100 protein-coding genes (2 of these 100 running past the window's edge) are annotated in these 114,766 nt (G+C 64.8%); 50 read left to right on the top strand and 50 right to left on the bottom strand.

Translation table 11 applies throughout. From position 1 onward, the window contains the following. The 6 genes from sdhA to lolD all read left to right on the top strand — a co-directional run. Positions 1–243: the end of a succinate dehydrogenase flavoprotein subunit gene (gene sdhA, locus HB634_RS04355; RefSeq protein ID WP_063572473.1), read on the top strand. 1,542 nt of this gene lie to the left of the window's left edge; only the last 243 of its 1,785 coding nucleotides appear in the window; the start codon falls outside the window, past its left edge; the stop codon is at positions 241–243. A gap of 21 nt (positions 244–264) precedes the next feature. After that, entirely contained in the window at positions 265–1,050 is a 786-nt protein-coding gene (locus tag HB634_RS04350) for a succinate dehydrogenase iron-sulfur subunit (protein ID WP_063572472.1), read from the top strand. Positions 1,051–1,212: 162 nt separating this feature from the next. Continuing rightward, positions 1,213–1,461, top strand: coding sequence for a succinate dehydrogenase assembly factor 2 (locus tag HB634_RS04345; RefSeq protein ID WP_213947739.1), 249 nt, complete (start codon positions 1,213–1,215; stop codon positions 1,459–1,461). After that, the gene (locus HB634_RS04340; protein WP_213947685.1) at positions 1,433–1,843 is read left to right on the top strand and encodes a hypothetical protein; all 411 of its coding nucleotides are present in this window, start codon (positions 1,433–1,435) and stop codon (positions 1,841–1,843) included. Before HB634_RS04345 ends, HB634_RS04340 begins: the two co-directional genes overlap by 29 nt. 98 nt (positions 1,844–1,941) lie before the next feature. Beyond that, a complete protein-coding gene (locus HB634_RS04335; protein ID WP_213947684.1) occupies positions 1,942–3,183 on the top strand; it encodes a lipoprotein-releasing ABC transporter permease subunit in 1,242 nt (413 codons plus the stop codon). Beyond that, positions 3,176–3,868, top strand: a complete 693-nt coding sequence (gene lolD, locus HB634_RS04330; RefSeq protein ID WP_213947683.1) for a lipoprotein-releasing ABC transporter ATP-binding protein LolD — start codon at positions 3,176–3,178, stop codon at positions 3,866–3,868. Before HB634_RS04335 ends, lolD begins: the two co-directional genes overlap by 8 nt. Positions 3,869–3,986: 118 nt before the next feature. On the opposite strand, the gene HB634_RS04325 is transcribed toward lolD, so the two are convergent. Beyond that, positions 3,987–4,748, bottom strand: a complete 762-nt coding sequence (locus HB634_RS04325; RefSeq protein ID WP_213947682.1) for an anti-sigma factor — start codon at positions 4,746–4,748, stop codon at positions 3,987–3,989. Then, positions 4,745–5,257, bottom strand: a complete 513-nt coding sequence (locus HB634_RS04320; RefSeq protein ID WP_213947681.1) for a sigma-70 family RNA polymerase sigma factor — start codon at positions 5,255–5,257, stop codon at positions 4,745–4,747. The genes HB634_RS04325 and HB634_RS04320 overlap by 4 nt, the downstream gene beginning before the upstream one ends. 133 nt (positions 5,258–5,390) lie before the next feature. Here HB634_RS04320 and HB634_RS04315 point away from each other — a divergent pair, with 133 nt between their 5' ends. From HB634_RS04315 to HB634_RS04305, 3 genes are read left to right on the top strand one after another with little or no spacing between them, the layout of a single operon-like run. After that, complete coding sequence (locus HB634_RS04315) at positions 5,391–6,470, top strand: catalase family peroxidase (RefSeq protein WP_213947680.1); 1,080 nt, start codon at positions 5,391–5,393, stop codon at positions 6,468–6,470. Continuing rightward, positions 6,467–7,006 carry a cytochrome b gene (locus HB634_RS04310; RefSeq protein WP_213947679.1) on the top strand — a complete coding sequence of 180 codons (540 nt, stop codon included), beginning with the start codon at positions 6,467–6,469 and terminating at the stop codon, positions 7,004–7,006. Before HB634_RS04315 ends, HB634_RS04310 begins: the two co-directional genes overlap by 4 nt. Positions 7,007–7,045: 39 nt before the next feature. Beyond that, positions 7,046–8,074, top strand: a complete 1,029-nt coding sequence (locus HB634_RS04305) for an aminopeptidase (protein WP_213947678.1) — start codon at positions 7,046–7,048, stop codon at positions 8,072–8,074. A gap of 140 nt (positions 8,075–8,214) precedes the next feature. Here the strand turns inward: HB634_RS04305 and HB634_RS04300 are convergent, their stop codons facing one another. Next, positions 8,215–9,021 (bottom strand): c-type cytochrome, encoded by an 807-nt coding sequence (locus HB634_RS04300; RefSeq protein WP_213947677.1) that lies wholly within the window; start codon positions 9,019–9,021, stop codon positions 8,215–8,217. 60 nt (positions 9,022–9,081) lie between these two features. After that, positions 9,082–9,576: a hypothetical protein gene (locus tag HB634_RS04295; RefSeq protein WP_213947676.1), complete on the bottom strand. Its 495-nt coding sequence runs from the start codon at positions 9,574–9,576 to the stop codon at positions 9,082–9,084. Positions 9,577–9,783: 207 nt separating this feature from the next. Here HB634_RS04295 and HB634_RS04290 point away from each other — a divergent pair, with 207 nt between their 5' ends. Both HB634_RS04290 and pncB read left to right on the top strand, forming a co-directional pair. Further along, positions 9,784–10,167 (top strand): thioredoxin family protein, encoded by a 384-nt coding sequence (locus HB634_RS04290; RefSeq protein ID WP_213947675.1) that lies wholly within the window; start codon positions 9,784–9,786, stop codon positions 10,165–10,167. After that, positions 10,164–11,366, top strand: a complete 1,203-nt coding sequence (gene pncB / locus HB634_RS04285) for a nicotinate phosphoribosyltransferase (protein ID WP_213947674.1) — start codon at positions 10,164–10,166, stop codon at positions 11,364–11,366. The genes HB634_RS04290 and pncB overlap by 4 nt, the downstream gene beginning before the upstream one ends. Here pncB and HB634_RS04280 read toward each other — a convergent pair. The 3 genes from HB634_RS04280 to HB634_RS04270 form a co-directional block, all read right to left on the bottom strand. Then, entirely contained in the window at positions 11,336–12,148 is an 813-nt protein-coding gene (locus HB634_RS04280; protein ID WP_213947673.1) for a MetQ/NlpA family ABC transporter substrate-binding protein, read from the bottom strand. The genes pncB and HB634_RS04280 overlap by 31 nt on opposite strands. Positions 12,149–12,227: 79 nt before the next feature. Then, the gene (locus HB634_RS04275; protein WP_063573929.1) at positions 12,228–12,902 is read right to left on the bottom strand and encodes a methionine ABC transporter permease; all 675 of its coding nucleotides are present in this window, start codon (positions 12,900–12,902) and stop codon (positions 12,228–12,230) included. Beyond that, complete coding sequence (locus tag HB634_RS04270) at positions 12,899–13,903, bottom strand: ATP-binding cassette domain-containing protein (protein ID WP_213947672.1); 1,005 nt, start codon at positions 13,901–13,903, stop codon at positions 12,899–12,901. The genes HB634_RS04275 and HB634_RS04270 overlap by 4 nt, the downstream gene beginning before the upstream one ends. Positions 13,904–14,008: 105 nt before the next feature. On the opposite strand from HB634_RS04270, the gene HB634_RS04265 reads away from it, so the two are divergent. Beyond that, the gene (locus tag HB634_RS04265; RefSeq protein ID WP_213947671.1) at positions 14,009–14,491 is read left to right on the top strand and encodes a glutathione peroxidase; all 483 of its coding nucleotides are present in this window, start codon (positions 14,009–14,011) and stop codon (positions 14,489–14,491) included. A gap of 4 nt (positions 14,492–14,495) precedes the next feature. On the opposite strand, the gene HB634_RS04260 is transcribed toward HB634_RS04265, so the two are convergent. Beyond that, on the bottom strand, positions 14,496–15,281 hold the full coding sequence (locus tag HB634_RS04260; protein ID WP_213947670.1) for an enoyl-CoA hydratase-related protein: 786 nt from the start codon (positions 15,279–15,281) through the stop codon (positions 14,496–14,498). A gap of 132 nt (positions 15,282–15,413) precedes the next feature. Here HB634_RS04260 and HB634_RS04255 point away from each other — a divergent pair, with 132 nt between their 5' ends. From HB634_RS04255 to HB634_RS04245, 3 genes are read left to right on the top strand one after another with little or no spacing between them, the layout of a single operon-like run. After that, on the top strand, positions 15,414–15,659 hold the full coding sequence (locus HB634_RS04255; RefSeq protein ID WP_063573239.1) for a FeoA family protein: 246 nt from the start codon (positions 15,414–15,416) through the stop codon (positions 15,657–15,659). Beyond that, positions 15,656–17,503: a ferrous iron transporter B gene (locus tag HB634_RS04250; protein ID WP_063573240.1), complete on the top strand. Its 1,848-nt coding sequence runs from the start codon at positions 15,656–15,658 to the stop codon at positions 17,501–17,503. Before HB634_RS04255 ends, HB634_RS04250 begins: the two co-directional genes overlap by 4 nt. Further along, positions 17,500–17,793, top strand: coding sequence for a DUF6587 family protein (locus tag HB634_RS04245; protein WP_213947669.1), 294 nt, complete (start codon positions 17,500–17,502; stop codon positions 17,791–17,793). Before HB634_RS04250 ends, HB634_RS04245 begins: the two co-directional genes overlap by 4 nt. Before the next feature lie 90 nt (positions 17,794–17,883). Here HB634_RS04245 and HB634_RS04240 read toward each other — a convergent pair whose 3' ends face one another. Then, on the bottom strand, positions 17,884–19,368 hold the full coding sequence (locus HB634_RS04240) for a phospholipase D-like domain-containing protein (protein ID WP_213947668.1): 1,485 nt from the start codon (positions 19,366–19,368) through the stop codon (positions 17,884–17,886). Positions 19,369–19,563: 195 nt separating this feature from the next. On the opposite strand from HB634_RS04240, the gene ispG reads away from it, so the two are divergent. Both ispG and HB634_RS04230 read left to right on the top strand, forming a co-directional pair. Then, complete coding sequence (gene ispG, locus HB634_RS04235) at positions 19,564–20,823, top strand: flavodoxin-dependent (E)-4-hydroxy-3-methylbut-2-enyl-diphosphate synthase (protein WP_213947667.1); 1,260 nt, start codon at positions 19,564–19,566, stop codon at positions 20,821–20,823. A 67-nt stretch (positions 20,824–20,890) separates the two neighbouring features. Then, positions 20,891–21,721 (top strand): aldo/keto reductase, encoded by an 831-nt coding sequence (locus HB634_RS04230; RefSeq protein ID WP_213947666.1) that lies wholly within the window; start codon positions 20,891–20,893, stop codon positions 21,719–21,721. A 1-nt stretch (position 21,722) separates the two neighbouring features. On the opposite strand, the gene HB634_RS04225 is transcribed toward HB634_RS04230, so the two are convergent. Beyond that, entirely contained in the window at positions 21,723–22,088 is a 366-nt protein-coding gene (locus HB634_RS04225) for a hypothetical protein (RefSeq protein ID WP_063573547.1), read from the bottom strand. A gap of 114 nt (positions 22,089–22,202) precedes the next feature. On the opposite strand from HB634_RS04225, the gene HB634_RS04220 reads away from it, so the two are divergent. The 3 genes from HB634_RS04220 to HB634_RS04210 all read left to right on the top strand — a co-directional run bounded on the left by HB634_RS04220 (position 22,203) and on the right by HB634_RS04210 (position 23,340). Further along, entirely contained in the window at positions 22,203–22,565 is a 363-nt protein-coding gene (locus HB634_RS04220) for a hypothetical protein (protein ID WP_213947665.1), read from the top strand. 88 nt (positions 22,566–22,653) lie between these two features. Beyond that, positions 22,654–22,968, top strand: a complete 315-nt coding sequence (locus HB634_RS04215; protein ID WP_213947664.1) for a hypothetical protein — start codon at positions 22,654–22,656, stop codon at positions 22,966–22,968. Between the two features lie 78 nt (positions 22,969–23,046). Beyond that, complete coding sequence (locus tag HB634_RS04210) at positions 23,047–23,340, top strand: antitoxin Xre/MbcA/ParS toxin-binding domain-containing protein (protein WP_213947663.1); 294 nt, start codon at positions 23,047–23,049, stop codon at positions 23,338–23,340. Positions 23,341–23,404: 64 nt separating this feature from the next. Here the strand turns inward: HB634_RS04210 and HB634_RS04205 are convergent, their stop codons facing one another. After that, positions 23,405–24,115: a YdcF family protein gene (locus tag HB634_RS04205; protein ID WP_213947662.1), complete on the bottom strand. Its 711-nt coding sequence runs from the start codon at positions 24,113–24,115 to the stop codon at positions 23,405–23,407. 155 nt (positions 24,116–24,270) lie between these two features. On the opposite strand from HB634_RS04205, the gene HB634_RS04200 reads away from it, so the two are divergent. The 11 genes from HB634_RS04200 to HB634_RS04150 all read left to right on the top strand — a co-directional run bounded on the left by HB634_RS04200 (position 24,271) and on the right by HB634_RS04150 (position 36,471). Next, complete coding sequence (locus tag HB634_RS04200; protein ID WP_063574205.1) at positions 24,271–24,894, top strand: XrtA/PEP-CTERM system exopolysaccharide export protein; 624 nt, start codon at positions 24,271–24,273, stop codon at positions 24,892–24,894. 12 nt (positions 24,895–24,906) lie between these two features. Beyond that, positions 24,907–26,439: an XrtA system polysaccharide chain length determinant gene (locus tag HB634_RS04195; RefSeq protein WP_213947661.1), complete on the top strand. Its 1,533-nt coding sequence runs from the start codon at positions 24,907–24,909 to the stop codon at positions 26,437–26,439. Between the two features lie 2 nt (positions 26,440–26,441). Continuing rightward, positions 26,442–27,224, top strand: a complete 783-nt coding sequence (locus HB634_RS04190) for a polysaccharide biosynthesis protein (protein WP_231873825.1) — start codon at positions 26,442–26,444, stop codon at positions 27,222–27,224. Between the two features lie 63 nt (positions 27,225–27,287). Then, positions 27,288–28,652, top strand: coding sequence for an outer membrane beta-barrel protein (locus HB634_RS04185; protein WP_213947660.1), 1,365 nt, complete (start codon positions 27,288–27,290; stop codon positions 28,650–28,652). Between the two features lie 2 nt (positions 28,653–28,654). Then, the gene (locus tag HB634_RS04180; protein ID WP_063570471.1) at positions 28,655–29,431 is read left to right on the top strand and encodes an alpha/beta hydrolase; all 777 of its coding nucleotides are present in this window, start codon (positions 28,655–28,657) and stop codon (positions 29,429–29,431) included. After that, on the top strand, positions 29,431–30,267 hold the full coding sequence (locus tag HB634_RS04175; RefSeq protein ID WP_213947659.1) for a dienelactone hydrolase family protein: 837 nt from the start codon (positions 29,431–29,433) through the stop codon (positions 30,265–30,267). The genes HB634_RS04180 and HB634_RS04175 overlap by 1 nt, the downstream gene beginning before the upstream one ends. Continuing rightward, complete coding sequence (gene galE / locus HB634_RS04170; RefSeq protein ID WP_063570469.1) at positions 30,264–31,268, top strand: UDP-glucose 4-epimerase GalE; 1,005 nt, start codon at positions 30,264–30,266, stop codon at positions 31,266–31,268. The genes HB634_RS04175 and galE overlap by 4 nt, the downstream gene beginning before the upstream one ends. Further along, positions 31,265–32,893, top strand: coding sequence for a hypothetical protein (locus tag HB634_RS04165; RefSeq protein ID WP_213947658.1), 1,629 nt, complete (start codon positions 31,265–31,267; stop codon positions 32,891–32,893). The genes galE and HB634_RS04165 overlap by 4 nt, the downstream gene beginning before the upstream one ends. Beyond that, on the top strand, positions 32,890–34,437 hold the full coding sequence (locus HB634_RS04160) for an oligosaccharide flippase family protein (protein ID WP_213947657.1): 1,548 nt from the start codon (positions 32,890–32,892) through the stop codon (positions 34,435–34,437). The genes HB634_RS04165 and HB634_RS04160 overlap by 4 nt, the downstream gene beginning before the upstream one ends. Next, positions 34,434–35,576, top strand: coding sequence for a GNAT family N-acetyltransferase (locus HB634_RS04155; RefSeq protein ID WP_213947656.1), 1,143 nt, complete (start codon positions 34,434–34,436; stop codon positions 35,574–35,576). The genes HB634_RS04160 and HB634_RS04155 overlap by 4 nt, the downstream gene beginning before the upstream one ends. Positions 35,577–35,613: 37 nt before the next feature. Next, on the top strand, positions 35,614–36,471 hold the full coding sequence (locus HB634_RS04150) for a TIGR04325 family methyltransferase (protein WP_213947655.1): 858 nt from the start codon (positions 35,614–35,616) through the stop codon (positions 36,469–36,471). Between the two features lie 30 nt (positions 36,472–36,501). Here HB634_RS04150 and HB634_RS04145 read toward each other — a convergent pair whose 3' ends face one another. The 6 genes from HB634_RS04145 to HB634_RS04120 form a co-directional block, all read right to left on the bottom strand. Beyond that, the gene (locus HB634_RS04145; protein WP_063570465.1) at positions 36,502–37,032 is read right to left on the bottom strand and encodes a hypothetical protein; all 531 of its coding nucleotides are present in this window, start codon (positions 37,030–37,032) and stop codon (positions 36,502–36,504) included. A 255-nt stretch (positions 37,033–37,287) separates the two neighbouring features. Then, the gene (locus HB634_RS04140) at positions 37,288–37,752 is read right to left on the bottom strand and encodes a DUF6328 family protein (protein WP_213947654.1); all 465 of its coding nucleotides are present in this window, start codon (positions 37,750–37,752) and stop codon (positions 37,288–37,290) included. A gap of 13 nt (positions 37,753–37,765) precedes the next feature. After that, positions 37,766–40,876 (bottom strand): CusA/CzcA family heavy metal efflux RND transporter, encoded by a 3,111-nt coding sequence (locus HB634_RS04135; protein WP_213947653.1) that lies wholly within the window; start codon positions 40,874–40,876, stop codon positions 37,766–37,768. Continuing rightward, entirely contained in the window at positions 40,876–42,009 is a 1,134-nt protein-coding gene (locus HB634_RS04130; RefSeq protein WP_213947652.1) for an efflux RND transporter periplasmic adaptor subunit, read from the bottom strand. Before HB634_RS04130 ends, HB634_RS04135 begins: the two co-directional genes overlap by 1 nt. Further along, positions 42,006–43,280: a TolC family protein gene (locus HB634_RS04125; RefSeq protein WP_213947651.1), complete on the bottom strand. Its 1,275-nt coding sequence runs from the start codon at positions 43,278–43,280 to the stop codon at positions 42,006–42,008. Before HB634_RS04125 ends, HB634_RS04130 begins: the two co-directional genes overlap by 4 nt. Positions 43,281–43,351: 71 nt before the next feature. Next, entirely contained in the window at positions 43,352–43,738 is a 387-nt protein-coding gene (locus tag HB634_RS04120; RefSeq protein ID WP_063570461.1) for a hypothetical protein, read from the bottom strand. A gap of 114 nt (positions 43,739–43,852) precedes the next feature. Between HB634_RS04120 and HB634_RS04115 the strand changes: the two genes are divergently transcribed. After that, entirely contained in the window at positions 43,853–44,311 is a 459-nt protein-coding gene (locus tag HB634_RS04115; RefSeq protein WP_213947650.1) for a hypothetical protein, read from the top strand. A gap of 115 nt (positions 44,312–44,426) precedes the next feature. Beyond that, entirely contained in the window at positions 44,427–44,876 is a 450-nt protein-coding gene (locus HB634_RS04110) for a hypothetical protein (protein ID WP_213947649.1), read from the top strand. Positions 44,877–44,921: 45 nt separating this feature from the next. Here the strand turns inward: HB634_RS04110 and HB634_RS04105 are convergent, their stop codons facing one another. The 17 genes from HB634_RS04105 to HB634_RS04025 all read right to left on the bottom strand — a co-directional run bounded on the left by HB634_RS04105 (position 44,922) and on the right by HB634_RS04025 (position 76,057). Continuing rightward, a complete protein-coding gene (locus HB634_RS04105) occupies positions 44,922–46,127 on the bottom strand; it encodes a hypothetical protein (RefSeq protein WP_213947648.1) in 1,206 nt (401 codons plus the stop codon). Further along, entirely contained in the window at positions 46,124–47,290 is a 1,167-nt protein-coding gene (locus HB634_RS04100; protein ID WP_213947647.1) for a glycosyltransferase family 4 protein, read from the bottom strand. The genes HB634_RS04105 and HB634_RS04100 overlap by 4 nt, the downstream gene beginning before the upstream one ends. Next, on the bottom strand, positions 47,287–47,925 hold the full coding sequence (locus HB634_RS04095; RefSeq protein WP_063573659.1) for a polysaccharide deacetylase family protein: 639 nt from the start codon (positions 47,923–47,925) through the stop codon (positions 47,287–47,289). Before HB634_RS04095 ends, HB634_RS04100 begins: the two co-directional genes overlap by 4 nt. Continuing rightward, on the bottom strand, positions 47,922–49,094 hold the full coding sequence (locus tag HB634_RS04090; RefSeq protein ID WP_213947646.1) for a glycosyltransferase family 4 protein: 1,173 nt from the start codon (positions 49,092–49,094) through the stop codon (positions 47,922–47,924). Before HB634_RS04090 ends, HB634_RS04095 begins: the two co-directional genes overlap by 4 nt. Beyond that, positions 49,091–50,209 carry a glycosyltransferase gene (locus HB634_RS04085; RefSeq protein WP_063572344.1) on the bottom strand — a complete coding sequence of 373 codons (1,119 nt, stop codon included), beginning with the start codon at positions 50,207–50,209 and terminating at the stop codon, positions 49,091–49,093. Before HB634_RS04085 ends, HB634_RS04090 begins: the two co-directional genes overlap by 4 nt. Then, positions 50,206–51,564 (bottom strand): phenylacetate--CoA ligase family protein, encoded by a 1,359-nt coding sequence (locus HB634_RS04080; RefSeq protein ID WP_213947645.1) that lies wholly within the window; start codon positions 51,562–51,564, stop codon positions 50,206–50,208. Before HB634_RS04080 ends, HB634_RS04085 begins: the two co-directional genes overlap by 4 nt. Beyond that, on the bottom strand, positions 51,561–52,823 hold the full coding sequence (locus HB634_RS04075) for an O-antigen ligase family protein (RefSeq protein WP_063572346.1): 1,263 nt from the start codon (positions 52,821–52,823) through the stop codon (positions 51,561–51,563). The genes HB634_RS04080 and HB634_RS04075 overlap by 4 nt, the downstream gene beginning before the upstream one ends. Continuing rightward, positions 52,811–53,917 (bottom strand): polysaccharide deacetylase family protein, encoded by a 1,107-nt coding sequence (locus HB634_RS04070; protein WP_213947644.1) that lies wholly within the window; start codon positions 53,915–53,917, stop codon positions 52,811–52,813. The genes HB634_RS04075 and HB634_RS04070 overlap by 13 nt, the downstream gene beginning before the upstream one ends. Further along, a complete protein-coding gene (locus HB634_RS04065) occupies positions 53,911–55,044 on the bottom strand; it encodes a glycosyltransferase family 2 protein (RefSeq protein WP_213947643.1) in 1,134 nt (377 codons plus the stop codon). Before HB634_RS04065 ends, HB634_RS04070 begins: the two co-directional genes overlap by 7 nt. A 25-nt stretch (positions 55,045–55,069) precedes the next feature. Next, positions 55,070–61,444 (bottom strand): non-ribosomal peptide synthetase, encoded by a 6,375-nt coding sequence (locus tag HB634_RS04060; RefSeq protein WP_213947642.1) that lies wholly within the window; start codon positions 61,442–61,444, stop codon positions 55,070–55,072. After that, entirely contained in the window at positions 61,441–68,112 is a 6,672-nt protein-coding gene (locus HB634_RS04055; RefSeq protein WP_213947641.1) for a polyketide synthase, read from the bottom strand. The genes HB634_RS04060 and HB634_RS04055 overlap by 4 nt, the downstream gene beginning before the upstream one ends. Before the next feature lie 280 nt (positions 68,113–68,392). Continuing rightward, positions 68,393–69,067 carry a hypothetical protein gene (locus HB634_RS04050; protein ID WP_213947640.1) on the bottom strand — a complete coding sequence of 225 codons (675 nt, stop codon included), beginning with the start codon at positions 69,065–69,067 and terminating at the stop codon, positions 68,393–68,395. Positions 69,068–69,290: 223 nt separating this feature from the next. Beyond that, on the bottom strand, positions 69,291–69,629 hold the full coding sequence (locus HB634_RS04045; protein ID WP_157503926.1) for a hypothetical protein: 339 nt from the start codon (positions 69,627–69,629) through the stop codon (positions 69,291–69,293). A gap of 186 nt (positions 69,630–69,815) precedes the next feature. Then, positions 69,816–70,664, bottom strand: a complete 849-nt coding sequence (locus HB634_RS04040) for a hypothetical protein (protein WP_213947639.1) — start codon at positions 70,662–70,664, stop codon at positions 69,816–69,818. Beyond that, entirely contained in the window at positions 70,661–71,200 is a 540-nt protein-coding gene (locus HB634_RS04035) for a hypothetical protein (RefSeq protein WP_063571284.1), read from the bottom strand. Before HB634_RS04035 ends, HB634_RS04040 begins: the two co-directional genes overlap by 4 nt. Before the next feature lie 79 nt (positions 71,201–71,279). Continuing rightward, positions 71,280–73,892, bottom strand: coding sequence for an Ig-like domain-containing protein (locus tag HB634_RS04030; protein WP_213947638.1), 2,613 nt, complete (start codon positions 73,890–73,892; stop codon positions 71,280–71,282). Positions 73,893–73,954: 62 nt separating this feature from the next. Beyond that, positions 73,955–76,057: a hypothetical protein gene (locus HB634_RS04025; protein WP_213947637.1), complete on the bottom strand. Its 2,103-nt coding sequence runs from the start codon at positions 76,055–76,057 to the stop codon at positions 73,955–73,957. 407 nt (positions 76,058–76,464) lie between these two features. Between HB634_RS04025 and HB634_RS04020 the strand changes: the two genes are divergently transcribed. Further along, the gene (locus HB634_RS04020) at positions 76,465–79,044 is read left to right on the top strand and encodes an autotransporter outer membrane beta-barrel domain-containing protein (protein WP_213947636.1); all 2,580 of its coding nucleotides are present in this window, start codon (positions 76,465–76,467) and stop codon (positions 79,042–79,044) included. A 376-nt stretch (positions 79,045–79,420) separates the two neighbouring features. Here the strand turns inward: HB634_RS04020 and HB634_RS04015 are convergent, their stop codons facing one another. After that, positions 79,421–80,089, bottom strand: coding sequence for a hypothetical protein (locus HB634_RS04015; RefSeq protein ID WP_213947635.1), 669 nt, complete (start codon positions 80,087–80,089; stop codon positions 79,421–79,423). Positions 80,090–80,254: 165 nt separating this feature from the next. Here HB634_RS04015 and HB634_RS04010 point away from each other — a divergent pair, with 165 nt between their 5' ends. Beyond that, on the top strand, positions 80,255–80,761 hold the full coding sequence (locus HB634_RS04010) for a J domain-containing protein (RefSeq protein ID WP_213947634.1): 507 nt from the start codon (positions 80,255–80,257) through the stop codon (positions 80,759–80,761). Here the strand turns inward: HB634_RS04010 and HB634_RS04005 are convergent. The 4 genes from HB634_RS04005 to tviB all read right to left on the bottom strand — a co-directional run bounded on the left by HB634_RS04005 (position 80,758) and on the right by tviB (position 86,335). Then, the gene (locus tag HB634_RS04005; RefSeq protein WP_213947633.1) at positions 80,758–82,158 is read right to left on the bottom strand and encodes a TIGR03013 family XrtA/PEP-CTERM system glycosyltransferase; all 1,401 of its coding nucleotides are present in this window, start codon (positions 82,156–82,158) and stop codon (positions 80,758–80,760) included. The genes HB634_RS04010 and HB634_RS04005 overlap by 4 nt on opposite strands. A 149-nt stretch (positions 82,159–82,307) precedes the next feature. Beyond that, positions 82,308–83,978 (bottom strand): GMC family oxidoreductase, encoded by a 1,671-nt coding sequence (locus HB634_RS04000; protein WP_213947632.1) that lies wholly within the window; start codon positions 83,976–83,978, stop codon positions 82,308–82,310. Between the two features lie 61 nt (positions 83,979–84,039). Then, positions 84,040–85,050, bottom strand: a complete 1,011-nt coding sequence (locus HB634_RS03995; RefSeq protein WP_063572852.1) for an NAD-dependent epimerase — start codon at positions 85,048–85,050, stop codon at positions 84,040–84,042. Positions 85,051–85,066: 16 nt separating this feature from the next. Next, the gene (tviB, locus tag HB634_RS03990) at positions 85,067–86,335 is read right to left on the bottom strand and encodes a Vi polysaccharide biosynthesis UDP-N-acetylglucosamine C-6 dehydrogenase TviB (protein WP_255548384.1); all 1,269 of its coding nucleotides are present in this window, start codon (positions 86,333–86,335) and stop codon (positions 85,067–85,069) included. A gap of 328 nt (positions 86,336–86,663) precedes the next feature. On the opposite strand from tviB, the gene HB634_RS03985 reads away from it, so the two are divergent. From HB634_RS03985 to HB634_RS03975, 3 genes are all read left to right on the top strand, one after another. After that, on the top strand, positions 86,664–87,320 hold the full coding sequence (locus HB634_RS03985; RefSeq protein WP_063571298.1) for a response regulator transcription factor: 657 nt from the start codon (positions 86,664–86,666) through the stop codon (positions 87,318–87,320). 32 nt (positions 87,321–87,352) lie between these two features. After that, positions 87,353–89,599, top strand: coding sequence for an ATP-binding protein (locus HB634_RS03980; protein ID WP_213947630.1), 2,247 nt, complete (start codon positions 87,353–87,355; stop codon positions 89,597–89,599). A 187-nt stretch (positions 89,600–89,786) separates the two neighbouring features. Continuing rightward, positions 89,787–90,647: an aldo/keto reductase gene (locus HB634_RS03975; RefSeq protein ID WP_063571300.1), complete on the top strand. Its 861-nt coding sequence runs from the start codon at positions 89,787–89,789 to the stop codon at positions 90,645–90,647. Here HB634_RS03975 and HB634_RS03970 read toward each other — a convergent pair. Together HB634_RS03970 and HB634_RS03965 are read right to left on the bottom strand one after the other, a co-directional pair. After that, positions 90,640–92,049 (bottom strand): diguanylate cyclase, encoded by a 1,410-nt coding sequence (locus HB634_RS03970; RefSeq protein WP_213947629.1) that lies wholly within the window; start codon positions 92,047–92,049, stop codon positions 90,640–90,642. The genes HB634_RS03975 and HB634_RS03970 overlap by 8 nt on opposite strands. Before the next feature lie 827 nt (positions 92,050–92,876). Further along, a complete protein-coding gene (locus HB634_RS03965; protein ID WP_213947628.1) occupies positions 92,877–94,181 on the bottom strand; it encodes an NAD(P)/FAD-dependent oxidoreductase in 1,305 nt (434 codons plus the stop codon). Positions 94,182–94,367: 186 nt separating this feature from the next. Between HB634_RS03965 and argS the strand changes: the two genes are divergently transcribed. Then, on the top strand, positions 94,368–96,131 hold the full coding sequence (gene argS, locus HB634_RS03960) for an arginine--tRNA ligase (protein WP_213947627.1): 1,764 nt from the start codon (positions 94,368–94,370) through the stop codon (positions 96,129–96,131). Positions 96,132–96,288: 157 nt separating this feature from the next. On the opposite strand, the gene HB634_RS03955 is transcribed toward argS, so the two are convergent. Continuing rightward, entirely contained in the window at positions 96,289–96,630 is a 342-nt protein-coding gene (locus HB634_RS03955) for a carboxymuconolactone decarboxylase family protein (protein WP_063571304.1), read from the bottom strand. Positions 96,631–96,770: 140 nt separating this feature from the next. Between HB634_RS03955 and tehA the strand changes: the two genes are divergently transcribed. Next, positions 96,771–97,748, top strand: a complete 978-nt coding sequence (tehA, locus tag HB634_RS03950) for a dicarboxylate transporter/tellurite-resistance protein TehA (protein ID WP_213947626.1) — start codon at positions 96,771–96,773, stop codon at positions 97,746–97,748. 122 nt (positions 97,749–97,870) lie between these two features. Further along, positions 97,871–98,488 carry an OmpW family outer membrane protein gene (locus tag HB634_RS03945; RefSeq protein WP_345777456.1) on the top strand — a complete coding sequence of 206 codons (618 nt, stop codon included), beginning with the start codon at positions 97,871–97,873 and terminating at the stop codon, positions 98,486–98,488. Here the strand turns inward: HB634_RS03945 and rclC are convergent. Beyond that, positions 98,476–99,054, bottom strand: a complete 579-nt coding sequence (gene rclC, locus HB634_RS03940; RefSeq protein WP_213947624.1) for a reactive chlorine resistance membrane protein RclC — start codon at positions 99,052–99,054, stop codon at positions 98,476–98,478. The two genes, HB634_RS03945 and rclC, sit on opposite strands and share 13 nt — an antisense overlap. 95 nt (positions 99,055–99,149) lie before the next feature. Here rclC and HB634_RS03935 point away from each other — a divergent pair, with 95 nt between their 5' ends. Both HB634_RS03935 and HB634_RS03930 read left to right on the top strand, forming a co-directional pair. Next, complete coding sequence (locus HB634_RS03935; protein WP_063571565.1) at positions 99,150–100,070, top strand: AraC family transcriptional regulator; 921 nt, start codon at positions 99,150–99,152, stop codon at positions 100,068–100,070. Positions 100,071–100,140: 70 nt separating this feature from the next. After that, complete coding sequence (locus tag HB634_RS03930; protein WP_213947623.1) at positions 100,141–100,608, top strand: DUF1203 domain-containing protein; 468 nt, start codon at positions 100,141–100,143, stop codon at positions 100,606–100,608. Here HB634_RS03930 and HB634_RS03925 read toward each other — a convergent pair. After that, on the bottom strand, positions 100,581–101,768 hold the full coding sequence (locus HB634_RS03925; RefSeq protein ID WP_213947622.1) for an MFS transporter: 1,188 nt from the start codon (positions 101,766–101,768) through the stop codon (positions 100,581–100,583). The two genes, HB634_RS03930 and HB634_RS03925, sit on opposite strands and share 28 nt — an antisense overlap. A gap of 89 nt (positions 101,769–101,857) precedes the next feature. On the opposite strand from HB634_RS03925, the gene HB634_RS03920 reads away from it, so the two are divergent. Further along, the gene (locus HB634_RS03920; RefSeq protein ID WP_213947621.1) at positions 101,858–102,775 is read left to right on the top strand and encodes a LysR family transcriptional regulator; all 918 of its coding nucleotides are present in this window, start codon (positions 101,858–101,860) and stop codon (positions 102,773–102,775) included. Here the strand turns inward: HB634_RS03920 and HB634_RS03915 are convergent. Further along, the gene (locus HB634_RS03915) at positions 102,772–103,506 is read right to left on the bottom strand and encodes a TIGR02117 family protein (protein WP_213947620.1); all 735 of its coding nucleotides are present in this window, start codon (positions 103,504–103,506) and stop codon (positions 102,772–102,774) included. The genes HB634_RS03920 and HB634_RS03915 overlap by 4 nt on opposite strands. Before the next feature lie 270 nt (positions 103,507–103,776). Then, positions 103,777–106,695, bottom strand: coding sequence for a TonB-dependent receptor (locus tag HB634_RS03910; protein WP_213947619.1), 2,919 nt, complete (start codon positions 106,693–106,695; stop codon positions 103,777–103,779). Between the two features lie 177 nt (positions 106,696–106,872). Between HB634_RS03910 and HB634_RS03905 the strand changes: the two genes are divergently transcribed. After that, positions 106,873–107,562 (top strand): MarC family protein, encoded by a 690-nt coding sequence (locus tag HB634_RS03905; protein ID WP_213947618.1) that lies wholly within the window; start codon positions 106,873–106,875, stop codon positions 107,560–107,562. Positions 107,563–107,567: 5 nt separating this feature from the next. Here the strand turns inward: HB634_RS03905 and HB634_RS03900 are convergent, their stop codons facing one another. Further along, on the bottom strand, positions 107,568–108,482 hold the full coding sequence (locus HB634_RS03900) for an AraC family transcriptional regulator (protein ID WP_063572256.1): 915 nt from the start codon (positions 108,480–108,482) through the stop codon (positions 107,568–107,570). Between the two features lie 249 nt (positions 108,483–108,731). Between HB634_RS03900 and HB634_RS03895 the strand changes: the two genes are divergently transcribed. Genes HB634_RS03895 through HB634_RS03875 form a run of 5 tightly spaced genes read left to right on the top strand, consistent with a single transcriptional unit; the run spans position 108,732 to position 112,567 of the window. Then, a complete protein-coding gene (locus HB634_RS03895; protein ID WP_063572255.1) occupies positions 108,732–109,016 on the top strand; it encodes a hypothetical protein in 285 nt (94 codons plus the stop codon). A gap of 4 nt (positions 109,017–109,020) precedes the next feature. Beyond that, positions 109,021–110,565 (top strand): multicopper oxidase domain-containing protein, encoded by a 1,545-nt coding sequence (locus HB634_RS03890; protein WP_255548332.1) that lies wholly within the window; start codon positions 109,021–109,023, stop codon positions 110,563–110,565. Continuing rightward, the gene (locus HB634_RS03885; protein ID WP_213947616.1) at positions 110,562–111,692 is read left to right on the top strand and encodes a hypothetical protein; all 1,131 of its coding nucleotides are present in this window, start codon (positions 110,562–110,564) and stop codon (positions 111,690–111,692) included. The genes HB634_RS03890 and HB634_RS03885 overlap by 4 nt, the downstream gene beginning before the upstream one ends. Beyond that, positions 111,692–112,249 carry an SCO family protein gene (locus tag HB634_RS03880; RefSeq protein ID WP_213947615.1) on the top strand — a complete coding sequence of 186 codons (558 nt, stop codon included), beginning with the start codon at positions 111,692–111,694 and terminating at the stop codon, positions 112,247–112,249. The genes HB634_RS03885 and HB634_RS03880 overlap by 1 nt, the downstream gene beginning before the upstream one ends. A 39-nt stretch (positions 112,250–112,288) precedes the next feature. Continuing rightward, positions 112,289–112,567, top strand: a complete 279-nt coding sequence (locus HB634_RS03875; protein ID WP_063572251.1) for a hypothetical protein — start codon at positions 112,289–112,291, stop codon at positions 112,565–112,567. A 90-nt stretch (positions 112,568–112,657) separates the two neighbouring features. On the opposite strand, the gene HB634_RS03870 is transcribed toward HB634_RS03875, so the two are convergent. The 3 genes in view from HB634_RS03870 to grrA are tightly spaced (at most 6 nt apart) and all read right to left on the bottom strand, a layout consistent with a single transcriptional unit that may run on beyond the window. Beyond that, on the bottom strand, positions 112,658–113,368 hold the full coding sequence (locus HB634_RS03870; protein WP_213947614.1) for a hypothetical protein: 711 nt from the start codon (positions 113,366–113,368) through the stop codon (positions 112,658–112,660). Then, a complete protein-coding gene (gene grrM / locus HB634_RS03865; RefSeq protein WP_213947613.1) occupies positions 113,365–114,525 on the bottom strand; it encodes a cyclophane-forming radical SAM/SPASM peptide maturase GrrM/OscB in 1,161 nt (386 codons plus the stop codon). Before grrM ends, HB634_RS03870 begins: the two co-directional genes overlap by 4 nt. Before the next feature lie 6 nt (positions 114,526–114,531). Then, positions 114,532–114,766 carry the 3' portion of a GrrA/OscA1 family cyclophane-containing rSAM-modified RiPP gene (grrA, locus tag HB634_RS03860; protein WP_063571934.1) on the bottom strand. It continues 152 nt past the right edge of the window, so only the last 235 of its 387 coding nucleotides appear in the window; the start codon falls outside the window, past its right edge; it ends in the stop codon at positions 114,532–114,534.

Below are 114,766 nucleotides of genomic sequence, written 5' to 3'. Positions count from 1 at the left end.
CTGGAGCTGTCGAACCTGCTCGCGCAGGCCGTGGCCACGATGCATTCGGCGGAACAGCGCCCGGAGAGCCGCGGTGCGCATGCACGCGAGGATTTCCCGGACCGCGACGACCACGACTGGCAGAAGCACACGCTGGTGTGGATCGACGAGGCCGGTAACTCCAGCTTCGACTTCCGCCCGGTGCATATGTACACCCTGACGGACGACGTTGACGTCGTACCGCCGAAAAAGCGCGTTTACTGATACCGGACCGGAGAGGCAATCGTGGCAGAGTTCACGCTACCCAAGAATTCCAAGATCCAGGCCGGCAAGCATTTCCCGGCGAAGGGCGCGAAGAACGTGCGCACCTTCAAGGTCTATCGCTGGACGCCGGACGACGGCCAGAACCCGCGCACCGACACGTACGAGGTGGATCTCGATACGTGCGGTCCGATGGTTCTCGACGCCCTGCTGAAGATCAAGAACGAGATCGACTCGACGCTCTCGCTGCGCCGCTCGTGCCGTGAAGGCATTTGCGGTTCGTGCGCGATGAACATCGACGGCACCAATACGCTGGCCTGCACCCGGGCCATCGACGAGTGCAGTGGCGGTACGGTCAACATCTACCCGCTGCCGCACATGCCGGTGGTGAAGGATCTGGTGCCCGATCTCACGCACTTCTACGCCCAGTTCGCGTCCATCAAACCGTGGATTCGCACGCAGAGCCCGGCTCCTGCGGATAAGGAGCGCCTGCAGTCGCCGGAAGACCGCAAGAAGCTCGACGGTCTCTACGAGTGCATCCTCTGCGCCTGCTGCTCCACGTCGTGCCCGAGCTACTGGTGGAACGGCGACCGTTACCTCGGTCCGGCGATCCTCCTGCAGGCTTACCGTTGGATCGTCGACAGCCGTGACGAAGACACCGGTGCGCGCCTGGACGATCTCGAAGATCCGTTCAAGCTCTACCGTTGCCACACGATCATGAACTGCGCGCGCACCTGCCCGAAGGGTCTCAATCCCGCCAAGGCCATCGCGGAGATCAAGAAGCTGATCGTGCAGCGCCGCTCGGCCTGAATGTAGGCGGCGATGGCTCTATGTAGGAGCCGATTCATCGGCGAATGGGTGCTCGCCGCAAGCACCCATCGCCGCTGAAGCGGCTCCCACAGGCCGCGGGGATGTCGCAAGCACCCGATCGCCGATGAATCGGCTCCTACAGAGAGCGCCAGACCTCCTATGATGGAAGAAGCCCGCCTCAAGCGCCTGCGCTGGCGCACCCGTCGGGGTACGCGCGAGCTCGATCGCCTGTTCGGCGGCTGGCTGGACGAGCGCTACGCTGACGCGGATGAAGCGAAACGGATGGCATTCGACGAACTTCTGGACGTGCAGGATCCCGATCTCTGGGATTGGGTGATGGGCCATGCCCGTGCCCCCCGCGACGACTGGCAGGCAATCATCGATGAGATCCGCTCACGGCATCAGCTTTGACCTGAGGCCTTCGCCTTTTCTGAGCCGTTTCGTGCTCCTGGCGGTCGTCCTCGCCACGATCGCCCCCTTGTTCACCTCGCTACCCTGGATCCTCCGCTGGGCGCTCGCCGCCGTTGTCGCGACGGTGGGGCTCGTGCGTGCGGCGCATGGTCGCAGGCCGCCCATCGGGGCGCTGGACTGGGCCTTCGACGGCCTCTGGACGGTACGGGACCGCATGGGGCGCGCCTTTCCGGCCGAACTCGTGGCCTCGCGCGTGGTCGGAACCTCGGTCTTCCTGCATTTTCGGTGGAAGGGCGGAGCAGCCCATGTGGCCATGCTGCCCGACAATACCGATGCGGACCATCTGCGGGTCCTCAGGGCCCGTCTTTCCGCGGCGCGATGAGGCGGCCAGCTTGCCGGAACCGGCGGCATCGGGCACTCTGCCGCGCGGTGCATGCCTTTCGTGGCGGGCTCCCTTACTACAGGCTGCGATCGACAGGTATGTTCAGACCCCTCGAACTCTTTATCGGACTGCGCTACACGCGCGCCAAGCGTCGCAACCAGTTCATTTCCTTCATTTCCACCGTGTCGATCGTCTGCATCGCGATCAGCGTCACTGCGCTCATCACGGTGATGTCGGTGATGAACGGTTTCGACAGCGAACTGCGCACACGCATCCTCGGTGCCGTGTCGCACGTGACCGTCTCCGGCATCGACGACACCGTGCAGAACTGGCAGACCGCGGTGAAAACGGCCGAGGGCACCAAGCATGTGCTCGGTGCGGCGCCGTATGTCGAAACCCAGGCCTTCCTGCAGGCCAAGCGGCCCAGTGGCGCACTGATTCGCGGCGTGGTGCCGTCGATGGAGCCGAACGTCTCCGACCTCGACAAGCACATGGTCGAAGGCAAGATGTCCGACCTGACCGATCGGAGCTGGAAGATCATCCTCGGTCGTGAGCTCGCCCTCACGCTCGGCGTGAACGTGGGCGACAAGCTCACCGTCGTGGTGCCGCAGTTCACGGCCACGCCCATGGGGGCGGTACCCAAGCTGCGCAGCTTCACCGTCAGCGGCATCTTCGAACTGGGTATGCAGGAATACGATGCGAATCTCGCGCTCGTGTCCATGCCGGACGCCGAACGGCTCAATGGCCTCGCCGGTCCCACGGGTATCCGCCTCAAGCTGGACGACATGCGCCAGGCATGGCCCGTCGCCCAGGAGCTGGTGAACAAGCTCGGCCAGGCCTATCGCGTCGAAACCTGGATGGACACGCACGCGAATTTCTTCCGCGCGATCGACATGGAGAAGACGGTGATGTTCGTCATCCTGTCGCTGATCATCCTCGTCGCGGTGATCAACCTGATTTCGATGCTGATGATGCTGGTGACCGACAAGCAAGCCGACATCGCTATCCTGCGCACGCTGGGTTCCACGCCCCGCAGCATCATGGGCATGTTCATGGTCCAGGGCATCCTGGTCGGTATCGTCGGCATCGGTTTCGGTGTGTTTCTCGGTGCGTTGCTCTCGTTCAACCTGCCGGGCCTGGTGAAGTGGATCGAGCACGTCACCGGGCAGACCTTCCTGTCGCCAGATGTCTATTACATCAGCGAACTGCCGAGCCAGTTGCTGTGGTCCGACGTGGGCTGGGTGGTGCTGGTGACCTTTATCTTCTCCCTGCTGGCCACCCTGTACCCGGCGTGGCGCGCCTCGCGCACGCAGCCCGCCCAGGCGCTCCGTTATGAATAAGCCGAACGACGACATCGTCCTGCGCGCCACCGGCGTGGCCAAGGTCTACGAGGAAGGCGACCTGCGTACGGGCGTCCTTTCCAACGTGAATTTCTCCCTGCGCCGCGGTGAGACCATGTCCATCGTCGGTGCGTCCGGCTCGGGCAAGTCGACCCTGCTGCACATCATCGGCGGCCTGGACACGCTGACGGCGGGCAAGGTCGAGGTGAACGGCCGCGTGCTGTCCGAGTTGTCGGACGCCGAGCGCGGTCGCGAGCGCAATCGCTCACTGGGTTTCATCTACCAGTTCCATCATCTGCTGCCCGAGTTCACGGCGCTGGAAAACGTGTGCATGCCGCTGTTGATTCGCGGTGTGGCCATTGCGCAGGCGCAGAAGGAAGCCACGGCTTTGCTCGATCGTGTGGGCCTTAGCGCGCGCCTGCGTCATCGTCCGGCGGAGATGTCCGGTGGTGAGCGGCAGCGCTGCGCCGTTGCGCGGGCGCTGGTGACGCGGCCGGCCTGCGTGCTTGGCGACGAGCCGACCGGCAACCTGGATGAAGCCAACGCGGCGGCGGTCTACGAGTTGATGGTCGAACTCAACCGCGAAATCGGCACGAGCTTCGTGCTGGTGACCCATGACTCGCGTCTGGCCGGGAAGATGGACCGGACGCTGGAATTGCATTCGGGCGAATTGCACGAGCGCTGAGCTTAAGAGCCAGTACCCCTTGTAGGAGCCGATTCATCGGCGATCCCGCGGCAGCAGGCAACGTTACCGCCAGCACCCATTCGCCGATGAATCGGCCCCTACGAGAGCAGGACGTGCGTCAGATTGACTTGATGACGACGCGCTGTGCGGCCGCGCGGCCTGCCGCGTCGGCCAGCGCCACCACGGCGTAGTTATGCCAGCCATCCGACCAGTAATTGGCCAGCAGGCCGTTGTCTTCGCGCTCGCCGCGGGGCAGCAGGTGCCGGGCGGCACCGGGTGGGCGTACGTAGAAGCTCACCGTATGTCCGTTGCCGTCATCGTACAGAACCATTGCGGCCGGGCCCTGGTCGGTGGCAAAGAGCCTTCCGCCCATCGGCCGGAAACCGGCGTCGGCAAGGTCGGGCAGGTGCACGGTGGCACCGACGCGCCCGGCCAGCCAGGCCCGCAGGTCGCCTTCATTGCCGGTGGTGATATCCATGCCCACGCCGTGATCGACGGCGAGTAGCTGGTAGGCCTGCATGGCGTCGGCCATCGGCGCCGAGCTGCCGTTACCCATGCCACGGGCCACCCAGCCGCCGATGCCGCCCAGGGCCAGGCACAGGACCAGCCCCGCGGCCATGGCGGCCCGTGCCATGCGACGGCCGTGACGCTGCGTACGGATGACCACCGGGTCCATGGCTGCATCCTGGGCGGGTGTCGTACCGAGGTCGCCGGCCAGCAGTGTACGCAGCTGCTGGGCGTCCTGTCGCCATGCGTGAACCTCGTCGGCTCGCTCGGGGTGACGGCTGAGGTAGCGCTCCACTTCGCCGCGCCGTGCGCCGTCGAGGTGGCCGTCCACGTACGCATGGATGTCGTGTTCGCTGGGGGGCGTGGTGTTCATTTCAGCAGTCGCAGGGGAGGGGTTTCCGCGCCGCCTTCGCCGAGCAGGCGTAGGGCGCGGCGGGCGCGGGAGAGGCGTGACATGACCGTGCCGATGGGTATCTCGAGGATATCGGCGACTTCCTGGTAGCTCATGCCCTCGACCGTGATCCAGAGCAGCAGGCTGCGCTGTTCCACCGGCAGCGCCGCGAAGGCGGCGAGCGTGGAGTTCGCGATGGCGACGCGTTCGGCCGAGGGCCAGGTCGGCTCCGCCTCGCGCAGGCTGCCCAGCAACAGGGCGTAACGGCTGGCCCGGCGGTTTCCGTCGAGGAACAGGCGATACAAGATCGCGAACAGCCACGCGCGCAGACTCTCGTCTTCACGGCGCGACGCCCATTTGGACAGGGCGCGCTCGACTGTCGACTGAACCAGATCGTCCGCCGCATGGGGATCGCGGGCGAGCCATAGCGCGAAGCGCCGCAGGCGCGGCAGCATCGGGCGAAGGGCTTCGTCGATTCGCGGGTCGGACATGCCGGGCCTCGTACCTGGGCGTTCCATGACTGTCAGACGCCGTTCGGGGGAGATTATTCCCCCGGAAGGGAATAAAAGTCGTGGGCGTACGTCCCACACTTGAAACGCGATCCCGCGAGTAAGGAGCAGGACCATGCAAGAACCCAAGAAGCGACCCCCACCGGCCAACCTGGCCGGGCGTTGGGCACTGATAGGCCTTGTTGTTGTAGTTGTCGCTGGTGCGTTCGCCTATGTCGGCGGCTGGCTTACCCCGGCGCGCCTCACCCCTAAACGGATCATCAACGCGCTGCAGGCCAGTGGGGGCGACCATCCCGGCTTTCGTCGCAACCATGCCAAGGGCATCTGCGTCGGTGGCTACTTCGAGGCCAGCGGCGCGCTGGCCAAGTACTCATCGTCCCCGTTGTTCGCCGGTGGCCGCACCCCTGTGGTCGGGCGCCTGGCGCTTCCGGGAGGCAACCCCTATGCCGCCGACAGCAGCGTCCCGATCCGCAGCTTCGCGCTGCGTTTCGACCTCGCCGACGGCGAACAGTGGCGGACCGGCATGAACGCCATGCCGGTATTCCCGGTCTCCACGCCTCAAGCGTTCTATGACCTCACCGTGGCGACCAGCCCTGATCCGGCCACCGGCAAGCCGAACCCGGACAAGGCCAAAGCCTTCTTCATGAGCCACCCGGAAACGGGTCCGTTCCTTGGTTGGATCAAGACGGCCAAGCCCGCGCCCAGTTATGTCGATGAGACTTACCAGAGTATCAACGCGTTCTACCTGCGTGACGCCAGCGGCCAACGCCATGCCGTCCGCTGGAAGGTCGTGCCGGAGACCCCGGCGACGGGTGATGGCGGACCCGCGGCCAGCGACACCGACTACCTCGATGCCGACCTGACCCGGCGCCTGGCCCAGGGGCCGGTGCGCTGGCACCTGCAGATGATCCTCGCCGCACCCGGCGACCCGGTCGACGATGCTACGAAGGCCTGGCCGGACGACCGGCAGACGATCGACGCGGGCGTCGTCGTGATCGACAGCACCCAGCCGCAGGCGAACGGCCCTTGCCGCGACGTCAATTACGATCCGACCATCCTTCCGCGCGGTATCGAGATTTCGGGCGATCCCATCATCGTCGCGCGTTCGGCGGCGTACGCGGTTTCTTATCTGCGTCGTACCGGTGAGGAAGGTCATCTTCCCGGCACCGCCCATCCGAAGGAGGATCAGCGATGAGCCGCGTCGACACGTTCCACCCCTTCGCCCGTGCGCTGCACTGGCTGATGTCGATCCTGATACTCACGATGCTTTTCGTCGGCGCCGGCATGGTGACCAGCGTCGAGGCGAAGCACGAATGGCTGCTGTCTATCCATCGGCCGCTGGGCATCACGATCTTTATCCTGGCCTTGATCCGTCTCGGCTTCCGCCTCACGCACAAGGCGCCGCCACTCCCGGCGGACATGCCAGAGTGGCAGAGGCTCGCCGCGCACGGTTCGCACTGGATGCTTTATGGCTTGATGATCGCCATGCCGTTGATCGGCTGGGGCATGCTGTCGGCGGGTAACTTCCCGGTGACGCTATGGTCCGGTTTCCAGCTGCCGCCGATCCTGCCCGCCGGTCCGGCGCTGTATGCCTGGCTCCGCGAAGCGCATCGGTATCTGGCATGGCTGTTCTTCCTGACCTTCCTCGCTCATATGGGCGCCGCCCTGATGCACGGGCTGATCCGGCGTGATGGTGTGCTGGAGTCGATGACGGGCGGTTCGAACGATTGAGGTCGGGAAGGCCAGGCGCGATGCAGGCACAATGCACGCATGCGTTATGCCTTCCTCGCCCTGATCACCGTTCTCGCCGGTTGCCGTTCGCTCGGCTACTACGCGCACGTGACCCATGGACAGGCGGCGTTGCTCGCGCAACGCCGCTCCATCGACAAGGTCGTGGCCGATCCGAAGACGCCCGACAAAACCCGCCAGCGGCTCGAGCTTGCGCTGGAGGCCCGGCGTTTCGCCTCGAAGCAGCTCGACCTGCCGGATAACCGCAGCTATACCTACTACGTCCAGCTCGATCGGCCGTGGGTGGCGTGGAACGTGTTCGCCACGCCGGAGCTCTCGGTATCGGCGGTGACGCATTGCTTTCCGATCGCGGGATGTGTGGCGTATCGGGGTTTCTTTCGCAAGGATCTTGCCGATCGCGAAGCGGCGCGCGAAAAGGCCCTCGGTCACGACGTCGCCTTGGGTGAGGTGCCCGCGTACTCCACGCTGGGCTGGTTCGCCGATCCCATCCTGAGCAGCATGATGCGCTGGGACGACGATGACCTTGTCGGGACGATCTTCCACGAGCTGGCGCACCAGAAGATCTACGTGAAAGACGACTCGTCGTTCAACGAGTCGTATGCGAATTTCGTCGAGCAGGAAGGCGTGCGCGAGTGGCGTCGGGCTCGCCAGTTACCGCCGCCCGACGAGAAGGGTGACGCGCTGGATCACGCATTTACCGGCCAGGTGCTCGCGCTGCGCGACCGGCTCAAGGCGATCTATGCGCAGCCATGGGCGGACGATGCCAAGCGCGTCGCCAAGGCCGAAGAGTTCGAGGATTTTCGCGGCCTGTATCTTGTGTGGCGTGCCGGCGAGGCGGGGGGCGATCATCGTTACGACCGCTGGATGGCGCGGCCGTTGAACAATGCTTCATTGCTGCCGTTCGGCCTGTACGACACGTGGACCTCGTCGTTCGCGACGCTGTTCGAGCAGTCGGGCAGGGCGTGGCCGGTGTTCTTCGCGAAGGTGTCGGCACTGGCGAAGCTTGGTCCGGAGGAGCGGACGCGGCAGCTGCAAAGCCTGAAGCGTTAGTTCACCCGTGGGGGGGCTCTAAGTGGGAGCCGATTCATCGGCGATCCCGCGGCAGCGGGCCAGGCTGGGGCGAGCACCCATCGCCGCTGAAGCGGCTCCCACAGTGAAGGCATCGCCGCTGAAGCGGCTTCCGCGGGTAATTACGGCTGTGCTTTTCTGCCGGCCATGTGCTTGAGGTAAGCGACGAGGTCGTCCAGGTCGGCGTCGGAGAGTGTCTGCCGGTTGAAGCCGGGCATCTTCGCCTGCGGCCAGTGGCGCATATCCTGCGGGTTGCGCACGAGGGTGCGCAGCATGTCGTCGCGCAGGTATTCCGTGGGGCTGTGGGGGATGTTGAGGTCGGGGCCGAGCTTCGCATCGCCCTGTCCATTGAGCGTGTGGCAGGTGATGCAGTTGCGCTGGAAGACGGCGAAGCCCTTGGTGACCGGGTCGTTCGCGGCGAGCCCCGGCGCGGGTCGCATGGCCGGGAAGCGGCTGGCCGGGTCACCAAGTACGCGAATCGAAGCGACCTGATACGGCCATTGCTCGGTGCCGATGTGGCCGGCTTCCGGATGCAACCAGACCAGATAAAACGGGCCGGCGCTGGGCTTGCCGTCGCCGAGCGAAGGCCAGGACTTGCCAGGTGGCTCCACGGCCAACCAGGCTTCCGCGCCGTGGGCATCGAGGATCAGGCTGGCGGGAATCTCCGCGGTGAAGCCATCGAGGGCCGTGAACTGCAGGTGCGCGCCTGACGCAACACCGTCCAGCAGCGCTTTCATCGGAATGGCGCGATACGACATCGTGCGGTGATAGGACACGTCGTCCGGTACGCTGAGATCTCGTGCGTCCGCCCGGCCGAGAAGCTGCTCCGTGGTGAGCGAGCGCTTTCCCTGGCCCGTGTCGATGGTAAGCGTGGCGGCCTGGCACAGCGTGGTGCAGAGGGCGAACAGCAATCCGGTCAGCAGGCGCACGGCGGGGTCCTTCTGGCTTTACGAGGCGACAAGGTGTCGCGGCGCCCACAGGATGTCAATTCATCCTTCAGTCGTCGGTAGTGCAGTGGCCGACACCTGTTTTGACACCGAGACCCATGATCCCAGGAAGAATGTGACAAACGCTGCGATCCAGACGTAGAAACCAATGAGTGCCTTTGGCCGATTCATCACGTCGTTCAAGCCGCTGAACAAGACGGGCATGGGTTCGGACACGGATAGATGAAAGAAAAAGACCGCGATGAGGATCGACATGCCGCTCAGGATCATCGACCGGACATGCCGGCCCTCGGCGTAGCAGAAAATCGTGGCGAAGAAGGTGAGGTTCGCTAACCAGCCCATGGCGGCGGATTGAAGAAAGATGACGCCGATCCAGCCAAAGCCTGCGAAGAACCAACCGGGCGCCGTCTCCATGTGGCCAACGGGATGGTCGGGTGGCACGTGGGTGATGTAGGTCACCGCAGGCAAAAAAAGACTCGCTCCGTAGCATGCCAGAGCGGCGGCTATGACCACGGTGCGATGGTGTCTTGGCGTCATGTTTTGGTCTTCCTTGATCCTGGCCAGGTCAGCATACCGCCGCAAGGGGCCGTGAGCAGGTGCGGCCGCGGCAGCCTTGCCCGCTGCCGCGGGATCGCCGATGAATCGGCTCCTACAGGAGCAGTGGTGGCGTCATTGTCGCGGTACCCTCGGATTATCGCCCTTGCGACCCCATGTCGGGGCTTCGACCCGATCACGGATTTACCCATGGCCGACACCACCGTTCCCGAGTTCTTCGAGCGTTTCCCGATGACGCGCGTCGTCAACACGGATCTCGACGCCGACCTGGCCGTGGACGACAACCGCATCGCCATCCTCTTTCTCTGGGGCCGCGACTGCCCGAACTGCGATATCGCCAAGCGACAGATCCTGCTGACCAGCGAGCGCTTCGTCTGGCCGGAGGTGCGCTGGCTGCACGACAACGTATACGACGATCCGACGATGGGCACGCGCTTCGGCCTGCACGGTATTCCCGCCTTCTTCCTGTTCCACCGCGGCAAGAAGCTCGGGCGCATTACCGCCTGGCCAGGAACACAGCCGTTCATCGAGGCGGTAAACAAGCAGATCGCACTCACAGGCGCTACCGCATGATCATCCAGTCGCTGCTCGACACCGACCTCTACAAGTTCACCATGATGCAGGTGGTGCTGCATCAGTATCCCGCAGCGCAGGTGGAATATCGCTTCCGTTGCCGTACGCCGGGGGTAGACCTCGTGCCGCTGGTGACACGCATCCACGAAGAGCTCGACTACCTGTGCTCCCTGCGATTCGCTGACGAAGAGCTCGCTTACCTGCGTACGCTGCGTTTCATCGACAGCGACTTCGTCGACTTCCTCGGCCTGTTCCATCTCAATGCCCGTTACGTGACCATCTCGCCGTCGACGGAGCACGAAGGCGAGATCGATATCGTCATCGTCGGGCCGTGGCTGCACACGATCATGTTCGAGGTGCCCTTGCTCGCGATCGTCAACGAGCTGTATTTCGCGGCGAACCATCCCGAGGCCGATCTCGACGAGGGCAGGGCGCGCTTGCGCGCGAAGATTGCCCTGTTGCGCGATACGAAGGGCTTCGAGCGCGTCCGCATCGCGGACTACGGCACGCGCCGACGCTTCTCGCGCGCATGGCACGAAGAGGCTTTGCAGATCATGAAAGCCGAGTGGGGTACCCACCTGGCCGGTACCAGCAATGTCTGGTTCGCGATGCGCCAGGGGCTGGTGCCGATCGGCAGCATGGCCCACGAGTACCTGCAGGCGTTCCAGTCGTTGGGGCCGCGCTTGCGCGATTCGCAGACAGCCGCGCTGGAGGCATGGGCTCGCGAGTACCGGGGCGACCTTGGCATCGCGCTATCCGATGTTTACGGGCTGGATGCGTTCCTGCGCGATTTCGACATGTACTTCTGCAAGCTGTTCGACGGTGCGCGCCACGATTCGGGCGATCCCTTCGTGTGGGGCGACCGCGTGCTCGCGCACTACGTACACAACCGTGTGGATCCCCGTTCGAAGACCCTGGTCTTCAGCGACGGCCTGGACGTTCCGCGGGTGATGGACCTCTACTCGCATTTCGAGGGGCGCTGCCAGCTTTCCTTCGGCGTGGGCACCAACCTGACCAACGACGTCGGCCCCGCGCCCCTCAACATCGTGATCAAGATGACCCGCTGCAACGGCCAGCCCGTGGCAAAGCTGTCGGATTCGCCGGGGAAGAACATGAGCGACGATGCGGAGTACGTGTCCTACCTGCGCAAGGTGTTCGGCCTACCGGCTCAGAACGCCGGCAGCACCGCACCGTTGTAGTTCTTCTCGATGAACGCCTTCACCTCGGGCGAGGTGAGGGCGGCGGCGAGCTTCTGAACACGCGGGTCGTCCTTGTTGTCCGGGCGCGAGACGAGGAAGTTCACGTACGGCGAATCCTTGTCTTCGATCAGAAGCGCGTCCTTCACCGGGTTCATGCCAGCGGCGAGGGCGTAGTTGGTGTTGATCAGGGCCAGATCCACTTCGTCGAGCACGCGCGGCAGCATGGCTGCCTCGAGCTCACGGAACTTGAGGTTCTTGGGATTTGTCGCGACATCCTTCAGCGTGGCCAGGCGATCGTTCGGGTTCTTCAGCGTGATCAGGCCGTGCTTGGCAAGCAACAGAAGGGCGCGGCTGTTGTTGCTCGGATCGTTCGGGATCACCACGTTGGCGCCGTCGGGCAGCTGGTCGATCGACTTGAATTTCTTCGAGTACGCACCGAACGGCTCGATATGCACGCCGACGACCTTGACCAGGTTGGTACCGCGTTCCTTGTTGAACGCGTCGAGGTAAGGCTCGGTCTGGAAGAAGTTGACGTCGATCTGCTTCTGCGCCACCTGCATGTTCGGCTGCACGTAGTCGGTGAACACCTTGATCTCGAGGTTCACGCCCTGCTTCGCGAGCAGCGGCTTGATCTCCTTGAGGATCTCGGCATGCGGCACGGGCGTGGCCGCGACCGTGAGCGTGGCCTCGGCCGAGCCGTCCTTGCCACCGCCGTCACCGTTCGAACAGCCCGCGACAAACACGGCGAGGGCGGCGGCGAGGGGGAGCAGATACTTCTTCATGGAGGCGTCCGTGGCTTATGTTGCGGTGCGCCAGCATAGACGTCCATACCGCCGGATGCAAAGCCGGCCCAGCCGCCGTTCAGCGACGGCTGTAGCGGGTGACCAGGCGGTCGCCGAGGGATTGCAGGATCTGCACCAGAACCACCAGCAAGGCCACGGTCACCAGCATGTAGTCGGGTTTGTATCCGTTGTAACCATACTGGTAGGCCAGTGCACCCAGGCCGCCGGCGCCGACGATGCCGCCCATGGCGGTGTAGCCGACCAGGGCCACGGCCGTCACCGTCGCGCCAGCGATCAGACCGGGTCGGGCTTCGGGCAGGAGCACCCGCGTGACGATCTGGCTCGTGGTCGCGCCCATGGCCTGGCTGGCCTCGATGACCCCGCGATCCACCTCGCGCAGCGCGGTTTCGACCAGGCGCGCAAGGAACGGCGCCGCGCCGATCACCAGCGGCACGATGGCACCGCGGATGCCGATGCTCACGCCGGTGATGGCCTTGGTGACGGGAATGAGCAGGATCATCAGGATGATGAAGGGCACCGAGCGCAGCACGTTGACGACCAGCGAAAGCACGCCATAGAGCTTCGGCTTCGCATGGAGCTGCCCACGGGCCGTAAGGAACAGCCAGATGCCCAGTGGCAGGCCGAGTACGACGGTGAACAGCAGCGAGCCGCCGAGCATCAACAGGGTATCGATGCACGCCTGGCCGATCTCGGCCCAGTCGATATTGGGAAACAGGGTCTGCATGGGGCTCATCGGGCCACCTCTTCGATATCGACGCCGGCGTTGCGGATCTGCGCGAGTGCGTCGTCGAGACGTTCGCCGTTCATGGCCAGGGTGAGCTGGCCGTAAGGGGTGTCCTTGATGCGATCGACACGCCCGGAGAGCAGGTTGTATTCCACGCCGGTGTCGCGCACCACGTTGGAAAGAACGGGCGAGTAGGTGGCTTCACCCCGGAAGGAGAGGCGGAACAGGCGGCCGGCCACGCCGGAGAATTCGGGGCCGTGCCCTTCGCGATGGTCGGCCTCGGCAACGAAGCGGCGCGTCGTGGGGTGTTGCGGATGCAGGAAGACATCGGCCACGGCCCCCATTTCGACGACCCGGCCGGCATCGAGCACGGCCACGCGATCGCACACGCGGCGGATCACGTCCATCTCGTGCGTGATGAGCACGATCGTGAGGCCGAGGCGGCGGTTGATATCCCCCAGCAGTTCGAGGACGGACGCGGTGGTCTGCGGGTCGAGTGCGCTGGTGGCTTCATCGCAGAGCAGGATGGACGGCCGGCTGGCCAGTGCCCGCGCGATGCCGACGCGCTGCTTCTGGCCGCCGGAGAGCTGGGCGGGATACTTCCGTGCGTGGGCGGTCAGGCCGACCAGCTCGAGCAGTTCGTCGACCCGGGCGGTGATCTCGCCGTCGGAGACATTGCCCTGAATCCGCAGCGGAAAGGCGACGTTGTCGGCCACCGTGCGCGAGGAGAGCAGGTTGAAGTGCTGGAAGATCATGCCGATGCCGCCGCGGAGCCTGCGCAGCTCGCCGCCCGTGGCATCGGTGACATCGTTGCCCTCGACGAAGATTCGCCCGGCGGTAGGCCGTTCGAGGAGGTTGATCAGGCGCAGCATGGTCGACTTGCCGGCGCCGGAGTGTCCGATGATGCCGAACACTTCGCCGCGTTCGATCACCAGATCGACGGGCTCGAGGGCGGGAACGAGTGCTCCGTCCACCCGGTAGGACTTGGAAGCGGCGGCGAAACGGATCACGGGGGTTCCGGCAGGCGATGAAAGCGCTCATGGTAGCCCAAGCCGCGCCACGGCCGGCGCGGCGGGCGTAGACTCCGGGCATTCCACCCACGTACGGAGACGCGCATGACCGCCATCTACGATTTTTCCGCCCGCGACATCGAGGGCAACGAACGTTCGCTCGCCGAGTACCGGGGCAAAGCCCTGCTGGTGGTGAATGTCGCGTCCAAGTGCGGCTTCACGCCGCAGTACAAGGGGCTGGAGGAATTGCAGAAACAGTATGCGGGCCAGGGCTTCGAAGTGCTGGGCTTTCCCTGCGATCAGTTCGGTCACCAGGAGCCGGGCGACGAGAACGAGATCCGCGATTTCTGTTCGCTGACCTACGACGTGAGCTTCCCGATGTTCTCGAAAATCGAGGTCAACGGCGAAAACGCGCACCCGCTGTACCGCTGGATGAAGGCGCAGAAGAAGGGGCTTCTCGGCACCGAAGGGATCAAGTGGAACTTCACCAAGTTCCTGATCGACCGCGACGGGCAGGTGGTCGAGCGCTACGCGCCGACCGATACGCCGGAGAAAATCGGCAAGGACCTGCCCAAGGTGCTCGGCTGAGGCCTCAACGCAGCCACGACGGCTGGGTCTTGCTGAGGAAGGCGCTGAGGCCTTCCTGACCCTCGGCGGACACACGCAGCTGCGCGATCAATGCGGCGTTCGCCGCGTCCACCGCCTGCATGTCCTCCACGTCCATGCCGCCCATGCCCAGGGCGAGGTGCTTGGCCTCGTTCTGGGCAATCGGGCCACCCTTGCCGAGCAGGCCGACGACGCGGTCGATCGCGGCGTCGAGTTCCTCGGCGGGGACCGTCTCGTGAACCAGGCCCATGGCCAGCGCCGCGTCGCTGCCGAAAATCTCGCCGGTGATGAACAGACGGCGTGCCTGCCGAAGGCCGATGGCGGCGATGACGTAAGGCGAGATCACGGCCGGCACGAGGCCCAGCTTGACCTCGGAAAGGGCGAACTTCGCCCCCTCGGCGGCAATGGCGATGTCGCAGCAGGCGATCAGGCCCACGCCTCCGCCAAAAGCTGCGCCGTTGACCCGGGCCACGGTCGGCTTGTTCAGAAACTGAAGGCGGCGCATCAGGGTGGCCAGTCGCAGGGAGTCGGCCCGGTTGTCCGCCTCGCTGGCCGAGGCCATGCCGCGCATCCAGTTCAGGTCGGCGCCCGCCGAGAAGCTGGCGCCTGCGCCCGTAAGCACCACGGCCCGAATACCGTCGTCGCCTTCGATCCCGTCCAGCGCGGCCGTCAGGTCGGCAATGAGGACGTCGTCGAAGGCGTTATGGACCTCGGGACGATTCATGACCAGACGGGCGAGGGTTCCCTCGCGGATCAATTGGACGGCGGACATGGGTTCTCTCCGGTTTGCGTAGGCGGCGATCATACGGGTTGCCTAGGCGGGACTGGCAGCGATTTCTTACTTCTGTGCAGGGCAATAGCGACAGGCGTACAATGCGAACAGTTCTTATTTGAGTATGCCCCGTTGCGCCTCTCAGAAGCACCGAAAGGTGCAAATGCCGTGGTCCAGACCGTTACAGATGCTCACCCTGCCGATCCGATCGCCCAGCGCCTGCGCGATCTCGGCTTTGTGTCGGGCGAACCGGTCCGGCTGGTCGCCCGAGGCCCGCTCGGTGGCGATCCCCTCCTGATCCAGATCGGCTCGACGCGGTTCGCGCTGCGCAAGACCGAAGCGGCTCGGGTGGATGTGTCCGTGGACGGCATCGCATGAGCGCGGCGTCCATGCGCATCGCCCTGGTCGGCAACCCGAACTGCGGCAAGACCGCTCTGTTCAACCAGCTCACCGGCGGCCGCCAGAAGGTTGCCAACTACGCCGGCGTCACCGTCGAGCGCAAGGAAGGCCGTTTCATCGCGCCCTCCGGACGCACGCTGCACGTGCTCGACCTGCCGGGTGCCTACAGTTTCGATGCGACCAGCCCCGACGAAGCGATCACCCGCGACGTCTGCCACGGTCGTTATCCGGGCGAAGCCGCGCCGGATCTGATCGTTTGCGTGGCAGACGCGACCAACCTCCGCCTGCACCTGCGCTTCGTGCTCGAAGTGCGTCGTCTCGGTCGCCCGGTCGTGCTCGCGCTCAACATGATGGACGCCGCGCGTCGTCGCGGCATGGTCATCGATGTCGAAGGGCTTTCGCGCCGTCTCGGCGTGCCCGTGGTCGAGACCATTGCGATCAAGCGTGGCGGCGCTCAGGCGCTGATCGAGCGTATCGACGCCTCCATCCCCACGATCGTTCCTACTGCCTTCGACAACGCCAGCATCGAACAGCTGCATGCTGAGGTGCGTTCGATCCTGGCCGAGACGGTGACGTTGCCGCGTGATACCGCGGCCATCGACGACGCCATCGATCGCTGGGCGTTGCATCCGGTGTTCGGCCTGTTGATCCTCGCCACGCTGATGTTCTTCATCTTCCAGGCGGTGTTCTCGTGGGCGCAACCGGTGATGGACGGTATCCAGGCCGGTATCACCGGCCTCGGCGCCTGGGTGACAGGGTTCCTTCCCGGTGACAGCGCGCTGCACAGCCTGCTCAACGACGGCGTGTTCGCCGGCCTCGGCGCCGTGCTCGTCTTCCTGCCGCAGATCCTGATCCTCTTCCTGTTCATCCTCGTGCTCGAAGAATCCGGCTACCTGCCGCGCGCCGCATTCCTGCTCGACAAGATGATGTTTCGCGTGGGCCTGACGGGCAGGGCGTTCATCCCCTTGCTCTCGAGCTTCGCCTGCGCGATCCCCGGCATCATGGCCACGCGCAGCATCCAGGATCCACGCGACCGCCTCACCACGATCCTCGTCGCACCGCTGATGACGTGCTCGGCGCGCCTTCCCGTGTACACGCTGTTGATTGCCGCCTTCATTCCCGATCGTGCGGTGTGGGGCGTATTCAACCTGCAGGGCGTCGTGCTGTTCGCCCTGTATTTCGCGGGCATCTTCAGTGCGCTTGGCGTGGCCTTCGTGATGAAGCGCCTGCGCAAGGACAAGAGCGAGCACGCGCTGATCATGGAGCTGCCCTCGTACCGCCTGCCCAACGTGCGCGATATCGCGCTGGGTCTGTGGGAGCGCGCGCTGATCTTCCTCAAGCGCGTCGGCGGCATCATCCTCGCGCTGACCGTGTTGCTATGGTTCCTGTCCACGTTCCCGGGTGCCCCGGAAGGCGCGACGCAGCCTGCGATCGATTACAGCATTGCCGGCCGGCTCGGCCGCCTGCTCGAGTATGTCTTTGCGCCAATCGGCTTCAACTGGCAGATCTGCGTCGCGCTGGTGCCCGGTCTCGCCGCGCGCGAAGTGGCGGTCGCCGCGCTCGGTACGGTCTATGCGATGTCAGGCAGCGACGATGCGGTGGCCTCGCAGCTCGGGCCGCTGATTTCACACCAGTGGTCACTGGCCACCGCGCTGTCGCTGCTCGCGTGGTACGTGTTCGCGCCGCAGTGCATGTCCACACTGGCGGTCATCCGCCGCGAAACCAATTCCTGGCGTAACGTCGCGGTGGCTGCCGGCTATCTGTTTGGCCTGGCCTATCTCGCCTCGCTCGCCACCTACCAGATTGCGAGGGCGCTTTCATGAGCACGTTCGACATCGTCCAGGGCGTGATCATCGCGCTGGTCGTTGCAGTGGCGACGTATGTGGCTTTCCGCAAGCTTTTGCCAAAGACCTCCACGCGCGCGATGGCGCGAATCTCGGCCAGCCTCAATCACGAAGGCCGCTCGGCGGCGTTGCGTTCGCTCGGTCGCCGCTTGCAGCCCACCGCGGCGACCGGCAGTTGCGGCGATGGTTGCGGCTCATGCGGCAGCTGCGGCCCGACGCCGACGGTGAAAACGGAAGCGCAACCGCTGCATTTCAAACCGCGTAGCTGACGAGCATTCCTTTGTAGGAGCCGATTCATCGGCGATCCCGCGGCAGCGGGCCAGTTTGACGCAAGCACCCGTTCGCCGATGAATCGGCTCCTACAAGGAGCCCAAGCCCGAGCCTGTGCCGGGGTCGGGCGGTGAGCGCTTGCGCTTCTGGCGCAGCTTCCACCAGCTTACCGACAGGTTCACCGCGAACCACGCGCCGATCAACGCGAGCGGCCAGGCGATCACTGCTGGCCAAAAGATCGCGATGACCGTGAGCACGGTGGCCGAGATAGCGCCGGCGATGAGCGGCCCGGTTTCTGTATCTCCCAGCACGCGATGCTCGGTCAGGGCCGCGCCTACCGTGTTAGCCAGGCGCAACGCACCGGCGGCGGCACGGCTGGAGCTGCCCCCCGTATGGCGTGGCCGCGGCGGACGGGGCGAGCGGCTACGCATGCGCTCGTTGCCGGAGCGGCGCCGGCGGCCACGCAGGAGGATTTCCGTGGCGTTCTCGAGGTCCGCTTCGTACTGCGCCTCGAGCTTTCCGGCAAATCCGTTGTCCTCGATCGCTACGTCGATTTCACGGTTGCTCAGCCAGCTGGCGATATTGAGATTGGACGAGCCCACGCGCGCCCAGCGCCCGTCGGCGACGGCCGTCTTCGCGTGCAGCATCGAACCGTTCCATTCGAACACGCGGATACCGGCCTTCAACAACGGGCGGTAGCCGGAGCGCGACATCCCGGCGACCATGGGGATGTCGCTGGTGCCCGGTACAAGGAGACGCACGTCCACGCCATCGCGTGCGGCGGCGGCGAGGGCCTGCACGTACGGTGCAACCCCCACGAAATAGGCATCGGTGAGCCAGAGGGTCTTGCGCGCCATGGCGGCGACCATCTGGTCGAGGCGATACATGCCGGCGGTGCTCGGTTGGGTCGCGATGAGCCGTAGCGAGACCTCACCGGCGTCCTTGCTGTCCGCTGTGGGCCGCAGGCGTTCATCGTCGGGTAGCGGCTCGCCGGCCTGCTGCCAGCTGTCGGCGAAGGCGTGTTCGATTTCCGCGACCGCCGGGCCGTGGATCATCACGCCGGTATCGCGCCAGGGCGACACATTGCGCGCCGGATCGCCCAGCCACTTCTCGCTCAGGCAGACGCCGGACAGGAAGCCGACCTCGCCATCCACGGTGAGCACCTTGCGGTGGTCGCGGCTGACCCAGCCGAACGAGCTGCCGAGCCTGGGTGGGTTGTAAATGCGCACGTGGCCGCCCGCGGCGCGGAGTTCGTTCCAGAACGACGCGCGCGACTGGCCGAGGCAGCCGACCCAGTCGCCGATCACGGCCACGAAAACCCCGGCGCGAGCACGCTCAACGAGCGCGGCGCGGAAGGCTTGCCCGATGCTGTCGTCGCGGATGATGTAGTTCTCGACGAATACGTGGCGCCTCGCCGCCGTGATGGCGGCGAGCCAGGCATCGAAATGGGCCCTCGCGTCGATCAACAGCTCAACGGCGTTGCCGCCGATCAGCGGCGCGCCGGCGCTGCGGCTCAGGGCCTGCTCGGCGAAAAGGCGGTTGGAAAATCCGGTGCTGCGGTGGCGTACGTTCATGCAGGCAGTGTATCGGGCCAGCGTGTGCAGGAGCCGCTTAGGCGGCGAAGCTTCGTGTGGGAGCCGATTTATCGGCGATCCCGCGGCAGCGGGCCCGGTTGCCGCGAGCACCCATTCGCCGATGAATCGGCTCCTACAGCGGCCTGGGAGCTCCGGTCTGCGGGCGGTCATACCAATGCGCTAAAATGCAGGGCTATGACCGAAGACCTCCCTAGCCGCCCCCGTCCCGCGGAAGCCGCTGCCCGCCGCCAGAGCACGGGCGTGATCGTCGACCGCGTGCAAGTAGGCGGCCGCGCACCGATCGTCGTCCAGTCCATGACGAACACGGACACCGAAGATCCCGTCTCCACGGCGAAGCAGGTGGCCGAACTGGCCCGCGCGGGCTCGGAGATGGTCCGCATTACGGTGAATACGCCTGCCGCTGCTGCCGCCGTGCCGCGCATCCGTGAACGCCTGGACATGATGGGCGTCTCCGTCCCGCTGATCGGCGACTTCCACTACAACGGCCACCAGTTGCTGGAAGGCGAGCCGGCCTGTGCCGAGGCACTCGCCAAGTACCGTATCAATCCGGGCAACGTCGGCTTCGGCAAGAAGAAAGATGCGCAGTTCGCCTCGATCATCGAGATGGCGATTCGCTACGACAAGCCCGTGCGTATCGGCGCCAACTGGGGCTCGCTGGACCAGTCCATGGTCGCTGCCCTGATGGACGAGAACGCCCGCCGTGCCGACCCGTGGGACGCAGGCCATGTAGCTCGCGAAGCGTTGATCCGTTCCGCGCTGGATTCCGCCGCGCGTGCGGAAGACCTCGGCCTTGCGCGCAACCGCATCATCCTTTCGTGCAAGGTCTCGGGCGTGCAGGAGCTGATCGCGGTGTATCGCGATCTCGCCCGTCGTGCCGACTACGCCCTGCACCTGGGCCTGACCGAAGCGGGTATGGGCTCGAAGGGCATCACCGCCTCCAGCGCGGCACTCGGCGTGCTGCTGCAGGAAGGTATCGGCGACACCATCCGCATTTCGCTCACGCCCGAACCGGGGCAGTCGCGCACGGCCGAAGTCATTGTCGCCCAGGAGTTGCTGCAGACGATGGGCCTGCGCGCCTTCACGCCGCTGGTCACCGCGTGCCCGGGGTGCGGTCGCACCACGAGCGAATTCTTCCAGGAGCTGGCCAAGACTGTGCAGGAACATGTGCGCGAGCAGATGCCGGTGTGGCGCGTGAAGTACGACGGTGTGGAGAACCTCACTCTCGCGGTGATGGGCTGCATCGTCAACGGACCCGGCGAGTCCAAGCATGCGAACATCGGCATTTCGTTGCCGGGTAACGGCGAAGCACCTTCCGCGCCCGTGTTCATCGACGGTGAAAAAGCCATGACACTGCGTGGTGACAACATCGCCGACGAGTTCGTCGGCATCCTCGACAACTACGTCGAGACGCACTACGCGGCGCGCGGCGACTGAGCCATCACGCGTTGAATGCGGGGTCGTCCGGCATCATTGTTGGCGGTTCCCCGCAGGAGACAAAGGCATGACTTCTTCAGTTCCGGTCCTCGACCTCAACGATGGCAACAAGGCCCCGCAACTGGGCTTCGGTGTATTCCAGATTCCCGATGGCGAAACAGCCGATGCCGTCGCCAGCGCCCTGGCGGCTGGCTACCGCTCTCTGGATACCGCGGCGATCTACAAGAATGAAGCCGGCGTGCGCCAGGGCATCGAGCGATCCGGGGTCGCGCGTGGCGACATCTTCCTTACGACCAAGCTGTGGAACGCCGAGCAGGGTTTCGACCGTACGCTAAAGGCCTTCGATAGCAGCCTGAACAAGCTGGGTACCGACTACGTCGACATGTACCTGATCCACTGGCCGACGCCGAAACGCGACCTTTATGTCGACACCTGGAAGGCCTTCATTCGCCTGCGTGACGAAGGTCGCATCCGCTCGATCGGCGTGTCCAATTTCCAGCCAGTGCATCTCGAACGCCTGGTGACGGAAACCGGCGTGGTACCGGTGGTCAACCAGATCGAACTGCATCCGGACTTCGCGCAGCGCGATGTCGTCGCTGCCAATACGAAGCTGAAAATCATCACCGAATCCTGGAGCCCCTTGGGGCAGGGCGGCGACCTGCTGAAGAACGATGCCCTTGTCGCCATCGGCAAGAAGCACGGCAAGACGCCGGCACAGGTGGTGATTCGCTGGCATGTACAGCTCGGGCACATGGTGATCCCGAAATCCGTCACGCCCGAACGCATCAAGGCCAACATCGACGTGTTCGATTTCGAACTGTCAGCCGATGAGATGAAGGCGATCGACGGACTGGATGCGGGCAACCGCATGGGCCCGCATCCGGACGAACTGAACTGACTTACTGTCCCATCGAGACGTCGATCTCGAACGGATAGGGCGCCGGCTTCTTCGGCGGTGGCGGCAGGGTCCAGACGGCAAACTGGCCGGTGAAGCACTTCGCCACCGGCGTTTCCGGCTGGACCGCCACGTCGCTGGAGCGGCCCTTGGCGTCGATCGTCGCGACAATGGTGAATGGCGTCTTGTCCGCGGGGCTGTTGCTGGCGATGCAGTCCTTCAGCGCGTCCGTGGCCGGGTTGCCTATCTTGTCCCACAAAGCGCCTTGCCAGGCCTTGCCCTCCGGATTCTTCTCCAATGCCTTGGCGGCCTGGACACGCGCGTCGAAACCGCTATCAGTGGCAAGGGCAAAAGCGAGGGCAAGCAGCATCGGGTGTCTCCGGGATGGGATCGGAAGAGCCTAGCAGGGACGCGAAGGCTTCACATGCGCCGGACTAGCGTGGCTGACGCAAGCGTCGTTCCCGCGATGCATCCGGAGCCTGCGATGCCCTTACACCCCTCCCGCCTGCTGGCGTTGTTGCTCCTGTCGTCGACGGCGATCGGCCAGACGACGCCGAATCCGGCGTCCGTGCCCACCGCGACGCCAGGAGCGAATCCTGCCGCCGCGCCGAGTCCGGGGCAGGCCAACCCGGCCTCGATGCCTGTTCAACCCGCTTCCGACGCAGGCGCCACCGAACGCGGGCTGAGTCCCGTGCAGCCGGGTAATCCGGGCGTCACCCGCCGCGTGCAGAATGCCAATACGCACGCCGTGGACGCGCAAGGTCACGTGCTGGATCCCCATGGCAAGCCCGTCGGCCAGGCGGCGTCGCCGTCGGTGATGCCGGCGCCTCCCTCGACGGTGCGCTGAAAAGCAGGTCATGCCAGGCGGATGAGTCGCACGCTTTTGCGTCAGTGCGCTACCATCCGGCGGGTGCCGCACCTTGACGGGAGTGAGGATGAAACGAGCGATCGCCGTGGCTCTGCTGACGGCCGGCCTGGCCGGTTGCGCGGGGATGTCCTCGAAGATTGCCCGACTGGAAGTCGGCACGCCACGAAACGAGGTTGTCGACCATCTCGGCCCGCCCGATTCGGACCGGAACATGATCGGTTTCGAAGTGATGAGCTGGATCGACCGTCGACCGGGCCGCTTTTCGTTCTCCCATCAGGACTACACCGTTGTGCTGAAGGACGCGAAAGTCGTTCAGTTCGGTCCTGGGCTTGTCCGTCGCGACGGCAAGACCTCCCTGCAGATCGAAACCGGCGATCCCTAGAAGTCGCCTCATAGGCGTACAAGCGTGCCGCGGGCCAGCGACGCTAGCGTTCCCCCAAAGCCTCCGGGGAACCGCGCCATGTCGATGAAAGCACCTACCTATGCCGAGCTGGCCTCGGAGCTGACGCGTCTGCACGACGCCCGCGAGGCTGTGATCGAGCAGGCCCTGGACGCCCTGGAAACCCGCCACCCACCGCTGGCCCAGCTGGTCGTTTCTTGCGTGGGCGATCGCCACCGCGCGGCCCGCTGGCTGGTCATGCCGCAGCGGGCGTTCTCCGGCCGCAATGCCTACGACATGCTGGCGGACGGCGACCTGGACGGGGTGTGGGAGCAGGTGGTGCTGAAACAGCTCGGTATCGTCGCCGCTCTCTGACGCCGCCCACGTCGTTGCAGGAGCCGATTCATCGGCGATCCCGCGTCAGCGGGCCAGTTTCCGGTCACATCCAGCCGCGGCGGTGATAGAACCAGAGGGCCAGATACTCGCGGAGGCAGCGGGCAGTCAGGGTCAGCGCGTCGCGGCGCGGCAACCAGCCGGGCGCGACGACCAGCTTCCCGTGGCCGTCCTCCGCGGGTACGGGAGTCACGACGATGCCCTCGTGCCGGAAACATCCGGCCGCCCGGCGCATGTGGATGGCCGACGTCACCAACAGCACATCTGACAGGCCATCTGCCTTGAGCATGGCGGCCGAATTTAGCGCGTTTTCGTGCGTGTTGACGCTGCGGCTTTCCACACGCAGGTCGCCTCCGGGAACCCCGGACAGGGTAAATCCCCGCGCGAGGTCGTCGGCCTGATCGCTGCCGGAGACCAGCAGCAGGGGCGCAAAGCCGTCACGCCATAAGGTCAGCCCGCGACCGGCGCGCGTCGTCGTGCGCGACCAGTCGGCCACCGGCAATTTGCCGCCGCCCAACACGACGATCGCGTCGGCGTGCGGTGTGGAGGATCCCGGGACGGTGGCCAGTCCGTCACGCAGGTGCAGCGCCAGTACGGGCGTGGACGCGATCCAGATCCAGGCCAGGGCGAGCGCCGCCGCCAACGCCGCCGTGCGAGGCCGCCGCCACAGGACCAGTGCCGTCGAGAGCAGGGCCAGAAGCAGCCCCTGGACTGCGGGATGGGTCAGTCGCCCGACGATGTCCACGGCTTCCGACAAACCTGGTCCTCCTCGTTTCGCGGGGCGACAAGCATGGCGCACTTCGCAAGGTTCGGCGCGTCGGTCGAATGGCATAGGCGGGCTGTTGGAATGGACGTGGACCCCTATCGACACGACGATACCGACCGAGCGAAGTCACAGGGGCAGGTGTCATCATGAAGCGTTGGAATCGCGTCGCCACAGTGTTTGCCACCGTCATGTTGACGGCATGCGCGACAGGCGGAATCACCTCGGCACCACCGAAGATGGACGCCGCCAATCCGGCGGTCGAGTCGTATCTGATCGGTGTCGACGACCAGTTACAGGTCACGGTCTGGCATAACCCGGACCTCAGTGTCAGCGTTCCGGTGAGACCGGACGGGAAGGTCACCGTACCGCTGGTGGGCGATGTCGCCGCCGGTGGGCGCACGACCGACCAGGTAGGGGCGGAGATCCAGCAGAAGCTGGCTCAGTACATCCGCGACCCGCAGGTGGCCGTGATCCTTACGGCATTGCGCAGTCACGAATACCTCTCGCGCGTTCGCGTCACCGGTGCGGTGCGCAGTCCCATTTCCATTCCCTACCGGCAGGGCATGACCGTGCTCGATGCCGTGCTCGCCGCTGGCGGGACGACCGAGTTTGCCGCGCCCGATCGCACCGAACTCTATCGGCGCAGCTCGGGCGGCGCGACCCAGGCTTATGCGGTCCAGCTGCAGAAAATTCTTCAGCAAGGGGATCTGAGCAACAACTACCCGGTACAGCCCGGCGACGTGATTACGGTACCGCAGCGCGCTTTCTGACAGGGGTATGTGATGAGCGGGGAACTTGTTCCTTTCACGGGCATCCTGCCCGCATTGATCGGTGAAGCACGCAGGCGCCGTGTGACGATGGGCGTGATCTTCGCGGTCATCGCGCTGCTCGCCCTTGGCGTCGGCATGGTCTGGCCGAAAAAGTACGAAGCGTCGACGACCATCCTCGCCGAGGAAAGCAGCATCATCACGCCGTTGATGGAAGGCGCGGCCTCGGCCACCGGCAACAAGAATCGTGCCGGCATCGCCCGCGACGTGATCTTCAGCCGCCGCGTGCTCGACGAGGTGCTGCGCAGCGGAGGCTGGCTGGCAAACAGCCCGTCCGCGCTGGATCGCGACAAGATCATCGAGGGTATCAAGGGTCGCACCAAGATCATCAACAACCGCGAAAACCTGATCACCATCACCTATTTCGACTCGGACCCGAAGCGCGCGTTCGAGGTGACCCGTGCGTTCGGCCAGTTGTTCATCAGCGAGAGCCTGGCCTCCAAGCAGCGCGAAAGCCGCGAAGCGTACGAGTTCATCAACAGCCAGGTCGAGGCGTATCGCGCCAAGCTGACCGACGCCGAAGGCAAGCTCAAGGCCTATCGCGACGCCAATGCCGATGCACGGCCGGGCAACGACGTGGACACCAATTCGCGCATCAGCCAGCTGCGCATGCAGATCGAAAACAATCGCATGGATTACATGCAGAAGCAGTCGCAGGCCGCGTCGCTCGCCGCACAGATCAATGGCGAATCCGAAGTCAATGCGGTGCAGACGGTCGGCGGCATCTACACCACGCAGCTCGGCGATCTGCAGGGCCAGCTGGACAAGTTGCTGCTCAACTACACCGAGGATTACCCGGATGTGATTCGCCTGCGCCATCAGATCGAGGACGTGCGCAAGCAGGCCCAGACGGCCGACGCGCAGCGCGCGGCCGGCGGACCGATGCCGATTGACCATTCGACCACGATGAACCCGGTCTACCAGCAGATGCGCCTGCAGCTGTCTGCCGTGCGCGGTGACGCTGCCGCCAGTGCGGCACGCGCAGGCGCGAGCGAGGCCATGTTGCAGACCGAGCTCGAACGCAGCAAGCGCATCGCCAGTTCGGAGAATGTCATCGCCGAACTCACCCGCGACTACAACGTCAATCGCGATGTCTACCAGGATCTGCTGAAGCGTCGCGAGAACGCACGCGTGTCGATGAATCTCGACGCCGAGCAGCGTGGCCTGACCTTCCTGGTACAGAACCCTGCGGTGATGCCGCTGGTGCCCTCCGGCCTCCGCTTCATGCACTTCGGCCTGGCCGGCCTCGCGCTGTCCCTTGTGATTCCCTTCGGCCTGCTCTTCGCGGTCGCCCGCTTCGATCCCCGGGTGCGCTCGGTCGGTCAGCTCGAGCGTGCCACGGGCTTCCCTGTGCTCGCTTCGATCCCGTTCTATCCGACGCCGCGCGACCGCCGGCGTGACCACCTGCACAACATGGCATTGGCTCTGATCGTCGCCGGTGTCGGCGCGGTGTACCTGCTGCTGTTCTGGATGAGGATGAAGGGCTGACCATGAACAAACTGGCCGCGGACAACACGGAATTCAGCGATATGCTCGCCGATCATCATGACGACGCCCATCACGGCGACGGGCATGCCATGCCCAGCCACTCCATCGCGCGGATGCGCGAAGAAGCCGGCGCGCTGGCGCCCATCGATTGCGAGCGCAAGCGGCTGATTCATCGAGAGGAATCGGTACGCCAGCAATCGGATGCCTTTCGCGGCATCCGCACGCGCCTGCTCGAGATGGCGGGCGAGAGCAACTTCATCACGCTGGTGGTCGCCGTCAGTCCGCGTTCGGGAGGCAGCTTCGTCACCCGTAACCTGGCGGCGGCATTCGCCTTCGACGAGGCCAAGACCAGCCTGCTGGTGGACTGCAACCTGCGCTATCCGAATCAGCACAAGGCGCTGGGCGTCGAACCACGGACCGGGGGGCTCATCGATTTCCTCGAGCATCCCTCGCGCGGCATCGCGTCGATCATGTACCACACGGGCGTGCCTCGCCTGCGCCTGATCCCAGCGGGGAAATCACGCGAGAACAGTGGCGAGTATTTCTCTTCCTTCCGCATGCGCGCAGTGCTCGATTCGCTGCGTTGCCGCTATCCGGATCGCTACCTCTTCCTTGACGGACCACCGGTCAAGGGCTCGCCGGATGCACGCATTCTGGCGGACCTCGCCGACTTTGTCGTCATCGTTGCCGGATACGGACGCGACACGCCGGCCTCGATCAACCAGGCCGTCGCCAATTTCGATCCCGCCAAGCTCGCGGGCGTGGTTTTCAATCAGTCGCCGTAAGGACGACGCTCGCGTGGAACGACCGGCAGGCGTTCCACGCACACAGGGGCTAAGGGAGGGAACATGCCGGCATCGACAAGGCTCGCCCGTGCGATTGTGATCGGGCTCGCGTCGGCACCCACCATGGCGCTCGCGGGTACCTTCGATTACACGCTCTATGCAGGACTCGAGCACAGCAACAACATCGCGTTGTCGTCCGACCAGCCGATAAGTGAGAACGTCTTCACGCCGGGCGCGACGTTCCAGTACACCCAATTGGGTTCCACCTTCCAGGCGAACGTGGCCGGCACGCTGGAATACCGCAAGTACCTGGAGAACGACTTCGACTCGCAGACACAGACCCAGCTGGCCGCCCAGGCCAACTGGACCGCGATTCCCGAGCGCCTCGACTTCTCGTTGGAAGACTATGCCGGCGTGCAGCCGGTGGACCAGCTGGCTGCCGATTCCCCCGGTAACCAACAGCAGACCAACGTGGTCGTCGTCGGACCCACGCTGCGCATGCGCTTCGGCGATGCGGCGCGCGGGCAGGTCGAGTTGCGCTACATCGACAGCTACGCGTCCAAGGTGAACGAGTTCGATTCGTCGCGCGCTCTGGCCGCATTTCGTGTGTACCGTGACCTCAATCCTACCGACACACTGTCCGGCAATCTCGAATTCCAGAGGGTCGACTTCGACAAGCAGCCCAGTAGCGCGAACTACGACCGGAAAGAGGCCTACCTACGCTATACGAGCACGCTGGCGCATTTCGATGCGGATGTCCTGATTGGCGGAACACGCCTGAACTTCGACCAGGGACGCGATGCGACGTCCCCGCTGGTGCGCTTGCAGATCGGCTGGCAGCCGACGGTGCAGAACTCGCTGAGCGTGGCCGGGACCTATCAGTACGCGGACGCGGCGCAAGACATCATCACGACACCCGGGCTGCTGGCAGCCAACGGGTCCACCGCGGACCGCACCGAAGCGATCGACCCCTTTGCCAATACTGGCGGCCTCGGCCGCGGTGCCGCCACGGGTATCGGTACGGGCAGTGCCGTCATCGGTTCGGAGGTCTACAAGGAAAAGCGCCTCGAGGCGAGCTGGGTCTGGCAGCAGCCGCGCCTGAGCGTGACGGTCTCGCCGTCGTACAGCCAGCTTCGCTACCTCTCCGACAACACCTTCGACCAGACGGAAAAGGGTGTCAGCGCCGGCGTGGGTTATCGCCTGAGGCCGACGCTGACCCTCACCGGCTTCGGTACGTACGAAAAAACCAAATACGACTCGTTCGATCGCAAGGACAACACGGTACGCCTGGGCCTGGACCTCGGCCAGCAGTGGAACCGTCACTGGAGCTGGCACGCCTCGGTGGCGCGCGAGCGTCGTAACAGCGATGCGGTCGGCCAGAGCTACCGCGAGACCGAATTCTTCGTCGGCGTGGTTTACCGGAGATAACGATGCGCCAGGATGCTGACATGCCGTTCTTCTTTGGCCCGGACGCCGGTCTGTTCGGCATGTATCACGCGCCGTCCGTTCCGGCACGTCGCGCCATGCTGATGTGCCCGCCGCTCGGCCAGGACCTGATCCGCTGCCACCGGCTCTACCGCCAACTAGCGCAGTCGCTGGCCGAGGAAGGCATGGCCGTCCTGCGCTTCGACTATCACGGCACCGGCGATTCCGCTGGCGGCAGTGCGGAGGTGGACTGGGAGCGTTGCGTGCGCGACGCGGCGACGGCGGCGGTCGAGCTTCGCCGTCGCGCCGGGGTGGACCGCATCGTCGCCTTTGGCGCCCGCCTGGGCGGCAGTGTCGCCCTTGCCGCCGCGGAGCAGGCACGCTTCAGCGAAGTGATCGCCTGGGATCCGGTACTCGACGGTGGCCACTACGTGGCCGAACTCGACGCCATGCAGGCGGCGCTTCGCGAGGATGCAGGTCGGTTCAACGCGCCGCGTAGTCACAGCGACGTGGCAGAGCAGTGGCTCGGCTTCGATATCGCCGAGAGCCTGCGCCACCAGCTGTCTGCGCTGAGCGTAGCGTCTGCCAATGTGCCGACGCTGGTCCTGGACTCCATGCCCGCGTCGTCCGGCCGGAGCTGGGAGCGCATTGTCTCGCACCGCGGTCGTGTCGCTACCATCACGCCGCCGACGCCGTGGAACGATCTGGAGCGGCTGGAGACGGCGATCCTTTCGCATCCGCTCATCCAGGCCGTGACCGGTCGGCTGAAGGAGGTCGCGTGATGCGCGAGGAAGCCCATCGCTTTGGCCGCGCCCGGCACCTGGTCGGTATCGCTGGCGTGCCCGAAGGCGCTCGCGGAGCGACGGGCGTTATCGTGCTCAACGCGGGTCTCGTCCACCGCATCGGTCCGTTCCGTTTGCATGTGGAGCTGACCCGGCAGCTTAACGCCGCTGGATATCCGACCCTTCGTTTCGATCTGTCGACGCTCGGCGACAGCTGTGCCAGCGGTGGACAGCAAACACGCACGCAGCAGGTCTGCGCGGATGTCGACGATGCCATGAAACTGTTGGCCGAACGCGCCGGCTGTGAGCGCTTCGTGCTCGTAGGTTTGTGTTCCGGTGCGCAGAACGCCCACGTGGTCGCCGCCACCGATCCGCGCGTATCCGGTGCCGTGTTCCTCGACGGCTATGCGTTCCGCACCCTTGGCTACAAGCTCAGGCACTACCTGCCACGCCTGGTCGACCCGGCGCGTTGGGCGCGCCGGCTCACGCGCCGCGGGGGCGGGGACGCTTCGGTCACTCCGAAGGCCGCCCAGCCTGTATTTGCCGTGGCACCGGCGCCGCGGGACGAAGTCATCGCGGATTTCACCGGCATGGTCGAGCGCGGGATGAAGCTCTACCTCGTCTACTCCGGTGGCATCAGCAACTACTTCAACCACGCGCGGCAGTTCCGAGAGTGCTTCGGCAAGGTGATGAGCCACCCGGCGGTCACCACGCGTTATGCCGCCGAGACCGACCACACCTACATCCTCACCGGTGACCGTGCCCGACTGCTCGACGGGATCGGTGGCTGGCTCTCACACAACTTCCCGCCGGCGAACGCCGGGAGGCACCCATGAATACGGTCCTGGTCACCGGTGGCGCCGGATATATCGGTAGTCACACGGTGCAGCAACTGGTCGCCCGTGGCGATCGCGTGGTGGTGATCGACAACCTTTCCACCGGTTTTCGCGAAGCGGTCCGCGGTGCGGCTTTCGTCGAGGGGAACGTCGGCGACTGTGAACTGGTGTCGCGGACGCTCGAGACCTACCAGGTGGATGCGGTGCTGCACTTTGCCGCCCACACTGTGGTGCCGGAGTCGATGAGCGACCCGCTCAAGTACTACGGCAATAACACCTGCAATACGCGGAACCTCCTGGCCTGCTGCGCGCAGGCTGGCGTGGACAAGTTCATCTTTTCCTCCACGGCGGCGGTATACGGTACGACTGACGCCGGTGTGGCTGACGAGAACACCCAGACACGGCCCATCAATCCGTACGGCACGTCGAAACTAATGTCGGAAACGATGCTCCGCGACTGGTCGGCGACGGGGGCGGTGCGGCATGTCATCCTGCGTTACTTCAACGTGGCCGGTTGCGATCCGCTGGGGCGGATCGGCCATTCGACGCCGGAGGCCACGTTGCTGATCAAGGTGGCCTGCGAGCATGCGGTCGGCAAGCGCCGCAGCGTGTCCATCTATGGCACGGATTACGACACCCCCGACGGCACCGGTGTGCGCGACTATATCCACGTCGAAGACCTTGCAGCCGCGCACCTGCGGGCGCTGGATCACCTGCGCGATGGTGGTGCGTCGTTGACGCTCAACTGCGGCTACGGCCACGGCTATAGCGTGCGCGAAGTCGTCGATGCCGTTGCGCGCGTCGGCGGTCATGCCCTCAACATCATCGAGTTGCCACGGCGGCCCGGCGATATCCCCAAGCTCATCGCCTGCAGCGACCGGCTGCGCCAGGAGCTGGGCTGGACGCCACGTTATGACGACCTCGACTTCATCGTGCGCACCGCACTGACCTGGGAGTACCACCTGGCCGGCGCGAACCTGCCCACCGCGTCGGTGGCATGAAAACTCATTCGCTGTTCGTGATCGGCTGCCTGCTCGCGCTCGCGGCGTCCCTGGCATCGCAGGGCGCTCGCTCCGCTGAGGCTGGCGTGGTCGCAGCGCAACGCATCAACGTGCAGCGTATCGCCGGGCAGGGCGACAACCTGCCTGTGTCCGTCGGTATTCCGTTACCGCCTGGCGCGCTGCGCGACACCGGGCAGCTTCGCATCCTCGACTCACATGGCAAGGAAGTGCCCGCCGCGATAACACGCATGCTCACCTGGCATTTCCGTGATGGCAGCCTTCGCGCCGTGCGCGCCGAATTCATGGCGGCGCCAGGGGCGTACTATTTCGCGCTGGGCCAGCCCCGTACCGCCGACCTGCCGGCATGGCCGTATTCACGCGGGATGGTGAAGGATCGTCCCGCGGCGCTGGGCACCTTGACGCCCGAGTGGCTGACCGCGTCGCTGATCGCCGGGCCCCAGTCTGTCGCCACGCGCGACGAACCTTATGCACGCTATGTCGATGCGCAGTTCAAATGGGCGGCGGCGATGCCGGTCAAGGACACCACCGCCTGGCTGTTCGACCGGCCGTCGACCCTGTTCAAGGCCTATGTACGCACCGGGCGAGCGGACTACCTCGAGGCGGCCGAAGAGAGCTATCGCTGGTATATGGCGGGTATCAAGCGTGACGGGCCGGCCGTGAGTCCGATCTGCGGTGGCGGCTGGCTGCCGGACGGGAAACCCTGCGACGTCAAGTACGTCTACATCGAGCCGATCCTGCTCGCTGTCGCGCTGACCGGTGACGACTCGATGCACGACGCTTCCACGGTCGCGAAGATGGCCGACTTGTGGAACAGCGGTGGCTGGAACGGCGCACCGGGACCTTACAGGCATCCCGATGACTATTTCACCGAGCGCCTCGCCGGACTGGGCCTGATCGAGACGGTGGCGGCTTTTGAACTCACTGGCGATAAAAGCTACCGCGAGCGGATCGAAGCACGCGTCGGCTGGTTGAGCGACCAGCAGCGTGCCAATCCGGACGGGCTGGGCGACGACGGCTCCTGGCGGAACAGCTGGAACATGCATGAGAACGATCCGGGCGGCGCGGACGATGTGCGGGGTGCCTCGCCGTGGATGAGCGAGAACATCGTGGACGGCCTGTGGCACGCGTGGCTGGTGACGGACGATGCCCGCATCCCGCCGATGATCACCGCCTTCGGCGCGTATCTCGAGCGCTACGGCTGGATCGATCCCTCGTTACTCGTCCATCCGCACGACTGGCGCAACGAATGCTCCGGCGCCGGAGGGCAGATTGCCTGGTATTGGTCCTCATCGCACGCGAAGACGGACGCCCTGATGAAGATCCAGGAGTCGGAGGGATGGTATAGCGATGGTCATACGGTCGAGTTGGGCTTGCCGGTGGCCGCCGCGTACTACTTCGAGAAAGATCCCGCGAAGGCGGCGGCGTTGAAGAAGCGCTTCGCAGCGCTTTCGTCGTCGTATAGCGAGTCCTGCGCGTCCATCTCGGACACGTTGCGCCGATTCAACTGGAACAATCGCGGTGCCGGCGTCGCGCAGTGGATGATGAAGCAGCCTCCGGGCTCCGGTCTCACGCATCCGTCGAACCTTCTCGGTAGCGCGCCATGAACCGTCGCGTTGCCGTGTTGCGCAGTATCGGTATCGTCACGGTGTCGACGTATATCGAGTATGCGCTCGGGCTGCTGATGAGCGTCTGGATCGCTCGTTCATTGGGGCCGGCGGATTTCGGTCGTTATGCGTTTACGGTCTGGCTCTGCGGCTGGCTGATCGTGTGTTCCAACCATGCGCTTACCACCTCGTCGACGAAGTTCATCGCCGAGGCGGACGGCATGGGCGACCCGGGGCTCGCGTCCAGTCTCGCCGCGCGTTTCTCGCGCATCCAGACCGTCAGTTCGCTGGTCGTTATCGGACTCTTCGCCGCCATCGCGGCTCTTGCCAGTCCGGCCGAGTGGGGCACCTCGCTGCTACCGATCATGGTCCTGGTGGTGATCGCGGTCGTCGCCAAGTCCAACTATGCGGTACTCGTGGCCATCGGCAAGGGTCAGGAGCGCTTCGAGCCGGAGGCCATCGCCACGGTGGCCGGCGGCGTCGTCGGCATGCTCTTCGTGCTGGGTGCCATGGTGTTACACGCGGACCTGGTGACCTTCGTCGCCTTGTTCGCCGTCGCCTGTCTGCTGCTGAATCTCGTCAACCGTCTTTCGTACCGCCACTATTGTCGCCCGTTCGCACCCGGACCGATTCCCCCGGCCACGAACGCCCGGGTGAATCGACATCTGAAGCTGACCGCGGTGCTCGTGCTGATGGGCTCCTTCCGCGTGGGTACCATCGAGGTCTTCTTGCTGAACACGTTTTCGGGTTCGGTGGCCGTCGGTTACTTCGCCATCGCCGGGACGCTGACACGTGGCGCCGTTCAGTTGTTTTCGGTGGGTCTTACCTCGACGCTGCTGCCCTACATGGCGAAGACGTTCGGCGAGAGCGGGACGGCGCGTGCGGCACGCTTCCTCTCCGAGGCCACCCGTTTCTATTGGGCCGTGGGCATCGCTATTGCGGGCCTCGGCCTGGTCACCACGCCTGAGATCGTCAGGCTGATGTATGGCAATCGCTATGTAGACGCGATCCCGGCGATCGAAGCGACCCTCGTCCTCGGCGGGCTGCTGCTGATCGGCAACGGCATCGCCGCCTTCCAGACCGTGGTGGATCGCCAGGACGATCGCATACGCATCGCAACGGTCGCCGTCGCCGCCAATGCCGTGTTCGGTGTGGCGCTGATTCCGACGTTCGGTCTCGCGGGGGCGGTCGTCACGTACGCGGCCACGCGTATCGTCGAGATGGCGCTGGCCATTCATTACCTGCGCAAGGCGACCAGCGGTGCGCTGCCGGTCGCCGCCATGGCTCGATTGTTCGCGGTCGGCCTCGTGGCGACCGCCGCGGCGTGGGGCACCACCATGGTGACGCCCTCGCGCCTGGGTTTCCTGGCCGGCGCGGCCGTCTTTCTCGCCGTCTACGCTCCCATGAGCGTCATCGTTCGCTACTGGACGAATGACGACCTGCAGTTGATGGCGGGCATCAGCCGCCGTCTGGGGCCGCCCGGCCGTGTCTTCCTGCGTGCCCTTCAGTTCGTCCAGCCATCCGCGGTGAAGGCCAGTCCATGACCTACCTGAGCATTATCCTGCATACAGTCGATGAGCTTCGCGCCATACGCGATGAACTCGCTGCTGTGGCCGAACGCCCCGGAGCGGCCAGTGGCATCGTGCAACATCCGGACTGGATCGCTTTCGAGGTCGAGAGTCGGGACGACGGCACCGTGCCTCATGTGATCGTGGTGCGCGACAGCCAGGGTCGTGTCGCCGGCTACGCACCGCTATTGGCGATCGATCACACCGCGCGACTCGATCTGGCCGGGCGCAAGGTCAGGCTTTACCGGGGTGCGGCGCTGCGCCTGTTGGGCTCAGGTGTCGTCGCCAGCGACGAAGAACGTGCGACGGTGGAGCTTCTGGTGTCACGGCAGCTTGCCGGCGACAGCAGCGTCTGCGTGCTGCGCATCCAGGAAGCCGACCTGCCCAATCGATTGGCAGCTGCCTTGTCTCACGGGGGCGGTTTCCGTACGGTGGCGGCGAACCTTCTGGATCAGGTTCATTGGTCGATCGATCCGCAGCCGTCCTCCGAGGCGTGGCTTGCGGGGATGGACAAGAAGAAACGCGCCGATCAGGTCCAGCGAGTCGGCCGCGCCTATCGCAAGCTCGGTGGCGACGCCACGCTGCGCGTCTTCGATCGCGGCGATGAGATGGCCGAGTACTGCCGGCTCATGAACGAACTCTACGCGCGAACCTGGCATCACGCCGATCTGCCGATCGACTGGGAGGCACCCCAACGCCTTGCCTTGTTCCAACGATTGGCTGACGCGGGGCACCTCATCGGTCACGTCGTGATTCGGGACGGCAGGCCACTCGCTTATGTGCACGGTTATCGTCTTGGCGGCACGTATCTCGTCGACGACCTCGGCTACGACGACGAGGTAGCAAAGATCGGCATAGGATCGGTCGCCGTGTTCCAGGCGGTGCGGGCCCTGATCGATCGCTTTCCGGGGGAACGGGTCAGCTTTGGCTACGGTGACAACCAGTACAAGCGCCTTCTCGCGACCCGCGTCGAATCCTGCGGTTCACTGTACGTCGTGCGTTCCACTCGCGCGACCGCGGGTTTTCACATGGTCGGCCCGGTTCGCTGGGTTTACCGGGGGCTGCACCGCGTGCGCTCGGATATTCGAAAGAAATCCCTAGGTCGGACGACCTAAATCGCGGGAGGTATATTCGGCAAGGATGGGTCGGCGCATGCTGCCGTTGCCGAAGCTGCACGAGTTGTCCATGAACACCCATGTCGACTCCACCCGTACGGAGGCGACGGCACGGCTGCCGTTGTTACGCCATTTTCAGGAAGCCCGTTACACCCGGCGATTCTTCGCCCACCACGCCCTGACGCACAATCTCTACCGGGGTGTCTTCGCCTCCTTCGACGAGGCCCAGGCGAGCATTCCGCCGTCGAGCGTCAGTGGCTACGACAATACCGAGTCCGCCGAGTTGTATCGCGAGCGGACCCGCCGGGTGTTCATCAACGACTACCCGATGATCTACTGGCTGGGCCGTTGGTTCGCCGAGGGTGCACATCGTGTCTTCGATATCGGTGGACATATCGGCATCGCCTACTACGCCTATCAGAAGTACCTGGCCTATCCGTCGAGCCTGAACTGGACGGTGATGGACGTGCCCGCAGTGAACGCATCCGGAGCGCAATGGGCGACCCAGCACGATCCCTCCCGAAGGCTGCATTTTGCCGACGAGGTGGGGGCAGCCTCGGGTGCCGACGTACTGTTTGCCGCCGGATCGCTGCAGTACCTGAGCTATTCGCTCGAGGATGCACTCGCGGCGATGGCCCGTAAGCCGAAGTTCCTGCTGCTCAATTCCGTGCCCATCCATATGCGTGAGTCGTATTTCACGGTGCAGAACATCGGTACGGCGTGTTGTCCGTACCGGATCACGGCGGAACGGGAATTCCTCGGTGGCCTCGCAAAGCTCGGTTACGAGCTGCAGGACCGCTGGGAGAACCCGCTGCGGTCCTGCATCATTCCGTTTCATCCGGAACGCTCGCTGGATCGGTACTTCGGCTTCGCGTTTCGTCTTGCCGCGGCGTGAATGCGACGGGACAAGCAGTTGCGACCGATGCTAGCTCGATAGATCGTCGATCGTCAGGTTCGTTTTAGTGGTCGCCTTCAGCTTCTCGAGCTGATTTTCGTCGAAGCTTGCGAAGTTATCAATGCAGACGTCGTCCGGCGAGGTGCTATTTCGTGAGATATCCACACCGGCGATGACGTCGGCTGAATACCTGTAATAGCCGTAACTGCCGGTCTGGATGACCTGATGGTCGATCTCCGCGAGGGTTTTGCCGTTCGCACCAAAATAACGAGCGTGTACGCTGCCTTCGCTCCCACTCAGTGACCAGACGCCGAAGTAGAGACTCGCGACCGGCTTGTTCAGCTTGAAAGAAACGAAGCCCGGACCATTCACCAGCACATACGTGCCATCGCCATAAGAAGGCAGCGGCTTTGGATCTCCGTAGTCGGCGCTGAGTCGATGATCGCCGGGTGTATCGGTGCTGATGGATAGCCAGGTGCCCGGCATCTCATCGTTCGTAATGGGGCCGAGAGCGAAGCTCTCGAAGGATTCACGTATCCATGAGGGAACACGGTTTGCCATGGCATTCTCCTTTTGCGCCGGCGGTGTGGTGCCTTGATCGTCATCTTCCGAAGCGTCTTCTTCAAGGGTATGGCGGGGGAAATCGTTACGAAGAAAGGGCCGGTTGGGACGGAAGTCATTGAACGTACGGGCTGTCCGAGACTTTGCATGAGCGTCCGTAGGTGCCATCCCGTGCGCTTCCGTGCGCTGGCGAAGCTTGCCGTGCCCCTCGTGGCGGCGGGTGGGATGCTTCGCTGGGTGATGTAAGCGGGCGCGCTAGACGTGCCCGCGACCGCGTAGCCACCAGGGGAGGCCCCACCACATCAGCGCAATCAGCGTCCCGAGTGCTGCTGCCGCGATGTTGCCCAAGGTGTCGCCCATCACTGCAGACAACACCAGTTGAGTAACCAGCACAAGGGCGACAGCCAGCGTCACCGCGCCCGCCAGCATCTGTCGTCCTGCGATCACCTTGAAGCGCTCGCGGTCGCGCAGTGGGCGGATCAACCGATGCTGGATCGCCGGTCCGCTCAGCATGACCAGGCTGATCAGCGAGAAGACGAAGGTCGCAAGAAAGATATGTTGCTCGTGCCCGACCAGCCTTGCGAAGCCGGGCGCGAACGGAACGGCAATCAGGAAGCCCGATAGGAGTTGCGAAGCCGGCAGCAGGACGCGTAGTTCGCCCAGCAGATCGGTGAGATCACCGTCGCCGTCGGCCTTAGTATCATCGAACGTGGAAGACATGGGTGTGCTCCTGTCAGGAAAGGGATGCTTGTGTGGCCCTGCGCTGCTCCATCCAGTCGTAGAGAAGGGGAAGGAGGACGAGCGTGAGTAACGTCGAAGTGATCAACCCGCCCACGACGACGGTCGCCAGCGGTCGCTGCGTTTCTGCGCCGACGCCGGACGAGAGCAACATGGGCACCAGTCCAAGGATTGCCACGCTGGCCGTCATCAGTACGGGGCGTAGTCGCAGTGCCGTTCCCCGGATGACCGCATCGCGCGCGCTCAACCCCGCCTTCTGCTGCTCGTTCAAGAAGCTCACCAGGACAATGCCGTTCAACATCGCCACGCCGAACACGGCAATAAAGCCGATGGCAGAGGGCACCGAGAGGTACTGCCCGGTGACGAACAATCCGACGATGCCCCCGATCACGGCGAAGGGCACGTTGGCCAGGATCAGGAACGCATAGCGCACTGAATTGAACGCGGTGTAGAGCAGGACGAAGATGAAGAAGATCGTCGCCGGCACGATGATCGAAAGGCGCTTCAACGCTCGCTGCTGGTTCTCGAAGGCGCCGCCCCATTCGGTGTAATAGCCGGTCGGCAGCTTCACGGCCTGCGCCAACTTGGCGTTGGCCTCCTGGACGAAGCCATCGATATCGCGGCCGCGCACGTCCATCTGGATCACCGCATACCGCTGCAGCTGTTCGCGGCGGATGAACGAGTAGCCTTCGGCCGTGCTGACCCTGGCGACCTGCGACAGCTGAACCAGTGCGCCCGAAGGCGTACGGACCGGTATCCGTTCGATGGCGGACAACGAGGCTTTGCTCGCGTCGTTCAGACGAACAGCGATGTCGAAGCGTTTGACGCCGTCGAGCAAGGTACCCACGGGTTCGCCACCGATACCGTTACGGACCACCGTGAGGATGTCGTCCGCGTTGAGGCCGTATCGAGCCAGGGCATCACGGTCGATTTCGATGCGGATCTGCGGTTTGCCGATGTTCGCTTCCAGGCCCAGATCCGCGACGCCGGGCACGGTGGCCAGGGTGTCCTTGATTCTCGCGCTCAGCCGATCCAGTTCGGCCAGGTCATTGCCGTAGAGCTTCAATGCCAGGGTCGCGCGCACGCCGGAAATGAGCTCTTCGATGCGCATCTGAATCGGCTGCGTATAGCTGACCACGGCGGTCGGAAGAATAGCCGTGAGTTCGGTCTGCATCGCTTCCTCGATGCTTTCCAGTGTTTGTCCTGCGCGCCACTGGTCCTTCGGCTTGAGCGGGGTGTAGACCTCCATGTAATTCACGTCGGCGGTCTCGCCTTTCTCCGCGCGGCCGATCATGGAAAGGGTCGTTTCGACTTCGGGGAACGTCGCCTTGATTCGTTGCGCGACATGGTTGGAGATATCGATCGATTCCTCGAGTGAGGCGGAGGGAATCGAGGTGATTCGCCACATGATCGCCCCCTCCCGGAGGTTGGGCATGAACTCCTTACCAAGAAACGGAAAGAGTGCCAGGCTGCCGACCAGCGCTGCCACGGCCATGCCGATCACCGCCTTGCGGTGGCTCAGCGACCAGATCAGTACACGGGCGTAGCCGCGTTTCAGATACGCGACCAACCGGGTGTCCTTTTCCGCCTTCGGCTTGAGCATGAGTGCCGCGAGCACGGGGATCAGCGTCAGGGCGAGAATCAACGAGCCGGCCATGGCGAAGGTGATGTTGAAGGCCATCGGCTTGAACATCTTCCCTTCCAGACCCTGCAGGCTGAACAACGGCAGGAAGACGACGATGATGATGCCGATCGCGAACGCGATCGGGCTTGCCACTTCACGGGCCGCCTCGAGCACGGCCGCGGTCCTGTCGATGTGCCCGCCATGCGCCTTGCGCTCAGCCATGATGCGGAAGGCGTTCTCGACCATCACCACCGAGCCATCGACCATCATGCCGATACCGATCGCCAGGCCCGCCAGCGACATGAGGTTGGCTGACAGCCCAGCCTTCTCCATGCCTATGAACGCGATCAGCATCGCCAGTGGCAAGGTCACCACGACGATCAGTGCGCTGCGCAATTCGCCCAGGAAAAGGAACAGGACGATAGCGACGAGGATCGAACCCTCGACCAGCGCCCGCACCGCGGTGCCGACCGCCGCGTTGACCAGGTCGGTGCGCTCGTAGACGGGTTTGATGGTGGTGCCGGCGGGTAGCGACTGCTTGACCGTGTCCAGCTTGGCTTTCACCGCATCGACCACGCTCTTGGCGTTCTCACCGATACGGGCCAGCGCCTGGCCCATGACGACTTCCTTGCCATCGCGAGTGACCGCGCCGGTACGCGGGGCGCCGGCCTCGACGATGGTGGCGACGTCGCGCACGTAGATGGGTGTGCCGTCGTCGGTCTTCAGGACGATATTGCCGATGTCGGTGGCATTCCTGACCAGGCCCAGGCCACGAACCAGGTACTGCTCACGACCCACGTCGATGAAGTTGCCGCCGACCTGGGCGTTGTTAGCTTCCAGTGCCTGCATCACTTCCTTGAAACCAAGGTTGTGTGCGATCAATCGCATCGGGTCGACCTGCACCTGATACTGCTTCTCCTGACCGCCCCAGGAGGTGACATCGTCCACGCCGGGTGCCGTGCGCAGGATCAGCCGCACCGTCCAGTCCTGCAAGGTGCGCAGGTCCATGTCCGAAGGAGCGTTCTTCAGCTTTTCATCGGCGCGCTCGACCGTATACCAGAACACCTGTCCCAGGCCCGAGGTATTGGGACCCATCTCCGGCTTGCCATAGCCCGCCGGCAAGCGATCGCCGACCTGCTGCAGACGCTCGTTGACCAGCTGGCGAGCGAAGTAGATGTCCATGTCGTCGGTGAAGTAGACCGAGACGTAGGACAGACCGAAAAGGCTGACGGAGCGGATCTCTTCGACCTTCGGCAGCCCGGCAAGTGCCGACTCCACGGGAGTCGTCAGCAACTGCTCGACGTCCTCGGCGGCGAGGCCCGAGGCTTCCGTGTAGACGTTCACCTGCACGGGCGTGACGTCCGGGAAGGCATCGATCGGCAAGGTGCGAACGGCCTGAAAACCGACCAAGCCAATCACCGCGAAGATGATCAGGACCAGCACTTTGTATTTGAGGGAGAGTTCGACCAGACGCTCGAGCATCAGTCTTCTCCAAGCTGCGAACGCAGGATACGGGCCTTCAGCGCGAACGCGCCTTTGCGCACGTAGGGCGCGCCTGCAGCGAGACCCTGCTTGATTTCGGTCCAGCCATCGCGTGTGTCGCCCACCTCCACCGGAACCGGTTCAAACTGGCCGGGCTTCTGGCCGCGGACGAAGACCGTGGCCTGGTTCTGCAAGAGCACGACGGCCTCGGCGGGCACAGCCAGCTGCCGCGTGTTCGAGGTGATGGCGATGCGGCTTTCCACCAGCTCCCCTGGGTGCAACACGTCCTTCTCGTTGGCCACCTGGATGCGAACATCGACGGTGCGGGTTTTTTCATCCGTCTGGTGAGATCGCTGCACGACCTTGCCGGGCAGTTCGGTACCGTGCGCGAGGATGGTCACCGTATCGCCTTCCTTCACCTGTTCGGCGGCGGCAGGGGACAGACGCGCCTCGACCCACACGGACGACTCGGTGACCAGGGTGAACAAGGGACGGCCAGGTTCGATCCGTTCACCGACCAGGAACGCATCCGTCGTCACGCGTCCGGCACGCGGGGCGAGCAGCTCGAAGCTGCCGTCCGCTGCGGACGAGCCTCGCTTGATCAGATGGGCGATCTGCCCCTCGGATAAGCCATATGCCCTGAGCTTTGCCTTGGCCTGGTCGCGCTGCACCAGGGCTTCGTTATAGCGACGCGCCGAGACCGCCTGTGCGCCGAGTGCGGCCACGCGCTGCCAATCCTGGCTGGCTACGATGAGCTGGCCTTGTGTCTCGGCCACCTCGACGCTGGACAGCACGACGAGCGGTGCGCCGGCAGTGACGATGTCGCCCAGCCTCGCTTTGCGGGCGACGACCTGGGACGCGACCCGGGGCGAGACCAGTACGGTGTTGTAGGCATCGACTTTGACCTCGCCGGGTGCCTTGAACTGGTCGGACACGGTGCGGACGGTAAGGGTGTCGACGACGATGCCGGCGGTCTTGATCGCGGCGACATCGAGGACGAGAGGGTTGCTCGCCGCAGCCTCATCGGCGGCCGTCGCGCTGGCATCTTCCGCGCATGCGGCAAGGGACAGACCGCCGAGCAACACGGTAAGCGAGAGGCTCAGGACGGTAGAACGGAGCAGTGGCGTCGTCATCGGGAAGTGTCCTTGAAGGGTCCGTCGATCCATTCGGTCAGACGACCGGAGGCGGCGAGGTAATCGAACCAGGCCTGCCAGGTCTGGCTTTCCAGCGCGCGGCCGGAGAGCGCCGTATCGAGGCTCTGTTTGAGTTGCACGAGGTAGTCCGAGGTGCCGATCTCGCTGGCTTGCCACAACTTTTCGAGGGTCTGGATGCGTTCGTCGAAGGCGTTGGCGCGGCTTTGCCGGAACGATTCCGCCGCGCCGCGCAGGGCGGTGTAGGTGGACTGGGCCTGCGTGAGGCCGGCGTTCGAGCGCAGCGTGGTCGCCCGTCGTGAGGCGAACGCCGCGTCGGCGTCAGCTTGTGCGGCGGCGATCTCGGCACGACCGGTGTTCAATATCGGAATCGGAATGGAAAGGCTGACGCCGACGACACGATCGGTGCGCGTGCCGCTTCGCACATGCCCGCCGGTCAGGCTCACCGTCGGATCGGGCCGCTGCGCGCGCTGGGCGACCACGACGCCGGCCTCGGCACGGTCCTGATCCGCTTGTGCCTGAAGCCACTCCGGGCGGTCGGTCAGCGCCACAGGAACGACTAGCCCGGCGCTCGGCGGCAGGGCCGGAGGCAGTCCGGGCAGCGCGTCGCCGGCGTCCCCGCCGACCGTGGCCAGGGCCGCCAGAGACGCAGCCTCCTGGCCTGCCAGGGACGCCTGTTGGATCTGCGCCTCGCCCAGGGCCAGGGCCGCCAGGTCGCGTTCGGAACTGCTGATGTCGCCCACCTTCAGACGCTGGGCTGCGAGCTCGTCGAAACGTCCCATCAGGGCCAGGCGTCGGCGACCCAGTTCGGTTTGTTCTCGCGCCAGCATCGCGCCGGCCCAGGCCTTCAACCAGTCCGCGGCGATATCACGACGCGCGAGTGTGTAGGCCGCCTGCCGGGCCCGCACGTCCGCATCGCTCTCGATGGTCCGGGCCCGGCGTTTGCCGGAGAGGTCCAGCGCCAGGCTCGCACCGACCGTACGGCGATCGACGTCGGCGTTCTCGCCCTCCAGTTGCAACGAGGGGTTGTAGAGAGGCTGTGCGGCGGCGCGAGCACGGGCCCGCGCGGCACGCAGGGCCGCATCGGCAAGCTGCACCTGCGGGCTGTTGGCCCACAGCTCATGGACTGCGGATTGCAACGCGGGAGGTGCGAGGAGGACCGGCGGTGGGGCCTCCGCATAAGGGGAAGCGGAAACAGTGGCGGCAAGGAACACGCACACGGCGCCCCAGGGCGCTGCACGCAACAAGAACATGGGGAAATCTCCTGAAAACCAGCAACGATCGACGCACCCGATTTATCGGGCGAGCGTCGGAGACGAGGGTTTCAGGCGATAGGAGGCCGTAGCGGCGAACGATTGAACAGCAGCCTCGGCGCCGCCGGTAGATGGCTGACGACGGCGGGCAAGCCGATGACAGCGGCCAGAACAGGCAGGGTCGCCGGCAACGCCGTCGCGTGCGCACAGGCACAGTGGCAGCCGCCAGCTTCACCGAGCAGGCATGTGTCACCCTCGTCCGCAGACGACGTCGCCGCTGCGACCATGCTCTCGATCGTTGTGTGACCGCCGGGCGGCACGTTGGATGCCACACGGGGGCCGTCCAGCACGCACACGGTTCCCGCCGCTATCTTGATCATCAGCGCCGCGATCAATAGCAACCAGCCGCCTTTGTGGCGGCGCAGGCGCTGAAGCAGCGTGGGAAGGGTGCGGGACATGGTCGGGATGCTAGGGGATCGCCTGCCTGTTAGACAATTCCATCGTGCAATCGGACACATTTTTCAGAATGATCCGATATCCGATGCCGCGGGGGACCCCTAGTCTTCCGGCCCATGATCTGGAAGAAATCGATGATCGCGGCCGTCTCGGCTGCCCTGGTGAGGCGCTACCCGGCGCCCTGGACCGCGCTGATGTTCGCCGTGGTCCCCGTGCTGTTGCGTTGTGTATCGTCGTACGACGGGGGCGCACTGTTGGTCTGCGTCGGGCACGATGGCTTCCGATCGGCGCCCGCCGTCGGGGCAGTCGTCTTCGCATTGAGCTTCGTCGGGTTCCTCAAGTACAGCTCGCTCACCGACTTATTGGCGTACGCGCTTTGGCTGGTGACGTTTCTGTCCGTGGCCATACTGGGGATCGTGATGTTCGAGGCTTTCGGACCACCGGAGCAGTGGAGCGGCTCGCTCTCACTGCCGGCGACAGTAGTGCTCAGCTGCTGCGCCGGCGTGATCTCCGGAGCGCTCCTGAGAGCCGCCTTTCTCTTCTGTAGGAGCCGCTTCAGCGGCGAAGGGTGCTAGCCCAAACGTGAGGAATTAACCCGTTCACGCACCCTGTACGGACGCGGTGAAAGATTCTCCGCCAGGAAGCGTTCCATGCAGCCTGACCCGGCTGCGGCGGTCAAGGGGAGTGGTGATGAACGGCAAGGGAAGCAGGTCACTGCTATGGATGGCGTGCGTTCTTCTGGCAGTCTGGTCCGCGGCGAGTGTGGCCCATGAGACCAGGGATAAGGCATCCGGCTGCCTCAGGAAGGTGGACTGGAAGGCGACGGCGTTTGGCGCCCAGGACGATCCGGATGAGATTTTTATCTCCGCGGAGGCATTCGACCAGCTCGCCGGCTGCATGGCGCAAGTCGGCGTTGCGGCTGGCGGACCGGTGGGGAGAATCGTACACCGGGGGCTTATCTACGTAAGGTCGCCCCAGTATCCCGGAGCGTGTGACGAGCTCAAGACGGATGCGGTTCGTTATGCGTTGTGTACGGGCGCGCGTGGGCCTGCGACGCACGATCCGAAGCTGATCGGCTGTGAGAATGAGTATTGCGATTTTAGTGTCGCGGATACGCGGCTGCGGTTTGGCCAGCCGTAGCGTGTAGCTCTCGCTCGGTAAGAGCCGATTCATCGGCGCTGGGCGTTACGACACGGTTTGGATCGCCGATGAATCGGCTCCTACAACAGCGGTCGCGGTTGCTTTGCCGGGTTTGGGGAGCTCGAAGTCGCGGTAGCGGCCGGGGTCGCCGGTCATGCCGGCTTCGGCGGCCTTGGCGATGTTGTACATCTCTCGGGCGGTGACGTAGTGCAGGACGTAGTCGCGGCCGTCGTTGTACGTCGACTCCAGGTAATCGTGCATCGCGTCGACAGGCTGGCCGAGGAGGGTGTCCATGTCGCCTTCCTGGGTACCGTGGGTGTGGATCTTGATGAAGGTCCACTCCGGCCGGCCTTCGACATGGATACCCGTACGCACCCATTGGTCCACGCGAGACGGCGTGGGCGGTGAGCCACGGCGGATATCGGAGTTCTCGATGCGCGGGATGATGCCGAAGCGGCGGTTCTTCCAGTTCAGGCCCAATACGCCCTGGATGATCAGCAGGTCGCCCGACGGCTCGCCGCCCACGCGCATGCGTACGCCGGTATCGTGCGACTTGCACTTATGCGGGTCGTCGGTGGCGTAGTAGATGGCATTCGACATTCGCGTCTGCGTATCGCTAGGCGCCGAAGGCAGAGTGAAGTCGGCGTAGCAACCAAGCTCGCGCAGCAGGATCAATTCGTTGTTGATACCGCACCAGCGGCCATCCGCGCGTGAGTTATCCAGGCACCAGTTGCCGTGGATGAAGGCGAAACGCAGCTGGCCAGTCACCGGGTCGCGCGGCAACGCGTTGTGCTTGTCGTGCAGCAGCCGGTTGAAACGATCGATCGTGGCGACGAAGTTTTCCGGCGTGTCGTTGTCGTGGTGGAGGTGGATCTCGATCTCGCCGTAGCCATCGGCACAGAGCGACTCGATCTTGTCGAGGTGCTCCTCCACGTATTCTTCTTCGGGATAGAAAAAGCTGTGCTGCGGCACGCGGCCGTCGGCGTCGCGGTGACGCGAGGCCAGGGCGCGGTAGTCGGTGCACCAGCGATCGACGCGACGGCGCTGCGTGTCCATGTCTACCCGGCCCCAGTTCGGCTCGAAGTGGTCGACAAAGCAGAACATGACGTGCACAGGTCCGGAAACCTCCGGCCGCTTATGCCGGGTGAGGTAGCCCCACAGCCAGTACTGCATGTTGCGCGCGCGGATAGCCACCGTCACCGCAGCGGCGAAAGCGAGCAGGAGAAAGACGATCAGGGCGAGGACGATCACGCGGCGACTCCGGCTGGCACCAGGGTAAGCAGTTGTTCGGCGTTGTTGCGCCACTGCCGCTCGCTGGCGATGTAGTCACGCGCGGCATGTCCCACGCGCCTGCGTTCATCGGTCAGCCGGGCCAGCTCGAGCACGCGCTCGACGCAGGCGGCGGCATCGCCGTGCGGGAACAACCATCCCGTGCGGCCATCGGCGATCACTTCGGCGACCGGCGCGTAATCCGGTGCGACCATGGGAACGCCCATACCCATGAACTCGAACAGCTTCATGGGAGAGCCGTAGTGATTGGAATTCGGCAACACGGCATAGTCCATGCAGGCGATCCAGCTGGCGACGTCCTCGTGGGGCACCCGGCCGGGCAGGAGCACCCGGTCGCTCAGGCCCCGCTCGGCCACCAGGGCGCGCACCGCGGGGAGCGTCTTGCCGTCGCCGACGAAGACCAGGGCCAGCTCCGGCACGTCGTGGAGACGGCTGGCGATGGCCTCGACGAAGTCGTCCACGCCATGCCAATGGGCGAAGGCGCCGATATGCCCGCACACGGTGCGGTCGCTCAGCCCGCGTTCGTGGCGTAATGTCTCGCGGTCGAAGCGCGCGGGATCGAAACGAGACAGGTCGACGGCGTTTGGTGAGATCACCGACGGCGCGATGTCGCCGTAGGCCGCGATGGCCGCGTCGCGGAAGTAGGTGGAGATAAAGACCAGTCCGGTGGCGTGGCGCAGGCACCAGCCTTCGATGCGTCGCGCCAGACCCTTCATGGTCAGCGGTCGCACGCGATCGACCAGGGCGGAATCGTTGATTTCCAGCACCAGCGGGATGCCGCGACGACGGGCCAGCCATATCGTCGCGAAGAGGAATAGCGAGTAACGCTCGTAGATCAGCTTCGGCGGATGCGTGCGCCATGCGCGGCGCATGCGGGCCAGCGTGACGAGGTTGTAGAGCAGTTCGAACATCTCGAAGACCACGCCTGGCAGCTTCGTGACCAGGCCTGCGAGACCGCCGCGTCCACCGGTGGCAGCCTCGGGCGCCTCACGTTCCGGATCCGCACCGGGGAACGACATGACCGATACGTCATGCCCCAGATCGCGGAGCGCGTGCACGATCCCGCGGATATGCACGCCCTCGACGTGGCGTCCGCGCGTCCGGTGGTGGTAGAGGATATTCAAGGGGCGTTGCCGGGCAGGGCGCCGAAGCGAATGCCCTGGCCGAGCCATTCCGGCAGCATGACGTCGAGCGCCTCGGCGGCCTTGTCGCTGTCATCGTGCATGAGCACGATGTCGCCAGCGGCGGGCGGGTCGTCGCGCAGGCGCGAGATGAGCGCCTCGATCGGACGGTCCTGGTAATCGAGGCTGTCGTACGACCAGTAAATGAAGCTGCGCTTGCGGCGCGCGAAATGCAGGAGAAGCTTTGCCCCGACGTATCCATGCGGGGGGCGCATCCGGTGGTGCGGCCGGTTGTCGAACAGGCGCAACAGCGCGTCGGTCCGGTACACCTCGTCGAGCTGCTTGCGCAGATCCATGTTGGTGAAGGACCAATGGCTGTAGGAGTGATTGCCGATCATGTGGCCGTCCGCCACGATGCGCTGGACGATCTCCGGGTACTGCTCGATCTTCTCGCCGACCAGGAAAAAACTCGCCTTCACGTTGTGTCGTGCCAGCGTGTCCAGAAGCCTGGGCGTGTGCTGAGGGTCCGGACCGTCGTCGAAACTGAGATAACGCAGGTCATGGTCGCGCGTGCGCGTCAGCACGAGCGCCTCCGGCAGCAAGCCGAGCAAGTCGTGTTTTTTCAGTTTCCAGTTCATGCGTTGGCGCCAAGATGTGCCGGTTCGCCGGCGGCTACGCGATGGAGCGTGTGCTCCAGGCGATCGATGTTCTCGTCCCAACGGAAGGTAGCCGCATGCGCGGCGATCACGGCGGGATCGAAATGACGTTCGAAGACTTCGACCAGGGCCGTGCCCAGTTCATGGGGCTGATGGACCGGTACGAGGATGCCCGCCGTCTCCGGCAGCACTTCCGGAATGCCGCCGACGGCCGTCGCCACTACCGGAGTGCCGCAGGCCATGGCCTCGAGCACGACGTTCGGCACGCCCTCGTTGTGGCTCGGCAGGCAGAGCACGTCGGCGGCGCGAAACCAGTCAGCTAGCGCGGCATGGTCCACGGCGGCTTCGAAACGCACGGCCGGCGCACAGCAGAGCGAGGCGGCGCGGTCCTCGAGGTTCGCTCGTGAGGCGCCGTCGCCAACATAGATCAGACGTGCATCGTGATGGCGCTTAACCAGCATGGGGAACGCTTCGATAAGGTCGTGACAGCCCTTGGTGGCTTTGAGGTTACCTGCGTAGAGCACGATGGGCACTTCGGCCGGAAGGCCTAGCCGTTGGCGCGCCGCGGTGCGATCGCCGCGGTTGAATACGCGGGTATCGACGCCGTTGTAAATCGCTTCGACGGCTTCCGCGGGCGCACCCAGTTCGACGGCCTTGCGCGCGAGGGCCTTGCTTACCGCCACCACGGCGCCTGCGCCGCGCAGGGCCGCACGAATTTGCGGGCGGCGCAGGCGGGCTTCGGCCTGCACGTTGAGATCGCTGCCATGCACCTTGACCACATAGGGTATGCCCAGCAGTCGCGCTACCCAGGCACCGGCAACCGCATCGGGAAACGCCCAGCTGGCCAGCAGTACGTCGTAGCGCGCGGCGCGCAGCTCACGGCCGCGCTGCCACATCACGCTGGCGAAGAAGCAGAACGCGTTGAGGAAGCGACCGATGCCCGGCGGGTGGTAGAACGTGAAATGGTCGCGCTTGACGCCCGGCACGTTCACGGTGCCCTGGGCGCCGGCCATGCGTTCACGGAAATCGACGGCGGTGAGGACATCCACCTCGTGGCGCTCGGCCAGCCGCTGGAACTGCTGGCGATTGAAGGTGCCACGGCGCGGATCCCACGGCGTGGGGAACAGGTTGGTCAGGACCAGGATCTTCATGAGACCGCCTCCATGTCGCCAAAGTAGAGCTTTCCATACCGCGTCGCCATGGCTTCGAGCGAGCCATGGGTTTCCACCCACTGACGCGCCGCACGGCCGAACGACGCGGCGCGCTGGGATTCGTGGAGCAGGCCGAGAATGCCGTTGGCCAGGGCGGGTGCATCGGCCGCGGGGACCAGTCGTCCGGTGGCGTCGTCGCGAACGATCTCTGCATTGCCACCGACGTCCGTGGCGATGATCGGCAGGCCGGTCGCGCAGGCCTCGAGCAGGGCCATCGAGTAGCCCTCCGTGATCGACGAGAGTACGAACAGGTCGAAACCCTGCAGCAACTGGCGTACGTCGTTGCGGTCGCCGAGGAAATGCACGGCGCCGGCCACGCCCTCATCGAAGGCGCAGGCACGCAGGGTCTCGCGCAGCTCGCCATCGCCGACCAGGACGAGAGCGGTATCCGGGCGGCTCTGGTGCACCTCACGGAAGGCGCGGATGAGGCTGGCCTGGTCCTTGGCCCAGTTGAGCCGGCCCACCGTGCCGATGATGCGCGTGCCCGTGGGGATGTTGAGCATGCGCGTGAGCCGCTCGTGCATCGTGTCCGAGGCCAGATCGAAGCCGCCAAGCACGATACCGTTGGGTACCACGCAAGCCTTCGCCGCCGGTACGATGCCGCGGTGCACCGCATCGCGGCGCGCGGCCTCGCAGACGGCCACCACGGCATCGGTCGCTTTCATGGCGCGACGGAACAGCCATTCGCGGCGACTGGGTTTCTGCTGTCCGCCCATGCCGTGACGTGTATTGACCACCTGGCGGATGCCCATGCCGGCCGAGGCGAGCACGGCCTGGTAGTGCGCCACCGCATTGTGTGTATGCAGCACTTCGGTGTGGTGCGCGGCAATGTGAGCGCGGGCGCGGCCAACGGCGCGAAGGTCGAAGCCGGGCTGTTTGTGGCAGGCGTGCACCGGGATGCCTAGGCCGTCCAGTTCGCCGGCGAGCGAGCCGCGCTCGAACAGGCAGACCACCTGCACCTTGTGACCGAGGCGCCGTTGTTCCGTGACCAGATCGAGCACCATCCGCTCCAGGCCGCCGCGATTGAGGTTCTCGACGAAGTGGGTGATGTTCACTCAGTCAGCTCCGAGACGGTGACGCGCAGCTTGCCACTGCGGGTCAGCGGGATATCGTCGACGAAGTGGCAGTGCAGCTCGGCGCTCTCACCGAGTACCTTGGCGACTTCATGGCGGATGTAATCGAGCGATGCGTCGTTGAATGCATCGCCACGCACGATCGACAGGTCGAGCCGATCGAGGCGGCGCTGTACCAGCTGAAAGCGTGTCAGGCCCGGCACGTCCTTGAGCATGTGCGGGAAGAATTCTCCCGGCAGGACGTGGCCTGCGGGTGTACGAATGGCGTCGAGCTTGCGTCCGTCCACCGATGCCAGCCTGGGCAGCCCGCGACCGCAGGCGCAGGGTTTGCCGTCGGCGTGGGTGGCCATGTCGCCATTGACGTAGCGAATGAATGGCATGCCGTAGTTGTAGAGGTCGGTGATGGCGATCTCGCCGCTGCCCGTCGTTGTCGGCTTGCCATAGGCATCCAGTGTCTCGACCACGAGATGGTCCGCGTTGACGTGCAGGCCGTCGCGGTGCTCGCACTCCGAAGCGATCAGCATGAATTCGCGGCAGCCATAGGTGTTGAAGGCCGGCGCGCCGAAGGCGCGCTCGATGATCTGCCGCTGGAACGGGTGCAGGGCCTCTGCCGCACCGATGATCGACGCGGGGGAAGCCACGCGGCGGTTGTTCGCCAGCAGCCACTCGGCGAGGCGCACCAGCGGGCCCACATAACCGACGATGACGTCGGGACGGTAGGCGTCGATCGCGTCGGCATAGTCGGCGAGGTTCGATTCGCTCATGCGGAAGCTGTCGAGCAGCTTCCGTGCGAACACGGTGTTGTAGAGGCGGTCCTTCAGCTGATGACTCGCGCTGGGGTTACCCACGGGCCCGCCCCAGAGAAAGAGCGTGCGTCGGCCCATGCGTGAACCCGCCCATCGATAGCCACGCCACATCACGGCGACGCGGCGGTCGTTGCTCTCGCGGGTGAAGCCAAAGCGCAGCGGTTCGCCGGTCGATCCGCCGGTGGCCTTGTAGCCGAGGCCGGCTTTCAGCGAAGGAGCTTTCAGGTCGTCGGCATGGTTGCGGATGTCGGCTTTCGTCAGCACCGGCAACTGCGCGAAGTCGGCCACGCTCCGGATGTCACGCGGTACGATGCCCAGCGCCGTCCAGTGCTCGCGGTAAAACGGTACCTCGCGGTAGCACCAGTCGAGCAACGCCTGCAGGCGCTCGAACTGGAGCGCTTCGATCGCTTCGCGGCTGAGCCACTGGTCGCTCTCGTAACGTCGCATATGTCGCGGCGTGCCACGTCGACGCAAGCCGCCTTCGTAGGCGGGCCAGATGACGTTACGCAGGGCGGATTCGTAGAAGCTCATACGGTTCTCAGCAGCACGGCGACGAGAACGAAGAGGGCGGCGACGCTACCTGCGGCGGCGGGTACCCAGCGCCATCCACCGTCGGAGAGACGAAAGAAGGGCAGTTCCGGCCAGCGCTTGCGTGCGCCGATGTAGTGGCCCGCGACCATGGCGGCGATCAGGTACAGCACCACCATGTAGCTGCGGCTGAGGAAGAAGGCGGCGGCGAACAGGCCGCACAGCGAAAGCAGCAGGGTGAGTGCGATCTGTTTTTCCATCATCCACTCCGCTTCGACCCTGGGGTCCGTGCCGGGGACGCGCACGTGGCGGAGGATAGTGAGCATCATCCAGAAGCCGTAGCCGACGAAAGCGAGCCAGAGCACGAATCCGACGAAGCCGGTTTCGGCCAGGACCAGCACGAACGAGTTGTGCGCGGTGAGCTCGTTGTATTCGGTGAAGTTGCCGGCGCCCACGCCGAAAGCCGGGTTGTCGCGGAACATCTCGAGGCCGGCATACCAGGCATCGACACGCCCGGCTGCGGATTCCTCACCCGCGTCGAGCTCGTCCATGCGCGAGGAGACAAGCTTCATGGCGGTCAGGCCGACCACGCCGAGGATGCCCGCCACCACGATACCCTTGCGATACCAGACGTAGCAGCCGGCGATGATGAGCACGGCGAGCAGGGCGCCGCGCGAGTTGGTCAGGACGATGCCGTAAAGCAGGAGCATGGCGCACCCCAGCCAGACGGGGCGCATCATCCCGGTGCCGCGACGGCCGAGAAAGACCGACATGGGCAGGCAGGCGGCGAACAGCAGGCCGAGGTCGTTCGGGTCGTTGAAGATGCCGACGTACTGGATGCGTCCACCTTCGCTCAGTGGGATGCCGGTCCAGCCCGTACCCAGTCGCGACTGTTCGACGCCGTGCAGGGCGAGCACGGCGGCACAGGTGACGAATACGCCCATGGCAACGCGGACGCGCTTTTGCGTGTTGCAGGCTGCGCCGAAGACAAAGAAGGCAATCACGACCGGACCGAAGCGCGCGAGTTCATCGATCGCGCCGCCGGTCCATCCGTTGGTGACTTCGGAGATCATCAGGATGAGCAGGAAGGCGGGAAGAATGAGGAACTGCGGCGCGGCGAACGTCTTCGTGTTCGAGAACAGCCATGACGCAAAGGCGAGCAAAAGCACGACGGGAAGAACGGGCACGTTCTCCAGCCCGGGCAGGTAGTCCTGCGGCCGGATGATCGTGAGTACCACGTAGAGGAGGATCAGAGGGAACATGCCTGTTCCTTGGGGCCATTCGCCTCATGCGCGGGCGTGGGATAGCTCATCAGCTGCGGCAGGGCGAGCATGGCGGCGAACCAGCCGGGGCCCATGTTGCTTTCTACCGGAAGGCGGTAGAGAGAGTAGCGATTCTCGGAGGGCTCGGCATTGGTCCCGCAGATGTAGCTGCAGGCCAGCTTGAACCCCGCGTTGCGGGTCGCCGCGATCACCGCGTCGTTGTATGCACGGTCGCCACCGACGGGGTAGGACATGAGGATCGACGGGTTGCGAAGCTCGCGGTCGAGCGTGGCTTTCGACTCGCGAATCTCGCGCTCCATCTCGTCCGGTGGTAACCGGGCGAGCATGCGATGGTGCACACCGTGGGAGCCGAACTCGAGGCCGGCGGCTTCCATCTCGCGCACCTGGTTCCAGGTCATCGGGCGACAGTCCACCGGCCGGGCGTGGGCCGAGGGCATGTTCCACTCGGACTCGAGGCGGTCGGTCATGGCGCTCTGGCCCAGTGCATCCAGCCATTTCATCTTCAGCAGGATGCTGCCGGCGATGCGTCGCCGTGAAGCGCGGTCGGGCGGAAGCGGAACATCGATCTGAAGCTCCGGCAGCACCAGGCGAGGTGCGCTGGTGGTCAGGATCATATGGACCAGCCAGTCGTACGCATACGGCTTGCCGCTGTCGATATGTCCGGTGGAGACGAAGAAGGTGGCCGGCACGCCCAGCTCGTCGAGGATCGGCGCGGCAATGCGGTAGTTGTCGTCGTAGCCGTCGTCGAAGGTCACGGCGACCGTGTCCGGCGGCAGTGCTTCGCCGGCATCCAGCGCCGCGACGATGTCCGTCAGGCGCATGGGCCGGAAGTACTTGCGCAGGCGCAGCATCTGCTCGCGAAACTGGTCCGGCGGCGTGCTGATCAGTTCGAGGTCGAATTCGTAGGTATCCGGATCGGGCAGCGGCATGATGCGGTGATAGGCGAGGATGCGCAGGTCACGCTGCCACCAGGCACGCACCCGCTGCAGCGAATGCAGCAGGCCGCTGGAATAGCAGAGTTCACCGAGACGGCCACGGATGCCTGGAGCGCCACCGTTCATATCGATCACCATAAGTGCAGCCTTCGATTGCGTGCGAAGGCCAGCAAGGCCTGCGCCGCGAAGAGGTTGAGGTAGAAGAACGCCACGGCGATTCGCAGGGGAAGCAGGCGGCCGAGTGCGGGGCGCAGGCGTGCGAGGCCGACCATCAGCGCACCGGCGACGAGACAGCAGAAGGCGAAGGCATACATCGGGTGCCGGGTGAACAACACCCCGGTACTCACCGTGAGTGTGAGGATGAGCCAGGGCGCGAGCAGCCGGAGCAGCTTGTGACTGACAAAGCGCAGCCAAAGTGGATTGCGCCAGGGCAGGAGCAGCCAGGGTGCGAGCTGGATTAACTGGTAGTTGCCCGCCAGCGTGCGGATCTTGCGGCGGCGTTCGTCTTCGGGCACCTGGGAGGGCTGGTCCCAGGCCATGGCGCGCGGTTCGAAGACCACGCGCTTGCCCTGGGCGGCCACGCGCATCGGGACAAGCACATCGTCGAGGACGGTACCTGGGGGGATCGGTTGGAACAGGGAGCGGCGCATCGCGTAGAGCGCCCCGCTGACGCCGATGGTCGACCCGGAGCGGCTCTCCGCGTGACGGATGCCTTTCTCGTAGCGCCAGTAGAAATCGACGCCCTGGGCGAACCCCGTACGGACGTTCTCCATGTGCAATTCACCACCCACCGCGCCGACAGTGGGGTCGGCAAGGTTGGCGACCAGTTCGGTCAACGCGGTGGGCGAGAGCTTCTGCCGCACGTCGGTGAAGAGCAGCACGTCGCCGCGGGTGAGAGCGACAGCGTCGTTGAGGCAGGCGGCCTTGCCGCGGCGGTTCGGATAATCCAGCACAGTCAGGCGCGCGTCGGTGGAGCGGCGCGCCGTGGTCACGGTGTTGTCGTGGCAACCGTCGCAGGCGACCACGATGTCGATGAGTTCCGGTGGATAGTCCAACGCCTGCAGGCTGGCCAGCTTGGCGCGGATGAAGCCGGCCCCGTCGTGCACGGCGATCACGATGCTCACCGTCGGCAGGATGGCCCGTCGTGCCACCGGCTGCGGGCGCAGGCGTGCCTGCAGCCACACCAACACGGGGTAGCCGACGAAGACATGGACAAGCAGCAGGGCCGATGTCCAGCAGGCGAGCCAGGCAATGTGCGAAATCATGGCATTCCCCCCGGTGCCGTGTGTGTCAACCGCGCCCGAGCAGACGACTGAACAGGCCACGTTTCGAGGCGGTCGGCGCCGCTGGCGGAGCCAGGGCGAGATCCGCGGCGAGCGTGCCGAGCGTGCCGTTTGCGATGTCGAGCAGGTTGAGTTGCACGCCCGTCAGTTTCTGCACGCGCATGGCCATGTCGACGGCGAGCAGCGAGTGGCCACCGACATCGAAGAAGTTGTCGCTGGTGCGGATCCGGCACATGCCCAGCAGCTCCTGCCACACGGCGGCGAGCAGACGCTCGCTTTCCGTGCGGGGCTCGTTGCTGCTCGACGTACCGTTCCCGGGTTGTTGTTCGGTCGGCAGCGGCAGCGCGGCGATGTCCGGCTCACCGGTAGCCAGCAGCGGCAGGGCATCGAGCAGCGTCAGGCTGGCCGGCATGGACCAGGCCGGCAGGTGGGCGGCGAGTGCGGCGCGCACGCCGTCCGCGTCCGGCTGGCAACCCGGCGCGGCGACGGCGTATGCGTCGATGTGGTGATCGCCGGCGTGACCGATGCGAGGTACCGCCAGGGCCCGGACGATACCGGGTTGGGCGAGCAGAAGGGTTTCGATGGCGGTGGGTTCGATGTCGAGGCCGTGCCGGCGAATGCGGCGGTCGTCACGGTCGAGCACCTGCACCATGCCGTCGGCGAGCCAGCGACCGCGATAGCCCGTGCGGACCAGGCGGTCGTCGCCCGGCTGGCGATCGGCGAGCGCCCGCGTACCGAAGGCTGTCGCCAGGCCGCGGCCAGCGATGGCCAACTCACCAGTCGCTCCGATCGGCGACGGTTCGCCATCGTCGTCGAGGATCCAGACTTCACTGTTCGCCAGGGGGCGGCCCTCATGCAAGGCATCGACGGTGCGGTCGACGCGACCACAGGTGGCGACGGGTGCCGACAGGGCATCGCCGAACAGCGTCCACAGGCCGGCCGTACGTTCGCCGACATGGGTGGCCATCTCCGGTGTGGGCGTACCGCTGACGATCGCCGCCTGCAACTGTGGATCGCCGGCCCAGCCTTGCTCGAGCAAGGCGTGCCAGGTCTCCGGCGTGGCGATGAAGCGGTCGAGCGCGCCAAGTTCACCGCGCGCGAGGTCCTGCGGCTCCTGCACGACCCAGGTCGCACCGCTGGCCAGGGCGAGCAGGGGCTCGATCATCGACAGGGGATCGGTAGCCAGGGCATCGCCACCGATGCGCTGACCGGCGCGCAGGTCGAGTGCCTTGATCAGGCCTTCGACTGTATTGGTTATGGAACGATGCGAGAGGGCCGCACCACGTGCGTTGCCATCGGCACCCGGAACGTGGAACGCAACGGCCGGCATATCGGGCTCAGGAGAAGCACCTGCCACGACATCGTCGAGGCGCACGCCTTCGATTTCGGCATGATCCGCGTCGAGCCACAGCGCGCAGGCACGTGGCCAGTCCAGCGTGGCTTCGAGTGCCATGTCGCCGATCATCACGGTCATCCGCGCGTCGGCCACGATGTCGCGCAGGCGCGCGGCGGGGTCGGCGCGGTCGAGGAGCAGGGCGGTGCCGCCGGCATGCGCGATGGCGAGGAGGCCGGCAAGGCGGTCGGCACCCGGATCGACGCAGAGGCCGATCACACTACCGGGCAGGGCGCCACGGTCGCGCAACAGGGTCGCCATGCGTAGCGCCCGGCGCAGCAGCGCCACGTAGGTGGTGCTGCGCGGTCCATGGATGATCGCCACCGCATCCGGAGAGAGCTTCGCCCCGCCTTCTACCATGGCGTAGAGGTCGAGCGGCAGATGGGCGTCGCTACCCGTGGCGTTCCAGCCGCGCATCTTTTCGCGCTCGGCCGGTGTGGCCGCGGTGAGTGAACCCACCGAGAGGGAAGGATCGGCGGCGACGCGCTTCATCATGTCCAGGTAACGCTCGCGCATGAGGCGCGCCGTGCTCGCCTGGAGCAGGTCGGCGTTATAGGTGACGCCGCCGACCATGCCGTTGTGGCTTTCGAGGAACCACAGGCCGAGGTCTTCGGTCGCGGCACTCTGGAACAGCAGGATCTGTTCATGTGCAAGGCCGCCCCAGTCCACCGAGCGCTGGCGTGCATCCTGGAACGAGAACAGGGCCTGGTAGAGCGTGGCGCTGGCGCCGTGGCCGACTTTCAGTTCGCGTTGCAGGTATTCCAGTGGCACGTCCGGGTGACCGAAGGCTTCGATCGCTGTGCGTTTCACGTGGCGCACGAATTCGAGGAAGGAGAGCGCAGGGTCCACGCTCACATGAAGCGGAAGCAGGTTGTTGAAGTAGCCCATGACCGATTCGACTTCGGTCTGGTTGCGGCCGCGCACCGGCGTACCGACAACCAGCTCGTGCTGGCCCGCCGAGCTCGACAGCATGGCGTAGTACAGGGCGAGCAGGGTCATGTTGAGCGTGGCGTCGGCCTGCCTGGCTACGTCGTGCATCGCGTCGGTGTCTTCACGCGTGACGCGGATCCACTCCGTGCGACCGAGCCCGGACATGCCCGGACGGCGCGGATGATCGGTCGGCAATGCCCGCACGTCGCCCATCTGGGCAAGACGCTCGCGCCAGAAGCCAAGCTGCGACTGGAAGGCCGGAGAGTCCAGCCAGTGCGAATGCCACTCGGCGAAATCGCCGTAGGTGACAGGTAGCGCAGCCAGCGGCGAGGGCAGTCCGGCAACGAAGGAGCGATACAGCGCTGACAGTTCGTTGTAGAGAATGTCGAACGACCAGCCGTCCCAGATGATGTGGTGCGGCATGAAGAAGAACGCGTGCTCGTCTGCGGACAGGCGAAACATGCGAGCGCTGAAGAGCGGAGCGCTGCCCAGGTCGAAGGGCGTATCGGTGAGCTCCTGCAGGCGGTGCATCAGGCGTGCTTCGCGTTCTTCGGCGGGCAGGTGCGAGAGATCCTCCGCAGGGAACAAGGGGTATTCCAGCTGCGATGAGACGACCTGCGCGATATCCTGGCCCACGTCGCGGAACGCGGTACGCATGCTTGGCTGCCGCTGGATCAAGGCCTGGAAGGCCATGTCGAAGGCATGTTCGTCGAGGCGACCACGAAGGCGGTGCGCGGACGGCGCGTTGTAGGTGACGCGACCGGGATGCATGCGCTCGAGTGCCCACAGGCGACGCTGCATGAGCGAGAGCGGCGCCTGGTCCTGATGCGCGCGGTGATCGATCGGTGCGGCGGCGGGTGCCGTCCCGCTGGCCACCTGCGAGCCGATGGCGGCGGCCAGCTGCTCGATGGTGGGCGCGTCGAACAGGGTGCGGAAGGAGAGCGTGACGTCGAACTCGCGGTTGAGTCGCGCCGTGAGCTGCGCAGCGAGCAACGAATGGCCGCCCAGGGCGAAGAAGTCGTCGCGCACGTCGAGGTCGGGCAGGCTGAGCACGGCTTCCATGGCGGCGGCTACGCGGCGCTCGTCGTCGTTGCGCGGCGCCATTCGTTCACCGGGTGTCGCCACCGAGTGGGCGATCGGCGGCGGCAGGGCTTTGCGGTCGATCTTGCCGTTGGGCAGCAGCGGGATCGCGTCCAGCATGAGGATGTGTTGCGGAATCATATAGTCGGGCAGACGCGAACGCAGGCGCGAGCGCAACGTGTCCTCACTGACCGTGGCACACTCGCGACCCACCACGTAAGCCACAAGGCGCACGTCGCCCGGACGGTCCTCACGCGCGATGACAACGGCGCGGCCGACCTCGGGGGTGTCGGCGAGCACGCTTTCGATCTCACCCGGCTCGATGCGGTAGCCGCGAACTTTCACCTGGAAGTCCAGGCGGCCCAGGTGTTCGATCATGCCGTTGGCGAGCCAACGACCGCGATCGCCGGTCCGGTACATCCGTGAGTCCGGTGCCTCCGCCCAGGGATCGGGAACGAAACGCTCCGCGGTGAGCTGCGGACGATCGAGGTAGCCGAGCGTGACGCCGGCACCGCCGATGTGAATCTCGCCGGGCACGCCGAGTGGGCAGTGGTTGCCGCGCTCATCGAGGATGTGCACGGTGGTGTTCGCGATGGGACGCCCGATGTAGATCCCTTCGCGCGGGTCGGACACACGCCAGTAGGTCGAGTACACCGTGGTTTCGGTCGGGCCGTAGCCGTTCCATACCTCGCCGCAACGATCGAGCAGGGCCTCGGCGAGGTCGACCGGCAGGGGTTCACCGCCGGAGACCGCGCGGAACGCGGGGCGACCTTTCCAGCCGGCGTCGACGAGCAACCGCCAGCCAGCAGGAGTCGCCTGCATCATCGTGGCATCCACTTCTTCGATAAGGCGACGCAGCTGTCCGCCATCGCGCACGTCGTCACGACCGGCGACGACGATTTCGGCACCGCTGGTCAACGGGAGCATTAGCTCCATGAAGGCGATATCGAAGGACAGGGTCGTGACGGCGACCAGACGATCGTCGGGAGCGATACCCGGGACGCGTTGCATGCTGGTGAGGAAGTTGGCCGCGGCGCGGTGCGGCACGCGCACTCCCTTGGGGCGGCCGGTCGATCCGGAGGTGAAGATCACATAGGCCACCGAATCGGGCGTGGCCGCCTTGCGATTACGTTCCGGGCGCTCGAAGGAAGCGTGCACCACTTCTTCACTGGTAAGCGCGAGGACGCGTGTCGGGTCGAACGGAAAGGCCAGGGGCGCGTTGTCGTCGACGACGAGGGCGGCCAGCGCGGCATCCTCCGCCATGAAGGCAAGACGATCGGCCGGGAAGGTGGGATCCAGGGGCACGTAGCCGGCACCGGACTTGAGCACACCGAGAACGGCCGCAACCATGTCGAGACCCCGCGCAAGCGAGAGGCCGACCAGGTCGCCGTGGCCGATGCCCCGCTCGCGCAGGGCATTGGCCACACGGTTGGACCGTGACTCGAGTGCCGCATAGTTGAGTGAGCGGTCGGCATGACGCACGGCCGAGCGCTCCGGCGCGCGGTCCACCTGCTGCTCGAAGAATTCGTGGGCGAGGCGGAGTTCGGGGAATGGCGTCGGCGCGGGTTGCAGTGCGGCCAGTTCGCGGTATACCGCGTCGGAGACGATCGGAAGCGCGACGGCCTCCAGGGTCGGATCGATGGCGGCCTGACGGAGCAGCATCGCGTAGGCGTCGAGCCAGCCCTGGATCGTCGCGCCATCGAACAGATCGGCGTTGTACTGGCATTCGAGGCGCAAGCCGCCGCCAACCTGCACGGCGTTGACGAAGAGCTCGAAGTTCTCGTAGGCGCGCGGTATGGCTTCGACATCGAAGCGCAACCCGGGGAAGGTCACGGTGCTTTCGTCGAGCTGGGCATCGAGATTGAACAGCACGGCCACCAGGGGCAGGCGCGAGGGATCGCGGGCGATCGACAGCCGGGCGAGCAGGCTACCCAGCGTATAGCGCTGGTGGTCGAAGGCATCGAGCAGGTCGGTGCGTACCGTGCCGAGCAACTGCGCGAAGGTGGTTGTGTCGTCGATCTGCGTGCGCAGGGGCAACACATTGACGCAGTGACCGACGAGGGTGTCGTGACCCTCCGCCGCCTGGCCTGCCGACGGCATGCCGATAACGATATCGTCCTGCCCCGCGATACGGCGGAGCAGGACGGCGAAGGCGGTGAGCAGGGTCGCGTAGAAGCTTGCACCGTGGGCGGCGCCCAGGCGCTTGATCGCGGTGACCTCGGTCGGATCCAGCGTGCGGTCTTCGCGCCGTGAGGTGAACGACCGACGGCGGGGACGGGAATGGTCCGTAGGGAGGTCCAGCACGGGCACGAGACCGGCGAACCGGCCCAGCCAGTACTGTTCATCCTCACGGGCTGCCCCGGTGCCGGCGTGCGCGGCCTCGGCCAACGCGAAGTTCGAGAACGCGCCGGCGTCGGCCGGGCTGGTGCCGTGGCCCGTGCGCTGCGCGTAGAGGGCGGCGAGATCGTTCACGATCACGCCGAAAGACCAGCCATCGCACACGATGTGATGTGCGGCGATGGTGAGCAGGTGACGGTCCGCGGCGAGGCGGAACAGCTCCGCGCGCACCAGGGGGCCGTGTTCGAGATCGAAGGGCGTGGTGACGATGCGGTGGAGCGCACCCATGATGCGCGCATCGCTTTCGAAGGGCGCAAGGAGCGAGAGGTCGTGGAAGGCGACGGGGAGCGTCGTGTGTTCGGCGACGAAGAGACCTTCGCCGTCGCTGCTGAACGTGGCTCGCAGGGCCTCGTGGCGATCGACGATCGCCTGCAGGGCCGCTTCGAGAGCCGGCACGTCGAGCAAGCCCTTGAGGTTGATCGACACCGCTTCGTTGTATGCCAGCGAGGCTTCCGGCTCCAGCCGGGATGCCAGCCACACCTCGCGTTGCGGCTCCGTGGTCGGCACAAGCCGCGACAGCGGCGCACCGGCGAAGGGGTCATAGTCGACCGCTGTGGCGGCGGCCAGCTCGTTCTGCGTCATGCGGTGACCCTCAGGTACTTGCCCGGCGCATCCGGGTTGGGAACGAACCAGGCGGGACGACCTTCGGGATCCTTGCCCAGGCGTGCACCCGGCATGGGCGGACGCTCGGCATCGAAGGAAGGCGTTTCGCGGCGGCGCGGCAGAAATTCCGCTTCCTGCATTTCGAGAATCGATTCACGGAACGCCGTGGCGATGGCGGCAAAATCCGCTTCGCTGTGCGAGGTGGTGAAGAAGCAGGGGAAGTTGTCGAGGATGTGGATGCCGCGGCTGCGCATCATGGCGAAGAGCAGGTCCTGCAGCGGGTGGTCTTCGGTAAACGTGGTCTTCCACACCGAAGCGAAGTGGACGACGTGAATCGGTGCGCCGACGCTCACGCAGAACGCGTTGAGTTGCTCGGCCATGGCCGTGACCTTCGCGTTGAGCGTGGTCTGCAGCTGGCCGCCTTCGTTCGTGAGATGGGTGAGTACGGCGTGCGCGGCGGCCAGGGCCAGCGGGTGGCGCACGAACGTGCCGGCGAAATAGGTGACGCCCACCGTCGGCGTGGAGTCGTCGCCAAAGCGCCAGTGGCCGCCGTCCAGCGCGTCCATGAAGCGGCGCTTGCCGGCGATGACGCCGATCGGGAAGCCGCCGCCGACGACCTTGCCGTAGGAAGCCATATCCGCGTCGATCCCGAGGACAGCCTGGGCACCGCGCGGATGGGCGCGGAAGCCGGTAACCACTTCATCGAAGATGAGCAGCGAACCGGATTCTTCGGTGATCGCGCGCAGTTCCTGGAGGAACTCTACCGGCTGGAAATCGGGGCGACGGCTCTGCACGGGCTCGACCAGGACGGCAGCGATATCCGAGGCGCGCTCGCGGATGATCTGCAGCGACTCAGGTGTGCCGTAGTCGAGCACGAGCACATGTTCGGAGGTATTGCGCAGGATGCCCGGCGCGGCGGGTACGGACTTCAGCTTCTTCGTGCCACGGACGATCACCTCGTCGAAGATGCCGTGGTAGGAACCGGTAAAAATCACCAGCGTGTCGCGGCCGGTGACGGTGCGCGCCACGCGAACGCAGCCCATGACGGCTTCGGAGCCGGTATTGCACAAGGCGGCGCGGTCGAAGCCGGTGAGGTCGCAGACCTGTTTCGCCACGATGCCGGCGAGCGGATGCTGCGGGCCGATCTCGTAGCCCGCATCCAGCTGCTTGCGCACCGCGTCGAGCACGAAGTCGGGCTGCCAGCCGAACAGGTTCATGCCGAAGCCGTTGAGCGCGTCCACGTAACCGTTGCCGTCGAGATCCCATACCTTCGAGCCCTTGGAGCGCTCGATGACGATCTGATAGACGATCTCCTTCAGCAGCGGACGGAAGCCATTGACGACGCGGGGATCGGCAAGATGGCCGCGGTGCTCTTCGGTATAGGCCTTGGACGTTTTCGTGCGCTCGATATAGCGGCGCATGAAGGCGTCGAGCCGAGCACGCTGGCGACCGCTCAGTTCGGTGGCGCCGTGATGGATGCGGGCGATCGCACCAAAAGCCTTCTTGACGTCGTAGGTGGTATGGGCGAGCGCAGCCTCTTCGTCACTGGTGCTACCGCCCAGGCTGCTCTGTGTAGGAGCCGCTTCAGCGGCGATGGGTGCTTGCGGCAAACTGGCTATCGCCGCTGAAGCGGCTCCCACAAAGGCGGATGCGGGAGCGGCGGCTCCCGCCAGTAACGCCAACTGTTCCCGCATGATCTGCATCTGCTGCGCGATCACGTCCTGGACCAGTCCGCCGCCCATGGCCATCGCCACGGGCGCCGCCGCCGCGACCGGGGCGGGCATGGCCGCCGACGCGGGCGCCACCGGCTGGGCTTCAGCCGGCAACAGGCGATCGATGTGTGCCGCGAGCCGCTCGAACGACGAGCAGCCGTCCATCAGTTCGCGGAAGGTGATCTTCAGTGCGTAGGTCTTCTGCAACTGCAAGGCCACCTGGGTGAGCGAGAGCGAGTCGAGCCCCAGTTCCACGAAGTTGGCGCCCGGGTCGACACCCTCCAGTTCGGTTCCCGAGACATCCTCGAACAGCGCGAGGAGTTCGCCGACGAGGCGCTGCGGACGAGCGTTGCTGGTGGGGGCGGAAGGCATCGGCATGAGGGGCTCCGGTACGACGGGAGAAACGGAAGGGGTGGTATCGAGCGACGCGAACGGCGCGACCAGGGTCGGCGCGATCTGCGGAAGCTGAGGCAGAGGGGCGGCAGCGGCGATCGGAGTGACGGACGCCGGGAGGCGTGCGTCGATCCAGTGACGCTTGCGTTCGAAGGGGTAGGTGGGCAGGCGCACGTGGCGGCGGTTTTCGCGGTGGTCGAAGGCTGCCGTCGTCACCGCTACGCCTGCGGACCACAACGCGCCGGCGGCACCGAGCAGTGCGGCACGTTCGTCGGCCGGGCCGTCACCCAGGGAGGCAACGATCGTCCGGCCGCGACTCTGCGAGTGCTGGCGGGCCAACAAGGCGAGGCTCGGCCGCGGACCGACTTCGAGAAAGGCGTGCGTCGCATCGTCCAGCGTATGCAGCAGCGCTGGCGAAAAGCGCACGGCGTGACGCATGTGCCGGGTCCAGTAGTCCGGCGAGGTGGCTTCCTCGTCGGTCAGCGGCAGTCCTGTCAACGTAGAGACGATGCGGATGCGCGGCGCACTGAGCGACACCGCCGCCACTTCGGCACGGAAGGAGACCAGGACGGGCTCCATCATCGCGGAGTGGAAGGCGTGGGACGTATGCAAGAGGCGGCAGGCGACGCCCTCGGCCTCGAGCGCGAGACGGAAGGATTCGACGGCCGCCGTCTCTCCGGAAACCACGCTCGCATTCGGCGCGTTCTCGGCAGCGAGGGAAAGAGCGTCCGGGAGGCGCGCCCGCAGTTCGGCGGCTCCCAGACGAACGGAAAGCATGGAGCCCGCGGGAAGGGCCTGCATGAGGCGGCCGCGGCGCGCGACAAGTCGCGCGGCAGCGGCCAGCGGCATCACGCCGGCGAGCACGGCGGCGGCGAACTCGCCGACGCTATGGCCGATCATCGCCACCGGTTCGACACCAAGGCTCATCCACAGGCGGGCCAGCGCGTACTCCAGGGCGAAGGTCGCGGGCTGGGTCAGTTCGGTGGCCTTCAGCGCGTCCGCGTCTGCGGCGAACATGCGCTCACGCAGGTCGAAGCCCAGTTCCCCGCGCAGCGCACTGGCGACTTCGTCGAGCGCCGCGCGAAAGACGGGTTCAGTTGCATGCAGTTCGCGACCCATGCCGGCGTACTGCGAGCCCTGGCCAGGGAAGAGGAAGACCATGCCCGGTGACGGCGTGATGCAGGTGCGGCACATCGCGGCGGCGGCGATGTCGCGCAGCTTGCCCACCGCGTCGTTGGTGGACGTGGCGACGACATGGGTGCGCTGGACGAACGCCTTGCGACCACGGGCGAGCGTCCACGCGGTGTCGGCGAGGTTGCCGTCCGGGTGCGCGGCGAGATGGTCGGCGAGTCGCGCGGCAGCGTTGCCCAGAGCCGTCGGCGTCCGTGCGGAAATCAATAGCAGCTGCGCACCACTGGCGACATCGGAAGGCACGCGCTCCGGCGCTTCCTCGAGAATCACATGGGCATTGGTGCCGCCGACGCCGAACGAGCTGACACCGGCGCGCAGGGGACCTCCCGCAGTCTGCCAGGGGCGCAGCGAGTCGTTCACCACGAAGGGTGAATCGGCAAGGTTGAGGCGTGGATTGGCGGACGTGAAGTGCAGGGACGGCGGCAGGCGACGTTCGCACAGGGCCAGCGAGGTCTTGATGACGCTGGCCGCACCGGCGGCCATCACGAGGTGGCCGACATTGCTCTTCAGCGAGCCTAGCGCGCAGAAGCCCTTATCGGTCGTGCTCTGGCGGAAGGCCTGTGTCAGCCCCTCCAGCTCGATCGGATCGCCTAGCGGCGTGGCTGTGCCATGTGCTTCGACGTAGGAAATGTCGCGCGGCGACACACCGGCATCGTCCAGCGCCATCGTGATGACGGCTGCCTGGCCGGCGGCGTTTGGCGCCGTAAAACTGGCCTTGACCCCGCCATCGTTGTTCACCGCGACGCCACGGATCACCGAGTAGATCGGGTCGCCATCGCGTAGCGCATCCGAAAGACGCTTCAGCAGGACCACGGCCGCACCGTCGCTGAACACCGTGCCCTGAGCATCGGCATCGAAGGTACGCGTGTGACCGTCGGGCGAAAGCATCGAGCCTTCCTGCGCGATGTAACCGCTGTTCGGTGGGCAGGAGATCGACGAGCCCCCGGCAAGTGCCATGCCGCAACGGCCGGCGCGCAAGGCGTCAAAAGCCTGAGCGATGGCAACGAGCGACGTGGAGCACGCGGTATTGAGACTGATCGCCGGACCGGTAAGGTTGAGCTTGTGCGCGACGCGCGTGGCCAGGTAATCCTTCTCGTTGCCGAGCATCACCTGGAAGGCCCCGAGCTTGTCGATAAGGTCGGGCCGGCCACTGATGTGCTTCTGGAAATAGGTGGCGTTATGCATGCCGCCGAAGACGCCGACCGGCACGTCCTGCGCATCGGGAACGTAACCGCCGCGCTCGAGACATTCCCAGCACAGCTCCAGGAACAGTCGCTGCTGCGGATCCGTCAGCTCTGCTTCGCGCGGAGACATGCCGAAGAAGCCGGCGTCGAACTGTTCCACGTCGTCGATCACACCGCGCGCGGCGACATAGTCCGGATCGTCGCGATCGGCCTGGCTCACAGCCGGGTCGAGCTCCTCCGGCGCGAAGAAGCGGATCGACTCGCGACCATTGCAGAGGTTGTCCCAGAACGTCTCGACATCAGGCGCACCGGGGAAGCGGCCCGCCATGGCGATGATCGCCACCGGCTCGCCCACCGCCGGCGCGCCACCTGACAAACGTCCTGCCAACGCCTGGCGGGTGGCGCGCCCTTCGATCGTGGCCGCCACGGCGGCCGGGGTCGGCTCGGCGAAGAAGCCGACCAGGGAGGGAGTCGGCGACAGTTCTTCATGCACGCGAGTCATGGCACGCGTCGCAAGAAGGGAGCTGCCGCCGAGGTCAAAGAAATTGTCGTCGCGGCCGACCGTGTCCAGGCCGAGTGTCGCGGCGAAGATGGCGCAGAGGCGCGTTTCCACGTCGCCTCGCGGTGCCACGAAGGGCGCCGCCAGTTCAGGGCGCGCGTTGCTCGGCGCGGGCAGGGCGCGGCGATCGAGCTTGCCGTTGTCGTTGACCGGGAGGGCGTCGAGACGCACCCAGGCCACCGGGAGCATGTAGTCGGGAAGGGTCAGGGCGAGGGCATCGCGCAGGCTGCGGGCGGTAACGCCGTCCTCGTGGCTTACGTAGTAAGCGACAAGGCGCTTTTCGCCGGGTGTGTCTTCACGCGCGATCACGGCCGCCGCGGCGACGCCGGGCAGGGCGCGAAGCACGATGTCGATCTCGCCGGTCTCGATGCGATAACCGCGGATCTTCACCTGTCCGTCGACGCGACCGACGAAACCAAGGTTGCCGTCGGGCAGCCAGTGCACGAGGTCGCCTGTGCGATAACGGGTGCCGCCAGCGACGAAGCGCTCAGCGGTGAGTTCAGGGCGGTTGAGGTAGCCACGTGCGACGCCGTTGCCACCGATGTAGAGCTCACCGACGGTGCCGGGTTCGACTTCGTTGCCTGTCTCATCAAGCACATGCAGCGACGTCTCGCCGATCGGCGTACCGATGGGAATCGCGCGAAGTTCGTCGGGCAGTTCACGTGGAATGCGATACGTCGTCGCGAACGTCGTGCATTCGGTCGGACCGTAACCGTTGATCAGCTGCGTCGCCGGAAGGGCCGCATATGCCTTGCGCACATGCGGCACGGAAAGCGCTTCGCCGCCGGTGAGTACGACACGCAGGCCGGAAAGATTGCTCGCATCATCGTCGACGATGGCATTGAACAGCGCAGCGGTGAGCCACGCTACTTCGGCGCCATGGCGTTCGACAGTGCGCGCGATGCCGCAGCCCGTGGGAACCCGCTCGCCGTAGACGACGCAGGTGCCGCCATTGAGCAACGGACCGAAGATCTCGAACGTGGAAGCATCGAACCCGAGCGGCGCGGCATGCAGCACCTTCGGCGCATCGAAGTCGATGTAATCCGAACGCAGCACCAGGCGAAGGATGGCGACATGACGAATCTCGACGCCCTTAGGCGTCCCGGTCGACCCGGACGTATACATCGCATAAGCAAGATCGGCCCCCTCACCCCCCTGTAGGAGCCGCTTCAGCGGCGAAGGGCGCTCGCCACTAGCCGTCTCCAGCTCCGGAACCGTAAAGAGAGGAATCTCATCACTGAGAACTTCCAGCCCTTCGTCAGCGACAATGGCCGCCACATCCGCATCCCGCAGCGCAAACGCCACGCGCTCAACGGGCCACCGCGTATCGATCGGCAGATAGGCTGCACCGGCTTTCAGTACACCGAACACGGCAACGATCGCCTCGACGGAACGCTCCATCAGCAGTGCGACATAGCTACCCGGCTCCACACCGGCCGCCACCAGGCCTGCCGCGATGCGATCGCTGCGGGCGTCCAGTTCGGCATAGGTCAGGGTCGACGCGTCCGACGCGGTGGCGATCCGCTCCGGATAGGTGCGAGCCACCGAGGCGAAGCGTCCGTGGACGGTGTCGGCGCCGTGCTGGCTGCTGGATGGTGCGTCATTCATCGTATGGCCTCGTACCCGTTGGGAGAGCGCGAAGGCATAGGCCAAATGGACGAGGCGGCAACAGCGAACCCATGCGAGGCGCTGAATGCGTCGCAAAAGCTTGCCGTGGTACCCCTGTCATCCCTCATCCACCGTGCCGTGCCTTCGGCTTTCATGCGATCCCCCGTCACGCGTCAGGGACGGTGTGTCCCTTTCGCGTCTGTGGAATCTTTATAGCCCGCGGGTCAGGGGCGGCATATACAACTGGCGTGCTAGCCGGGGTGGGCAAATGGCTGAGGGCTCATGGAACATCGAGGACCAGGACGGCATTGCCCTGTACGGCTCCCGGGGAAGGTTGCGTTGAAGCCAGCGTCGACCTCAGGTTGACGGTGACCGGATAGTTGGCCGTGACAGGAATACTCGCGCCAGTCGCGCCATCGAGGTCGTTGACCGTCAGTTTCGAGGTAATGCTGCTATCGGCACGTAGCGGCACCACCGAACTCGGACTGCCTGGACTGGCGATCGCCCTGACTATGACGGTCACACTGCGGTTGCACAGGACGGTGGCCGTGCTCTCGGCGGAGTCGCCAATGACACCGGCGACCGACACGTCCCCGTGAGCCAGGGGCGACGGTGGGGTGATGGAGCAACTAAGGGCTACCTCGCCCACCTTGGCGCAAGAGCCCGGATAGATGTTCATGTGCGAATTGGCGGCACTGGTATGCCATGCGCCTGCGCACCAGTAACCGGACAATGGAGGGTGGTTGGCGGTGTAATACCCTCGTCCGTTAACGACGGCACTGCCTCTCATGCATGTGGTGAAGAACTGCCTCGCGGTGTCACAAGGGGGCAACGCGATGGAAAGTCCCGCCAGGGAATACCAGCTTCCCGGATCGCACGTGGTGGCGGAAGGATCTGCTACCCAGCAGAGTTGTCCCCTGCTGTGATAGTTGTTGGCGCATCCGGAACCGCTCATGCATACGTTATCTTGGGCATCCGGGGTATAGGTGATTCGAAACGAGAATGAATATCCCGGATACGGCCCGTTCGGGTCGGGAATGATGTTATCTATTCTGAGTCCTGCCATGACCGGCATGCAGACGATGAGTGTCAGCGCCAGAATGAAGAGTCTTAGCGTTTTCATGATGATTCACTCGGTGCGGCGAGAGCAGGCGGGATGCGCGGTGCGGGCAGGGTGGTCAAGGATCTGGGATGATAGGAACGTTGACGACCAGCAACGCAGTACCTTGCAGGTCGCCAGCGGTTGGTGCAGCCGTAGCCAGGGTCGATGTCACAACGACTTTCGTTGGAGGTGTTGGCCATCGGCCGCCGCCTGGAATGGAAAGATTCACGCCGGTAGCGCCATCCATACCGTTGACTGTGAGTCGCGACGTGATCGTGCCGTTCGGCCGCACGGGCACGGTTGACGTCGGATCGCTCGTGCTCAGGAAGGCGCGCACGGTCACAATCGACGCGACGGAGCAGGAAATCCATATTTCCATGTTGGAAACGTTGTTGTTGACACTGACAGCATCCATGTCGCCGTGAGCCAATGGAGTAGGTGACGATACGGTGCATGCGGGCTGCGGCCAGGCGCGTCCCCCTGAGCTGGCCTCGCCTTGACGAAGGCCGCTAACTGCCGCGTGCCCTTGTGTCGCGGCGAACAGAAGTGCAAAGGCAATGCATGAATGGTCTATCCGTGACATGTGCATGGTTTCCTTCCTCTATGGGATGTCCACAATCAGTACCGCGTTCCCCTGAAGGGTTCCCGGCGTGGGCGCCTCCGAAGCGAGGGTCGACGCCAGCCTGAATGTTGTCGTTGTTGAAACAGGGACGGATGCACCCGTGGCCCCATCCGCGCCGTTGATCGTCAGGGTCGCGGCGATGCTTCCATCAGCCCGCACGGGTACCTTCGATGTCAGTTGGGTCGTGCCAAGGACAGCGCGAATGTGCACGGTCGTGGCACGCGAGCATGAGATGGCGAGATCGGTCGACGCGACACGGCCATTTACCTGCGAGGCCGTCATATCGCCGTGGGCAAGAGGCGATGGCAACGCGACCGAACAGGACACCGGTTGGACAGGCCGGGGATCGGGCAGTGCATAGCAGTATCCCGTAAGCGTGATATTCGCCGGCGCTGGTAGCCAGCTGGGAAGGTAGGACTCTACGTGCGCCGTACCTTCGCAGACCTGATCTCCCGGCTGCCAATCATTGATGTCCAGCCGCGGTGCCGTCATCGAGCTCGCGCCGAACGCTTGAACCCATGCGGATTCGACGGTCGCCCAAGGGGTGGGTTTACAGCCGAAGATCGTTGCCTGGCAGGCTTGTCCTGCGAAGGCATAGGTGGGTGGGCCGACGATCAGCTTCTTGTCGCGCGACCGTACCGGTCCGACCAGCGCGGTCCACGATCTTCCGCCTGCCGACCCCGGCAGGTTTGCGGTGACGTAGATGCTCAATTGCGTCGGCGTGGCGCTGAACGACATCGACGCGAATGCCTCCGCCGGTGCAAGCGCAGAGCCGGCTAGCGACAGGAGCAGGAGCGTCCGGCTACGTCGGGCGGGATACGGGGTCACGGTGACGCCTTCTCGGATGAGATGGTTTCGCACTCTTCCGGCGTCCCCGGTGCCATCTTGAGATCGGCGTCGGTGGTCCTGTCGTAAGCCTCAGCCAGCATCACGCACCAGGTGCCGCTTTCGAATAGCACGGGACCCGGTTCCTTCAGTTTGCCAACGGGATACCGGTCATGGACGGCCTGGATGGCTTGTCCCCAGGTTGTCGCTGTGGCGTTGACGATGGCCTTGAAGGGATGCCACTTGTGCAGCGATCTATTCCTGATCAGGAGGCCAACGAAATGCCCTGCAAGCACCTGTTCGTTGCCGTAGTCGACCGGTGTCGTCGTCCACGACCAGTTGACGCCCAGGTTGGATTGGGGATCCTGGATAAGGCTCAGGGTCGCCTTGGCGCCAGGAGCGGTCGTTGGTGCGATTACGTTTCCCGTAATGCTTATCGGTTGTGTCAGTTCCGTGGCATGGATCGCAACTGACCACCCCATGACCAGGCAACTCGCTGCTGACGCACGGAGGATGGCTTTGACGACAGAGGTTCGCATAATGATTCCTTTCAAGTCGATGATGCTGCTTTCACAGGCGCCTTCTTCAGCCGAGGTAGACCGTGACGGTCGCGAAAGCTCAGCCTATATAGAAAAGCACCTCGGTATACGGAGAAGGTTCGTGGACTCCTGTCGAGGTCACCAGATACTCAAAACCCGCCGCGGGGGTCTGTAGTTCGGCGACGAGCCTTTCGATGTCGCTTTTCGGGAAGAAGAATTCCTGATCCTCGATGATGGCGACTTTCAGCCGGCCTAGCGAACTGGTTGCAAAAGCCGTGACGACCGAAAGTTCAATCGTCTGCCCGATTGCCATGCCCTGGAACTGCTTGACGACGATCCTCAGTCCTTTCGACGCGTTGATTCTCCCGATGTCGATTTTCCCATTGAAATCGACGAAGTCCGGTACGGGTGCGAGCAGCTCGATGACGTCGGACGGATTGACGGAGACGTTATAGAAGTCGGAGTGGCCAGCGTCGTCCGATGCAGTGACGGTGGCCGGGCCGGCTGCCCTGGCCGTCACGGTGCCGTTGAACTCATCGACGACGGCGACCGTGGTCGCGCTGGAGGCGTATCGATACGGGCGCGTACCGCCGGTGGCCTCGCGCTGCCTGGTGTCGCCGATATCCAGAACCATCGGTGTGCGATCGATGGCGAAGGCCGATCTCACCGTGACATCGTAGGAGCCGGCGTGGTTTGCGTCGTCGCTGGCGGTGATCACGCTCGAGCCGGCCGCCCTGGCGGTGACGACACCGTCGGCATCCACGGTGGCGACGGTCGTGCTGAGGGACACGTAGCCGTAGGGCAGGGTGCCGCCGGTGGGCTGTCGTTGCTGGCTGTCGCCAATATCCAGTGTCATCGGCGTCTCCGCGATGGAGAAAGGCTGCGCGACCCCGACCTGGAAGGACGCTTCCCGCGACGGCTTGCCGTCGATGGTGTACGAGGCTTTGGCGTCGCCATCGTTGACGGCCGGCCAACCGGGGAAGTCGACCGTGAGGGTCTCTCCGTCGTCGAAGATGCGGTCGGTACGGGTTTCGGTCGTCCGGCCGGCGACGGTGGTGACGACGGTTGCACCGGCGACGCTCGCGGTCCCGGCAGGCACGGTCAAGCGGAGTTTCGGCAGCGTGGGCGACACCGCGCCGTCGATCAGGTCCAGGACGACGGGTGGGGCGAGCTGGCCGGGCGCACCTGTTTTCCGTATGAGCAGGTCGTGCGGCTCGGACGGGTGGATGGCCAGCGTGCCATCGAGCGTGCGGATGGTGTAGCTGAAGGTGGCCGGGTGGTCGAGGAGTTTGCTCACCTGCGTCTTCGTCCAGACGAAGGTGTAGGAGGTGTGGCCTTCGCCTTGACCGACGTTGTGGGTTTCTTCTTCGCGCACCGGGCCGATATCACCGGTGCCCTCCATGGTGAGGGTGACGCGCGAGAAGTCGACCAGCGCCTCGCTGTCGGGGATGACGATGCTGACGTAGTCGCCGGTGATGGCATCCAGCGGCAGTTCGCCAGCCTGTTCGCCGATCACGATGACCTCGGGTAGTAGCATCTCTGGCAGGGCATCGACGACGTAAAGACGGCGGTAGGAGATGCCGCCGTTGCTGGTTTCGTAGTGCACGCGGACGATGCCGCCGGCAAGGACGAGCAGGTCGCTGCCGGCCAGGGCGAAGTCGAGGTAGTAGTCGGAGGCGGTCCAGGCGAGGGGTCCGAGCGTGGTCTCGTGCGTCTGTTCGTTACTGTCGACGCCTTCGAGCACGACCGTGACGCTCTCGCCGGGCTTCCAGCCGGTGTAGCGCGGCACTCGCGCAAAGCCGGCGATCATCGTGGGGTCGATCGCACCCTCGATCGGATTCTTGGCGTCATCGAACAGTTCGATCTTCTCGAGGCGGTCGCCCGCTTCAAGCCAGATATCGAGCAGCAGATACGGCGCATAACCGGAGCGATTGCCGACACGGTCGACGATCTCGTAGGTGACCGGCGTCTGCGGGCCACCGTGGATGGCTTCGATCTGCTCGGCGGTGAGGATGAGCGTCTGTGTCGTAATGGTGTTGGCGATCGCGGGAAAATCGAAGCGATACCCGCCCAGGACCAGGGTCAGCTTGTCGTCCGTGGTGATATTGGCCCAGGGGCTCACGGAGAAGGTGACCCCGGTCGTACCCTCCTCGACCGGATCGGGGTTGGCGGTCGGTGCGCCGAGATTGTCGTTGACCGGTGTATCCGGCCGCGGATCTTCGCCTCCCGGTCGCGCGGTCTTGACCACGACGTCCTGGGTGGATGAAGGCGGGTGCTCGCCACCGACGGTGCGCACCTCGTACCAGACCGTCTGGGTGCCTTCGCCGCTGTAATGGTCGCCGTTGCCGAGCGGATCCCCGGCGATGTCGACGCCGGGGATCGACAGCAGCTGCGCACCGTTGGTGTCCTTGACCGGAAAGCTCTGCGTCCACTGGTCGCCCCAGTGAAGCAGGATGGTGTCGCTCAGGTCAGCGTAGTCCCACGGCCCCACGGTAACCTGCACGGTAGCGAAGTCTCCCAGCAACTGATCGCGGCGCAACCCGCCGTTATAGATGCCGTGGATGATCGGGGGCGGCAGATTGGCATCGGTACCCTGCGGATGCGCCACCGCTGGCAGTAACAACGGCCGTCGGCGCGCGCGCAAGGCGGCGTAACGTGTGACGAAGCGGGGCGACGCGAGATGATCCTTCATCGGTGTACTCCTTGAGTCAGCGTGCCTGACGCGTTGGCGTGACATCGCTTAGTGCTCGCAATTCAGAACTCCGGGCCATCCGAGAAGCGACTGTCGACCGCCACGTTGGCCTGGTCAGACGTGACCGGCGTGGTGTCGCCACTTAGCTTCGTCACGGTATATGTGGCATGGATGTGAATGTACTTCGAGAGTCCGCTGGCATCCGAATAGAGGTTGTACACGTTGCTGGGTACAGTGACCACGATCGGCTTGGCCTCGCCGGCTGCGAGCTCGTGATCCCAGTCATGGTCGGGGTAAGGCTTCTCATCTGTCGCGTGCACCGGGCCCTTGTAGAGTTCGAAGTGCACGGCGATCTTGTCGTCAGCGCTCCGATTCGTGTAGTCGGGAATCTCGAAGCGGGTGCTGGTGTAGTGGTAAGGATGCTGAGGAATTCTGCCGTCCGAATCCTTGTCGGCAAAGTTGCCCGCGTCCAGGTGGCCGTTACCGGGCTGCGTGTCGGTCCCATGGACCTTGATGGTCTTGGTGGGCGAAAGATTGACGTTCATGCCGCCGTCGGCGAGTGCATGTACGACTTCGAACCACACCGGTACCGAATCGCCACTTCCCTCGTCCTGGATCGTTTTCGCCGGAATGGGCACGCTCACGGGATCGTTGGGTGGGTCGAGCGTGGCGACGTCGAAGGCGAAGAACGGTTGGGCGCCATAATAAATGCGCAGCGTGTCGCCTATCTCGAAGGCCGGCCCGATGGGCGTATAGGCCGCATCGGTGAGCTTCTCGATCTGAAGTGTGTTGCCATCGATAGCAAAATCGCCGATCGGAATTTCGTCTATCACCCCCGACTTGGAGACGACCACCGGTACCTGCAATCGCTCGTTGACAGGCGTTTCCGGATCGGGGTCGACGGCCTTCTGATACAGGTTGAGGACGACAGCATGCGTGGGTGAAGTGCCCGCGGAGGCTGGGCCACGTATTACCGTGTAGGTGACGTTGGCCGGCACGCGTTTGTCTTCCGTACCGCTGGTAGAGCCAGCGAGCCAGACTTTATGCGTGCCCACGAAGGGGAACAGTATCTCCATGTCCTCGCCATCCGGACCGAGGTCTACGGGTCCGGCGTTCTCGCCATCGAGCGATAGCATGATCTTGTCGCCCGGCAGGTAGTCGTCGTTCCACGGAACGACCACGACGAAGCCCTCGTTCGCCCCGCCACGCGCGTCGGCGTGGTCGATGAGCGGCGCGTTGTCGGGGTCGTCCGGATCGTTGTCGTACGACGGTACCGTTGGCGCGACGAGGGTCGCGATCTGCGCCAGTTGGATGGCGACTACTACCGGTTGCGACGGCAGAGACGTCAAACCCGCACGATCTTCGCTCGTATAGGTGAAGCTCGCCGTCGGTGTGTCCTTGATCTCCTTCAGGAAGGCTTCGGTGATGTGGATTTCGATATGCTCGTCGACGACCACCGCGAGACCGACATCGCTCGATTCCTTGCCGTTGCAGAATAAGTGGATGCGATCGCCTGGCGCGATGCCCGCATAACCTGCGACTTCGGCCCAGATGTACTTGACGCCGTTGTCGTCCGTGCGGAGCTTGGCGGCCGTGATGCCCGATCCCTCAATGTCGTCCGCTTCGTCAAACAGGAGAGGTGCAAGAACATACCCGCGGCTCGGCTCCGTATAGTCAAAAGCAATGGGGACGGCATCGCTCTCCGCAGAACCCGACGCACCGTTGTAAATCACAGTCAGGGTATGAGTGCCTTCCGTCCGCAGCGATTTCTCCAGCTTTCCGACGTAGGGTGGTGGGTCGTTAGCGCCCACCTCGTGAGTGGCGAACTCGATGCCGTCGAGCTGATAGGAGAGCTTGTCTCCCGGGTAAGCGTCGTCAAAACCGCCCCACTCGATGTCGATCGGATCGTCGGCACTCGCGAACGATGCCAGGACCAGGTTGTCGGGTGGGAGGGGCGACGGAGGCACCGTAGCGAGCACCTTGGCGGCGACGACCGGCGAGACGATGTCTGCGAAGACACTGCTCTTCAGGGCGACACCGCGTTCGCCTACCCGACGTGTGGGAATTGCACCGATCGTGCGCCCGTCCAGGCTCAGGTTGCGCGCGCGCCGATCGACGACGAAGCCACCGGACGAGATAGCTTTCTTGCGGAACGAAATGGACATGGCATGCCTCCTTGCACTGGGAAAAAACTCCGATACCGAAAATGCAATCTATCCCTGTGTGGGGAAAAAAGAATAGGCCTTCCGTTGTAGGCGCGCGTGTACGAAATCGGACACCGAGGGTCTGCGGTAAGTGAGCGATCGAGGCGAACTCGCGTCGCGTCGCCATTCGCACTGTCCGATATCGGACAGTGCCGTCCGGATTTGCGACGCGGGTGCACGAAAAAGCCGTGAAAGCCAGTGTCTTTTTTCACAACTCCGTCATCGGATGCGGCGTAACTCCGCCCCATGCGAAGCTCATGAAGTACGGATTTTAGGAGTAATCCCAATAGCCCGATCGGGCGACGTGTGATGGAATATCGCGCCTCGCTTCACCGTACCACGGCGCCCGCTTTTTAAAGGATTCCATCATGATTTCAGAGATCTCGCACGCGGGTCGCGCGCGCTTGTTCGTGGCCATTGCGCTGGCCTTGACCTTACCTACCTCTCCCGTCCTTGCTCGTAACCTGATGCCCGGCGATAGCGCTACGGTGATCAACACGCCGATCGGCAACGAAGAGGCCTGGAAGCTCTATAGCGCCACGTTGACGGTCGCCCCTCAGGGCAGGACGCTGGCCATCGAGGCGTTCCATTCCGTGGTCACTGTCGACTCCGGAGTAGTGAGTAGTGCGACGGACGATGCGCTGAGGATCCATAACGGCACGACGCTCACGATGACGAATGCGCAGGTGGCGACGACGGACGGTGTGGGCCTGCATATGAGCAACGACGGCGGTTCCTCAGGTGGCCCTGGCTCAGATCTGGTGACACGTGCGGACGTGAGTGCTTCGCACATCAGCGGTACGACCTCCGGCGCCTCGATCGCCAACGCCAGCGTGTTGACGCTGGATGCCGGATCGACCGTCACGGGGACGAACGGCACGGGCATGAACCTCTACGATGGCACGGTGAACATCAAGGGCAACAGCAGTATCGCGGGTACGACGAACGGTATCCTGATATTGGGTGAGAACCGCTTCGGCGACAACGCGCCTTCTGGCAGGCATGTGGTGATCAACGGATCGACCGTGCAGGGTGGTGCGGGGAGCGCAATCCTCGTCTCGCCGCGCAATGCCACGATGAACGCGTCCGATGTTGTGCTATCGAACGGTAGCAGTCTCATCGGCGGTAACGGGTTGTCAATCGAGGCCAACGGCGCGGTATCCACGAGCATAACGGCATCGGACAGCAACCTGATCGGCGGGGTGGCCGTGACGGGCGGAGCGAGCGTCACGTTGAATCTCCTTGCGGGTAGCTCACTCGTGGGCGATCTCGATGCGGCCACCGGGCGGATCGACAGCACGCTCGACGGCGGAGACATGCGCGGCAGCACGCAGGGCGGCGTCGCCATGACGGTAGCCAACGGCGGTAGGTGGACCATGACCGGCGCATCGTCGATGAATACGCTCGTCCTCAACGGAGGCGGCGTGACGCTGGGCGATGGTTCGACCGCCCAGGCATTGACGGTTCACCGTGACCTCATGGGTACGGGTGGCAGCCTGACGTTGCACTCGGTTCTCAATGAAGGCGGCGCGCTCACCGCGCAGCATACGGATCGATTGCTCATCGAAGGCAATGTCACGACCACTGGTCCCACGGAGATCATGGTCATACCAACGGGTGCCGGCGCACTCACCGACGTCAATCAGAACGGTGTCGTCGAAGCGGGTGAAGGTATTTCGCTGGTCCAGGTTGCCGGCACCTCCCGTGCCGATGCTTTTGCATTGCGCGGAGGCTACGTGGCTGCCGGCCCGTGGCAGTACACCTTGCACGCGTTCGGTCCGGGAGCGACCGACCCGACGCAGAGCGCCTTTGCGAATGGCACGCTCAGCTGGGACTACCGCCTAGGCAACCGCTACGTCTGTCAGGTGGACTGCGATCCTGTGGATCCGACCAGGCCGGTCGATCCGGGTGACCCCGGCAATCCGGAAAACCCCGGCGATCCGGGCAATCCGGTCAATCCCGTCCTTCCGCCCGACAACGGGCGCGTCGCCGTCGTACCGCAGCTGCCGTCGTACCTTTCCGCACCGGCAGCGCTGCTGACCTACGGCGACATGATGAACGACGGTCTGCATCAGCGCCTGGGTGACCTGCGTAACGGCTCGTCGCACGATCCCGTCGGTGGCGAAGTGTTCGCACGTTACCTGGGCGGCCAGCTGCGCTACACGTCGAACCTGTCGTTCCAGCGCTACGGCTACGACTTCGACCAGCAGGTCAACGCATTGCAGGTCGGCGGCAGCCTCATCGCGCTCGATGGCGACAACGGCACGTTGCGCGCGGGTTGGGCAGCTGACCACGGCACGACGCGTGTCACACCCAAGGCAGCCGACGGCAACAGCTCGGCGAAGTACAACGCCAATGGCATGTCTGCCTGGATGACCTGGCAGCATGGCGGCGGCCTGTGGGTCGACGGTGTGCTCGGTTCCACGCGCTACCGTGGTGATGTCGGCACGGACCTGCGGGGCGGTGACGTCGGCACGGTGCGTGCGAATGGCTGGATCATGTCGGTCGAGACTGGCATGCCGTTTGCGCTGGGCGACGAATGGACCGTCGAGCCACGCTTCCAGCTGAAGCACCAGTCACTGAATTTCCGCGACTTCACCGACGGCGATGGACTGGACGTCCGCCTGGGTACCGCGAAGCAGACGAGTGAGACGGTGGGCGCACGCCTCATGCGCACTGCCAACCCGGTATTCATGCCGTACGCCAACCTCGATCTCACGCATACGAGCAACGGCGACCCGAGCGCGGACGTGTCCAGTGCGGACTGGGGCCTTGCCGATCGCTTCGGATCGGGGCGCGTGGGCAATGCGTACAAGGTGGCTGCGGGTGCGGTCAGCCAGCTGGGCGAGCACGTTCAGGTTTTCGGTGAAGGCACGTACCAGCACTTCGTCGGCAGCTATGGCATGCGGGGTTGGGCAGGTAACGTGGGGGTTCGCGTTACGTTCTGACGGGGTTTCTCGTGGGTCGACACCGCGGGGCCGCGTGCGAGGTGCGCTCTATGCATCCAGCGTCCCTTGCGCGTTCGTGCTCAGTCTGAGGCCTCCGTGCCCTTGGCGTCCCTGCGCAGACTGAAGCGGCCTTGCTCCCTGCATATTCCGTGGCGTTTCCTTCGACTCGCCGCGGCCCTGGGTGTCGGGAACCAAAGCTAATCCCATGTAATTGCGAAGAAAATAGGTCGATGGTTGTAGGCGCCAACGTACGATTTCGGACAGGTACCGTGACAGGTATCGACCTCATGTTGTCCGTCATTTGAATCGAGCGGCGACGCGAAAGGGCCGCAGGCGATCCGTCAGCACTCACGAACGTCCGAAATCGGACAGCCGCTCAGCGGATCGCGATGATCCAGAGGGCGGCACCTTGCACGGGTGCGACGGTCCAATGCACGCGATAGGTACCTGCGGCATTCACCTGACGCCAGGCCACCGCGCCTTGGACGCCACTTTCGTCGGGTAGCTGCACGAAGGCATCAATGAGTTGAAAGCCGTCGCCAGGTGTTGCCGTCATGCTCTTGACGCCACCGTCGCCCCACCAGAAAGCCAGTAGCGTCGCCGGGCCATCGACGGTGATGTCGTCACTGGCGACGATGAGTGCCTTGTCAGCGTAGTTCTGCGCAAAGGCCTGTACGCGCGATGCGTTGCGCACTTCGACGAAGGGTAAAGATAGTTCGCCTTTGGGCTCGCCGGGCTTGGCAATGGAAACCGTGTGCGCGGGACCACCTTTTCCCGCCACGGCCACATAGGCGCGGACATCGAATCGATCCCCATAGTCGGCATAGGTGAGGGGGTGGCCCAAGGCTTTCCACCGGTTTCCGTAGCTATCGACCGGTGGGCTGTCATTGTTGCTGTAGCCCGCGTTGAACACGACGAACACGCTTCCGGTTGCCTGGGTGTCCACAGCCGGCGTCACGGCAGGGCTGACGCCCAGACCCTCGCCCTGGCCAAGGAAGACGTGGGCGCCGAGCGAGGGGGGTGGGGCATCGGTGGCGAATGACATGACAGATACTCCCAGCAGGAGCCCTGCCAGCATGAATCGGCGTGCCTGGCGCATCGGCCCTCTCCAAAAGTTGTACTTGCAAGGTGTCCGGGCGTGGGCCACCCTTGGCCGGGCGACGGTTCGCACGACGATACGTCGTGCACGTCGCGACAGGGGAGCCGCACGGTGGCCGATGAAACCGACTTTCTCGACCTTTACGGCAAGCTCCGCCTGGAGCCGAACTGCTCGTTGGCCGAGTTCAAGCAGGCCTACCGGCGACACGTTGCAGCCTGGCATCCGGATCGCCGTCGCGGCAGCCGCGCCGACACCCTCGCCGCCGCGCGTCTTCAGCGCCTTACGGCTCAATACAGCGCGGCGATGGAATTCCACCGGCGTCATGGGCGCTTGCCCGGCGCGGCGGCGTTACCGCGTACTGCCGTGTTAGTGGCGGATAGCACGGAAACCGCCGTATATGTCGAGAACGATCTGCCCACCGCGGCCGTCGCTGCTTCAGGCACGCAGGGTGGCGACGAACGCTTCGAGGAAACGCCCCTGCGGGCATGGCGCACTCGCTGGCTCTGGCTTGCCGCGCTGGTGATTGTCGCGGTGATCGCATGGTCGCTGATTCCCGTCGGCGGCACGGATGACGACGATGCCGCGACCGAAACCGTCAGCATGGCATCCACGCCTTAGCGCGCTCCGCGGCCGAACAACACCACCTCGACCGTCTCGATCAGGATCACCATGTCGAGGAAGAGGTTGTGGTTCTTCACGTAGAAGAGGTCGTACTTGAGCTTCTCCGCGGCATCTTCCTCGGAAGCACCGTAGGGATAGCTCAGTTGCGCCCAGCCGGCGAGACCCGGCTTGATGCTGTGGCGCAGGTTGTAATAGCGGATCTTCGTTTCCAGGTCCGACACGAACTGCGGACGTTCCGGGCGCGGACCGACGATGCTCATGTCGCCACGGATCACATTCCACAGCTGCGGCAGCTCATCGAAGCGTAGCTTGCGGCAGATCCGGCCGACGCGCGTTATCCGGTCGTCGTTGCTCTTTGCCCAACGTGCCACGCCGTCCATCTCGGCGTCGGTACGCATGCTGCGGAACTTGTAGAGCCAGAAGGGACGGCCATGCTCGCCGACGCGTTCCTGACGGTAGAAAATGGGCTGGCCGCGTCCGGACTCCACGCGAATGAAAAGCATCACGCCAAGCATGATTGGCCAGCAGAGCAGGGCGATCGCGAGCGAAGCGACGATGTCGAAGCTACGTTTCAGGAAGACAGCCGCCGGTGATGCGTTGAAGCCGCCGGAGAAAACCAGCCACGAAGGGTCGAGCATGGTCAGCTGCACACGACCCGCCTCGCGCTCGACGAAGGTCGTCAGGTCGGTGATCTGCACGCCGAGCTGACGGCAGGCGAGGAGGTCGTCCATCGGCAGGCTGCCGCGGCGATCGTCCACGCCGACCACGATCTCGTTGAGGTGTTCGCGACGCGCGAGCTGGGCCAAGGATTCATCGCGCGCCAGGAGAAGGTTCTCGGGCACCATGACGGTTTCGTTCGGGCCTTGCAGGTAGCCGATGAGGCAGAAGCCGCGGCGGTCCGAGCGACGGCGCATGCGGTTGTGGATCTGCGCGGCGCGTTGTCCCGCGCCTAGCACCACCACGCGTCGCTTCAGCGACTCCATCTCTACCAGTCGCATGAACAGGCCGCGAAAGGCCGCCGTGGCGACGAAGGCGATGAGCAGTGCCATGCCGAGCACGCCGCGACCGACATAGGCCTGCGGAATCACGTAGTAGCCGACCACCAGGGCAAGACCGCCCAGCACGAAGGCGATGGCGTGGCGTGCGAGCTGGCCCCGCCAGCTCATGCGCAACGTGGAGCGGTATTCGCCGAGTGCCGCCATGCCCAAGAAGATCACCGCCGCGAACATCACCGCACGCGCGGTCAGTGTCTGTGTCGATGCGGCGAGGTCGTCGGGCGATGGGGCGAACCGGATATAGGTCGCGACGTTGAGCGAGGCGGCCAGCAACAGCAGTTCACAGGCACCCATCAGGATAAGCCAGCGAACGATCGGCTGTCTGAAAAGACGGATCATCGTGTTCCCCTCCGCACGTTGTCCGAACGTGTCGATACATGGAGGCTAGAAACCTGGGCACGTTCTGTCGATTGCACTTCCGGTCGTCGCACGGCTAGGCCAAACGGCCGCCTGATGCATCGGTGTATCGCCCCCCTGTAACACCAGCGTTACAGGCCGGACTCGGCGACGCTCAACAACACACGCAGTTGTTCCGCCAGACGAAGACTCAGCGCGATCAGAGTGAAGGTCGGGAATGCCCAACCACCGGTGGGGAACACCGAACTGCCGGCGACATGAAGATTGGCGACGCCGTGGACCTTGCCCTGGGTGTCGACGACGCCTTGTGTCGCGTCCTCGGCCATGCGCGTGGTGCCCATGTGGTGCGCCGTGCCGTGCACTTCCGAAGGCGCATCGACGTCGGTTGTCCATGCAGCGGCGTCGAACCGTCCCGCGCAGGCCTGCGCCAGGCGATCGCCCGTCAATGCACCGAGTACGCGATGCGTATGCCGGTCGAGTTCGGTGAGGCGCCAGTCCACGCGGACACGGCGCAGACCCAGTGCGTCGCGCGTGTCGTCGAGCGTGACACGGCTGTCGCGATTCGGGGCCTGCTCGAAGAAGCCGACGAGCTCCACGCGATCGCTGCCCACCGTGGGACGGTCGCTCACTTTTGACGCCACCGCGCGGATGACATCACCGATGTGCAGGCCGAGTCGCATCGCACTGATCGCAAGGTTCTGTGGCATGGCGATGGCTGCCGCACCGCCTGGCCCGTTCTGCAGGGCCGCTGAAAGGCGCGCTTCCAGCAAGGTGGCTTCATCGCGCGCCGGCGGGCGCAACGCGGCGCGTACATCGCGCAGGGCGCGGATGCCGCGGGGTACGTCACCCTCCACCGCGAACGGATGGACGCGCGCATTGAGGGTGTGGTGCTCGCGTTGGGCTGCCGGTGAAAGGCCGATTTCCGAGGCGACCGATGCGCGTATCTTGCCTATCGTGCGCTCGTAGGGCCGGGTGAGGCGGTCAGGGTGTTCCGACCGGATGCTGCCGATTGCACCGCTGGGATGGTCCATGAAGTAGCGGCCGACAAGGTCGCGATCGTTCCCCAATCCCTTCGGCGCCACACTGTCGGAGAGCAGCAGTATGCGCGCGTTTTCGATGCCGCCCGCGGCCAGTACGTAATGCCGCGCACGCACGTGCCCGCGCCGCCCGTCGAGCGAGCCGATCGTGGCGTCGGTTACCGTCGTCGCGTTCTCGCTCGCGCGCAGTTCCATCACGTTGGCATGCAGCAGCACGGTGACATTGGCCGCCTGGCCGAGGGCGTCGCGGTATGCGTCACCGAAGGTGATCGGGCTGCGCGCGAAGATGAAGTTGACCATGGCCTCGGCGTCGAGATCGAGCGGGACTCGCGGCGTCGGCCCGTCGAACGTTCCGGGGCGAAACGCGTGTTCCGGCTCGATCTGGCAGAACTCACGCGCCTTCGCGTACCACGGTGCGAGGTCGGCATAACGCAACGGCCAGCCGCTATCGGGCACCCAGTCGCGCGGCTCGAGATCGGTATTGGCCAGCGGGATGCAGCCACCACCCCAGAGCGTGCAGCTTCCCCCGAAGACGCGCATGCGCGAGGTGCCGGCGTCGAATGGGGTGCTCCCTGCGGAGCTTCCTTCGTAGAGCGACTGACTGCGATCCTCGCCAGTGAGGCCGCCACCTTCGATCAGGCAGACCGTGGTCGAGGTGCCGATGAAGGACCGTGCAATCGCGATGCCGGCAGGGCCCGCGCCAATGACACAGAGATCCGCCTGATAGTCGGCAGCGGCCGACCTGTCGAGGTAGTCGATGATCACGGGGTGTATCTCCCAGCGTCGTGAGTCGTGTGTTGTTGTTGTTCTTGTTGTGCGGCGAGTCCTACGCCCGGTAGTAACCCCGATACCAATCCACGAACTTGCCCACGCCCTCGCTGACGTCCACCTTGGGCAGATAGCCGGTGGCCTGGACCAGGGCGGAAACGTTGGCTTCGGTGTCGGGTACATCACCGGCCTGCAGGGGGAGCATTTCCATGCGTGCCGTTTTTTTAAGGCATTTCTCGAGCACCCGGATGTACTGCATGAGCTCCACCGGCTTTTCGTTGCCGATGTTGTAGATACGGTAGGGCGCGACGCCGCTGGAGCCCGGATCGGGTCGGTCGCCCGACCAGTTCACATTCTTTTCGGGTATCTGGTCCAGCGTGCGCAATACGCCTTCGACGATGTCGTCGACATAGGTGAAGCTGCGCTTGTGATGACCATGGTTGAAAACCTGGATCGGTTCATCGGCAAGGATCGCCCTGGTGAACAGGAACAGCGCCATGTCCGGGCGGCCCCAGGGGCCGTAGACGGTGAAGAAGCGCAAGCCGGTGCAGGGCACGCCGTAGAGATGCGCGTAGCTGTGCGCCATCTGTTCGTTGGCTTTCTTCGAGGCGGCATAGAGCGTCAGTGGATGTTCGGTCGGCTGGTGCTCGGAGAAGGGCATGCGCGTATCCGCGCCGTAAACCGAGCTGGTCGAGGCGAAGACCAGGTGCTCCACGCCGTGACGACGGCAGCCCTCGAGGACGTGCAGGAAGCCGGTGACATTGCTGGCGATGTAGACGTGCGGATTCTCCGCGGCATAACGCACGCCGGCCTGCGCCGCGAGGTTGACCACACGTTGCGGCTTGTGCGTGACAAAGGCGTTTTCGACGGCGTCGCGGTCGGCGAGATCGGCGTGGATATGGGTATAGCCCGGCTGGTTGGCGAAACGTGCCAGCCGTGCCTTCTTCAGTTCCACGTCGTAGTAGTCCGACAGGCTGTCGAAGCCGATCACTTCATCGCCGCGCTCGAGCAGACGCATGGCCACGTGCGAACCGATGAAGCCAGCGGTGCCGGTGACGAGGACTTTCATGCTGGAGAGGCCGCGGTCAAAGCCGTCCGTCCACCGCATCGCGCGGCAGCACGTACTTGACGTCGTAGACCACGGAATCGGCCTTGCCGAAGGCGCGGATGCCTGTGGCGCCCAAGGCGACAAATTCGCGATGGCCCACGGCGACGACAACGGCATCATAGGCGCCATGCGCCGGATCGGCCATGGGCGTGATGCCGTATTCGTGCTCGGCCTCACTGGCACGCACCCAGGGGTCGTGCACGTCCACGCCGACCCCATAGGTGTCGAGGGCGTTGATGATGTCGACCACGCGGGTGTTGCGCAGGTCCGGGCAGTTTTCCTTGAAGGCCAGGCCGAGGATCAGGACCCGGGCGCGCACGGGATTGATCCCCTTGCGCACCATCAGCCGTACCACTTCCGAGGCAATGTACGTGCCCATGCCGTCGTTGGTGCGCCGGCCGGCGAGGATTACGTCGGGATGGTGGCCGACCTGCTGCGCCTTGTGGGTCAGGTAGTAAGGGTCGACGCTGATGCAGTGTCCGCCGACCAATCCGGGCCGGAAAGGCAGGAAATTCCACTTGGTGCCGGCGGCTTCGAGCACCTCGAGGGTGTCGATGCCCAGCTTGTTGAAGAGAATGGCGAGGTCGTTGACCAGGGCGATGTTGAGATCACGCTGGGTGTTCTCTATCACCTTGGCGGCCTCGGCTACCTTCAGCGAGCTGGCCCGATGCGTGCCTGCCGTGATCACCGAGCGGTACAGCGCGTCGACGAAGTCCGCCGTGGCCGGGGTCGATCCCGAGGTGACTTTGAGTATTCCCGTAACACGATGCGTCTTGTCGCCCGGGTTGATGCGTTCCGGACTGTAGCCGGCAAAGAAATCTTCGTTGAAGACGAGGCCGGAGAATTTCTCCAGGATGGGCACGCAGACCTCTTCGGTGCAGCCCGGATAAACCGTCGATTCATAGACCACGATGTCGCCGCGCTTGAGCACTTTGCCGAGGGTCTCACTCGCGCGCATCAGTGGCGTAAGGTCCGGCCGCCGAGCGTCGTCGATCGGCGTCGGCACGGTGACGATGTAGACATCGCACTCGGCCAGATCGTCGATTCCTGAGGAAAAACGCAACCGACGCGAGGCGACAAGCTCCTCGCCATCCACCTCCAGCGTGACGTCATGGCCGCGACGGAGCTCTTCGATGCGACCGGAATTGATGTCGAATCCGAGGGTTGCGTACCGCTTGCCGAATTCGACGGCGAGCGGCAGGCCCACGTACCCCAATCCGACAATGCCGATGCGCACCGTGTCCAGCGAGAGTGTGACGGCTTCCCCCGCACGCTCGTACGGCTGGCCGTCGGCGACGGGTTCGCGCACGGCGGCGGTGCCGGCCGGTCTGCGGCTTACTGTATCCATGCCCGCGTCCTACCCCTTGTTGGTCGGAAATCCCCGTCTTGCGGGGCGATGAGAGGTTAGCAATCCACTGGTGGATTGCCTGTACGGCTTACGGAGGTAGCCGAATGGCCGATACGACGTTCATGGAGCTGCTGGCGTTTACAAGCCTCCATCGCCGATATATCGTTCATTCCGCTCCGCTTAAGAGGCAGGGCATATGACTACAAGGCAGCCCCCCGATCGACTCATGTCCGCGCGAACCTACACCGGCTCAGTGCGCGTGGCCTTGCTGGACGATCATGCGCTCGTCCTCAAAGGGCTCATTGCGCACCTTGAGAGAATCCCTTCGATCCTGATCGTCGGCAGCCACGGCAGCAGCCAGCCCTTCCGGGCGATGCTGGCGGCCATGCCCGTGGACGTCGCCCTGATCGACTACTCCCTGGCCATGGATGACATCGACGGTGTCGCGCTGATCAAGCTGCTTCGGGCGTCGCATCCGGCGTTGAAGATTCTCGTTGTCTCCGCTCACGGTTCGCGCCTGGTCATCAGCAGTCTCTTGCAGGCAGGTGCACACGGCTTCGTCGCGAAGAGCCAGGAGCTCGATGAGATTATTCGTGCGATCGACGCCGTGATGACCGAGCGGGAATACCTGCCACCGGGTATGGTCAGCGGATTGGCGGCTCATCCCATGGCTGACCTTTCACCTCGCGAATGGGAGGTCGTTCGCTGTGTGCTGGAAGGCCTGTCGGTGACGCAGATCGCCAACAAGTTCAACCGCAGCCTGAAGACGGTCAGCACCCAGAAGACGGCGGCCTACCGGAAGCTGGATATCCGAGCGGATAACGAATTGCATATGCTGCGCGCGTACCTGCTGGCATCGGACAGCGAGGTGCCGTCGAAGTGAGGCGATGGATCGCGTGTTTCCTGATCGGGTTCATGATGACGGCCGGTGCCGCAACGGATCCGCCGGATCCCGATCGCCAGCGCTGGGTCGCGCAGCATCCCGTGCTGCGTCTTGCGATCGACCCGCAGCAGGGCGCCGAGATTCGTGGTGGGGAAGCCAATCCCCTGGTCAGCCAGTACCTGGCGTTGGTCGCGGAACATACGGGCGTCCGTTTCGAGACGTTGCGCACCTCCTCGTGGGAGGAGTCCGTCAAAGCCTTCACCGAGCATCGCGTCGACCTGCTGCCTTCGACCAGTGACCGAATGGTCGTGGCCGACCTGGGCGACCGCGCCCTTCTTTCGGCACCGTTCTACGTGGGTCGGACCCTGATCGTGACCCGCACCGTCGGCCCGGCGAAGGTGGTGATGCGTGACCTGGACGGCCATACGGTCGCCTTCAAGGGCGGCGGTGCCTACGAGAGCTGGCTCAAGCGGGAACATCCACTGGTGACGCGTCTTCCGCTGGACGACATCCACGAGGTGCTTGCCGCGGTGGAAAGCGGTATCGCGGACGCTGCCGTGGGTATGGACGTCGCATACCACCCCATCGTGCGCCGCGACTACGCCTCCAGCCTGCGCGTCGCCGGCGATGTGCCCGACATGCCGGTGACTGTCAGGGTGGTCGTGCAGCGCGACGAACCGGAACTGATCGACATGCTCGACAGGGGCATGCGCCGCATCACCGCCGACGAGAACGAGGCGGTGATCGAGCGCTGGCTGGAGGCGGCATACCTGCGCGCACCGACCCTGTCGCAGGTCGTGTCGGTGTACCAGGGAGAGATCGCGTTGGGTGGCTGCCTGGTCCTGGTGTTGATGTTCGCCTTGTGGCAGATGCGCCGGGCGCAGCTCGCATCACAGCGTGGCGAGCAACAGAAGACCATGCTGCTCGCGGTGATGAGCCACGAGGTGCGCAATGCGGTCAATGCCGTCGTCTCATCGATCGACCTGATGGCCCGGCAGCCACTGGAGGGGCCGCAGCGAGACCTCATGGCGATAGCGCAGTCGAGTAGCCGCAATCTGCGCACGCTGCTGAAGAGCGCACTCGACTACACCCGATCCGAGGTGCAGGGCTTCACGCCCGATCTCGTGTCCTGCGATGCGTTGGCCGTGGCGCGGCAGGTCATCGAGTCGCAGCGCACGGCGATCGAGGCGAAGGATCTCCATATGCGCCTCGACCTCCCCATGGGGCCGCTGCCCTGGTTACTCCTCGACGAGACCCGGCTGCGCCAGGTCCTGGAGAACCTGCTCGCGAATGCCGTGAAGTACACGCAGCAAGGGCATGTGGGCATCGCACTTTGGCAAGGCACGGAAGAGACGGCCGACAGCGTGCGGCGGTTGGTCATCGAAGTCTTCGACACCGGTATCGGTGTGCCGGTCGACCGGCAGCGCGAGCTGTTCCGCGCGTTCGCCCAGTCGAATGGACCGCTCGATACACGGCTCGGCGGCACGGGCCTGGGCCTGGCGATCTGTCGCGATATCGTCACGCACCTGGGTGGACGGCTCGACCTCACCAGCGAAGTGGGCGTCGGCACGGCCGTGCGCATCGAATTGCCGACCAGTCTCGTGCCTGCCGTCACGACGGTTACCGACGACGACCCGCTCGATGTGGCGAAGGACGAGCCCTTCGGCACGGTGCTTCTGGTCGAGGATCACCCGGCGAATCGCCAGATCATCGCGGCGCAGCTCAAGTTCATCGGCTATGCGACGCATGCGGTGGATCACGGGCAGGCAGCGATCGACGTATTCGAGGCGGGACGCTACGTCGGCGTCTTGCTCGACTGTGAGCTACCTGACATGCAGGGATACGATATCGCCGCCGAGTTGCGCGCTCGCGAGCGGTCGGCTGGTGGGCCTCGCACACGGTTCATCGCCATCTCGGCCAATCACGGCGAGGCCCACATAAGGCGCTGTGAAGAAAGCGGCATCGATACCGTGCTGGGTAAGCCGCTCTCGCTTGAAGGGCTGAAGGCCGCTCTTGTGGCACCGCGCACGGAGTCGGAGATCGATGCGACCTTCATCAAGGAGTGTCTCAAGGATCTCGCCGCCATCCGTGCCGCGGTAGCGGCGACTGACCTCACTAGCGCGGCCCATTTCGCGCACCGTCTCAAGGGCGGTGCGCTGGTCTGGGGCGCGACCTCCATCGTGACGGACATCGATCGCATCGAGCGGGCACTCGCCGGAGATCCTGTGGACGGCAGGCTTGTCGGGCAGCTTCTTGATGCGATTGCCGCACGACTCTGACTGGCGACAACAGCATTTTTGGACGAAACCTGCGCGGTTTGCCATCACGTGCTTCAAGCTCGCGCGAACGCAAGCTTGTACGATGTCTGTCATCATCGCATCGATATATCGCGACGCCCTTTAAACGTGCGATGGCGTACCAATGTCTGTCTGACTTTCCTTCGTCCCAACGTAACGGAGTCTACCGATGGCAAACATCAACGCATCCGCGAGCGGCACGTTCAAGATCGGCGGCGATCTCGAGGTCAATCGACTCGGCTTCGGCGCCATGCGCATCACCGGAAAGGGAATCTGGGGTGATCCGGCCAACCCCAAGGCCGCCCGCGAAACCCTGGCGAAGCTGCCCGAGCTCGGCGTCAACCTGATCGACACGGCCGACAGCTATGGTCCTTACGTCAGTGAGGATCTGATCCGGGAAGTCCTGCATCCCTACAAGGGCCTCGTGATTGCGACCAAGGGCGGACTGACCCGCCACGGTCCGGACATCTGGGCTCCGCTCGGCCGTCCCGAGTACCTGCGCCAGTGCGTGCTGATGAGCCTGCGTCGCCTCGGCGTGGAACGTATCGACCTCTGGCAGCTGCATCGTGTCGACGAGAAGGTGCCGCAGGACGAGCAGTTTGGCGTCATCCGCGACATGCAGAACGAGGGCCTGATTCGCCACGTGGGTCTTTCCGAGGTCAACGTCGGCCAGATCGAAGCGGCATCGAAGTTCTTCAAGGTCGCGACCGTGCAGAACCTCTACAACCTCGGCAACCGCCAGAGCGAGGCCGTGGTCGACTACGCGGATAAGCACAACATCGGCTTCATCCCCTGGTTCCCGCTTGCCGCCGGCGAGCTGGCGAAGGAGGGGTCGGTCTTGTCGAAGATTGCCAAGAAGCTGAACGCTACCGACGGCCAGGTCGCCCTGGCATGGTTGCTCAAGCGTTCGCCGGTGATCCTGCCTATCCCGGGCACGGGTAGCCCCGACCACCTCGAAGAGAACGTCAAGGGTGCATCCCTGAAGCTGTCACAGGAAGACTTCGAAGCCCTGGAGCACGCTGTCAAATAATCGCGGAACGGCTGGCCCGCGCCTCATAGAGGCGCTGGTCGGCACGACTCAACGCCGCATCTAACGGGGTGCCGGCTAGCTTCATCGCTGCGCCCAGCGTAAAGCCGATCGGCGCGGATTGCGCATCGTCACGCAGACGGGCGCTGACCTCGGCGAGTTGCCGGTCATCGGCGCTACGCAATACCACCAGGAACTCGTCGCCACCCAGGCGAACCACGGCGTCTTCGTCGCGCACGCGTGCCCGGAGAAACGTCGCCATATCGACCAGCACGTCGTCGCCGCGCTGGTGGCCGTAGGTATCGTTGACGGCCTTGAAGTGGTCGAGGTCCACGGTGATGCAGCCGAGGGTTTCGTCACGCGTCATGTCACCGAGCTGGCCCAGATAGCGACGGTTGAAGCAGTGGGTGAGGGGATCGCTCAGCGACCACTCGCGAAGCTGCCGCTCCTGCCGGTGCTGCTCGGTGATGTCCTGCGCGTGACCGAGGACGTAGCGCTCTTCGTCGTCCTCATCGAGCACGTTGTGATAGGCCCAGATCCGCAACTCACCGTTGGCCGCGCGCAGTTCGAGGCGACCCGAGTCGCTGCCTTCGTCGATGATCCGGCGTAGATAGGCGTTGAACGCGGGAACCATTTCCGGGCGCATGAACTCGGCGAGCGACCTGCCCATCAGGCTGTTGATCGGGTAACCCAGTGACTTGGCCGCCGCGGGATTGACCGAGAGAAGGACGCCGTCGAGGTCGTGCGTGCAGATCAGGCCGAGGCTGTAGTGAAACAACTGGCGAAACCGACGCTCGCTTGCTTCCAGTGAGGTGACCGCGCGCCGGCGGTGCATTTCCCATTCCTGTGCGGTGCGCCTGAGATCGCGTTCCAGGGTGACCTCGCGGGCAAGTGCGGCGTTGCGTTCGACGGCTGTCGCGCGCTGTTCCAACGCCATCCCTACGAGACCGGCCAGGGTGGCTAGGATGTCCCGCTGGGTGGGTGTCAGCTCCCGGGGGACATGGTCGATGACGCAGAGCGTGCCCATGCCGGAGCCGCCCTCCATGGCGATCGGCATACCCGCATAGAACCGGATGTTGGGATCCGCTTCGACCAAGGGGTTATCGGCAAAGCGATGGTCTTTGTGGGTATCGCGCACTTCGAACAGGGTGCTGCCGTGGATCGCATGGGCGCAGAAAGAAATGTCGCGGGGCGTCTCGGTCGTTCCGTCCAGGCCCACCTGGGCCTTGAACCACTGGCGGTCATGATCGATCAGGCTGACCAGGGCGATCGGCGATCCCGTCACCAGGGAGGCTACCCGCACGATCCCGTCGAAAAAGGGCTCCGGCGCCGTGTCCAGCACCGCAAGGCCGCGCAGTCGCTCGAGGCGGCGCACTTCGTCGTCGGGTAAGGGCGCGGCTAGCATCGCGGCTCCTGAAGTGGGGACAGCGGAACGTAGCGGCTCGGCAGCCTGCCGGACGTGATCCACGTCACTATCCGGAGGACGGGTCGCTTGGCATTGCCATGGTTATAGCGGCTTGCGCGGGTTTTTGCGTGAATCCTTGGGAATCCGTGCAGGCTCGTAACTCAGGAGCCTGTGGGTTCGGTCGGAGGTGGAGGAAGCATCTTGTGCGTCCAGAGCGCGGGGCGGTCCGCTGGTCGGCTGCCGGTCTTCACCCGGTCGGCGAACTGAAACGCCCGAAGTTCTGAATCGAGAAGGTGCTCACGCGTCCAGTCTGCGTGCCGCTTAAGGTGTTCGGTGACAGCTCGATCCCCTGGCGAACCGTCAGGCGGTCTGGATGGAATGACAAGGCCGATGCGTACCGCCGGAAAATCGGTCTTCATCATTCGGAGGGCCGGTGACAAGTCCGAGTCGTTTGAAACGATGCCGCCGGATCTTGCACGTGCAGGACGTGCCGAAGCAACGCGCCTACGTCGAGCCATTTGAATGAGGTTCCTCGAAGGCAGCCGTAAAAAAGGTTGTATCCGTCAACATACGCGATCGTTCGCAATCCCTTGCTCCAAATTCCAAAGCTCCAAATGAAAACACCGGCACGATGGCCGGTGTTTTCGCCCTGAGCGCGGTTGCGAACTGAATCGGCCGAGCAAAGGGTGAGTCGTGCGGTAGATACTGCGGTACGTCGGCGCCCCCTCGTCAATGCTGCCAGTCGCTGCCCAAAAGTAAGATCTCGCTTCAGTCGATGTAGGGCAGCGCCGCCCTCTATATGGCTGGCGTGTTCGCGGTCGTCCCTTTTAATGGAGCTTTACGGGTGGCAGCGTTGTATTTCGTAGCCAGTCGGCCAGCCATAGCGCGGTAGCCCGCGGCCAGCCATGAAGCGTGGCGCGGTGCAGTTGCTGCAGCGATACGTAGAGCATCTTCGCCACCCAGCCCCGCATGGGGATGATCGACCGGCCCTTGGGCCCCGAAGGTAGTTCGCCCGTCGCCTGACGGGACCCGAGCGACACCAGCGTGCCCTTGGAGTGGTAGACGAAGGGCGCGACGTTCTCACCGCGCAGGGCGCGGGGCAGGGCACGTGCCAGGTAGGTCGCCTGCTGGTGGGCCGCCTGTGCGGTGGGTGGGACGCTGGGGCCGCCGGGAGCCGTGGTGGCGAACGCACAATCGCCCATGGCATAGATGTCAGTCAGGCCCTGGGCCTTGAGCTGGCCGTCCACCAGGATGCGCCGGTCCTTCGACAGTTCGAACGGGCCGAGGCCCTTCACCATGTCGTGCCCCGTCACGCCTGCGGCCCACACCTGGATATCGCAATGCACGCTGCTGCCGTCCGACAGATGGAAGGCGCCGTCTTCGACCGCATCCACGCCGACACCCGTGCGCAGCGTCACGCCCATGCGCCGGAGGATCTTCTCGGCGGACTCCGACGTGCGCGGATCGACGTTGGGAAGCACGCGCTTCGCCATATCCATCAGGGTGATATCCAGCTTGCTTGCCGGATCGAGACCGCCATAGCGGTGCATATCGTTGAAGGCGTGGTGCAGCTCGGCCGCCAGCTCCACCCCGGTGGCTCCGGCGCCCACGATGCCGATGCTGATGCGTTTTTCCGGATCGCCCGCCGTGCGCAGCGCCAGTGCCAGGATCTTGCGACGCAGGTCGATCGCCTGTGCAGGGCTGTCCAGCATGTCGCAGTATTCGAGGACGCCGGGCGTGCCGAAATCGTTCACCCTGCTGCCGAATGCGAGTACGAGGGTGTCGTAGGTGAGGGTGCGGGCCGGCAGGATGATCTCCTCGGTGAGCGGAAAGCGGACCTCGTCGAGGGCGAGGGTCTTCGCCGCAGGGTCCACGTGCCGCAGCGCGCCGGGTTCGAAACGGTATCCGTGCGATTGCGCGTGCGCCAGATAGGGCACCGCCTCTTCGCCATCGCCCAGCAGCCCGACCGCGAGCTCGTGCAGGCGTGGCTTCCAGAAATGGCTGGAGTCCCGGTCGACGAGGGCGACATCGAAGTCGCCACGCTTGCCCAGGCGTGCCGCCAGTTCGATGCCCGCCGCGCCACCGCCCACGATCACGATGCTATGGGCACCGGGTCGCTTTGAAGCCGTCATACGAGTCTCCTCAAATAGCCTGGTTCCGAGCATACGCATGGATTCGTTGCTTGCTTGCGAAGACTGATCTTTTCCGGCTAAATCGAGAACATGACTCCCGCACGACTGCTCCGACGACGAACGATGCGCTAGCACCACGCGGCGCGCCCATGCGTGCGCCTGTGCCCATCGGTTACGGAGAAGCCCATGTTCCTGTCCCTGGCGTCGCATGTCGACGCCTCGCTCGCCACCGTGTTCGCGGCCCTTGGGCTGCCCACGGCGTTCGCTCGCGCCCAGCCCTCGACGCGGTCGGATTTCGGCGACTTTCAGTGCAACGCCGCGCTGGCCCTCGCTCGTGAACAGGGGCGGCCGCCGCGTGCCATCGCGGAAGACATCGCGGGTCTGCTCCGGCAGGAGGCGATATTTTCGGCCGTCGAGGTCGCCGGACCAGGCTTCGTCAACCTGACGCTGGCTGCACCCTTTCTGGCGGCCTCTGCACGGGCCACGATCGCTCATGCGGGCCTTGGCATACCCGACCTGGGCCAGGGCCGTCTGGTGATCCTCGACTTCGGCGGCCCCAACGTGGCCAAGCCCCTCCACGTGGGGCATCTCCGTTCGCTGGTGCTCGGTGAAAGCCTGCGCCGCATCCATACGGCGCTCGGCTGGCGCACGTTGGGCGATGCGCATCTGGGCGACTGGGGCTTGCAGATGGGCATGCTGAGCTCGGCCATACGGCATCGTGACCCGTCACTGGCCTTCTTCAGCCGCGGTGACAACGAGGCCTTCCCGTCGAACGCGCCGGTGACCCTGGATGAACTCGAGCGTCTGTATCCCGAGGCGGCGGCTGCCTGCCGCAGCGATGCCCGGCGCATGGCCGAGGCCCGCGCCGACACCGCGGCCCTGCAGGCGGGCGATCCCGGGTTGCTCGCCTTGTGGCGTTCGTTGCGCGCCTTGAGCCTGACCTCCCAGGTGGCGGACTTTCGCGAGCTCGGTGTGGTGTTCGATGCACTCGACGGCGAGAGCGACGTACGCGATGCCATCACGCCCCTCGTCGAGCGCCTTCGTGCCAGCGGCATCGCTCGCGAAAGCGAAGGTGCGCTGGTCGTGGATGTCGCTACGGCGGAGGACACCTTTGAGGTACCGCCGCTCTTGCTGGCCAAGCGCGACGGTGCGGCGCTCTATGCAACGACCGATCTGGCCACGCTGGAGGCGCGTGCCACGCACGAAGGCCTCGCACGCGTGGTGTACGTCGTCGATCAGCGGCAGGCGCTGCATTTCGAGCAGGTCTTCCGCGTGGCGGGCAAGGCCGGCATCGCGGCAGGCGTGGAATTGATCCACGTCGGCTTCGGCACCGTGAACGGACGCGATGGCCGGCCGTTCAAGACGCGCGATGGCGGCGTGGCACGGCTTACTGAATTGCTCGACGACGCGATGGCCAAGGCCACCGAGCGTATCGAAGGTTCGGGTTACGGAAGGGAGCTGGATGCGGCAGGAAAGCGTGCACTGGCCCGGCGCATCGGCATCGGGGCAGTGAAGTTCGCCGATCTCTCGGGGGACCGGCTGTCGGGCTACGTGTTCGATGTCGAGCGGATGGTGGCCTTTGAAGGGCGCACCGGGCCGTATCTGCAATACGCCTGTGTGCGGTTGCGTTCGTTGTTGGCGAAGGCGGACGGCGTGACGGTCGCGGAGCCCGGTGTGCCGGTGCACGGCAGCGAACGGGCGCTGGTCATGGCATGCCTGGGTTTCGGCGATGTCGTGGCGGAGTCGGTGCGCCTGATGCAACCGGGGGTGCTTGCGGAATATGCGTTCGGACTGGCGCAGCGTTTCAGCCGGTTTTACGCCGAGTGCCCGGTGTTGGCCGAGCCTGACCTCGGCACGCGTACGTCGCGGTTGGGTTTGTGCGTGTTTACCCTGGGCGTGCTGGAGCGTGCGCTGTCGTTGCTTGCGATTGACGTGCCTGAGCGTATGTAGGGTTGTCGCTAGCACCCATCGCCGATGAATCGGCTCCTACACAGAGCACGTGGCGCGTCCAGAGAGCACGTGGCGCGTCCAGAGAGCACGTGGCGCGTCCAGAGAGCGTGGGACGCGCCCAGATAGCGCGGGGCGCGTCCCCAAGGCACGTGGCGCGTCAGGCTTTGGAATAGGCCTCGGTGGCGTCCATGACGCGGGCGGAATAGACCAGGGCTGCGCCGGCGTTAAGGGCGACGGCCACGCCGAGTGCTTCGGCGATTTCCTCGCGTGTCGCCCCTTGCTTCAGCGCTTCGGCGGTGTGCACGGTGATACAGCCGTCGCAACGCGTCGTCACCGAGATGGCCAGGGCGATCAGTTCGCGCGTCTTCGCATCGAGGTGGTTCGTCTTGGCGCCGGCACCGGACAAGGTCTGGTACCCCTTGATCGTGTCGGGGCTGAGCTTGGCGATTTCACCAATACGGGCGCCGAGTTCGTTGCGATATTCAGGCCAATCGAGCATGGGGGTTTCCTCCGGAATGGCCGGCGGCACGGGTTTGCGTCGTCGGTGAGAACATGATGGTCCTGGCGCGTGCGCCGGGAAATACGCGAAACGATCTAGTTCTGGCGCATGCGTCTCACGGTCACCTGCAAGGGGGTTTCATGGCTCTTCCGCGTCCCATTCCCGCGTCGTTCTTCGGCATGGTGCTTGGCCTGGTCGGTCTGGGCGCCAACTGGCGCACGGCGTCGCGCCTCTGGGGCCTGCCAGCCGCGATCGGCGAAAGCATCATGGCGGTGGCCTTCGTGGTCTGCGCAGTGCTCACCCTGGCCTACGCGTACAAGTGGCTGGTGCATCGTGCGGCCGCTATCGAGGAAGCGCGGCATCCCGTGCAGTGTTGCTTCATCGGTCTGGTGCCATCGTCGGGCGCCCTGATGGGCATCGTGCTTGCACCGCACGCGCACGGCCTGGCCGTGGCGGCCCTGCTGACCGGCGGCGTAGGGCAGGTAGTGTTCGCGCTATGGCGCTTTGGCGCCATGCTCCAGGGCGACCGCGACATATCCACCACCACACCGGTGATCTACCTGCCTTCGGTCGCCGGTAACCTGATCATCTCGGCGGCAGCAGGTCTGCTCGGTTTCCCCTCGTGGGGCATCCTGTTCTTCGGCGTCGGCGTGTTCAGCTGGCTCGCGCTCGAGTCGGTCATCGTCAATCGTCTGCTCAACGCCACGCCCTTGCCGCCGCCTTTGCGGCCGACGTTGGGCATCCAGCTCGCACCCCCCGCCGTCGCGGCGGCAGCGTGGCTGGCGAACACGCAGGGCGCTCCGGAACTCATGGTCCAGGCCGCGTGGGGCTATGGCCTCGTGCAGTTGCTGATGATGATTCGTCTGTTTCCATGGATCGCGAAGCAGCCGTTCGCGTCGAGCTACTGGGCTTTCAGCTTCGGCATCACGGCGCTATCGGGCAGTGCCTTGACCATGACTCTGCGCGGGTTGACGGGTGCGATCGCCGAGCTGGCACCGGTGCTGTTCGTCTTCACCAACCTGGTGATGGTGGTCTTGACCGTCGGTACGGTCGTGCGCCTCGCGCAGAACAAACTGCTGCCGCCGACCGTGGCCGCCGCCCCGCCAGCAACGTCGTAACGCCGGGCGACGATCGGGCAGATTGTCGCGTCGAAACGACATTCCTCATCTCGCATGCGTTGACTTCCTAACCTGTGCGCATCCGGTCGTCATGACCGATGCAAGCAGGCAAGGAGTTCAACGTGTATCCCCTGAAAAAGCTCATCATCGCGGGCGTTCTGTGTGTTGCACCCGTCGGTGGCACCCTCGCGGAAGGCGTTGAATCGCCGTGGATCGTGCATGTCGGTGCCCATGTGGTCGATCCGACATCGAACTCGGGCGACCTCGCCGGCCTGTCGGCGAGCACCACGCGAAGCATGCGCCCCTCGGTCAGCGTGGAGTACCTGCTGGCGCCTGCATGGCGCATCGAGGTTCTGGCCGCACTGCCGTTCAAGCACGATGTTCGCCTCGACGGCCAGCGTGCGGTAAGCGTGAAACAGCTACCTCCCGTCGTCGGTGTGAACTACCACTTTCTGGCGGGCCGGGCGGTTTCGCCATTCCTCGGTGTCGGTATCAACTACACGCATTTCTTCGATGCGAAGGGCCACAACGCGCTGGACGGCACTACGGTGGGCCTTGGCGACAGCTGGGGTGTCGCATGGCACGGCGGCGTCGATATCGCACTCGACGCGCGCTGGACCGTCACCGTCGACGCGCGCTGGATGGACATCGATTCCAGGGTGAAGGTGGACGGTGCCCGTGTCGGCACCGCCCACGTCGATCCCTGGGTCTACGGGGTGAGCGTCGGTTATCGCTTCTGATCGCCGGCGAGGATCGCCTTGGCCGCGTCGATGCCGATGATCCACGATCCCGCCAGCATCATCGTGTCCTTGAGCACCAGGCGCCCGGCACCCGACAGATACGGGAATCCGTGTTGCGCGTCACCGAGCGCGGGGACCCACGCTTCAGGGGTGGTGAACAGGAAAGACAAGGTGACGAGCGTGGTGGCGAAAGCGAGGAAAGAGCCGAGCAGACCAAGCTTCTTCGATAGCGGATACGCCAGTACCAGCACCGCGATAGTCCATTCGACGACACCCAGGCCGGTGGAGAAGCCATAGGTGTTGTTCGCCGTCTGCCATTCCCGCTGCTCGGGCACCAGCTGGCCTTCGTGCGTGAGGTGCGCCTTGTATTCGTCAGGGTGGTTGTAGAAAAACGACATCACGGGGCTGTTGGCGACGAAGGGTGTGATGCTGTCGGCCTCGAACGGAACGAACTTCAGTGCACCGATCCAGAGGAAGACGATGGCGATGGCGATGCGCATGAGGTTCGGGCCGAGACGCTCGGTTCGAACGAAGGTGGCGAGGATCTGGCGGGCAGTGGCGTTCATGGGGAGGGCTTTCTTCTGGGAGGTCGAAGAAAGTGTTGCCCAGCACGGTGAGAGGATGAATACTCATATCACTCAATGAATGGCGCGAACGTCTCATGGATGCCTTGACCCGCGTGCTAGAACTGGCCCAGGTGCAGGGCGTCCTGGACCTTCGCTGCCAGCTGGCGGGCGGCTTCAGCCTCGACCACGTGGATGCCGAGCCCGGCGAGGCGCCCTTTCATCTGGTCCTGGGCGGAAGCGCGGCCATGGAGCTGCCGGGCCACACAGTGGTGATGGAAGCGGGTGACCTGCTGGTGCTACCCCAGGGCACTCGCCACCGCGTCCACGATCTGCGCGGGCGGGATGTCACTACCACCCTCTCACTCGATCATGCAGGTCCCTTCCGCATCAAGCGCAATACCGAAGGGGACACCGATCTCGATCTGCTCTGCGGCCGCTTCACCTTCGCGCCGGACGCGGGGAAGTTACTGTTCAGTGCCTTGCCCGAGGTACTCCATGTACGGCTCGGTCGCGAGCACGGGCTGGACGCACTGTCCGGCATCGTAAGGATGTTTCGCGACGAGGTGGCGCGCATGGATCCGGGTGCGCTGGCCGTGGTCACGGCGCTGACCCAGGCGCTGTTCGTCTTCGCACTCCGCGCGCAGTTGCGCGATGGGCTCATGCCGCCCTCCTTGCTCGGTCTCATGGTCGATCCCCGGCTCAGTCGCGCCTTGCTCGCCATGCTGCGCGAGCCCGAGCGCGAGTGGACGGTGGGCTCGCTCGCCGAACAGGCGGCGATGTCGCGCGCCACGTTCGCACGTCACTTCGAGGCACGAGGAAACGTCGCCCCGCACGAGGTACTGACACTCTTGCGCATGCACGTAGCCGCGGAGCTTCTGCGCCGTGGCGAACTCACTGCCGGCGCCGTGGCCGAGCGCGTGGGGTATCGTTCCGAGTCCGCGTTCGGCAAGGCGTTTGCGCGCGTCATGGGCACGACGCCGGCACGTTTTCGTCGCGATGGAAGAGCCGCTTCGTAGCGCAAGATCCGGATGGTGGCGCAGGCAGTGCGAGCGGAACATGGCCTCGTACCCACCACGGAGCCACCCCATGTCCTTCCGCATCTCCGGTATCGACCCGAAGCCGTTCACGTCGCTGTATGGCCTGGACGAAGCGCAACTCGCCAAGCGTGGCGTGATCCGCGTTATCGCCGCCAACGACACCGGCTACCCGGAGCGTATCGAACTACGCAACGCGCGCCGCGGTGAAGCCTTGCTCCTGCTCAATCACACCCATCAGCCGGCTGACTCGCCCTATCGCTCCAGCCACGCCATCTTCATTCGCGAAGGGGCGACCGAAGCGTGTGAGGTGAGTGACGACGTGCCGGAGGTGTTGCGTACACGTACGCTCGCGTTGCGCGGCTTCGACGAGCGCGACCACATCGCCAGTGCGGTCCTCGTCGAGGGCAGCGTGCTGGACGAAGCGATCGAGCGCCTGTTCGCGATGTCCTCGGTCCGGTATGCGCACGTGCACTATGCGGCGTACGGCTGCTACGCCGCGCGCATCGATCGGGCCTGAACCTCGTGCCTGCGGGCGGCGTGGCGCGATACCGTCAACGCCGCCAGGGCCATCGCCGTCAACACCAGGGAGACCAGCGGCAGGCTGGCCACGCCGCTCGCTTGCGCGATGCGCCCGCCGAGGAACGAGCCGAACGCGATACCGGCGAACAGGCCCGAGGAATTGAGGGCGAGGATCAGGCCGCGGATCTCCGGCTCGAGTTCGACCACGCGCCGCTGCTGCGAGGGGTAGAACACGTCCTGCGACAAGGCCCATACCAGCAGCGGCAGTATCGGAGCCCACCAGTACGCCGGCACGACCGCAAGGGCGAGGAACACCGGCAGCATCGTGCCCATGGCGGCATACAGCAGTCGGTTGGCGCCGAAGCGAAGCGCGAGGCGCTGGGCGAGCCAGTTGCCCGCAACGCCCAGGACACCGAAGCCGAACATGATGCCGGAAGCCGTCGCGGTGTCCGCTCCGAAACGGTCGCGCAGCAGCGCGGTGATGAGGGTATAGGTGACGAAGTAACCGGAGACCTGGAAGAAGATCACAGCGAGACCGGTACCGGTGGCCGGGTGGGTAAGTGCCTTCAACAGCCGTCGCAGGTCCAGTCGGACACCGCGTGACTCGTCGTCCACGGTTAGCCAGACCAGGAGGGCCGCGATGCTGGCCAGTGCCGCCAGACCGACGAACACCACGCGCCAGCCGAAGGCTGCGGAGGCCGCGATGGCCAGAGGTACGGCCAGGACACTGGAGATGGCAATGCCACTGAACACCACGGCCAGCGCGTGCCCTTGTCGCTCGGCCGGCACCAGGCCGACGCCGATGGAAGATGCCATCGGGGCCACCACCGTGGCACCGAGGCCGGCGATCACGCGGGCCGCCAGCAACCAGCCATAGCCTGGCGCGACGGCACACAAGACCGAACCGAAGGCGAGGACCAGCAGCCCGCCGATCAGCACGTCGCGTCGCCGCCGGTGACCGATGAACACCTGGGCGAGCGGGGCGCCGACGGAGAACGTCAGCGCGAACACGGCGACCAGCTCGGCCGCCTGCGCGACCGTCATGCCGGCGCCGACCATCGAGGCCTGGGCGCCCACGACCGCCAGTGAGGCGCTGCCGAGGGCGAAATTGCAGATGCTGAGAATGCGCAGCACCAGGGGAGGGGAAAGACGGGCCATGACGGCTTCGCAACGATGAGGGAGCGCCTTATCTCGGGTTCGCCGACCTATAATCAACATCGATTCCAGGCATACGAGTCATCCATTTCATGGATATCAATCGGGTCGACCTCAATCTGCTGGCCTCACTGGACGTGCTGCTCGAGGAGGCGAACGTCACCCGAGCCGCCCGTCGCCTCAAGCTCAGCCAGCCAGCACTGTCCGCCCAGCTGGCACGTCTGCGCGAGTCTTTTGGCGATCCCTTGCTGTTACCCGCGGAAACCGGGCGCGGCATGACCCTGACCGCCCGGGCGGCGGCCCTCCGCGAACCGCTGCGTGCGGCCTTGCGGGATCTCGATCGTGTGCTCACCCATGCGCCGGAGTTCGATCCGGCACATAGCTCGCGCGACTTCCAGATCGCCCTGAGCGACAACGGCGTGGCCATCCTCGGTGTCGACCTCGTTGCCTGGATAGCCGCTCACGCAGGGCCTGGTATCCGCGTGGCCTTCCGGCCGGTGGACCCCGCCCGCATCGGCACGCAACTGGAATCGGGCGAGGTCGATCTGCTGGTCAGCATCGACAGCCTCATCCCGCCCGCGATGAAGGCCCGCGTGCTCCTGAAGGACCGCTACCTCATGGCCCAGCGAAAAGGGCACCCGCGCGGCCCGACGCCGCCCGACCTGGACACGTATTGCGCACTGCGGCACGTGCTCGTCTCGCTCGATGGCGGCGGCTTTCACGGCTTCATGGACGACTACCTTCACAGGCTCGGGCGCCGGCGACAGGTGGCAGTGTCTGTTCCCCAGTATCACCTGATGCCCGACATACTCGAGGCTACCGACTATGTGGGTGTCATGCCTTCGCGGCTCGTACAGCGTTTCGGCGGGCGGCTCGATGCCTGCGAGCTGCCCATCCCGACGCACGACATCTCCCTGTATGCGTCGTGGCATCCGCGCATGCACGCCGATCCCGCGCACCAATGGCTGCGCGAGCGCGTTGCCACCCTTGCGAAAGACACGCCGACCTAACGACCGGCTTCGCCACGCAACTGCCAGAACAGCGCCTTGTCGAACGGTGACCACGCAGGCACGCGCACGCCGCTCTCGGCCAGGGCATCGCGTGTCCACTGGTTGCATGTGACGAAGAGGCTGTAGCGGCCGCTGGCTTCGTAGAAAGCATCGTTCACGTCGTAGTGGCGGCCGGGAATCCAGACAGCCGAGCCGTTGCCATTGACGGTGACGCTTCGGCGTACAAAGGCAACAAGCCGTGCATACGCCTCGGGCGTCACGGTGAGCGGTATCGCCGTCGCATCGCGTGTCGGCGCGGGTCCATATTCCACGTGCATCGCGGCGGCGTCGCGCCCACCGATCGCGTTCAGGGCGATCGCCAGCTTCAGATCGCTCCATTGCGGTACGTCGAGGAAGAAGGTGCGATCGCCCCAGCCGATCGTGACGTACTCGTCGGCGTCCGCGTCGTTCCGTCGCGCGTTGTGCACTGGCGGGAACAGCGCTGTCCAATCCATCAGCGCGTGCCTGGCGGGCATCGCCAGCCCCGCATGGACGCCGTTGGTGGTGAGCCATACGGTCACTCCGTCATCGGCGTGTCGCCAGTCGCGATTCAGCGGAATGGCGCCGAGGATGACGGCGGCGGCAAGGTAGAGGAGCGGCACGAGGATGAGCACCCCGCTGACGGTCCACACGAGGCGTCGCGCGAGCGATGGCCGTGTGTCGTAGGCGCCCGATGGTCGCTGCTTGAGCATGGTCGCTCCCCGGGCATCCACGCACCCGCCGTGGCAGAAGGGTATAACGAAGCATCGAAGACCGCATGAGGGCCGCCGCCATGCCCATCGCAGACCACGCAAATCCTGGAGACGAGCCGTGCCCGGTATGCAAGGGCCTGGGTGAGGTGACGTATATCGACGAGGAGGTCGGCTGCCAGATCGGTGTGCCGTGCTGGGCCTGTGCGGGACCGGCCGAGGAACACCTCGGACAGCCCGCTTCGGATACGCCCTGGCCCGGGTGACCCGGACTCAGAGCTTGTAGTTGACGCCGAACATCAGCGTGCGGCCGTAGGTGTCGTACTCCAGCGGCCTGGCGATCTTGATGTTGTTCGGCAGCGAGGCGACCTGCTGCGTCTTCTCAGGCGAGTTGGTCAGGTTGTTCACCTGTAACAGCACTGACAAACCACTCAAGCGGCCCTCGGCGAAGGCATAGCCGAGCTGGAAGTCGGTCTGCTTGTCCGCCAGGATCTTCGTGTAGCCGAGCTGGTCGAACAGCGCCACGGCTTCGCCGGTGAACGATGAGCGATAACGCTCGGCGATACGCACCGACCAGCCGTGCTTCTCGTAGTAGAAGGCAAGGTTCGCCACCTTGCGCGACAGGCCGGGCAGGGTGGACGGACTGCCGGGAATGGTCGATACCGCACTTACCGGTAGCGAGCTGTTGGTCAGCGAGAAGTTCGCCTGCATGCCGAAGCCATCGAGCGCCTGCGCCAACAGACCGCCTTCGAAGGAGCCTGACAGTTCCAGGCCCTGCATCCTGCCGCCGGTGCCGTTTTCCGGGCGGGTAAACGAACCGATGGTGCTGGTTGGGGTCAGCGTCGGCGTATCGTTGGTATAGCGTGAGAAGTCGTAGTCGAGCGTGGTTTCGTTGTAGATGTAGTTGAGCAGGTTCTTATTGAAGACCGCCGCCGAAACATAGCTCGCTGTGCCGAAATACTTCTCCCACGACAGATCGGCGCCGACCGCGATATACGGTTTGAGCTTCGGGTTGCCGCCGCTGCCGGACCAGAGCACCTGGCCGGCCGCCGGGCCGTCGGTAATCAGCGCAACGTCCGCCGACGTGGCGACCTTTTCGTCGTCGATGCGGCCGCGCGCCATGGTCTTGGCCAGACCAAAGCGCAGGTACTGCTTGTCCGTCACTTCGGCAACGAGGTTCAGGCTAGGAAGGACCTTGTTGTAGTTCGTCCCGTCGGCGATACGACCGACCAGGGCGTCGCCGTTGGTCTGCAGCGCCTCGGAGGACTGAATCGTGCGCACGGCTTGCACACCCATGTTTCCGCGCAACGGAATGTCGCCCAGCATCGTATCGATGTTGAACTTGAGGTAGACGACCGGCACCTTTTCGCGCACCGTGTAATTGCGACTCCAGTCGCCCTGCGTGTTTCGCTCGGTGAGGTAGTACTGGTTGTCCAGGGACTGCAGGACGTTGTAATTGACGATGGCAGGAATACCGCCATAGCCCAGGTCGGTGATACCGCGTAGCGACGACGGGTCGATCGGCGCGGCAAAACCGGGCAGGTAATCGGCGGACGTGGAGCCGTTGCCGTTGAGCCAGGCGAAGAGCACGTCAGCCTGTTTGGTCTTCTCGCGGTCCGAATAGTTCACGCCGAAGTTGAAGTCGCTGAAGATCCAGCCGACGGGATGGCTGATTTCAAGGCGGATCGCCTTGATGGTGTCCTTCTGCTTGTCATATTCCTCGCGCCCGTCGTAACCGTAGTTGTTCGCGTCGGTGAAATTCACGGCAGAGGTGTCGGACCAGTCCGTGCCTGGGCTGAAATCCGGGAAGCCTTCGTCGCGCTTCGTCTGAAAGTCGGTGGACGATGTCGCCTGGCCGGGCAGCCCGGCGAACAGGTAAGCGTCATGCAGGCGTTTCTTCGCGCTGGAATACGAGAGATCGGCCGTGGCATTCCAGCCGTTACCGAAGTCGTATTGATTGTTCCAGCCGACCGAGAACAGCTTGTCGCGTTCCTTGGTGTACTCGTTCTGCAGAACCGTCTTCAGGCCATCGATGTGACCGGAGGTGACAATTGGGTAGGGCTGTGCAGGTACGGTGCCGACGTTCGCGTAGGAGACGTTGTCGTACGGGCTGCTCGACCACTGCGCGCCGTTGAGGAACGTCTTCTGGTCGAACGTGGAGTAGTAGAGGTCGAGCGTGGAATGGTAGTGATCGTCCGGTGCCCACTCGAGCACGGTCATCAGGCCATTGCGCAACTGGTTCTCGGACTTGGCTCGTAGCTGGGCGCCTTCCTGCGACAGCACGTCGTCGGGCAGGCCAGGCGTGTGCGCCGCTCCCCACTGTCCCTCGGCGCCGTTCGGGCCGTTGTTGTTGCTCCACCACCATGCCTGGTACTGCTTCTCCTGCACGGGTGAGTCGAGCTGGGCAAAGCCCACGGCCAGGCCGAGCGTGTGGTCGAAGAACTGGTCGATGTACGAGAAGCTGGCGCGGTGCCCGCTATCGCCGACGCCGGTACCGTGGTTGAGGCTGCCGTTGGAGTTGCTTTCGCCACGCAGGTTCGCGGCGAACGTCGGTTTGGCCAGGTCGAGCGGCTTGATCGTATGAAGGTTCACCGTACCCGACAGACCCTGGCCGATGAGGCTGGCATCGGGCGTCTTGTAAACGGCAGCCCCGCTGATGAGTTCGGAAGGGTACTGATCGAAATCCACGCCGCGGTTCTCACCGATGGTGGCCTGTTCGCGACCGTTGAGCGTGGTGCCGGCGAAGTCGGGCGAAAGGCCCCGGATCGAAATCTGGTTGGCGCGGCCGTCCACTCGCTGCGTGGCCAGGCCAGAGAGGCGCGCGAGGCTCTCGGCGATACTGCTGTCCGGGAGCTTGCCGATATCTTCTGCCGAGATCGCTTCGATGATGTTGTCGGAACTCTGCTTGGCTTTCAGCGAGTTCTGAATGCTGCCCTGGATGCCGGTGACGACGATGGCGTCGAGATTGCTCACGGCGTCGGGGTTGGCGGGATGCTTTTCCTTCTCTTTCGCGGTTTTTGCCGGTTTTGTGGACGGCGTCTCACTTTGCGGTGCCGTCGTTGAAGGGTTTTGTTCCTGGGCAAAGACGTCCGAGACGCAGAACAGGAGGAGGGCGGTGGTGCATGCCAAAGCCAGCGGACGCAGCTTCAGAGCGGGCACGGCAAGACACGGCGTCAAGCGTCGACGATTCATCGATATCCCTGCGTTGAATGAGTAGGCGACGCGCCCCCTGACGCACCGGCGGCGAGAATGATCGAGTGACACGAATCTGTCATCCTGCGTCGCAGCACGCGCGGACGATCCAATCCGCCGCCTGACAAGACCGGATACTGTGCGCGTCATTCGTCTACCTATCGCCCGGAGCGTCTTATGTGGGAAGAGCTGACCAAGACCGTGTTGTTGATAGTGGCGAGCCTGTTTCCCATCGTGAATCCGCCGGCATCCGCCTTCATGGCGATCAGCATCGTGCCGCACGCCACCGATGCCGAGCGTGCGGACATGGCACGCCGCGTGGCCGTGAACAGCTTCGCGTTGTTGCTGGCGTCGTTGTTGGTCGGTGCTTACGTACTGGGCTTCTTCGGTATCTCGATACCGGTGCTACGCGTCGCTGGCGGCCTGGTCGTCGCCATGGCCGGTTGGCGCCTGCTCGACGCGCCGGACGATGTCGAGGAAGAGCAGGACAACGAAGCCGCCGCGGTCGACCATCATCATGGTCGGCGCGATCCCACCTTCTATCCCTTGACGCTGCCGCTGACCGTCGGGCCGGGCTCGATTGCCGTGGCGATCGCGCTGGGCACGGGGTCACCGCGCGAGGGACCAACGCTCATTCATTTCGCCGCGGTGGGAATCGCCCTGGTGATCCTCACTGCGAGCATTTACCTGTGCATGCGCTATGCCGAGCGTATCGAGCGGGGGCTGGGTACGGCGGGGACGCAGGTGGTGATGCGGTTGTTCGCGTTCTTCATTTTCTGCATCGGGCTGCAGATTCTCTGGTTGGGTGTGTCTGAGTTGATCGGCATGGTATCGACGGCACCGGGTATCGCCCATCCCATGCCGTAACATTTTCAAGAGCGTTCGCGTCGCCAGGCGCACGGGGTGGCGCCGGTGAAGCGTTTGAAGATGGTGGTGAAATGCGCCTGGGTGCGGAAGCCGGTGTCGCCGGCCACTTCGACGACGGACCGTTCCGACGATGCAAGCAGCGCCTTCGCGTACTCGATTCGCGCGCGCAGGATGTAGTGATGCGGACGCTGCCCGGTGGCCAGGCGGAAGCGGGCGGCGAAATGCATGGGTGATAGGCCCGCGGCGGCGGCAACCGCGGCCAGACTGATCCGATCGCCCAGGTGCCGGTCTATATACGCGTCCACACGCTGCATGCGCCACCGTGGTATCGCCAGCTTCCCCGGGTCGAGCCCGTCGATAGTGGCTGCGCTGGCGAGCTGGAAGAGGCGGCTGAGGACCGCTGTCGCGAAATGCCCCGCCGTTCCGGGCATACACGATCCCGCATTGGCGGCAAGCAGCGCGAGCGCCAGTCGCTCGATCGCGCTGTCGCGATACATGCCACCGAAGGATGAGCCGTCGAGCACGGCGATGCAGTCCATGTCCCTGGCTGCCTCGCGGACGAATGACACCGGCAGGTACCACTGGAGACTGTCGCCAGGTCCGTCCGCGCACATCGCCAACGCCTGACCCGGCAGGGCGACGTGCACACTCCCCGCCGTGACCGGCCCGTTCACGACGGTTTTGCCGTCCGCAAGCAGTCGCATGGACGTCGCGCTCAGGAAGACGCGCACCACATAGCGATCGGTCGGGGTGATGGCGGTCCGGGTGCCCGAGCCCTGCCGGTCGAGCCAGCGGGTCGCCACGACGCCTGGTGGCGTCCGGGCGAGGACCGGCGGGACATGCCAGAGGGTTTCGAGGTGGATGGCCGTGGTGGCGGTGAGGTCGCGCGCGAGCGCGTATGAGGTCTCGTCCAGGCGCACGTTGCCGTCCTCCGCGTCGGATCCCCAAGGGACAGATAAACGGTACGCCTGCCGGGTCACGCGGAGAGCCGAAAATTTACTTAGGACGAATGGACTGTTCCGACCGGATGGCCACCCGCCTGCGCCGTTCGAATCGGAAAACGGCCATGCATATTCGAAAGACCCTTTTCGCCCGGAACGAGACCATGAGCGGAAAGGGGAGTCGGCGCGCGGTGCGTCGGCATCTGTCCGGTCATGGGGAGTTGCACGATGAAGAAGTCTATTCTGCTGGGCGCCGCCGTCGGTGCCGCGCTCGTGTTCGGTTGTGCCACGCAGGCCCAGCAGGGTCCGATGGTGGACATAGGCAACCGGCACGGCAACCTGCGCCAGGCCCAGGAGAACATCGTCCAGGCATGGCATCTGGTGAGCGAAGCGCAGGAAATGAACGACTCGCGCCTGGGTGGACACGCGGCGAATGCCAAGCGCCTGCTCGAGCAAGCGAACGACGAGTTGCGCCTCGCGGCGGATGTCGCCAACGAAAACGAGCGGCACTGAACCCATGACGGGACGCAGGCCCGTGCGCGCGATAGCCCTTGCCTTCCTGGCGTGCCTTGCGGGCGCGGCCCTGGCCGACCCGCCCTCCGACGACCTGCGCCCGCCACGTGAGTTCACCTACGACGCGAACGGGGTGACCACGGTCACCCTGGTTGCTGCGAAGTCGAAGATCCTCGTCGGCAACACGCCTTACACCTCGCTGGTGTTCAACGAGGACTACGACGCGCCGCTCATCCGCACGCGTCCCGGCGGAACGATCAGGCTCACGCTCGACAATCGCATGGACGAGATGACCAACCTGCATTTCCACGGCATGCAGGTGTCACCCCTGGACGACGGTGACAGCATCTTCCGTACCACCGGTCCGCACGAAGTGGGCAGGTACGTGCTGCGCCTGCCCGACGACCATTCGCCAGGACCGTACTGGTACCACAGCCATTTCCACGATGGTGCCGAGCACCAGGTGTCCGGTGGCCTTGCCGGTCCGATCCTGGTCGATGGCCTCAAGGACCAGTTCCGCGAACTGAAGGACGTGCGCGAGCGCGCGTTGGTGCTGCGCAACTTCCAGAAGACATTCACGGGATCGCTCGCCAGCGAGATCGTTACCGGCGCGCCTTCGATCCGTACGATCAACGGACAGTTCCAGCCGACCATCCGCATCCATCCGGGCGAAACGCAACTCTGGCACCTGTTCAACATTGCGGCGAACCAGTATTTCCGCATCCGCATCGACGGCGTGCACATGCAGCTGCTCTCGCAGGACGCCGACACCGTGGTCAAGCCGGTCGGCGTCGATGAGATGCTGATCGGCCCGTCAGCGCGCGTGAGCATCCTGGTGACCGGCCCCGCACCCGGTTCCTATCCGCTCAAACTGGGCTCGGCGAATACCGGTCCTGCGGGCGACACGTATGCCGGCGCGTTGTTGGGCACGCTCGTCTCGTCGGGCGAGCCCATGAAGACGGTGTCGATCACCAGTCCGTATCCATCTATCGCCGACCTGCGCAAGGTGACGCCAGCCAATCGCCGCCGCTTTGTCTTCCAGGATTCCGACTCCGATCCGAATGCCTTCTTCATCAACGGGCGGCAGTTCGACATCGGCCGCGTCGACACCACGGTCAAGCTGGGCGATGTCGAAGAATGGACCCTGGTCAACCCGAGCCAGGAACTCCACCAGTTCCACATCCACCAGCTGGATTTCCAGGTGACCAAGATCAACGGCAAGGATGTCGACTTCATCGGCTATCGCGACAACGTGTTCATTCCGGCGCTGGGTTCGACCACGGTGCTCATTCCCTTCACGGACCCGGTCATCCTCGGCAAGTTCGTCTATCACTGCCACATCATGGAGCACGAAGACGGCGGCATGATGCAGGTGATCCAGGTGGTGCGTCCCGCGGAGTACGAGGAGGCGGTGAAACTCGAGCCACTGGGCGGCATCTACGGCGACAACCAGATGTGCACGTACCTGCGGAACACCGGTGGCAATCCGCTCACGCCTCCCTCGGATGCGAGCCGACCGCTAGGGCCAACGCCTGGGGGCAGGCCATGAAGCGGCGTGCGGCGTACGTCGGCATGGGGCTGGCACTCGCGCTTGCGGGACCGGTGCAGGCAAGCAACGGCCGCTACCCCAGCCTGGGCATGGACTACAGCACGGCCATCCAGTACGACTTCAACAGCTTGCGCGTGCCAAACCAGCCGCATACCGTCACCACCAACGGTTACTTCGACATCACCACGGCGGTGCACTTCCGCCTGACCACGATCGACGAGATCTGGGTAGGCACCGAGGTCAGTCCGGTGACCGACACGCGCCCCGGCGAGCGTCGCTGGCTCGGCGGCACCGGCCTCAACGTCACCGACGTGAACTGGTATCACCAGGGCTATGTCTCGTCGTTCCGGTTGGGCAAGTTCGATGTGCCGTTCGGACGCGCACAGGACGCCGCACCGGGACTATATACCTCTGATTTCGTCGCACCGTACGCGCTGGGAGGGATGGACGGCGGCACATACGAATACCGCTTTTATACGGACAACTGGGGCACCATCGCGCCGAGCCTGAGCGTCTACGCCGCCGATACCTCGGTGCTTAGCCGTTCCTTCCTGCGCCCGTCGCAACAGGCGCGTCGTTCCGATGGCGGCGCGACCAACACGGGCAAGCCCAACAACGCCGCCGCCGTCGTTAACTGGCGTGCGCCTGCGGCCATTCCATTCCTGGAAGTGCAGGTGGGTTACATGACCAACCACAAGGGCGATATCTCCGCTGCGTCGCCTACGGCGGCGAACGAGCAACTGCGCGTGGCTTCCGTGCGTTACATGATTCCCTTCGTGGCCACGACCGACCTCGGCCCGACGCTGGCCGGTCGCTACCTGGACCTCGTGCCCTTCGTCGAATACGTGAAAGTGCATAACGAGAACGGCACGCCCGGTTTCGACACCGAATACCTGACCACGTCGCTCACGTTCGACGCCGGTCGCTTCGCCTATGGCCTCACGCACACGAACAAGCAGATTTCCCCGAGTGGCGGACCGCGTACCAACGAGTACCTCACCGAAGCCAGCATGGTCTACCACGTCACCGGTCTGGTCGACCTGGCATTGTCCGGCGGCAGGTCGCGCCAGGGCGGGCAGACCTCAAACCTGCTGGGTGTGTCGATCACGCTCAACGGATCCTTCTGATGCGCCGCCTCTGTATCCTGCTCGCCACCTTGTGCCTGGCCGCCTCGGTGGGCCACGCGGCGAGCCCCGCCGTCGGTGGTCCGTTCCAGCTGACCGATCAGGATGGCCATGCCGTGACGCAGGCATCGTTTGCGGGACGGCCACTGCTTCTCTATTTCGGATACACCTCCTGCCCGGACGTGTGTCCGGTGGACCTCGCGAAGATCGTGAAGATCGCGGGCGAGGTGCGCCAGGCCAGTGGGACGACGGTCACGCCTGTGTTCGTCACGATCGACCCCGAACGGGATACGCCGACCCGGCTGCAGGCCTATGTGCATGCTTTCGGCAAGGACGTGGTCGGCCTGACCGGCACGACCGCCCAGATCGATGCGATCACCGATGAGTACCACGTCTACTTCAAGAAGGTGCCCGTCGATGGCGGCTACCTGATGGACCACTCGACGATGCTCTTCCTCGTCGGTTCAAACGGCGCTTACCTCGATCACTACGGGCGCAAGCTGCCCGAAGAGGATGTGGTCAAGCGCGTCGTCGCGACACTGCATGGCTCGGGCACCTAAGGCCACGCGGTGCTTACCCACGCCAAGCACGGAGGTTCCATGAAACACACGCGCACCCTGTTGCTCGCCGCAGCCGTCGCTGCCGCCGGCATGTTCACCCAGGCAGTCATGGCCGATGGCAGTCCGACCTACCCGCCGTTCGCCAAGATCGCGCATGGGAAGAAGATGCTGAGCCGGGACGACATCGACAAGCTCGATGAGACGAAATACCCCGCCCTGGCCGGTCTGAAGTCACACTTCGACGATGCCGACCTCGACCACGACCATAACCTCAATCAATATGAGTACGACCATTACATGACTAATACGCCGCACTGAGGTGAAAGCTATCGCCGATGAATCGGCTCCTACCCAGCAGGTCGCCACAGCCAGGGTAGGAGCCGATTCATCGGCGATGCTCTCAACGGGTCAATCCCAGAACGCTTCCACGATGCGATCGTTCGGCCCCAGAATAAGCGTCAACCTGTTCGGATCCGTGTCCAGCTTGCGAATACCATCATTCTCGCGCAGCACGCGCGTGCTTGCCGGCAGGTCCTCTTCGCGCACCGCATCCTTGCCTCCGGCGGAGCCGCCCTTGGGCACAAAGGTCTTGCCGACGCAGTTCGAACAATCCACCTCGCGCCCCTGCGCTTCCGCATAGCCGGGGAGCTGGCTGAGCTTCACCGTGTTCGTGGCGCTGCGCACGCGGATGCCCTTGTAGGGGTGTCCGGGCTCGATCACGAAGATGGCCTCCATCGGGCCGAATTTCGTGGCGCTGGAGGCATCGTCCGGCGCGCGGGCGACAAACAGCAGGTCGAGCATGCCGTCGGCCGAGGGCCCTCGGGAGATGGCGACGAGTTGTGGATCGCTCCAGTTCTCCGTGCTGCTCAGGCCCCGTACGCGAACGATGTCGAGCTCGGGCGCGTGGGTACTGCGTATCAGTTCGACGCTGCTGACCTTGAACAGCGGTTTGATCGCATCGTCGCCCGCTTCCTGCTCGCTGGCCGGTTCCGCCGAGGACGGGGCAGGGGCCTGCTGCGCCGTCGCACCCGGGGCGCTCTGGCCGATGGCCAGGGCGTGCGGTGCAAGCCACAGGCAGCCCGCGGCAACTACGAAAACGAGTTGACTCTTTGCATTCATGACGCACTCCTCACCAGCATGTCGTCGTCGAGGACTGTCTCGAGCCGGTCCAGCGCTTCGAGGATCACGTCCGTGGGTACTTTCTGAACCAGGTCGCAGAACGAGGTCCGGGTGGTGGCGAAACTGCCGTTCTCCGTCAGCTTGTTGATCGGCGAACCGCCACCGCACACGGCGAAATAAGCGCATTCGGCCTTGCATGCGGCCACGCCGGCGGCGATGTCGCGGTGCATGGCACGCATGGCGTCGCTCTGACGCATGGACTCGAGCGAATCGGTGTGGATGTTGCCGACGATGAAGTCGCCGTAGTCGGCGTTTTTCAGCCCCAGCAGCTCGGGGGAGAAACTCGATACGTTGCCGTGGCAGTCGACGTTGACCATGCCGAACGGCTGTACCTGCGAGTTTTCGCCGGCTGCCTCGTCCGGCCTCAGGATACGCGTGAGCATGCTGTCGATCTCGCGCAGGAAACGAATGCCGGCACTCTCCCGCGATTTCCGCCAGAAGGTGCTGAGGAAGGTGCGGAAGCGTGCCGCGGCGTCCTCTTCGGAGAACAGCTCGGAAACGTGATCCCCCTCGGATTCCTCGACGTTGAAGCACACGTCGGTGATGCCGGCATCCCTGTAGAACGCGAGCATCTCGTCCGGTGCCCGAAGGCCTCGCGCCGACAGCACGGAAATCACGTGGAACGGGATGCCTTCGTCGATCAGGCAGCGGATGCCAGCGACGGTTTTGTCATAGGTGCCGCGACCCTGTCGCGTAACCCGGTTGGCATCGTGGATCTCGCGTGGTCCGTCGATGCTCACGCCGACGCCGACCTCCCAGCGACGGAAGAGCGCGCACCAGGCCGCGTCGATCAACATGCCGTTGGTCTGGATGGCATGGCGCACTTCGATCCCGGGCGGACACAGGGATGCGATGAGGGAGAACGCTTCCTCGTAGTACGCAACGGGCATCACCAGCGGCTCGCCGGCGTGCCAGATCACTGTAAGCCAGGGGTGGGACCAGCCCGAGGCGAACACCGCGGAGAACACGGCGCGCACCGTGTCCAGCGACATCTTCGAGGTGTCGCTACGGCTGGGCAGGTAGCAATAGCGGCAGGCGATATTGCAGAAGGGTGTGGGCTGAAGCACCACGGTGTCGATGCACGGCGGGATATCCACCGCGGCTCACCAGTTGTGCCAGAAGTTGTGCCAACCGCCGTTGCCCCAGTTGTGCCAGCCATTACCCCAGTTATGCCAACCGTTGCCCCAGTTTCTCCAGCCGCCGTTTCTCCAGCCGCCATTGCGCCACCCGAAACCGCCGAAGTTCATCCAGGCCAACAACGGGTAAGCCGTTCCACGGGGCGTCGTCGTCCCGGAGGTTTCCGCGGCGATGCTCTCGCGGATGGCGGCGAGCCGGTCA

The sequence above is a fragment of the Luteibacter sp. dw_328 genome (assembly GCF_018449605.1).
Taxonomy (GTDB): domain Bacteria; phylum Pseudomonadota; class Gammaproteobacteria; order Xanthomonadales; family Rhodanobacteraceae; genus Luteibacter.
The sequence above is the reverse complement of the archived record's forward strand: the minus strand, read 5'-3'. Positions and strand labels throughout refer to the sequence as shown.

What these genes read in the sequence shown, in the direction of transcription:
- HB634_RS04185 (WP_213947660.1), top strand. Translation starts at nt 27,288, where the DNA reads ATGCCGGCATCGACAAGGCTCGCCCGTGCGATTGTGATCGGGCTCGCG.
- HB634_RS04210 (WP_213947663.1), top strand. Translation starts at nt 23,047, where the DNA reads ATGTCGATGAAAGCACCTACCTATGCCGAGCTGGCCTCGGAGCTGACG.
- argS (WP_213947627.1), top strand. Translation starts at nt 94,368, where the DNA reads ATGTTCCTGTCCCTGGCGTCGCATGTCGACGCCTCGCTCGCCACCGTG.
- HB634_RS04200 (WP_063574205.1), top strand. Translation starts at nt 24,271, where the DNA reads ATGAAGCGTTGGAATCGCGTCGCCACAGTGTTTGCCACCGTCATGTTG.
- HB634_RS04075 (WP_063572346.1), bottom strand. Translation starts at nt 52,823, where the DNA reads ATGTTCCCTCTGATCCTCCTCTACGTGGTACTCACGATCATCCGGCCG.
- HB634_RS04160 (WP_213947657.1), top strand. Translation starts at nt 32,890, where the DNA reads ATGAACCGTCGCGTTGCCGTGTTGCGCAGTATCGGTATCGTCACGGTG.
- HB634_RS03895 (WP_063572255.1), top strand. Translation starts at nt 108,732, where the DNA reads ATGAAGAAGTCTATTCTGCTGGGCGCCGCCGTCGGTGCCGCGCTCGTG.
- HB634_RS04150 (WP_213947655.1), top strand. Translation starts at nt 35,614, where the DNA reads ATGCTGCCGTTGCCGAAGCTGCACGAGTTGTCCATGAACACCCATGTC.
- HB634_RS04125 (WP_213947651.1), bottom strand. Translation starts at nt 43,280, where the DNA reads ATGTTCTTGTTGCGTGCAGCGCCCTGGGGCGCCGTGTGCGTGTTCCTT.
- HB634_RS03885 (WP_213947616.1), top strand. Translation starts at nt 110,562, where the DNA reads ATGAAGCGGCGTGCGGCGTACGTCGGCATGGGGCTGGCACTCGCGCTT.
- HB634_RS03890 (WP_255548332.1), top strand. Translation starts at nt 109,021, where the DNA reads ATGACGGGACGCAGGCCCGTGCGCGCGATAGCCCTTGCCTTCCTGGCG.
- HB634_RS03970 (WP_213947629.1), bottom strand. Translation starts at nt 92,049, where the DNA reads ATGCTAGCCGCGCCCTTACCCGACGACGAAGTGCGCCGCCTCGAGCGA.
- HB634_RS04280 (WP_213947673.1), bottom strand. Translation starts at nt 12,148, where the DNA reads ATGAAGAAGTATCTGCTCCCCCTCGCCGCCGCCCTCGCCGTGTTTGTC.
- HB634_RS04265 (WP_213947671.1), top strand. Translation starts at nt 14,009, where the DNA reads ATGACCGCCATCTACGATTTTTCCGCCCGCGACATCGAGGGCAACGAA.
- pncB (WP_213947674.1), top strand. Translation starts at nt 10,164, where the DNA reads ATGATCATCCAGTCGCTGCTCGACACCGACCTCTACAAGTTCACCATG.
- galE (WP_063570469.1), top strand. Translation starts at nt 30,264, where the DNA reads ATGAATACGGTCCTGGTCACCGGTGGCGCCGGATATATCGGTAGTCAC.
- HB634_RS04025 (WP_213947637.1), bottom strand. Translation starts at nt 76,057, where the DNA reads ATGTCCATTTCGTTCCGCAAGAAAGCTATCTCGTCCGGTGGCTTCGTC.
- HB634_RS04275 (WP_063573929.1), bottom strand. Translation starts at nt 12,902, where the DNA reads ATGAGCCCCATGCAGACCCTGTTTCCCAATATCGACTGGGCCGAGATC.
- HB634_RS04295 (WP_213947676.1), bottom strand. Translation starts at nt 9,576, where the DNA reads ATGACGCCAAGACACCATCGCACCGTGGTCATAGCCGCCGCTCTGGCA.
- HB634_RS04165 (WP_213947658.1), top strand. Translation starts at nt 31,265, where the DNA reads ATGAAAACTCATTCGCTGTTCGTGATCGGCTGCCTGCTCGCGCTCGCG.
- HB634_RS04260 (WP_213947670.1), bottom strand. Translation starts at nt 15,281, where the DNA reads ATGTCCGCCGTCCAATTGATCCGCGAGGGAACCCTCGCCCGTCTGGTC.
- HB634_RS04030 (WP_213947638.1), bottom strand. Translation starts at nt 73,892, where the DNA reads ATGAAGGATCATCTCGCGTCGCCCCGCTTCGTCACACGTTACGCCGCC.
- HB634_RS03920 (WP_213947621.1), top strand. Translation starts at nt 101,858, where the DNA reads ATGGATATCAATCGGGTCGACCTCAATCTGCTGGCCTCACTGGACGTG.
- HB634_RS04215 (WP_213947664.1), top strand. Translation starts at nt 22,654, where the DNA reads ATGAAACGAGCGATCGCCGTGGCTCTGCTGACGGCCGGCCTGGCCGGT.
- HB634_RS03980 (WP_213947630.1), top strand. Translation starts at nt 87,353, where the DNA reads ATGATGACGGCCGGTGCCGCAACGGATCCGCCGGATCCCGATCGCCAG.
- HB634_RS04345 (WP_213947739.1), top strand. Translation starts at nt 1,213, where the DNA reads ATGGAAGAAGCCCGCCTCAAGCGCCTGCGCTGGCGCACCCGTCGGGGT.
- HB634_RS04115 (WP_213947650.1), top strand. Translation starts at nt 43,853, where the DNA reads ATGATCTGGAAGAAATCGATGATCGCGGCCGTCTCGGCTGCCCTGGTG.
- HB634_RS04015 (WP_213947635.1), bottom strand. Translation starts at nt 80,089, where the DNA reads ATGTCATTCGCCACCGATGCCCCACCCCCCTCGCTCGGCGCCCACGTC.
- HB634_RS04240 (WP_213947668.1), bottom strand. Translation starts at nt 19,368, where the DNA reads ATGAACGTACGCCACCGCAGCACCGGATTTTCCAACCGCCTTTTCGCC.
- HB634_RS04245 (WP_213947669.1), top strand. Translation starts at nt 17,500, where the DNA reads ATGAGCACGTTCGACATCGTCCAGGGCGTGATCATCGCGCTGGTCGTT.
- HB634_RS04090 (WP_213947646.1), bottom strand. Translation starts at nt 49,094, where the DNA reads ATGAAGATCCTGGTCCTGACCAACCTGTTCCCCACGCCGTGGGATCCG.
- HB634_RS03915 (WP_213947620.1), bottom strand. Translation starts at nt 103,506, where the DNA reads ATGCTCAAGCAGCGACCATCGGGCGCCTACGACACACGGCCATCGCTC.
- HB634_RS03925 (WP_213947622.1), bottom strand. Translation starts at nt 101,768, where the DNA reads ATGGCCCGTCTTTCCCCTCCCCTGGTGCTGCGCATTCTCAGCATCTGC.
- HB634_RS04035 (WP_063571284.1), bottom strand. Translation starts at nt 71,200, where the DNA reads ATGCGAACCTCTGTCGTCAAAGCCATCCTCCGTGCGTCAGCAGCGAGT.
- rclC (WP_213947624.1), bottom strand. Translation starts at nt 99,054, where the DNA reads ATGAACGCCACTGCCCGCCAGATCCTCGCCACCTTCGTTCGAACCGAG.
- ispG (WP_213947667.1), top strand. Translation starts at nt 19,564, where the DNA reads ATGACCGAAGACCTCCCTAGCCGCCCCCGTCCCGCGGAAGCCGCTGCC.
- HB634_RS04020 (WP_213947636.1), top strand. Translation starts at nt 76,465, where the DNA reads ATGATTTCAGAGATCTCGCACGCGGGTCGCGCGCGCTTGTTCGTGGCC.
- HB634_RS04290 (WP_213947675.1), top strand. Translation starts at nt 9,784, where the DNA reads ATGGCCGACACCACCGTTCCCGAGTTCTTCGAGCGTTTCCCGATGACG.
- HB634_RS04225 (WP_063573547.1), bottom strand. Translation starts at nt 22,088, where the DNA reads ATGCTGCTTGCCCTCGCTTTTGCCCTTGCCACTGATAGCGGTTTCGAC.
- HB634_RS03875 (WP_063572251.1), top strand. Translation starts at nt 112,289, where the DNA reads ATGAAACACACGCGCACCCTGTTGCTCGCCGCAGCCGTCGCTGCCGCC.
- lolD (WP_213947683.1), top strand. Translation starts at nt 3,176, where the DNA reads ATGAATAAGCCGAACGACGACATCGTCCTGCGCGCCACCGGCGTGGCC.
- HB634_RS04065 (WP_213947643.1), bottom strand. Translation starts at nt 55,044, where the DNA reads ATGATTTCGCACATTGCCTGGCTCGCCTGCTGGACATCGGCCCTGCTG.
- HB634_RS04060 (WP_213947642.1), bottom strand. Translation starts at nt 61,444, where the DNA reads ATGACGCAGAACGAGCTGGCCGCCGCCACAGCGGTCGACTATGACCCC.
- HB634_RS03985 (WP_063571298.1), top strand. Translation starts at nt 86,664, where the DNA reads ATGTCCGCGCGAACCTACACCGGCTCAGTGCGCGTGGCCTTGCTGGAC.
- HB634_RS03910 (WP_213947619.1), bottom strand. Translation starts at nt 106,695, where the DNA reads ATGAATCGTCGACGCTTGACGCCGTGTCTTGCCGTGCCCGCTCTGAAG.
- HB634_RS04055 (WP_213947641.1), bottom strand. Translation starts at nt 68,112, where the DNA reads ATGAATGACGCACCATCCAGCAGCCAGCACGGCGCCGACACCGTCCAC.
- HB634_RS04050 (WP_213947640.1), bottom strand. Translation starts at nt 69,067, where the DNA reads ATGAGCGGTTCCGGATGCGCCAACAACTATCACAGCAGGGGACAACTC.
- HB634_RS04145 (WP_063570465.1), bottom strand. Translation starts at nt 37,032, where the DNA reads ATGGCAAACCGTGTTCCCTCATGGATACGTGAATCCTTCGAGAGCTTC.
- HB634_RS04140 (WP_213947654.1), bottom strand. Translation starts at nt 37,752, where the DNA reads ATGTCTTCCACGTTCGATGATACTAAGGCCGACGGCGACGGTGATCTC.
- tehA (WP_213947626.1), top strand. Translation starts at nt 96,771, where the DNA reads ATGGCTCTTCCGCGTCCCATTCCCGCGTCGTTCTTCGGCATGGTGCTT.
- HB634_RS04335 (WP_213947684.1), top strand. Translation starts at nt 1,942, where the DNA reads ATGTTCAGACCCCTCGAACTCTTTATCGGACTGCGCTACACGCGCGCC.
- HB634_RS03930 (WP_213947623.1), top strand. Translation starts at nt 100,141, where the DNA reads ATGTCCTTCCGCATCTCCGGTATCGACCCGAAGCCGTTCACGTCGCTG.
- HB634_RS04175 (WP_213947659.1), top strand. Translation starts at nt 29,431, where the DNA reads ATGCGCGAGGAAGCCCATCGCTTTGGCCGCGCCCGGCACCTGGTCGGT.
- HB634_RS04005 (WP_213947633.1), bottom strand. Translation starts at nt 82,158, where the DNA reads ATGATCCGTCTTTTCAGACAGCCGATCGTTCGCTGGCTTATCCTGATG.
- HB634_RS03955 (WP_063571304.1), bottom strand. Translation starts at nt 96,630, where the DNA reads ATGCTCGATTGGCCTGAATATCGCAACGAACTCGGCGCCCGTATTGGT.
- HB634_RS04190 (WP_231873825.1), top strand. Translation starts at nt 26,442, where the DNA reads ATGAACAAACTGGCCGCGGACAACACGGAATTCAGCGATATGCTCGCC.
- HB634_RS04135 (WP_213947653.1), bottom strand. Translation starts at nt 40,876, where the DNA reads ATGCTCGAGCGTCTGGTCGAACTCTCCCTCAAATACAAAGTGCTGGTC.
- HB634_RS03905 (WP_213947618.1), top strand. Translation starts at nt 106,873, where the DNA reads ATGTGGGAAGAGCTGACCAAGACCGTGTTGTTGATAGTGGCGAGCCTG.
- HB634_RS03975 (WP_063571300.1), top strand. Translation starts at nt 89,787, where the DNA reads ATGGCAAACATCAACGCATCCGCGAGCGGCACGTTCAAGATCGGCGGC.
- HB634_RS04230 (WP_213947666.1), top strand. Translation starts at nt 20,891, where the DNA reads ATGACTTCTTCAGTTCCGGTCCTCGACCTCAACGATGGCAACAAGGCC.
- HB634_RS04315 (WP_213947680.1), top strand. Translation starts at nt 5,391, where the DNA reads ATGCAAGAACCCAAGAAGCGACCCCCACCGGCCAACCTGGCCGGGCGT.
- HB634_RS04305 (WP_213947678.1), top strand. Translation starts at nt 7,046, where the DNA reads ATGCGTTATGCCTTCCTCGCCCTGATCACCGTTCTCGCCGGTTGCCGT.
- HB634_RS03935 (WP_063571565.1), top strand. Translation starts at nt 99,150, where the DNA reads ATGGATGCCTTGACCCGCGTGCTAGAACTGGCCCAGGTGCAGGGCGTC.
- HB634_RS03880 (WP_213947615.1), top strand. Translation starts at nt 111,692, where the DNA reads ATGCGCCGCCTCTGTATCCTGCTCGCCACCTTGTGCCTGGCCGCCTCG.
- HB634_RS04250 (WP_063573240.1), top strand. Translation starts at nt 15,656, where the DNA reads ATGAGCGCGGCGTCCATGCGCATCGCCCTGGTCGGCAACCCGAACTGC.
- HB634_RS04180 (WP_063570471.1), top strand. Translation starts at nt 28,655, where the DNA reads ATGCGCCAGGATGCTGACATGCCGTTCTTCTTTGGCCCGGACGCCGGT.
- HB634_RS04130 (WP_213947652.1), bottom strand. Translation starts at nt 42,009, where the DNA reads ATGACGACGCCACTGCTCCGTTCTACCGTCCTGAGCCTCTCGCTTACC.
- HB634_RS04045 (WP_157503926.1), bottom strand. Translation starts at nt 69,629, where the DNA reads ATGGATGCTGTCAGTGTCAACAACAACGTTTCCAACATGGAAATATGG.
- HB634_RS04220 (WP_213947665.1), top strand. Translation starts at nt 22,203, where the DNA reads ATGCCCTTACACCCCTCCCGCCTGCTGGCGTTGTTGCTCCTGTCGTCG.
- HB634_RS04195 (WP_213947661.1), top strand. Translation starts at nt 24,907, where the DNA reads ATGAGCGGGGAACTTGTTCCTTTCACGGGCATCCTGCCCGCATTGATC.
- HB634_RS03995 (WP_063572852.1), bottom strand. Translation starts at nt 85,050, where the DNA reads ATGAAAGTCCTCGTCACCGGCACCGCTGGCTTCATCGGTTCGCACGTG.
- HB634_RS04325 (WP_213947682.1), bottom strand. Translation starts at nt 4,748, where the DNA reads ATGAACACCACGCCCCCCAGCGAACACGACATCCATGCGTACGTGGAC.
- HB634_RS03870 (WP_213947614.1), bottom strand. Translation starts at nt 113,368, where the DNA reads ATGAATGCAAAGAGTCAACTCGTTTTCGTAGTTGCCGCGGGCTGCCTG.
- HB634_RS04110 (WP_213947649.1), top strand. Translation starts at nt 44,427, where the DNA reads ATGAACGGCAAGGGAAGCAGGTCACTGCTATGGATGGCGTGCGTTCTT.
- HB634_RS04120 (WP_063570461.1), bottom strand. Translation starts at nt 43,738, where the DNA reads ATGTCCCGCACCCTTCCCACGCTGCTTCAGCGCCTGCGCCGCCACAAA.
- HB634_RS04320 (WP_213947681.1), bottom strand. Translation starts at nt 5,257, where the DNA reads ATGTCCGACCCGCGAATCGACGAAGCCCTTCGCCCGATGCTGCCGCGC.
- HB634_RS04155 (WP_213947656.1), top strand. Translation starts at nt 34,434, where the DNA reads ATGACCTACCTGAGCATTATCCTGCATACAGTCGATGAGCTTCGCGCC.
- HB634_RS04080 (WP_213947645.1), bottom strand. Translation starts at nt 51,564, where the DNA reads ATGAGCTTCTACGAATCCGCCCTGCGTAACGTCATCTGGCCCGCCTAC.
- HB634_RS04340 (WP_213947685.1), top strand. Translation starts at nt 1,433, where the DNA reads ATGAGATCCGCTCACGGCATCAGCTTTGACCTGAGGCCTTCGCCTTTT.
- HB634_RS04070 (WP_213947644.1), bottom strand. Translation starts at nt 53,917, where the DNA reads ATGGTGATCGATATGAACGGTGGCGCTCCAGGCATCCGTGGCCGTCTC.
- HB634_RS04095 (WP_063573659.1), bottom strand. Translation starts at nt 47,925, where the DNA reads ATGAACTGGAAACTGAAAAAACACGACTTGCTCGGCTTGCTGCCGGAG.
- HB634_RS03965 (WP_213947628.1), bottom strand. Translation starts at nt 94,181, where the DNA reads ATGACGGCTTCAAAGCGACCCGGTGCCCATAGCATCGTGATCGTGGGC.
- HB634_RS04310 (WP_213947679.1), top strand. Translation starts at nt 6,467, where the DNA reads ATGAGCCGCGTCGACACGTTCCACCCCTTCGCCCGTGCGCTGCACTGG.